This window comes from Allobosea sp. Root381 (genome assembly GCF_001429395.1).
GTDB lineage: Bacteria > Pseudomonadota > Alphaproteobacteria > Rhizobiales > Beijerinckiaceae > Allobosea.
In genome coordinates this window covers 165,004-273,245 of the sequence record NZ_LMJT01000034.1, presented here as the reverse complement: position 1 = coordinate 273,245, position 108,242 = coordinate 165,004, and the positions used below count along the sequence as shown (strand labels likewise).

Sequence of the window (108,242 nt, the reverse complement as noted above, 5' to 3'; positions counted from 1 at the left end):
CTCGCCTCAGAACCTGACGGCAAGGTTGGCCTTGAAGGCATGGTCCTGGGCGTCGGTTGCGAGCTGGCCGGTGTAGGAGACGCCGAGCGTCGCGCTCCGGCTGATGGCGAGGTCGAGCCCGGCTTCGAGGAGCGCCGCATTCTTCGCGATCGGGACGCCGGCGGTGCTGAACGGGGCGCTGCCGGCGAAGGCGAGCGTCGCCTGTGGGTCGACGTCGCCGAAGGCATGGCGCCAGGCCAGCGCACCGCGCAGCGTCAGGTCCATGCCGGAGAGTGCGAACGAGGTCGCGGCGCGCACGCCCAGTGTCGCGTGGCCGACGCCGGTGTTCTGGCCGCGGGCCGAGAGTGCCGCCGCCCCGCCGATCTCGCGGAAGCCATCCGTGCGGAGGTTGACATAGGCGAGGCCGGCGAAGGGCTCGAGCGCCAGCCGGGCGAGGTCGATCCGGTAGCCGAGCTCGCCGAAGACCTGGGCAGTAGCGGCGTTGTAGTCGCTGGTCAGGCGGTCGCCGAAGCCGGCGAAGCTGACGGTGCGGCGTGTCTCGACATCGTGCCAAGTGTAGCTCGCGCCGAGCCGCAAACCGAGCGCGCCCCACTGCCCGCCGCCATAGAGGCCGAGATGGTAATTGTCGCTCTCGCCCGAGGACAGCCGGCGATTCACCTTGAACTCCGAGCGGCTGTAGCCGGCGAGCAGGCCGAAGCGCAGGGTGTCGAAAGCGGCGACATCGGCGCCGAGCAGGAAGCCGCCGGTCGAGCGCGTCAACTTGCCGGCATTGGCAGTCGCATCGCTGCGACCCCAGGAGCCATAGCCCTGGCCCCAGACGGCGAAGCGGTCCTGCCGCAGCGCCGGCATCGGGCCGGTGGTAGCGTGCGCGCTGTCGGCGGCAAAACCGTAGCTCAGCGTCGSCATCGGCGCGGCGCCGACCGCACCGAAGGCCGAGCGCAACCGGTCGACCGCGGCTGAACGGACAGCGCCGCTCTCCTCGACCAGGGCCGTCTTCGCCGAGGCGTGGACCTCGCCGGAGAGCGYGTCGAAGGCGGMCCGCGCCGAGGCGGCRTCGAGCRTCAAGAGGCTGTTGTAGAATGCCAGCGTCCCGCCGATCTGCGGCAGCGTGTCGAGCGCGCCTGCGGTGGCGAACTGGTTGCGTGTCTGCGCCACCCCGCCGAAGACGACCGGCGGCGTGCCACCGCCTCCTCCACCGCCGCCGCTGTCCTTGACCGCGATGGTGAGCCCGATCCGGCTCGTCGACGGATCGAGCGAAAGATCGAGGAAGGCCGAGGTGGTCGTCATCGAGGCGAAGCTGCCGATGACGCCGCCACCTGCGGTCAAAAGCGTGTAGCGCTGCCCGGGCTGGTAGCTCACCTCAGGATCGAGTGCGGCGATGGTGACCTTGCTGCCCATCACCGTTGCGGAGCCGGACACCGCTATCAGGTCTGCGCCACCACTGCCGGTGATCTCGGCCGCATAGGTCGAGCCGGGAGCGAGCACGAGATTGCCGTTGACGGTCAGCGTGCCGATCGAGTTGCCGGGCGCGATCGTGGCGCCGGATTGGATCGTGGTGGTACCGACCGTGCCTGCGCCCGCGAGCGTCGCGCCGCCCAGCACGGTGACGGCAGAGTTCGCGAGCGAGCCGTTGACCGAGAGCTTGCCAGCCTCGACCGTGGTCGCGCCGGTCAGCTTGCCGGCGCCGGAGAGGTTCAGGCTGCCGGCGCCGCGCTTCGTGAAACTGCCCGAGCCATTGATCGCGTTGGAGAAGTCGGCATCGGTCGGCTGATCGATCACCAGCGCGGCATTGTTCAGGATCGGGCCGGAGCCGAAGCTTGTCGCCGAACCCAGCAGCGTGCCCGCCGTGATCGTCGTGCCGCCGCTGTAGGTATTGCCGGTGGCAAGCGTCAGCGCACCGGCGCCTTGCTTCGTGAAAGCGCCCGAGCCGGAGAGCGCATTGGCGAAGCTGGTATCGGCCGGTTGGTCGAGCACGAGCACGCCATTGGTCACGATCGCGCCCGAGCCGAAGCTCGTGGCGGAGCCGATCAGCGTGCCGGCCGCAATCGTCGTGCCGCCGGCATAGCTGTTGAAACCGGTCAGCGTCAGCGCGCCGGCGCCGAGCTTTGTCAGGCTGCCGGCGCCTGAGACCGGCCCGACCAGTTCGAACTGCGTGCCGGCCGCCACGTCGAAGCCGCCGGCGCCGGCGAGCGTTACCGTGCGCGCCGTGGCGAAGCTCGTCGTGGTCGCCAGCGTGCCGCCGTTGAAGACCAGGCCGCCGCTGAGGGCGCCGAGATTGGTATCGGACGAGACCTGCAGCGTTCCGCCGCTGAGGGTCGTGCCTCCGGAATAGGTGTTGAGGCCCGAGAGGATCAGCGTGCCGGCGCCGACCTTGGTCAGGCTGGTGCCGCCGCCATCGACCAGAGCGGAGCCGATGGTGGTGGTGACGCCGGCCGCGGTGTTGATCGTGCCGCCGGCGGCGACGCCGAGGGCCAGCGCATCTCCGGTCAGCAGATAGCCGTCGGTGTTGAACTGGAGCGTGTCGAAGCTCTGCGAGCCGGATACGGCCACGGTGCCTGCGCTGCCCTGGAACACGCCGACCGAACCGAGCCAGGGCGCGTTCGGATCGGAGGTTCCGGGGGTCGCTGCCCAATTGGTGTTGGTCGCGTTCCAGGTACCGCTGCCGCCATCGGCGGAGCCGTTGCCGCCGGTATCCGCGCCATCCCAGAACTGCAGCGTCTGCGCCGCCCCCGTCACGGCGAGATTGACCTGGTCAGGCGCGCCGGAGGGCGCGATGTAGACCATCGCCGCGGCTCCCGCGACCGAAGGCGCCGAGATCGTGACCGTGTCGAAGTCGCCGCTGATCGCGCCACCGCCGGTGACATCGAAGAGGCGGTAATACCCTGCCGAAGCGACGGTGGCGCTGAGCGTGCCTCCGAGCACGAGGTTGCCTGCGGCGCCGATGCCGTCGACGATCACGAGGTCGTTGGTCGGGCCGCCGACCACGCCGGGGCTGTTGAGTTCGAAAATCGTGTTCGAGCCGCTGTTCAGCGTCAGCGACGAGACCGTCAACGTGCCGGGGCTGTTGCCGGCGGACAGCGTGCCGCCGGACTGGATCGTGACGGCACCGCCGATCAAGCCCGAACCGCCGAGCGTTGCGCCGCTCGCGACCGTCACCCCAGACGTCGCGGTGAGCGCGCCGTCGACCAGCAGGGTGCCGCCCGCCACCTGCGTCGCGCCGTCATAGCTGCTGGTGCCGCTCAGCGTCATCGTGCCGGAGCCGGTCTTGATCAGCTCGCCGGTGCCGGAGATGGCGCCGCCGAAGGCGGCACTCGCATTGCCGTTGCCGAGCGTAAGCGTGCCGCTGCCCAGGGTCACCGAGCCTGCGCCCGCCCCGATACCGACGAGCCGGCCGACTGACTGGTCGAAGCCGCCGAGATCGAATATGGCGCCGGTGCCGATGGCGACCTCGCCGCTTGCGTCAAGCCGATCCGCCGCGGCCAGGCGAATCTGCCCACCCTCGATCATGGTGCCGCCCGTATGGGTATTGCTGCCGGAAAGGGTCAAGATGCCCGCGCCGACCTTGGTCAGCGAGCCGTTCCCGGTCACCGTTCCGGAAAAGGAGGAGCCGACATTCTCCTCGCCTACGGAGAGCCTCCCGCCGCTGCCGAGCAGAACGGTGCCGCTGCCGGTTAACCCGGCGAAGCTTTGCTGGTGGCCGTCGAGATCGAGGGTGGCGCCGCCGAGGATGCCGGCGGTGGCCGTCGAAACCAGCCGGTCATCGTCGCCGAGCCTCAGCGTGCCCTGCGAGACGACGAGAAGACCGCTATCACTGCGCCGGCCCGTCAGCGTCAACACGCCGATGCCGGCCTTGGTCAGACTGCCCGTGCCGGAGATCGTGCCGGAATAGGTGGCGTCCACCGCCTGATTGACGGTCAACAGGGCGGTGCCCATCGCGATGCTGCCGCCTCCGGAGAGAGAGCCGATCGACTGTTCGTGGCCGTTGAGATCGAAAACCGCGGCGCCGCTGCTGTCGAGGCTGAGCCCTGACGAGGCCGCGATGACATTCGCGGCTCCGGCCCGAAGCGTGCCCTGCTGAATCGTCGTTTGGCCGGTGTAGCTGTTGGCGGCCGACAAGGTCAGCCTGTCGGTTCCGGATTTGATGAAGCTCCCGGCCCCCTGGATGACGCCGGAGTAGGTGCGAAGCGACCCGGAGCTGGAACTGTATTCGAACGTTCCGCCCGCATTGACCGTGATGCTGGAGCTGAATGAGCTGCTGCTGGAATATTGAAGGATGCCGGCGTCGATCCGGGTCACGGTCCCTGTGGATGTCCCGCCCGTCAGTATCAGCCGGGCAGGACCGGTCTTCACGATCGTCCCCAAGCCGTTGACCGAGTTATCGGCGGTCTGCGTTGCGGCGTTGTTGAATTGAAGCGTCCCGTTCGACGACATCTCGACCAAACCGACGATGGAGCCGTCCGTCGTCCCGTCACCGAGCCTCAGCGTTCCGTTGTCTATCGTGGTCTGACCTGAATAGCTGTTCGCGCCGGTCAGGGTCAGCGTACCGGTGCCGACCTTGGTGATGCCGATCGCGTTCTGAATGGTGCCGGAATAGGTGGTGCTCGAATTCAGCCCACCGACCGACAGCGTTGCCGGTCCGTCCGATCGTATGAAGCCGCTGCCTTCGATCGAGCCGAGGGACAGCGTCTGGCCGGTGAAGTCGCTCAGGTTCAGAAATCCGCCCTGGCCGATGAAGCGCGAGCCGGCGGCCGAGGCTCCGGCGTTGAATTGGATGGCGCCGGAACCCGCGCCCCCAATGAGGGCCATCGCGCCCGTAACCTGGCCACTAATGACAAAACCGCCGTTGGCACCGGCAGAAAGGGTTTGTTCGACGAGCGAGCTGTTGGTGATGTCGGCGATGGACATGCCGATGCCGGGGCTCGTCGACAGCGTGTAGGCGGGCGCGTTGCTGACGTATTCGAGCAGCGAGAGGCCGTGGCTCGCCGTGATCGTTACATTCCGCATTGCTGCGGGGTCGTTGACGAAGGTCGCCGTCGCCGGCACCGATCCGCCAGCCCAATTCGAACCGAGGTTGAAGTCCCCAGTGAAACCGAGCCAGTCCGCCGCGTGCGCGGTGGCGGGCGCCATCACAGGCGTGGCAGCCACGGCGAGCGCGATACCGCTCACCATCGTTGTGTTCAACAACGCGCCCCGCCACCCCGAAAGCGTGTTGGCGGCGACGTCACGGCTCATCGAACGTATCATCTTATGCCGCAGCCCCGGACCATCGAATCATCGGCGACTGCAGGCCCCGGCCTTGCCGCATGCCCAAGGAAAACTAAAGAAATCGGATCGGTGCCGCAAGGATTTATTTATTCGCTTTATGTATGCGTTCGCGCAATCAAACGTAGAGCAGGCTATAGAGTGAGAGGAGTAAACTGAAGATTGCTCTAGAATATCAAAAAATCAATCTTGCGAATTTCCGGAGTTGCTAAAGAAATTTCGACATTTCCTGGCGTTATGAAAGAGCGGACGTTCCCGATCGTCTTCCGGAGCGCGTCGAAGGTTCCGGCAGCGACACGCCGCAGATGGGCCTGAGCTTGGTGAAGGCATGTCGATCGTGTTGAGGGAGGGGCTTTGGGGCGGTCGCGCGCGTGAACGAAGAGATTGAGGTGGAACTCGCCTGTCACGGCAGAGGCTTCCGTGATGATGGATCCAAAAGTCCGGACTGAGCCGGTACGCATGCGCCGCAGCGCCTTTGCCGGGGCTAGTGGCTCAGCAGTCGTTCGCGAAAGGTCGCTCCCTTGCCGCGCGTGCGGGCGAGGCCGCGGCGTTGCAGCTCAGGAACAAGGCCTTCCGTGATCTCCGCGATATAGCGGCGGCTGAAATCGGTGTTGGCGATCGGGAAGCCGGCGCCGCCAACACTTCGCATCGTCCTAACGCAATCTACATTTCTCCCCGCTAGCAAGCCCCGGTCTCGCATAGGCAGCTCAGCCTTGCGGTATCTGGCTGGGGGAAGCGGATCATGCACGCCATCGTCGGGCGCGGTGCCGGAAAGCTCGTGGGGGCCGTGGAGCCGTCGCTGCTACGCGACGAACTGCTCGGCGAGGTCTTCGAGGCCTCTGCGAAGCGGACGCCCGAGCACACAGCCATCATCTTCGGCACCGAGCGCGTCACCTATGCAGAGCTCGACGCCCGGGCCGACAAGGTTGCGCGCGCGCTGCGGGCGCGCGGCGTCGCGGCCGGCGCCTTCGTCGGCCTGTGGATGTCCCGTTCGCTCGACCTGCATGTCGCGCTGCTCGGCATCCTCAAGGCCGGCGCCGCCTATATCCCCTTCGACGCCGACGCCCCGCCCGAGCGCATCGGCGAATGCCTCGCCGATTGCGAGGCCAAGCTCCTGATCATCGACGACGCCACGCGCGCGAAGCTCGACCGGGAGCTGCCCGCGCCCGCCGCAAGCTGCCGCGAGCTCATCGCCGCAGGCGCCGGTGCCTCGCCGGTCGATCCGCGCGCAGACGGGGTGACGCCGGCGAGCCCGGCCTATGCGATCTACACCTCGGGCTCGACGGGCAAGCCCAAGGGCATCGTCATCGCGCACAGCAACATCTGCCACTATCTGCGCTCGTCGAACCTCGTTTACGGCATGGAGGCGAGCGACGTCTCCTTCCAGGGCGCCTCCGTTGCCTTCGATCTCTCGCTCGAGGAGATCTTCGTCCCCTATCTCGTGGGCGCCACGCTCTGGGTCGCCTCGGCGCAGGTTCTGGGCGAAGTCGAGCGCCTGCCCGCTTTGATGGCGGAGGCCGGCATCACCGTGCTCGACACGGTGCCGACGCTGCTCGCCATGATGCCGCAGGACATCCCGAGCCTGCGCATCATCATCCTCGGCGGCGAGGCCTGCCCGCCCGCCGTCCGCCAGCGCTGGTGCCGCCCGGGCCGCAAGGTCTTCAACTCCTACGGCCCGACCGAAGCCACCGTCGTCGCGACCGTCGACGAGGTCACGCCCGACGAGGCCGTGACCATCGGACTGCCGATCCCGAACTACACCTGCTACGTCGTCGACGAGGAGATGCGGATCGTCGGCACCGGCACCGAGGGCGAATTGCTGATCGGCGGCCCCGGAGTCGCGGCGGGCTATCTCGGCCGCCCCGAGCTCACCGCCGAGAAGTTCATCCCCAACCCCTTCCGCGGCGACGGCAACGACCCGGTGCTCTACCGCTCGGGCGATGCGGTCAGCATCTCCGACACGGGCAAGATCCTCTTCCACGGCCGCATCGACGACCAGGTCAAGCTGCGCGGCTTCCGGCTCGAACTCGGCGAGATCGAGGCCAGGCTCTGCGACCTGCCCGGCATTTCGCAGGCGACGGTGGTGCTGCGCCGCGACGACGGCATCGACCGGCTCGTCGCTTTCGTGGTGCCCGATGCCGCGACCGCGTTCGACCGTGCGGCGGTGCGTGCCGCACTGAAGGAAACCCTACCGCCCTATATGGTGCCGTCGCATTTCGAGGAGATGGCGAGCCTGCCGCGCCTGACCTCGGGCAAGGCCGACCGCAAGACGCTCAAGGCCGCGCCGCTGACCATCGCCGCTTCGACCGAGGAGCAGGAGGAGCCGCAAAGCGCGACCGAGGCCGCGCTGCTCGCCGCCGCCAAGCCGCTGTTTCCGGGCCAGTCGATCGGCTTCGAAGCCGACTTCTTCGCCGATCTCGGCGGCCATTCGCTGCTCGCCGCGACCTTCCTCGCAGCCGTGCGCGGCAATCCCGACCTGCCGAGCATCACGCTCGAAGACGTCTACAGCCTGCGGAATCTGCGCGCGATCGCGGCCAAGCTCGACGAGCGCGGACGGGCGAGCGTGGGCCGTGAGGCGCGCGATCTCTCCTTCACGCCGCCGCCGCCGCTCCGCCGTCTGCTCTGCGGGCTGGCACAGCTCGCCTGCATGCCGGTTCTGCTGCTGGCGCTGACCGGCCCGTGGCTGACGATCTACGTCATCTACGAGCTGATCACGGTCGACGGCAGGATCGAGACGCGCGAGATCCTGATGATGATGGGCATCTACGCGCTCGTCACACTGTCGGTGATGCTCGCCGGCATCGTCGGCAAGCGCCTGGTGCTCTGGCGCACGACGCCCGGCCGCTACCCGCTCTGGGGCGTCTATTTCTTCCGCTGGTGGCTCGCCCGCCAGTTCACCTCGATGGTCCATCTCGGCCTGATGCAGGGCACGCCGCTGGCGAGCTTCGCCATGCGCCTCCTCGGCGCCAAGGTCGGCAAGGGCGTCTTCGTCAGCGGCTTCGAGGCCGGCGCCGTCGACCTCATCGAGATCGGCGACGACGTCACGCTCGGCGGCAAGCTCAGCCTCGCCAATGCCGAGGTGATCGGCAACGAGCTGGTGATCGGCAAGATCACGATCGGCAAGGACGCCTATATCGGCACCTCCTGCGCCATCGGGCACGACACGGCGATCGGCGAAGGCGCCGAGCTTGCCGACCTGACCGCGCTCGCAGCCGGCAGCCGCGTCGCCGCCTTCGAGCACTGGGACGGGTCGCCCGGCCGCCATGTCGGCACGGTCGATCCGGCCGTCTGGCCCAAGGCCGCGCCGCAGCCTTCGTTGCCGGTCCGGGCGCTGCAGACCGCCTTCTTCGCGCTCATGCTGCTGGTGATGCCGGCGCTGGCGCTGCTGCCGATCTTCCCGGCCTTCTTCATCCTCGACCGCTTCGACGGCCCCCTGCAGGAGCTGACCGGCATCGATTACCGCTGGCTGCTGCCGGTTATCGCCTGGCCGACGGCAATGGTGCTGATGCTCGGCACCGTGCTGCTCGTCACCGCTTTGCGCTGGCTCGTCCTGCCGCGCTCGGTCGCGGGAACGCATGCGATCGCCTCCGGCTACGGCTTGCGCAAATGGACCGTGGGCCTCGCTTCCGAGGTGATGCTCCAGAGCCTGTCCTCGCTGTTCTCCACCGTCTACATGCGGCTCTGGTACCGCCTGATGGGCGCGAAGATCGGCAAGGACACCGAGATCGCCACCAATTTCGGCGGCCGCTACGACATGATCGAGATCGGCGATCGCTGCTTCGTCGCCGATGAGGCTGTGCTCGGCGACGAGGATGTCCGCCGCGGCTGGATGACCGCGAAGCCGGTTCGCACCGGCGACCAGGTCTTCGTCGGCAATGACGCGGTGGTGCCGCCCGGCGCCTTCCTGCCGACGGGCTCGCTGCTTGGTATCAAGTCCAAGCCGCCCGCCGACGTCGCGATGCAGCCCGGCGAGACCCGTTTCGGCAGCCCGCCGATCCTGCTGCCCTCGCGCCAGCGTTTCGACGATGCCGACATCGCCAAGACTTTCCGGCCGCCGCTCTGGCGCCGCGTCCTGCGCGCCGTCTTCGAGCTGTTCAGCGCCTCGATGCCGACGATGATGTTCATCACCCTTGGCACCATCACCGCCGAGCTGTTCCTCTTCCCGGCGCTGGAAAGCGCGCAGAGCTGGGGCGAGTTCGCGCCGGTCTTCATCGCCTGCGCGGTCGGCACCTCGGTTGCCCTGGCGACGGTGGTGCTGCTGATGAAATGGCTGCTGATGGGCGTCTACCGGCCCGGCAATCGCGGCCTCTGGTCCTGGTGGGCGCTGCGCACCGAGGCGATGACGACGCTCTACTGGGGCACTGCCGGCGCGATCCTGCTGAATGCACTGCGCGGCACGCCGATCCTGCCTTGGGCGCTGCGCCTCTTCGGCGTCAAGCTCGGCCAGGGCGTCTATCTCGACTCGACCGACATCACCGAGTTCGACTGCGTCAGCATCGGCGATTATGCCGCGATCAACGCGACGGCCAACCTCCAGACCCATCTCTTCGAGGACCGGGTGATGAAGGTCGGCCGCATCGAGATCGGAAAGGGCTGCGTCCTGGGCGGGCTGACCACCGTGCTCTACGACACCCGCCTCGGCGACCATGCCCGGCTCGGTCTTCTGACCATCGTGATGAAGGGCGAGGCGATTCCGGCACGGACCGAATGGGCCGGCGCGCCGGCCGCCCCGGCCTGACCTGCCATGTCCGGCGAGGCGGCTCTGCCGGACTTCAGCGGTCCGCCGCTCAACGCGATGACGGAGGCGCCTGACGCATCAGCGGCTCCGGAAGGCTCTATTCAAGGGGCTTTCGGCCGAGCAGGCGCAGTGTCGCGCGTCGGCCCGAGACGAACCAGGGGTAAAGCCGGCCGGCCCGGAGCCGGTCGCGCAGCAGCCAGCGCAGAATGCGTCGATGCAGCCCTCGCGCTTCGGTCAGCGTGGAGAGAAGCCAGATCGCATCGGCCCCGTGCCAGAAGCGGCCGCCATGGCGAACCACCATGCCTTCTTCCAGCGATAGCCCCGCATCGCGGACCTCTGCGAGCCGAGGATCACCGGATCGCGCATCGACCAGATCCACCGGGCCGACTTCGCGGCGAAGGTCAACAAGCCCGAGATAGCCGCGGCAGAACGGGCATTGCCCGTCATAGAAGATTTCCATCGCTCTCGTTCCGGCCTGCGTCAAAATGAATCGTTGAAGCGTTTCCGCGCGTTGGAGGAACGCGGAAACGCTTCAACCCGGAATAACGTTCGACGCGGCGCGTAATTCCCCAGAAGGGATGACAGGAGCCGGAATGATCGATTTTTCCAACACGGCCGCGGCGCTGCGGCAAAGCCGTGCCCGGCTTGCAACGCCCGTGAGCGGCCAATCGCTCGCCGTCTTCCGAATCCTCTTTGGGGCTCTCATCGTCTGGGATTGCTGGCGTTTCGTCCGGTATGATCGCCTCTGGCGCTACTGGGTCGCGCCCGAGTTCCATTTCACCTATGCCGGCTTCGGCTGGGTTTCGCCGCTGCCGGAGCCGTGGTTGCAAGCTGCCTGGCTCCTCCTCGGTGCGAGCGCGCTGTTCGTGATGCTGGGGCTGTTCTATCGCCCCGCCATCCTGCTGCTGACCGTGCTGTTCGGCTACTTCTTCCTGCTCGACAAGGCCGAGTACCTCAACCACTTCTATCTCGTCATCCTCTTCGCTTTCCTGCTCTGCGCGCTACCGGCCGCAAACTGCTGGTCGCTTGATTCCTGGCGCAGGGGCGGGGCCAGCGGTGCGGTTCCCTATGCCGCGGTCTTCGTGCTCCGGCTGCAGCTCGAGATCGTGCTGATCTTCGCCGGACTGGTGAAGCTGACGCCCGACTGGTTGAAGGGCGAGCCGCTCGGCCTGTGGCTGCGTCCGCAGGCCGGGGATTTCCCGCTCGGCTGGCTGCTCCAGTACGATTGGGTGCTGATCGCTGCGAGTCGGGGCACCATCGCGCTCCATATTCTCGGTGCGCCGCTGCTGCTCTGGCGCCCGACACGCCTGCCGGTCTTCCTGATCTACTGCGTGTTCCATCTGCTCAATGCGCAGTTCTTCAATATCGGCATCTTTCCGTGGCTGACCATGGCGGCGACGCTGATCATGTTTGCGCCGGATTGGCCCGGGCGCCTCCTTCGCCTTCTGAGGCTGCAGGCTCCTGCCGTTGCGGTCGCCGCAACCCCGCGCGGGGCGCTTCTCTCGCCGCTCGCGCTGGCTGCGATCGCAGTCTGGGCAGCGCTGCAGATCGGCCTGCCCTTGCGCAGCCTCGCCTTCGATTCCGACGTGCGCTGGGCCGGCGACGGACACCGCTTCTCCTGGCGCATGCGCATCTTCGATCGCGAGGCGGAGGGGTATTTCCGTATCGTCAGCCATCCTGATGGCCGCGAATGGCGCATCGATCCGGACGACTACCTCACGCCGCGCCAGGCGGCGACGATGCTGACGCGTGCGGACATGATCCACCAGTTCGCCAATCATCTGGCTCGGCGCTGGCGGGAGGCCGGTCATGGCTCCTTATCGGTCCATGCTCACGTCCGAAAGTCGTTGAATGGCCGGCCGGCCCAGGAGTTCATCGATCCCGCCGTCGATCTCGCGGCCGTTCAGCTCAACCAGTTCGCGCCCGACGATTGGGTGCTGCCGCTGGAGCGGTCCGCGTGGGGCGCGGCGGACAACCGCGCGCTCGAGGCGATGCGTGCGACTGCGAACAAAATCGACAATCCCGGGAATAAGTCCGCCGCCGGTCCGTAGTCCCTTTCAGCAGCCCAGCGAGGCTGTCTTGCGAAAGGACACGACATGCCAGGAGCCACCACGCTTCGAGCCACCACCCTTCTCGCCGGCGTATTGCTGCTCGGCGTCAGCATGCCTGCCTCCGCGGGCAGCGTGAAAGCGGATCCGCTGCACGGGCCGTTCGCGGAACAGGCGCTCCCCATCGACCGGGACGGCTACCGCATCGCGCAGAACTATCGCGACTATAGCAACCGGGCGAATGATCGCCGCTGGCGCGACGACGACGATGATGACGACAACCGCCGCAGCCGTTTGCGGCGCGGCCGGCGCCAGCGCGACGATGACGACGATTGAATTGCCCTAACCGCCAGCGGCCGAGCACAGCTTGTCCAGCTGTGGAACGCCGTGGCCGAACACGTCATCCCGCCCCGGCGCGCCGAGATCGCGCGCCGTGGCCGCCAGCGCGGCCACGAGCGCTTCGCCTTGCAGGGCTGGATCGCGCGCCGCCGCCAGCGCCGCCGCAGCCGCGACGAAGGGCGCGGCGAAGGACGTTCCGGTACGCCCTTGCATGCCGCGTCCCGCGGCGGCCGCAACCGAAACGCCGGGCGCGGCGAAGTCGATATGGGCACCGCGGCCGGCACGACGATAGACCTCGCCGCGCCGGTCGACGGCGGTCACCGCCAGGACGCCGGCATAGGCGGCCGGGTAGAGCGGGGGAGCCTGATGACCGTCATTGCCCGCGGCCGCGACGAGCACGAGCCCCCGCTCGGCGACGAGCCGCGCGATCAGCCGCTCCAGTGCGAGGTTGGCCGGCCCGGCCATGCTGAGATTGACGACGCGCACGCCGCGTTCCACGACCAGATCGAGCGCCTGCAACATGGCTGTTTCGCATCCTGCGCAATGCCTGGCTCGACCAGTTGCGGCGGCGCCGGACCATGGGCGTTGCGCTCGACCCCGAGGAAATTGACCGCAATACCGCGATAGACGGTGCGGCCGCGGCCGAGGCCGTGCTGACACTGCGGTCGGTCGAGGAAGCCATGAAGACGCTCTCGGAGGATCATCGCACGATCCTCCATCTCGTCTGTGTTGAGGAACTCTCCTATGCCGAAGCTGCCGAGGTGCTCGATGTTCCGAAAGGCACGGTGATGAGCCGTCTCGCCCGCGCCCGTCTCGCCCTTGCGGAAAGGCTGGGAATAGAATGAGCGCCGGTCCGTACATCCTCGCAAGGAGGGCGATTCGTGGCTGAGCCGGATCCCGACGACGCGATTCTCATGGCCTATGTCGATGGCGAGCTCTCGCCGGATGAGGCGGCTGGCGTGCGCCGGATGCTCGAGGACAACACGCGGGCTGCCGCACGCGTCGCGCTCTTCGAGAAGACGCGCGCGGCCTTGCAGGCCTCCCCGGGCGCGTCGGCGCCGCCGGTTGGCGAGCGATTGCTCGCCAATGTCCGCGCCGCGGCCAAAGCGAGAGAGCCTGTCGTGCGGTTCTCACCCCGGCCGTCGCGTCGGCCCGGAGCATGGCTGCCGACGGCGATGGCGGCCTGCCTGGCGCTCGCTGCCGGGGGCGTGCTCGGCTTCGGGCTCGCCGAACGCGGACGGCCACAGCCGGCCCTGGCCGATGTGGTTGCGGATGCGCGCTGGCGTAGCGCGCTCGCCGATCTTCCCTCCGGTGAAAGCCGAGACATCGGGCCCGATAAGGTGACGGCTGTCGCGAGTTTTCGTGACGGGCAAGGCCGGCTCTGCCGCGAGTTCGGCCATCGCGCGGCTGAGCGCAACCGGCTCGCTGTGCTATGCCGTGAGGGCGAGGGCTGGCACGTCGTCTTCCAGATGGCGATCGCCATCGAAACCGGCCAGGACTATCGCTCGGCCTCGTCGCATGAAGCGCTGGACGCGTATCTCGCTGCCAACAAGGCTGGTGCGCCCATGTCACGCGAAGAGGAGAGAGCGGCTTTGCGGCTATCGCCGTGATGGGCCAAAAGCGGCACCGGCACTCAGCCGGAAACGGGATGTTCGGCTTGGCAACGCTGGCGAATGTTGCGGTGATGGCATGGAACTGCCGGGGCCATGGCGTAATGCATTGAATCAAAAGGCGCGTGCTGCAAGCCAACGCAACACGAATTCCGGGCCTGATTTAACCCGGTTTCGCGTGTAAGATATTGATTTATGAGTGAAATGAATTGGTAGCGGGAGAGGGACTCATACCGCCCCCCCGAACAGAACAAATCGGGTTCAGCTACCACACGGCCGCGAAGAGGGTAGGGCGGTAGCGATCCCGGAAGGCCCACTGCTGGAGGCGATAGCGTAAGAGGCCTCATACTCTCCGCCAATTAGAACAAATTAGGTTCGGCTGTCGCATGCTCGCCGCACGGGGGTGACCCGCCGCATCGGAGAGCAGTGGTTCCGAGCTTATTTTAGTGATTCGGGCGCGGGTATTTGAGGCTCGGAGGCATCGTCACTTCGGTTGGGGGGCAGAAAAATGGTTGACCAAACCGCCATTATCGAAGTCGGGATCAAAGCGATCCAGGCAATGGATTACTTGATTGGAAAAATTCTCGACCTGCGCCCTCCGATTAGCGATCAAGTCGGACCACCTTACTTGCTTATTTCCAATCCCACTCTGCCCGAAGCTGTCGAGGCGCTTTGTCATTATCAGGCTCTTGCCTATTCCTGCCTATTCGATGACGGAGCGCGCCCAGCTTCGGAGGGAACTCACTTTAAAAAGCTTCGCTTGGCGAGGGTTGCTGAATTTCGCCGCAGGTGCCCGCAGGTCGAAATCAATCACTTACGAAACCGTGGATTTCGAAATGCTATCGCCCATTTCGACGAACGATATCTCAAGTTATTAGAACAGCAGCCGAATGACCCCAGGTTTCAAGATCTGGCTCTAAGCCATAGGTCCGCTATAAATATTGGGCCGGGCTCAGAAAGTAGATTGATCAGGGTGATCTGTTACGATGAAAATAGGGTCTATCTTTTTGGCGAGAGCATAAACATCGTTGAACTTAGGGCCGAAGGTGAGGCAATTATCCGAGCGCTGGGGTACGAATTCGACAGAAATATCCCGAAAAGAGAGGCAGAGTAACAAGGGCTCACCTGCGAACGATCCTGGAGGCTGGTGCTAAAATCTTGGCGCCGCGCTGCCTTCATGCCTCTCGGCGCGGGAGTGGTGTTGTCCGAGATGGCGGACAGGGAGGGATTAGCACCGGGTCTCTAGAGCCTATTTTTACGGGCTTTTCATCACTTTGGTTGCACAAAGTGTTGCACGTTATGTTGGACGAATCTCAGCCTCCTTCTTCCCAGTCTCCGCCCACCCTGCGGCGCCGCTCGATCGGCGCTGGCTCGGCCGGCAGCATGTCGTCGCCGCCGCCCTCGATCAAGGTCAGGCCGGCCATGCTCGGCGGCAGATCCGGCGGCCCGGCTTTGTAGAGATCCGGGCAATGCCCGCCACACTTCATCCCGTATTTCTGCGGCTTGCGCGCCAGATTGCGCGGTGACCACCAGCAACCGTCGATGAACATGCCGACGAGCCGGCCGAGCGTGATGTTGGGGCCGAACTTCGCCGCCAGGACGGCGAGCCGGACATCGGCCTGCCTGCGGCAGACCATGCAGCGGAACCGCACCACCACATAGGGATAGGCCCGCAACGACGTCTGATCGTCCGGCGGAGGGGCTGGATTCGACATGCCTCATGCTCTCTATTATGAGAACACAAAGAGAACATACAGCCCTACCCGTCAACCGCTCGAGGTCGCGTCATGAGCAGGAAACTGGACCCGTCAGGCTTTCGTTACGAGGTGCACGTGCAGCGACCGGGAGAGCGCGCAAGGCTGATTTCGCGGCATCATGTCCGCGGCAATGCCGACCGGCGCCTGCTTCAGCTACCGATGCAGGCCGGCGAGATTTTCTCGATCTATGAGGATGGCGTGCTGGTCCGCACGGTGCGGCTCCCGGCGCCGGGCGACCTGCCGGAGATTCCATTTTGAGCGGCCGGAACCCGCGCCGCGCCTATAGCCCCGACGGCAGCGAGATCGAGCCGGCGACGGTCGGCAGCGATCTCGCGCTAGGCCTGAAATGCGTCGAGATATTCTGCAACGACTGCGGCCACTACCGGAACGGCATCGACGTCAGTTCGCTGCCGCCCGAGACGCCGATCCCCGACATATGCTTGTGCTATGTCTGCTCGCGCTGCGGCTCCAAAAATCTGATGAGCCGGGGCGATACCCACGAACTCTACGAGTCGGCGACGGAGACGCGCCCGCTACGGCTGGTCGCGCTGATGGCCCTATCCGATCTCGAACACTGCGGCCTCGTCCGCGTCCTCGCGGAGGCCCTTGAACGATGCGTGCCGCAGCTTTCCGTCGTCGGTCCAGCCGCGGAACGCGATCTCGGCCGGTAGCTCGGGCGAGACCCAGATGACGCCCTTGCGCTTCATCGTGACGGCCGGCTTGTCGATTTTGAGCGCGGCGAGTTGCTTGCGTAAGGCAGTTCCGACTTTCGCGGTGAAACCCGTGCCGACGCCACCGACGTAGGCTAAGCCTTCCCCCTTGCGCGCGGCCAGGAGCAGCCGGCCTATGCCGCCGAGCGCAACGGTCGACGGCTCATAGCCGACGATGACGAAGGTCTCGCTCTGCACGCATTTGATCTTGCGCCAGTCGCCGCCGCGGCCCGGGCGATAAGGCGCGTCCGCGGTCGACGGCTCATAGCCGACGATGACGAAGGTCTCGCTCTGCACGCATTTGATCTTGCGCCAGTCGCCGCCGCGGCCCGGGCGATAAGGCGCGTCCCGGTCCTTCGCGATGATGCCTTCCAGGCCGAGCTTGCAGGCGAGATCGAGGAAGGCGTCGCTATCCGCGTCGACCTCCTCGCTGAAGCGGAGCGAGCTGTGTCGGGCGCGGGCGAGCGCATCGCCCAGGAGCTCGCGGCGCTGGCCGAGCGGGAGCGAGCGGAGATCCTGGCCGTTCAGGTAGAGCAGGGAGCGAGCTGTGTCGGGCGCGGGCGAGCGCATCGCCCAGGAGCTCGCGGCGCTGGCCGAGCGGGAGCGAGCGGAGATCCTGGCCGTTCAGGTAGAGCAGGTCAAAAGCATAGAGGATGGCGCCGGCCGCCGAACGCTTGCCGCCGCGCCCGCCAAGCGCCTTCTGCAGTGCGTCGAAGTCGGAAGCGCCACGCTCGTCGAGAACCACCGCCTCGCCGTCGAGGATGGCGGTGTCGACACCGAGCTCGCGTGCGTCATGCGCGATCGTCGGAAAGCGGCTGGTCCAGTCATGGCCGCCGCGCGTGATGATCCGGACCTTGGCGCCCGGCCCGATATGGACCGCCAGGCGATAGCCGTCCCATTTCACCTCATAGGCCCATTCCGGGCCAGTCGGCGCCTTACTGCTCAGCAGCGCGAGGCAGGGCTCGACCCGCTCTGGCATGGGATCGAAGAACAAAGCCCGCTGTCGAGCTTCGCGACGGCTCGGAGCAGGCCCCTTGATGATCTCGACCATTGGGCCGGGCCGAAGCATCCGCTGGGCACACATGACGCAACTCCGAACTCACAATGAGTCGAAACCGACGCTCCTGCGAATCGTTCCGTAGGGCTATGCCTCTCCTTCAGGAGAAACGCCCATGCCATACCCGCCCGAGAACCCGCCCCGCGCCTATTCCTTCCTCGCCGGTCGAGAGGTCAGCACGTGGTCCGAGGAATGGAAGGAAGAGTGCGAGGTCAAGTTCCTCGCCGAAATGCCGCTCACGAAGCGCAACCAGGCGCTGGACGGCGTGAAGGACGAACTGCGGGGCATCAAGCAGATCAGGGGCGACGCGGCTGTGGCGAAGCTCCGGGTGGAGATCGATCGCTATGCCGCTCTCATCGCAGTGAGGCATTGAATCAGGCATGAGCGATTCAGCCCAAAACAGCCGATAAAAGTACTGCGGCTCCGAAGGCAAACAGAGCCAGCAATAGCGGCGGGAAGAGAGCAAATGTCACCTCGCCATTCAAAGCTGGATGAGTCCGGCCTTCTTCGTCAGGACGAAATCTCCAGAGTAGCGCCAATCCCGCGATCCATAGTCCCAGACCCAAGAAGATCATGCTGACCACCTATTCTGCATTGTTAACGGGAGTGGTTTTGAGAAGCGCAACACCGTGAATCCGGCCACACCGGCAATCAGCGAGCCCGCGAGGATGCCGTATTTGACACGTTCCTGCATTGCAGGGTCGTGGAAAGCCAAAAGCCCAATAAAAAGGCTCATGGTAAAACCAATGCCGCAGAGCAGCGCCACGCCAAGCGTCTGCTGCCATGTCGCATCGACCGGTAGGTCAGCCCATCCGGCCCGGACCATCAGGACGACGGTGCCGAATACGCCGATCAGCTTGCCGAACACGAGCCCCGCAGCAACACCGACCGCCAGGGTGTCACCAACGACAGCGGAGCTGACGTTCGCGAACGAAACGCCGGCGTTGGCGAAGCCAAAGATCGGAACAATTAGGAAAGCGACAGGCCTGTGTAGCGCATGCTCGAGCCGGTGCAGGGGGGAGACTTCGGGGCTGGCCTCGGGCTTCCCAGGCGTCGTACGGATCGGAATCGTTAGGGCCAGAAGCACGCCAGCTATTGTTGCGTGAATGCCGGACATCAGCACGAACACCCACAATAGCACTCCGAATGCCAGATAGAGCCCGAGGCGGTTATGGCCGAATGCGTTGAGCGCTCGAAGGACACTAAACACCATCAGCGCTCCGAGGAGCGGGAAGATGTTGAGCTGCTCTGTATAAAATAGGGCGATGACCACCACCGCACCCAGGTCATCGATGATTGCGAGAGCGGCCAGGAAGACCTTGAGGGAAACCGGAACTCGCGATCCGAGAAGCGAAAGAACGCCCAGGGCAAAGGCTATGTCAGTTGCAGCCGGAATTGCCCAGCCTCTTAGAGCCATGGGATCGGACACGTTGAAGCCGACAAAGATCAGCCCGGGCACGACCATCCCACCCAGAGCCGCTATCCCAGGCAGCGCCCTGCGGCTCCATGTAGAGAGTTGGCCGTCCAGCACTTCGCGCTTGATTTCCAGCCCGACGAGCAGGAAGAAAATCGCCATCAGCGCATCGTTTATCCAATGCCGCAGGCTGAGCGGGCCGATATAGGTTTCGAGGGCGGCGAAGTAGGCGGGTGATAGCGGCGAGTTCGCGATGATAATGGCGGTGAGCGCAACGCCCATCAGCACCAACCCGCCGGCAGTCTCATGGCGCAGAAATTCGCGAAGTGTCGAAAAGGGCCGGTTCACAGGCGCAGATTCTCCGCGCTGGCGGCCCGACCTGCGCTTAACCTGCCCACCCACAATCGAGCGGAACACCCTGCCGGCTGTATGACATCCACATACCCTCCGGGCAACCCCTTGGCCGGGCGGAAGCGAAAGCCGGACAGCCGGGGTAGATCGCTATGCGGCGCTGGTCGCCGTCAGGCGCTGAAACGACAAAGGCCCGGCCGCATTGGCGGGCCAGTTCGTCATGGGCATTGGGGTCCCATGTGGATCGCGTTTTAAAACGGACAGCGGGTTAGGGCCGAAGCGCCGAAGAGGCCAGACATGCATCAGAGAAGTACTATTTGGAAGTAGTATCTGCTGCCGGGACACATACGAAAGAAACCGCGGGCTTTGGCCCCTCGCGCTGAATGATCGAGGCTTCTAAACCAGCAGTTTGGCACGCAGTTTTATCTGCATGAGGCCCAATCGGCGTCACTACCGATGAGCCGTAAGTGCTGAGGACCACCATCAGTAACAGATATTGGCCCATTAATCCCGTACCATTCTGGATGCTGGAACCTCAGTTGCGTGCAGGGGCGTTGTCAGCGGTAAAAATCAGCGAGGCGCGATATAACTCCGTGCCACTATCATCTTCGACCTTCGCGAACAGATGAACGCGCGGGCCGTTAGGCAGCTTTCCCACGATGGCGTCGATCATTCCGAGCTGAAGATCATCTTTCGCAGCTTTTGCGTCTGGGAATTCTGCGACAGTTTCGCACACATCGCCCTCGACGTCAGTGGTGAGTTTGAAGATAGGCATGACAGCTCCCTGACTGTCGCTCAACTATCCCCGCTATGGTTGGTTCCGCGGGAAAGCCGCTCCGCTGGCCTACCAAGCGGAGCTGTGAAGGGCCTTGAAATTTGAAATCGGCGAAACCAAAATTTTGATCTCGCTAGTGGCTACTCGCCCGCGAGCCCGGACCCATGTTGCTTTTAGGAGGATGTGGCAATGGCAGCACTTGGCGCTCTCACCCATGATTGGGAGGAGCAATCCGATGAAAAATGATCTGTTCGAACGCCCTGTCATCATCCTGACAGGCTTGGGGCATCCGACCGCCGTCTCGTCGGTCATGGAAGCTTACATGTTTCTGGCGGACTGGCCGACCAGCAAGCGAGACCCCGCGCACGGCTTCGCGATGAAAGCCTGCCTCGCCGCCCTGCGAGACGAAGTCGAAGCAGAGACCGCCAGGGGGCTTTTCGCCTCTTGGGCCGAGCGGGAAAATATCCTGGCCCCCGATCTCTCACCGTTCATCCGCAGTTGGCGAGTTGGTTCACCTGGCGCGGCGTGAACAAAAAATGGCCCGGCCTCCTTTCGGGGAACCGGGCCTCTGACCGTCGTCGCGCGAGGCGAACGGCCGCTACTGAACTGGCTACCGCACGATCCGACGCCACCGTTACATCCGCGGCCCGCATCCTGATCGGCGGTAGAGCGTGTGAGTGCCCGGCTGTTGGGGGAAGCAGCACATCACACGGCGCCAGCGAGCCGGCGCGGTCTGTAAACCTCACTCGCTGTCTATGGTTCCCAGATTATCGAACAACCTGAACGCCCATCGTCTGGGAAGCGCGCGCTCTGTAAAGAAGCAGGACGTTCCGCTTGAGATCGTCCTCGTCGAGAGCTGACGGCGCGCAGCTGGCGATCAAGTAGGCCAGCCTCAACCGCTCAGCCTCGCGTTTGGCTTCAGGCACGCTGTCTTCGACCTCCTTCCATGCGGCGTCCATCACGGCGTAGGCCCGCGCCAGGTCGGACGGGTCACTCATTGATGAAAAGGGCATTTCCCCCTCCATGGGCAACACGAACGGCAAAATTTTAGAAGAACAAGCGCACCCTGCAAGAGGCCGCTGAAACAAAAAAAGGCCGGCCACCCCGAAGGATGGCCGACCCGAACATGTGATCTAGAAGGGTCAGGCAGCCTCAAGCTCCTCCCACCGGTGACAGCCGGTTGAGCCGGCCAGGCTATCGCCGAAGCGATTTCATGCGGGCGGGTCGATGAAGACCGCTACTACCCCCGCGAAGAGAACGCCGAGCGCGACGAGCAGCCCGATCTTGATCCAGTGGCGCGTCGGCACCCGGCCAGCGACAGCCTCCGGCGCTACGAGGTGGCACAGCGCCCCGATGCAGGACAGGGCGATATGGAAGCCCCACCAGCCGGAGTTGAGCCATTCGAGCGGCTGGCCGGAAAGTCGCCAGAGGATCGACCCGCCCCGAGCGACGACCACGCCGAGCCAGCTGGCGAAGATCCCGATCGACAGGATGTTGGCGCCGTCGATCAGCCCATAGCGCAGCGCGTCGCGCGCGACTGGGGCATAGGCGACGACGATTCCGGCGGCGAGCGCCAGGACCATGACGTTGCCGATCTCGATCGCCTTGATCGGGCCCAAGAGCCAGATGGCGCCGGGGTAGCTCCCCAACACTGACACCAGCAAAGCAATGAGCGTGGTTCGACGCAGCGTGTTAGTAGGCATCGTCATCGACCAGCGTTCCTTGCGGCGGTGTTTGAGCCGACGCGGGCGATCACGTCCTTCAGCAATACCCGCAGCGAGCGTGTTTCTTCGATCTGATCGGCCGCCGCCTGGCGCACGCCGCCGACGGCCTGTTCTGCCTCGACGCGCGCAAGCGTCAGGTCGCGCATGCTGCTGCGGACACGGTCTTCGTTCATCCGCTTCGAACGCTGGGCTTCGCAGATCCACGCCGCCCGCGCCCAGACACGCGCTGCGCCGGAGCGCGCCGCCAGCATGATCTCCGGCGCCGCCCGATGAAGCCGCGCACCGTCGTCGTCGCGATCGACGTGCCCGAGGCCATCACCGACATCGCGCTCGCCCGGCGCGTCCAGCAGGTCCTGCGCCAGGCCTGCATCGCCACGCCGGACAACACCGATCTGCTCTGGCCGGACCGCGCCTCGATCGAGGTCACCGTCTTCTGCCTTCCAGCCGCCGCCGTTCTCACCGTCATCGGAGACCATTCATGACCGAAGTCGTGGCCTACCGCCTCGCCGAGCTCGTCGCCGGCCAGAGCGTCAATGTCCGCCCGCAGGACGAGGACGTCGGCGAGCTCATCGCCTCGATCCGCGCCCATGGCCTGCTGCAGCCGCTCGTCGGCCGTCACTGCAGCGACGGAAAGGTCGAGATCGTCGACGGTAACCGCCGCCTCAAGGCGATGCAGATCATCGACGCGGCAGATGATGCGGCGGAGTCCGAACGGCGCGTCATCGAATGGGTCCATGTCGTACTGCGCCCGGCCGAGGCCGAGGCCGATGCCTTCGAGATCTCGCTCGCGGCCAACGTCCTGCGCAAGCCGCTGCACCCTGTCCGCGAGTTCGAGGCCTTCGCGGACCTGATCGAGAAGGGCAAGGACAGGCAGTCCATCGCCGATCACTTCGGCATCCCACTGCGCGCCGTCGAGCAGCGCCTGGCGCTCGGCCGTTTGCACGAGGACGTCCGCGCGGCATGGCTGCAGGGCCGGATCAACGGCGAGGCCGCTCGCGCGTTCACGCTGGTGTCGCCGGCGGAGCAGGCCGCTTATCTGGAGAGAGCGATCCAGACAGGCGACAACTGGCGGCTGGGTGCGGACACGGTCCGCCGCAGCTTCACCACGGCGACCGTTTCCGCGGACACCGCAAAGGTTCGCTTCGTCGGCCTGGAAACCTATCGCCTCGCCGGCGGCGGGTTCATCGCTGACCTCTTCGCCGCCGAACCCGACCTGACCGATGGCGACCTGCTGGAGCGCCTCGCCCATGAGAAGCTGTCGTCCGAGGCCGCTCGCGTGAAAGAGCACGAGGGCTGGGGCGAAGTCCTCTTCGGCGCGGAGGCCAGCCAGTCTTATCAGTGGAGCCGCATCTCCAAACCGGCGCTGCCTGACGAGGTCAAGCCAGCCCGGGCCATCGAGATTGAGCAGCGCTTGCTCGCCTTGAACGAGCATCGCGACAAGCTCGACGATGCTCTGCTCGAGGTCGAGGACGAGCAGCGTCAGAGCGAGATTGAGCATGATCGCGATGCGCTCATGGACGAAGAGAATCGCCTCGAGAAGGAACTTGAGGACCTGATTGAGAGCCAGTCGTGGCTGTCCCTCCCAGAGACGACGCGCGCGAAGGCGATCGCGGTGGTGGGCTTCGACCGCGACGGCGCGTTGACCGTCGCCCGCGGATTCTCCCGCTCCAAGCCGCGGCCCGAGCCGAAGCCGAGCGCCATGGCTGCGCCCGCGCCGAAGTCATCCGCCGGCGAGGAGGCTGCGGAACCGACGCGACTCTCGGCCGCCCTCATGGACGATCTCGCCCTGACCGCGACAAAGGCGGCGGCTCATGTCCTCGGTCATGAACCCAGGATCGCGCTGGCGGCATTCGTCGCGACCGCGTTCACCTGGGGCTCGCCACTGCGACTCGAGGACAAGGGTCGCGATGCAGGCCCGGCTCTCCCCTGGCCGAGGCGCAGCAGCAGCACGAAGGAGGATTTCGCCGAGGTCTTCAGCCTGGTCCTCACCTGGGACGAGGAGAGCCTGCAGAAGCACGCCGCCCGCGTCATCGCTCGCACGCTCGACTTCACCAGCGCGGCATTGAGCGAATACAGCTACAACAAGCTGAAGCCGCAGGCTGTGTCGGCGCTCCGCTGCGCCCTGCCGGTGGACGCGCACCGCGCCGCCCTCGTTCAGGTCTTCGACCCCGCGGAATATTTCTCGGCCGCGCCGAAGCAGGAAGCGATCGCGGCGATCGCCGCCTGCGGCGACGAGCCCGCGAAATACGCCAAGCTGAAGAAGGCGGATCTCGGCGCCGCGGCGGCGCGGCTGGCGATCGCCCGCGCCTGGCTGCCGCCCTTGCTGCGCGGCGAGGTCTTCGACGCCGTGCTGCCGGCCGCGCCGGCGCCCGAGGACGAAACCGGCGATCAGGTCGTCAGCGGGCCCGCCGAGCCATCGGAGCCCGAATCTCCTGCGTCCGCGGCTGACGCTGCCCTGCAGATCTGGCTCGGCCAGGAGCGGACCAAGCTGCTCGCGATGAAGGCGCCCGAGCTGCGCGAGCTCCTCAAGGAGCGCGGCGTCACCGTCCCCTTCGGCTCGACGAAGATGCAGCTCATCGAGCTCGCGCTGCAGCCAGGCGATCCCGATTCCAATATTGAGGAGGCCGCGTGATGGAGCAGTATCGCGAGATCGATATCGCCGATTACGCCGGCGTCACCTTCTCGACGCAGCCCGGCCCCGCTCCGCAGGTCGACTGGATCGAGGTCGGCCGCCTGCGCATCGACGATCGCTATCAGCGGCCGATCGGCCAGCGCGGCAAGCAGCAGGTGCGCCGCATCGCCGAGCGCTTCCGCTGGTCCCGCTTCGCGCCGATCATCGTTGCCCCGATCGAGGGCGGCCTCTTCGCCGTCATCGACGGCCAGCACCGCGCTCACGCCGCGAAGCTGCGCGGCGTGAAATCCGTCCCCTGCATGATCGTGACGGTGGACACGGCCGAGCAGGCCGAGGCCTTCGTCGAGATCAACACGCGCCAGCTCAACGTGGTCGGCGCCGTGCTGCACAAGTCCCGCGTCGTCAGCGGCGATATCAAGGCGGTCGAGCTGCAGAAGATCTGCGATGCCGCCGGCGTGCAGATCGTCAGCCCGCGCGCGCAGTCCGAGCTGAAGCGCGGCGACACCTTCGCCGCGGCGACCCTCTATAAGCTGCGGGACAGCTACGGCGACCAGACTCTGCTGCGCTCCTGCGAGGCCATCGTCCAGGCCGGCGAGGGCAATATCGGCATGGTGCGGGCCCATGTCCTGCAGGCCTACTGCGCTACCTTCGACACCCTGCCGGCGCTGCGCGACCACCCCAGCTTGCTTGACGCCCTGGACGGCTTCGACCTGACGGCCGCCTTCCAGCGGATGATGGGCGCCATCGTGCCGAAGGGCGAGGTGCGCTGGCGCAAGCTCGCCACCGAGCTCGAGGCCTTCCTCCGCCGCGCCCTGCCTGCGCAGGCGGCCTGACATGAGCCGTCGTCGAACCCGCGTCGTGAACTGGAGCCTCGCCGCGGCGGTCGCGGCCTGTTTCGGCCTCGCTTTCAGCATCGTGCTCTGGAGCTAGAACATGAACAGCAACACGTCCAAGGCCTACGGCATCAGCGAGATCGCCGCCGAGTTCAGCGTCACCCTGCGGACGCTCCGCTTCTACGAGCAGCGCGGGCTGCTGGCACCGGCGCGGACCGAAGCGCGCGACCGCCTGTACAGCGACGCCGATCGCGAGCAGCTGCAGCGTATCCTCACCTGGACGCGCCAGGGCTTCACGCTGACGGAGATCAAGGCCGCTTTGCAGGCCGGCTGTTTCACGCCTCTCCAGATGGCCGAGCAGCTCGATGCGCTTCGCCAACGCAGGGTCGAGACCGATCTCGCAATCGCCGAACTCGAGGGGCTGATCGGTACCGATCGGGTGGCGGCATGACCATCAGCACCGCATGCAAATGCGCCGAAGAGGTCGATGACAAGCTCGCCGAACACAACACGCGATTGCTTCGCGCCCTCGTGTTTCGCCCGCCAGGCGAGCGCCTGATGATCGAGACCGAGGTCGTCGAGAAAAGGCGTGGCGCACGCGCTATGTCGATCTTCCCGAGCTTCTGCCCGTTCTGCGGCACGAAGTACCCGGAGCCTGAGGTGGTCAAGCCGGAGGCCCGCGCCGATGGCTGACAAGACTGGCATCGAGTGGACGGACGCCACCGTCAATTTCTGGTGGGGCTGCACCAAGGTCGGCCCGGGCTGCGATCACTGCTATGCCGAGACGTTGTCAGGCCGCTTCGGCGAGAACCTCTGGGGTGTCGGCGCGGCGCGCCGCAAGATCAAGGGCGCGGCTGCACTGCTCAACCGGCTCGACAACGACTACGCGTGGTGGGCCGCAGACGCGCAGATTGGCGGCTACCACCCCAATTCGCGGCGCCGCGTCTTCATTCAGTCGATGTCGGACCTGTTCGATAACGAGGTTCCTCTCGAATGGTTCGCCGAGGCCTGGGGCAAGATCGTCCAGTGTGACCGCATCGACATCCAGATCGTCACGAAACGCATCAGCGTCGTCGAGAAGCGCCTCGCCGCGATCGGCGTCACGACATGGCCGAAGCACGCCGGCCTGCTTGTTACCGTCTGCAACCAGGACGAAGCCGATCGCGACATTCCGCGTCTGCTGGCGTTGAAGGTAAAGCTCAGCATTCCGTGGGTCGGCGTCTCGGCTGAGCCACTGTTGGCGCCGATCGACTTCGAGCCTTGGCTTGAATGGCAGGATCTCGGCGCCGAGATCGATGGCAGGTCGTGGGGCTGCCAGAGTTGCGATGACGGCTGCAGAAGCTGCCCCGAGCGCAAGGCGCATTACCATGTCACCGAAGGGCCGAAGGACAGTGAGGGATGTCCGGAGTGGGTACGGGCCGACCGCATCACGCTCGACTGGATCATCGCCGGCGGCGAGAGCGGCCCGAAGGCCCGGCCGATGCACCCGGAATGGGCACGCAGCATCCGCGACCAGTGCGCGGCCGCCGGCACGGCCTTCTTCTTCAAGCAATGGGGCGAGTGGTGTCCGATCTCGCACATGGACGAGGCGCAGTCTGACCGATGCTATTACCCGGCGCCCGCCACCCGGCCGGGGGCCACGAGGCGAGAGCGCAAGCAGAACTGCGTGCTGCACGCTGACGGGCGGCGCTTCGATGGGCGGGACCGCTTCAGCTTCGGAGCGTTCATGGCAGGCACCGGCGCCATGACCATGTTCAGCATCGGGAAGGCGTCTGCCGGTCGCCTCCTCGACGGCGTCGAGCACAACGCCATGCCGGAGGTGCTGCATGGCTGACTGGCCCATCCTTTTCAGCGCGCCGATGGTGCGGGCCCTGCTCGATGGCCGGAAGACGCAAACGCGGCGGATCCTTAAGCCGCAGCCCGGCGACGACGGCAAGTATCACGACCTGAAGTCAGCATATCGGGCGCTACGCATCATGCGCGGCGACCACCTGTGGGTGCGCGAGGCGTATCGGGCCGAGCTTCGCTTCGACTGGACGAAGCCCCGCGACCTTTCTGTCGGCGTGCCGATCTACTACGCGGCTGATCCAGATCCACGCGACAGCGAGCCGGGATGCGCTGGCAAGCTTCGCCCCTCGATGTTCATGCCGCGTTGGGCCTCCCGCCTGACACTGACCGTCACCGATGTCCGCGTGCAGCGGGTTCACGACATCAGCGAGGCGGATGCGTGGTCCGAAGGGTGCAGGCAGGGACATGCCGACGACGTAGGCGGCTTCTTCCCCGCAGAAGAGCCCGACCCGAGCGGCATAGGCTATCGCGGCTGGGACAATGCTCGCGATTGGTACGCCGATCTCTGGGACGCGATCAATGGTAAGGACGCTTGGGACGCCAACCCATGGGTTGCCGCCTACACCTTCACCGTAGAGCAGCGGAACATCTGCGAGGCCGTCGGCTGATGGCCCGCGCCGCCGCCAGCGCTGGCAGCACGCTTGATCCCGGGCTCGCCCGGTTGATCGAAGCGCTTGCGCGCGAGGCGGCACGCCGCGATCATGCCGCAGCGACAGGGCAGGGCGCCCCAATCAAGGCAGAGATTCATGCGCGCAGCGATCTACGCTCGCTTCTCAACCGACCTGCAGAGTGACCGCTCGGTCGAGGACCAGGTCGTACTCTGTCGTTCGCATGCCGCCCGCCTTGGCCTGTCGATCACCGACGTCTTTGCCGATCGCGCCGCTTCGGGCGCGACGATCCATGGCCGCCCGGACTATCAGCGCCTGATCGGGCTGGCGCTTGCCGGCCAGTTCGATGCGATCCTGACCGAGGATCTCGACCGGCTCTCGCGCAACCTCGCCGACATCGCCCGGCTTTACGAGACGATGCAGTTCGCCGGCGTGAAGCTCCTCACCGTCGCCGACGGCGAGATCAGCGAGATGCATATCGGGCTCAAGGGCACGATGTCGGCGCTGTTCCTGAAGGGCCTCGCGCAGAAGGTACGGCGCGGCCTGGCCGGCGTCGTCAGGGACGGCCGCAGCGCCGGCGGCCGGGCCTATGGCTACCGCCCCGTCGCGGGCAAGCCGGGCGAGCTCGAGATCGTCGAGGCCGAGGCGGCCATCATCCGCCGCATCTTCGACGAGTACCTCGCCGGCGCGAGCCCTCGTGAGATCGCCGGGCGCCTCAACGACGAAGCCGTGCCGCCCCCGCGCGGCCGGTTCTGGGCCGCGGTGACGATCAACGGGAACCGCCACCGCGGCCACGGCATCCTGCTCAACCCGCTCTATGCCGGGCGACTGGTCTGGAATCGGGTCCGCATGGTCAAGGATCCGGCGACCGGCCGGCGTATCTCGCGCGTCAATGACGCCGCCGAGCATCAGGAAAGGGCGGTGCCGCACCTCGCCGTCGTCGCAGCGGAGACCTTCGACGCGGTCAAGGCACGCCGTGACGGCCGCGCGCTCAACGGCCCGCGCGAGAGGGCCCGGCCGAAGCACCTGCTTTCAGGCCTGCTGCGATGTGGCGCCTGCGGCGGCGGCATGTCGGTGAAGGATCGCGATCATGGCCGCATCAGGATCCGCTGCACCACGGCGACCGAATCGGGTAGCTGCGCCAACCGGCGCGCCTACTATCTCGACAGTGTCGAGCAGGCGGTCGTGGCAGGCCTGCGCGAGCGGATGGCCGACCGCGAGGCGATCGCGCTCTATGTCCGGATCTACAACGAGGAGCGCCAGCGTCTGGCCGCGAGCACGATTGCGAATCGGGCTCAGATCGAGAAGCGCCTTGCCGCGGCCGAGCGCGAGCACGAGCGCGTCTATCGAGCCTATGTGAAGGGATTGATCGAAGAGGACGCCCTGGAGCGCGAGCTCCCGCCCCTGAAGGCCGAGCGAGACCGGCTGCGGGCGGAACTGTCGGCGGCCGAAGAGCCGCCGCGCGTCGTCACCCTGCATCCGGCCACGGTGAGTCGCTATCTCGCGTCGGTCGAGCGCCTCGAGGCGACGATGGCCGAGGGCGAAGAGCATGGCGGGGCGGCGAAAGCGGCGCTGCGCGAGCTGATCAGAACCGTGACGATTCACCCCGCAGGGGCAGGGGACGCACCGGAGATCGACGTTCTGGGCGAGTTGACGGCTCTAATCGGTGGAACCCACTTCCCGACGAAAGCGTCGGGGGGTCGGTTGGTAGCGGGAGAGGGACTTGAACCCCCGACACGCGGATTATGATTCCGCTGCTCTAACCAGCTGAGCTACCCCGCCCCACCGAGCGCCGTCGAACGGCGCTCCGTCTTGGGGCGCGATATAGGCGGCAGGGGATGCCCCGTCAAGCCTCGGCAGAGGCAAGCTTGCGCAGGCGCACGACCTTGAAATAGCCGGAGCCGATATGGACGGTTTCGTAGCGGCCCGTCCGTGCGGCCCAGCCGGTCAGGCGGCTGACCTTGAAGTCGGAGCTCCAGCCCACCGCGCGCGAGAGCGGGGCCAGCGCTGTCCACATCGCGGCAAAGGGGCCGCCATCGTCGACGAGCCGGCTCGAGATGATGATCTCCCCGCCCGGCTTCAGAACGCGATCCATCTCGCCCAGCGCCTGCTCCGCGTCCGGAACCAGGGTGATGACGAACTGCGCCGTCACGGCGTCGAAGCTCTCTGCCGCGAAGCCGATCCGGCAGGCATCCATCACCATCAGCCCGCGGACATGGCCGAGCTTCTGGCTCGCTACCTTCCGGTTCGCGACTTTCAGCATGTCCAGCGAAAGATCGACGCCGATGACCCGCGCATCCGGCCTGAAAAAGGCGAGCGTCAGGCCGGTTCCGACGCCGATCTCGAGGATGTCCCGGCCTCGGGCACAGGCCGCCTCGACCGCCTCGCGCTGCGGGCGGGCCAGCATGCGCTGGTAGATCGTGTCGTAGATGCGCGCCCAGGCCGCGTAGACGCGCTTCTGGCTTTCAAGATGATTGGGCACCGGCATGAAGCGGCTTTCGCGGGGCAGGGGTGGGGTAGGGCGGTCGGGCCGGCTTCAGGACAGGGCGAGGGCCAGGCCCTGCGGCGAGGCGGGGAGCGGCAGCTCGGGGCGCAGGATGGTGCCGCCGCCGAGCACGCGGGCGCCGGGCCCGGCATCGGCGTAGATCACGCAGGCCTGGCCGGGCGAAACGCCCTCCTCGTCGGTCGCGAGCTCGACCTTGAGGCCGGCATCGTCGCGCAGCAGCTTGGCCTCGCGCGGCGGCCGCGTCGAGCGCACGCGCACGGCGACATCGAGCCCTGTCGGCGGCAGTGCGTCGAGAGCCGTCTCGCCGAGCCAGTTCAGGTCGCGCAGCCTGATCTGACGGATACTCAGAGCCTCGCGCGGGCCGACGATGACGCGGGCGGCGTCGGCGTCGAGCCGCAGCACATAGAGCGGCTCCGGCGTGCTGAGCCCGAGCCCCTTGCGCTGGCCGACGGTGTAGCGCAGCACGCCTTCATGGCGGCCGAGCACGCGGCCGTCGAGATGCACGATGTCGCCCGGGCGCGCCGCGCCTGGCTTCAGCCGCTCGATCACGTCGGCATAGCGACCGTTGGGGACGAAGCAGATGTCCTGGCTGTCAGGCTTGTCGGCGATGCCGAGGCCGAGCTCGGCCGCGAGCGCGCGGGTCTGCGCCTTGTCGATGCCGCCGAGCGGGAAGCGCAGCAGGTCGAGCTGCTCCTGCGTCGTTGCGTAGAGGAAATAGCTCTGGTCGCGGTTCTCGTCGGCGGCGCGGAACAGGCCGCGCCGGCCGTTCGGCAGCTCGCTGCCGACGACGTAATGGCCGGTCGCCAGCGCATCGGCGCCGAGCTCGCGGGCGAGGCCGAGCAGGTCGTGGAACTTCACGGTCCGGTTGCACTCGACGCAGGGGATCGGTGTCTCGCCCGAGAGGTAGCTCTCGGCAAAGCGCTCGATCACGGCGTCGCGGAAGCGGCTCTCATAGTCGAGGACATAGTGCGGGATGCCGATCTGCTCGGCGACGCGCCGCGCGTCGTGGATGTCCTGGCCGGCGCAGCAGGAGCCGGCCCGGTGGACCGCCGCTCCGTGATCGTAGAGCTGGAGGGTCACGCCGATGACCTCGTAGCCCTCGCGCTGCAACATGGCCGCGACCACGGAGGAATCGACGCCCCCGGACATTGCCGCGACGACGCGCGTCGCCGCCGGCGGCTTGGCAATGTCGAGCGAGTTGCGGGGCGCGGTCATGAAATCTTGCGGTGTCCGGCGTGAAGACGGGCCATTGCCGGCTCTATACCGGCTTTGGCACGAAGCTGCCAGCGGGGATGGGCAAATCCTGCCGGCCGGCGAGGGGCGGATGGGCGTTCTTGCCGCCGTACTTGTGCATGAAGACATCCTAACTCATTGAAATATAGCGTTCTCCTTTTGGCTTGGCATTTGCTGGCAATGGGCTTGGCGGCCTGTGCCGTCTGCCGGAAGAAACGATGTCGCTTCAGCCTCTGTTGAACTCCCAGCCTGCCGCCGAGCCCGCGGCCCAGCGCCGACGCACGGCCGAGCGGGATGCCGGCGGCGAGGGCGAGGCCTTCGTGCTGCCGCGGGAGGAGCCCGCGAAGGAGGCTTCCACGCCGGCCCGGGCGAACACCCGCGAAACCGTCCGCGACAGCGGCGAAACGCGCCGGGCTGCCGACGAGGCGGGCGCCGCCCAGGTGGCCTCGCCCGAGAAGGCGACAAAGCCGGTGGCTGCGGCGCCGGCCGAGGGCGGAGTCAAGACGGCTGCCGGAGAACCGGGGAAGCCTGCCGCCCAACCGGTTGATAAGACGCCCGCCGTGCCATCCGCCGCGCAGAACCTCGATGTCGCGGCGCTGATCAGCATCGCTGTCGCGGCCGAGGCCGACCCCGCAAAGACGGTCAACGACGGTGCCGGCAAGGAGGATGTCGGGAAGAGCGCTGAGGTCGAGACTGGCGAGCTCGGTGCTTCCGGCGCCATCATCGTCGCAGCCGAGCCGAAGGCGGAAAGCGCGCCTGCGGTGGTAGCGCCGGGGCCAGCGCCCGGCGGGATCGTTCCCGTCGGCATCGATATGACACCACCTGGTGGCGCTGCGCCTTCAGGCGAGGCGCTCCCGGAGGATCTCCTCTCGGGTCGAGCACCCGCGACGGCTTCGGGAGCGTCCGCCCTGGCGGTGGCGCAGGCGGCTGCAGCGGGGCTTGGCCTCGAGGCGACGCCATCTGCGGCGACGACGGTGGACGGTGTACCGGCAGCCAAAGGCGGCATGCCGAACGCCGCGGCTGAAATCACGCTGCCTTTCCTTGGCGTAAGCCAAGCCGCGACTCAGGGCGAGGACAAGGCCAGCGGCGATCCGCTCATTCCGATACATGGGCAGAAGCCGGCGCCGGGCGAGGTACAATCTCCTTCCGCGTCTTCGGCATCTTCTGCCGCATCCGCGCCCGCCGAGGCGAAGCCGGAGGCGCTTCAGCAACTCCTGAATCCGATCGACCTGTCGGCGCTGGGCCAGCAAGGCGCCGCCAGGCCCGAGCCGCTGCGCATTCCGGGCATGCCGGAGCCGGCCGCCGCGCAGCCGCTGCCGTCGCCGCAGGGGCAGGGATCGGCGGACGGGCCGCCGACGCCGCTGCATGTGCTGCCGATCGAGATCGGCCTCAAGGCGCTGGCCGGTGCCCGCCAGTTCGACATCAGGCTCGATCCGGGCGAACTCGGCCGGGTCGACGTCAATCTCTCCATCTCGGAGGATGGCGAGGTCAGCGCGAGGATGGTCGTGGACCGCGTCGAGACGCTGCATCTGTTGCAGAGGGACGCGCGCACGCTCGAGCGCGCCTTCGAGCAGGCCGGCCTGAAGCCTTCCGAGAGCGGCGTCGACATCACCCTTCGCGATCCGTCCGACCAGTCGGGCTTCCGCCAGGGCAGGCAGCAGGACGAGGCGTCGCAGCGCGCCCGTGGCTTCGCCGCCGGCTCGGAGCAGGGCGAAGACAATGCCATTCCCGCGCAGCCCGCGCCCGTCCGCCGCTTCGTGCGGCTGGGCGGCGTGGATCTCAGCGTCTGATCGAAGGAGGAGCGCATGGCCGTCTCCGGCACCGGCAGCAGCACCGGAACCACGACCACCACGAGCACGGTCTCGGGCGGGTCTCCGATCGCGGGCAACTTCGACCAGTTCCTGACGCTGCTGACGACGCAGCTCAGGAACCAGTCGCCGCTTGATCCGCTCGACACCAACCAGTTCACGGCGCAGCTCGTCCAGTTCGCTGGCGTCGAACAGCAGCTCCAGACCAACCAGACGCTTGCATCGCTGCTCAGCCTGAGCGCGGCGGGCACGGCGACGAACGCCGTCGGATTCATCGGCTCGACCATCACCGCGGACGGCGCGACGACGCGGCTCGAAAGCGACAAGGCGGAGTGGCAGATCAATGTTCCGCGCGCCGCCACTGCGACGATTACGATCAAGAACGCCAATGGCAGCATCGTGCAGACCCTGACGAAGACGCTGACCGCAGGCGATCAGACCTTCACCTGGGATGGTACGACCTCGACCGCGCAGAAGGCCGAGCCCGGTGAGTACACGGTCACGATCGACGCCCGGGACGTCGCCGGGCAGGCGATGACGGCGACCACCAAGATCAGTGGCCTGGTCGACGGCGTCGACTTCACCGGCTCTATCCCGACGCTCAAGATCGGCTCGCTCAGCGTGCCGATCGACCAGGTGAAGAGCGTCGTCCGCGGCAAGTGACGGACGGTCGGGATGCGGAAATCCGGCCTTTCGCTTTAGGCAATTCTTAAAGCGGCCGGGCCTATGCTCGCTCCAGTAGCTCTGTTGAGTTGTGTGAGTGTTACCATGACCGAGCCTTTGCGACCGCGGGTCAAGTACGTGATCGGACCGGACGGCAGTCCGTTGACGATCGCGGATCTCCCGCCGATGAATACGCGCCGTTGGGTTATCCGGCGTAAGGCCGAAGTCGTCGCCGCGGTTCGCGGCGGGCTTCTCAGCCTCGAGGAAGCCTGCCAGCGCTATACGCTGACGGTCGATGAATTCCTGAGCTGGCAGATGTCGATCGATCAGCACGGCCTGGCGGGCCTGCGGACGACCCGGATTCAGCATTATCGCCAGTAGACGGACCAGCCACTTCGCATCGCTTCAGGCGCCGCCCCCCCCCGGGGCGGCGCCTTTTTTCGTTGTGGCTTCAGGGTGACATCGAGCCGCGACATGCGCGCTGCGGGGCGCGGAGGCGAAGGGTCGGGCAAAATGTTAACGGCGACCCGGCAAAAATTAACCGGCTGCTAACCATGCGCTGGGAAAAACTTGCCTAGCTGGCCCGCCTCCTCGCGCGGCCATCAAGGCTTGGCGGAGCGGATCGCGGCGTGAAGGGTATCGTCGAACAGTTCTCGAGATTCGGCGCGGCGCGTCTGGCGGCCATGCTCGCGGTCACGCTCGGGCTCGTCGGCTTCTTCGGCTTCGTCATGCTGAAGATGTCGCAGCCTGCGATGAGCGTGCTGTTCTCCGACCTCTCGCAACAGGATGTCAGCGCCATCCTGAAGGATCTCGACACGCGCGGCATCAAATACGAGCTGCGCGGCGACGGGCAGACGGTGCTCGTCGCCAAGGCGGATGTGCCGCGCCTGCGGCTGGACCTCGCCAGCAAGGGCATCCCGGCCGGCGGCGGCGTCGGCTACGAGATCTTCGACAAGGGCGACGCCTTCTCGTCGACCAGCTTCGTGCAGAACATCAACCATCTGCGCGCGCTGGAGGGCGAGCTGTCGCGGACGATCCGGTCGATCAGCCGGGTCCAGGCGGCGCGCGTCCATCTCGTCATTCCCGAGAGGCGCTTGTTCGAGCGCGACCGCGAGCCGCCGCGGGCCTCGATCGTGCTGAAGCTCGGGGGCGATCTCGATGCCGCGCAGGTGCGCGCGGTGCGCCATCTCGTCTCCTCGGCCGTGGACGGGCTGAAGCCCGAGCGGGTTTCGATCGTCGACGAACGCGGCCGGCTTCTGGCCGACGGCGCCCAGAGCGAGAACGGCATCGCCGGACTCGGTATCGAGGAGCGGCAGGTCTCGATCGAGAAGCGCCTGAAGTCGCAGATCGAGGACATCGTCGCCAGCATCGTCGGCCATGGCCGGGCGCGGGTGCAGGTTTCTGCCGCGCTCGACACCAACCGGGTCGAGAGCCGCTCGGAGACCTTCGATCCCGAGAGCCGGGTCGTCCGTTCGAGCCAGAACCGCACGGAGGCCTCGACGACTTCGGATGGCGCGGCCGCGCCCGTGACCGTCGGCAACGAGCTGCCGGGCGCCCAGCAGAACCAGGGCGGCGGTCCCGCTCCCAAGGATGCCTCCTCGAAGAACGAGGAGGTGGTCAATTACGAGATCTCGCGCACCACCCGCACCGAGGTGCTGGAGGGCGGCCGGGTCAAGAAGCTGTCCGTCGCCGTGCTGGTCGACGGCACCTATACGCGCAGCCCCGCCGGTGAGCTCGGCTATCAGCCGCGCAGCAACGAGGAACTCGAACGCATCGGCCAGCTCGTGCGCACTGCGGTGGGGTTCGACGACGCGCGCGGCGACAAGATCGAGGTCGTCAACCTGCGCTTCGCGGAGGCGCCGTCTGCGATGACCGAGATGGCCGAGCAGACGCTGATGCAGCAGCTGCTCTCCTTTACCAGGGAGGATCTCGTCCGGTTCGCGGAGCTCGGCGTCATCTCGCTGCTGACGCTGATCGTCCTGATGGTGGTCGTGCGGCCGCTGCTCAAGCAGGCCCTGGCGCCGGAGCCGGGCTCGCGGGCGCTGCCGGCCTTCATGCGGGGCGGCGTGGTGGTCGAGGCGAGCGATGCGACCGGGGACCCGGCCGGCTCGCGCGCCCTCGCCACCGTTTCAGAGGGCAGGACGGTCGAGGTCGAGGCGCCGTCGGAGCGCATGCTCGCCGTCGCTCAGATCAAGGGGCAGCTCAAGGCCCAGTCGGTCGAGAAGATCGGCCAGATGGTCTCGCAGAATCCGGCAGACAGCGTCGCCGTGCTGCGGGGCTGGATCCATGAAAAAGCCGCGGCGTGACGGGCCTCTGAAACATGGCTGAAGCACGTTCCATCGCCACGCGAAACCCAGGTGGCCAAGAGGTCGGCGCCATCGAGGGCGGCGGCCTCGGCGTCACCAACGTCGCGGAGATGACCGGCCCGCAGCGGGCCGCCGTCATTCTGCTTGTCCTGGGCGAGGAGCACGGCCGCGCGATCTGGGCGGAGTTCGACGACGAGGAAATCCGCATCATCACCCGTGCGATGGCGGAACTCGGCACGGTCGATTCCGACGACGTCGAGCGACTGATGCTCGACTTCGTCGGCAAGCTGTCGAGCGCCGGCGCGGTCACCGGCTCCTTCGACCGGACGATCTCGCTGCTGGAGAAGATCCTGCCCAGCGACCAGGTCGCGATGATCATGGAGGAGATCCGTGGTCCGGCCGGACGCAACATGTGGCAGAAGCTCGGCAATATCGACGCCGGCGTGCTCGCCAACTTCCTCAAGAACGAGTACCCGCAGACGATCGCGGTGATCCTGTCGAAGATTCGGCCCGACCATGCGGCCAATGTCCTGCGCAACCTCCCCAACGATCTTTCGATCGAGGTCGTAGGCCGGATGCTGCGGCTCGAATCGGTGCAGAAGGAGGCGCTCGACCATATCGAGAACACGTTGCGCACCGAATTCGTCGCGACCCTGACCCAGACGCGCCGCCGCGACCCGCATGAGATGATGGCGGACATCTTCAACGGCTTCGACCGCCAGACGGAAATCCGCTTTCTCTCGGCGCTCGATGCCTCCAACCAGGACTCGGCCGCGCGCATCCGCGCGCTGATGTTCACCTTCGAGGACCTGATCAAGCTCGATGCTGCCGGGCTGCAGACGCTGATGCGGCAGGTCGATAAGGATACGCTCGCGCGCGCCCTCAAGGGGGCGAGCGAGACCATGCGCACCTTCTTCTTCGGCGCGATGTCGCAGCGCGCCGTCAAGAACATGCAGGACGACATGCAGGGCCTCGGGCCGCTGCGGCTGAAGGAAGTCGACGAGGCGCAGACCAAGCTGGTCGCGCTCACCAAGGACCTGGCGGACAAGGGTGAGATCATCCTGTCCAAGGGCAATTCGGAAGACGAGCTGGTTTATTGACGATGAGTGGCGCCACGAAGTTCACGTTCGGCACGGATTTCCGCGAAGGCGGGCGCCGCGCCGCCGGCGAGGCGGACATCGCCGCCGCGCGGGCGGAGGGCGTCGTCGCCGGCCGTGAGCAGGGCCGCCGCGAGGCCGAAAGCCAGCTCAGCGGCCTGGTCGGCCAGTTGGCGCGCGCAGCCGAGCGGCTGCTGGCGCATGAGGCGGCGCATGCGGCCGAGGTCGAGGCCCAGGCTGCCCATGTCGCGATCGTCGCGGCGAAGGCGATGGCGGGCGCGGCGCTGGCGCAGCGGCCTCTCGCCGCGCTTGAGGGCGGCCTGCGCGAATGCCTGTCCCATGCCCGCCACGCGCCGCATCTGGTGATGCGCGTCAATAGCGACGCGGTGGAGGCGGCGGAAGAGCTGGTCAAGCGCCTGGCGCAGGAGACTGGATTCGGCGGCCGCCTGGTTGTGCTGGGCGAGCCCGATATCGCGTCTGGCGACGGGCGGATCGAATGGTCCGATGGCGGCTTCGTCGTCGAAACGGAACGGCTGGCTCAGCTGGTGGAACAGGCGGTCGCGCACGCTTTTCCCGGCTTCCGCCCACCTGCAGCGTAAGGACGACCGATGGCCTCGGACAACGATCTCAACCTGCCGCCGCTGAACCCGGCCGATCTCTCCTTCGATCAGAACGAGAGTTCGGTCGCGCGATCGGGGCCGATCCCGGTGAAGACCGCGGAGGATCTCGAGCAGGTCTTCGACGTACCGGTCAACGTCTCGGCGGTGCTTGGCTCCTCCAAGATCGCGATCGGCGATCTGCTTCAGATCGTGCCGGGCGCCGTGCTGGAGCTGGACCGGCGCGTCGGCGAGGCGATCGACATCTTCGTCAACGAGCGGCTGGTGGCCCGCGGCGAGGTCGTCGTGGTCGAGGACCGGCTCGGCGTGACCATGACCGAAATCATCAAGGCCGACCGGTGACGACCGGCCGGCGCGCCATCACATTTCGCAGAAAGGCCTGAGCCATGCGCCTCATCATTGCCGGCGGTCTCAAGGGGCAGATCATCGCTGCGGCCAAGATCGCGATGTCGCACGGTGCGGCCGTGACCCACACCGAGAGCCTGGACCAGACGCTCGCCGTGCTGCGCTCCAAGGGCGCGGACCTGCTGATGATCGATGTCGCGCAGCCGATCGCGGCCTATGTCGCAGCGCTCGAGGCCGAGCGCATCCGCACGCCGATCGTCGCCTGCGGCACCTCGACCGATGCCCGCGCGGCCGTCGCCGCGATCCAGGCCGGCGCGCGCGAATATGTGCCGCTGCCGCCCGATCCCGAGCTGATCGCCGCCGTGCTGGAGGCGGTCGCGGCCGACCAGTCGAGCCTGATCTGGAAGGACCCGGCGATGGAGCGGGTCGTCCAGCTCGCCTCGCAGATCGCCCGCTCCGATGCACCGGTCCTCGTCACCGGCGAGAGCGGCACCGGCAAGGAGGTGATCGCGCGACACCTGCACCAGAAGTCGCAGCGCAAGGACAAGCCCTTCGTCGCCGTCAACTGTGCCGCCATTCCGGACAACCTGCTCGAATCCGAACTGTTCGGCCATGAGAAGGGCGCCTTCACCGGCGCCATCGCCCGCCGCATCGGCAAGTTCGAGGAGGCCAGCGGCGGCACGCTGCTGCTCGACGAGATCTCGGAGATGGATGTCCGCCTCCAGGCCAAGCTGCTGCGCGCGCTGCAGGAGCGGATGATCGACCGCGTCGGCGGCACTCAAGCCGTCAAGGTGGACCTGCGCATCATCGCGACCTCGAACCGCAATCTCGGCGATGCCGTGCGGGAGGGCTCGTTCCGCGAGGACCTGTTCTATCGCCTGAACGTGGTGCATCTGCGCCTGCCGGCACTACGTGAGCGGCCCGGCGACATCCTGGCGCTGACCGACCATTTCGCGCGCAAATATGCCGAGATCAACGGCATGCCGCTGCGCCCTGTCGCGGCCGACGCGCGCAAGCTGCTGCTCGCCAATGCCTGGCGCGGCAATGTCCGCGAACTGGAGAACACGATTCACCGCGCCGTGCTGCTGGCCCAGGGGGCCGAGATCGGCGCCGATGCGGTGATGACGCCGGAGGGCGAGACCCTCGGTCCGGCCGGCTCCCGCGACAGCGCGGCGCGTGCGGCACAGACCGCGGAGGCGATGACGCGCTCGCTCGTCGGCCATACGGTGGCCGATGTCGAGCGCGAACTGATCCTCGATACGCTCGACCATTGCCTCGGCAACCGCACCCATGCGGCCAAGATATTAGGGATTTCGATCCGCACGCTGCGCAACAAGCTGAGCGAATACACCTCCGCCGGGATCGCGGTGGCGGAACCAGGTCAGGCGCGCGTCAACGCGCTCTGACCGGGACGCCCGTCTTAATAATAGCGCCGGCGGTAATAGCGCGGCCGGGCGTAGTAGCGCGGGCGGTAATAAACGCGCGGGCGAGGGCGGTAGTAACGCGGCCGGGCGTAGTAGCGCGGTCGGGCATAATAGCGCGGCCTGCGATAGTAGTAATACTGGCTGAACTCGGCGTCGGTCTTGTCGAGGGCGTCCTTGACCTCGGCGCTCACCGCCTCGTCGTCCGGAACCGCGGCAGGCTCGAGCTCGGGCGACGGGGTAGGCTTCGGCTGGGCCGCTTCTGAAGCGGTGATCCCGCCAAGGCCCGCAGCGGCGAAGCCGCCGACCAGTGTCATGATGAATGAGCGTCTATCCACGACGTCCTCCAATAGGCTGTTTCACCGCATCCCCTGATCTTCTAAGGATGGAACCGCATCCAGGGATTAATGCGTTTGCATGATGCTAGGTTCCATTTACGGAATTATTTGACCCGCCCTTCGACAGGGTCGATGGCGTTCAGCGGGCGGGCGATGCTTTCGAGCGGCTTCCGCTCGGCCTTGATCGCATAGCGGCCGGCGAGCACCGCCGCCACCAGCATCAGCACGGCGCCGAAGAGATAGCCGCCGAAGACGCTGCCGCGCGAGCCGGTGTCGATCAGGATGCCGAAGAGCCAGGGGCCGGCGACGCCGCCCGCACCCGTGCCGACCGCGTAGAAGGCCGCGATCGCCAGCGCCCGCATTTCGACCGGAAAGGTTTCGCTGACCGTCAGATAGGCCGAGCTCGCCGCAGCGGAAGCGAAGAAGAAGACGACGCTCCAGCACAGGGTGAGCTGCTGCGCTGTCAGGAGGTCGCGCCAGAACAGATAGCCCGTTCCGGTCAGCAATATGCCGGAGAGCGCGTAGGTCGCCGCGATCATGGTGCGGCGGCCGATCGTATCGAAGAACCGGCCGAGGATCAGCGGCCCGAGGAAATTGCCGGCGGCGAAGGGCAGGATGAACCAGCCGATGGCCTGCGAGGGCACCTGGTAGAAATCGGTCAGGATCAGCGCATAGGTGAAGAAGATCGCGTTGTAGAAGAACGCCTGCGATACCATCAGGGCGAGGCCGACGAGCGCGCGCTGCCGGTGCACGACGAAGAGCACGTTGAAGACCTCGCGCAGCGGCGTCGCCGCGCGCGGGCGCAGATGCGTCAGCGGCAGCTTCTCGCCTGGCTGCGGCAGCATGCCGGACCGCGCCTCGATCGAGGCGACGATGGCGGCGGCCTCGTCGGCGCGGCCATGGCTGATCAGCCAGCGCGGACTTTCCGGAATCCATTGCCGCAGGACCAGGATGATGAGGCCGAGCGCCGAGCCGATGAAGAAGGCGAGGCGCCAGCCGATCTCCGGATCGATCACGGCGGGGTTCAGCAGGACGATCGCGCCGATTGCGCCGAGCGCGGCCCCGACCCAGAAGGAGCCGTTGATGACGAGATCGACCCAGCCGCGCACGCGGGCCGGGACCAGCTCCTGAATCGTCGAGTTGATGGCCGTGTACTCGCCGCCGATGCCCATGCCGGTGAAGAAGCGGAAGACGATGAAGCTCCAGAAATTCCAGGAGAAGGCGGTCGCGGCGGTTGCCGCGAGATAGACCAGCACCGTGATCGTGAAGAGCTTCTTGCGGCCGAGCCGGTCGGTCAGCCAGCCGAAGAACAGGGCGCCGAGGACCGCACCGGCAATATAGGCGGCGCCGGCCATGCCGACCTCGGTGTTGGTGAAGCGCAGCGCCGGACTGTCCTTCAGCGCGCCGGAAACCGACCCGGCCAGCGTGACTTCGAGCCCGTCGAGGATCCAGGTCACGCCGAGCGCGACGACGACCAGCGTGTGAAAGCGCGACCAGGGCAGCCGGTCGAGCCGAGCAGGGACGTCGGTGGCGATCGTGCCGGTGGCGATGTTGGCGGCGCCTGCGGGGGATGAGTCCGGCGTTGTCATGCCGGCGATCTCCTGTCTGTTGCCCGGATTCTTCCAAAGCCGGGGCGGCTGGAGAGCCGCCCCGAAAAGTCAGGTCGAGATCAGCGGACGATCACGCGCCGGCGAACCACCACCGGCCGGCGATAGCGCCGCGGCCGGCGCCTCACGACGACGCGCTCGCGGACGACGACCGGGCGGCGATAGGGGCGACGATAAGGGCGAGGACGGCGCACGACGCGCTCGCGCACCACGACCTGGGAGAATTCGGCATCGGCCTTGTCGAGGGCCGCCTTGGTCGCCGCATCGAGGTCGCCAGCCTTGGCGGCAAGCTGCGGCTCGGCTGCATGGGAAAGGGCGACGCCGCCCAGGCTCGCGGCGGCGAGGCCACCGAAAAGGCTCATCACGAAGGAACGTCTATCCAAAGTCATTCTCCAGTCTCTCGGTTCGAGGAACCGTTGTGTCGTCTGTCGTCGCGCCTAAGAGGAAAGGCCAATGGGGCCGCAAAACGGCAGTTCAATAACAGTCCGTTCAGAAAAGGGTTCCGTCGTCGGTTTTATTCGGCGTCTTAACCACTCGTTCACCATAAGCTCGGCAAGAATTGCCGGGTTGCGCTCATGTCGGCGCAAGGAGCTGGCTGGCCTATGAGCGATGTGACGGCGGGGAAGAGCGGCGGCTTCGATATGAGCCGCGGCGCGATGGGGAAGCTCCTCAACCGCCCCGATCTCTTTCTCGCGATCGGCGTCATGGGCATCCTCGTGGTGCTCATCTTCCCGCTGCCGGTGGTGCTGCTCGACCTGCTGCTGGCGCTTTCGATCATCCTCTCCGTGCTGGTGCTGATGACCGCGCTCTTCATCGAGGAGCCGCTCGAATTCTCCGCCTTCCCGACGGTGCTGCTGATCGTCACCATGTTCCGGCTGGCGCTGAACCTGGCGACCACGCGCGTCATCCTTGCGCATGGGCATGAGGGCAGCGCTTCCGCCGGCCATGTCATCGAAGCGTTCGGCAGCTTCGTGATGGGCGGCAATTTCGTCATCGGCGTGATCGTCTTCACCATCCTGATCATCGTCAACTTCGTCGTCATCACCAAGGGCTCGGGCCGCATCGCCGAGGTCGCGGCGCGTTTTGCGCTTGACGCCATGCCGGGCAAGCAGATGGCGATCGACGCGGATCTGGGCGCCGGTTTGATCGACCAGGAGGTGGCCAAGGTCCGCCGCAAGGCTCTGGAGGATGAGGCGAACTTCTTCGGCTCGATGGACGGTGCCTCGAAATTCGTGCGCGGCGACGCGATCGCCGGCCTGCTGATCACCTTCATCAACGTGCTGGGCGGCATCATCATCGGCGTGGCGCAGCAGGGCATGGGCTTCGGCGATGCGGCGCGCGTCTATACGCAGCTGACAGTTGGCGACGGCCTCGTCAGCCAGATCCCCGCGCTGATCGTCTCGACGGCGGCGGGCCTGCTGGTCTCCAAGTCCGGCGTGCGCGGCGCCGCGGACAAGGCGCTTGGCAAGCAGCTCTCGAACTATCCCAAGGCGCTCGGCATGTCGGCGGCGGTTATGACGCTGATCGCGCTTCTGCCGGGCATCCCCATGCTGCCCTTCCTCGGGCTTGCTGCGGGCGCCGGCTGGCTGGCCTGGCGTGCAAGCGGGCTCGCCAAGGCGCGTGAGGCGGAGGTCGCGGTCGCAGCGCAGGCCGCCTCGCCGCTCCAGGCCGACGGAACGCCGAAGGAAGAGACGCTCAACGACCTGCTCAAGCTCGACGAGCTCAAGATCGAGATCGGCTACGGACTGCTGCCGCTGGTCAATGCGGCCGGCGGCCAGGACCGGCTGACCGACCAGGTGCGAGCGTTGCGCCGCCAGCTTGCGGCCGAACTCGGCTTCGTCATGCCGGCGGTGCGCATCGTCGACAACGTCCAGCTCGAGGCGAACCACTACTACATCAAGATCAAGGAGATCGATGCCGGTCACGGCATCGTCTATGCCGGCCAGTACATGGCGATGGACCCGATGGGCGGCAGCGTGAACCTGCCGGGCCACAACGTGCTGGAGCCGACCTTCGGCCTGCCGGCGACCTGGATCGACGGCGCCCTGCAGGACGAGGCGCAGCTGCGCGGCTTCACAGTGGTCGATGCGGCGACCGTGATCTCGACGCATCTCACCGAGGTGCTGAAGTCGCACATGCCGGAGCTGCTCTCGCATGGCGAGGTGCAGAAGCTGCTGCGCGAGCTGCCGAAGGACCATGCCGATCTGGTCAAGGAGATCGTGCCGAGCCAACTCTCGACCACCGGCATCCAGCGCGTGCTGCAGCTCCTGCTCTCCGAGCGCATCTCGATCCGCGACCTCGGCACCATCGTCGAAGGCATCGCCGAGGTCGCGGGCAGCATGCGCAACCCACGCGACATCGCCGAGCATGTCCGCATGCGGCTCGCCCGCCAGATCTGCGCACAGTTCTCGAACGGGCAGGGCAACCTGCCGATCATCACGCTCTCGCCGGCCTGGGAGAGCGTCTTCGCCGAATCCATCATCGGCCAGGGCGAGGAGCGTCATCTCGCCATGCAGCCGTCGCGACTGCAGGAGTTCGTGCATCAGGTCCGTGACAAGTTCGAGGATGCGGCGCGCATCGGCGAAATGCCGGCGCTGGTCACCTCCGGCATGGCGCGGCCCTTCGTGCGGCAGATCATCGAGCGCTTCCGCCGCGAGACCCCGGTTCTCTCGCAGGCCGAGATCCATCCGCGCGTCAGACTGAAGACGGTCGGCAGCGTCTGAGGGCCGGCTAGCGGGACCAGGCCCTCACGCGGGGACCGCTCCCGCCCGCTTTTCCACGGGTCGTCGATGCCCGCGGCGCAATGGTGGCGCTGCAGGGCTTTGCCTATGAGGGGCGCGCATGAGCCGCAATGCCGCCCTCTTCATCGTCCTTTGCCTGGTCTGGGGCCTGACCTTCCTGCCGGTCCGGATCGCCTCGGAGCACGCCTCGCCCCTGCTGCTGGCCTCGGCGCGCTTCGTCACGGCAGGCGTGCTGATGATGGCCTGGGCCGGGCGTGACCTGCTCAAGGTGCCGCGCACCGCCTGGCCGCGGCTGATCGCGACCGCGCTGCTCGTCAACACCGCCAATTACGCCTTCCTGTTCTGGGGCGCCGCCCATGCACCGTCCGGACTCTCGGCCATCGTCAACATGGCGACGATTCCGGTCTGGACGCTGCTCGCCAGCCGCGCGCTCGAAGACCAGAAGATCACCGCGCGCCGGGTCGCCGCGATCGCGCTGGGAACGGCAGGGCTCGGCTTCCTGTTCGCGCAGCGCCTTATGGGCGGCGGCGGCGCGCCGGGCGATGCGCTGGAGGCCTGGGGGCTCGCCTCGGTCGCCTTCGGCACCTTGGCCTATTGCGTGGGTGGGGTGTTGAGCCGGCGGATTGCCGGGACGATGCCGACACTGACGCTGGCGAGTTGGCAAACCGCGATCGGCGCGCTTGGTCTGGTGGTGGTGACGCTCGCGATCGAGCCCATCGGGGTCCCTGAACTGGCGGTGCTGCTGAGCTGGCCGGTGGCGCCGGCGGTCGGCTTCCTGGTCGTTGCTGGCTCGCTCGTCGGCTTCACGATCTATATCCGCCTGCTGCGCGACTGGGGCGCCTTCGGGGCCGGGCTCTACGCCTTCGTCAGCCCCGTTATCGCGGTTGTCGCGGGCGTGCTGCTGCTGGGCGAGCCCTTCGGGGCCAGCGAGGCAGTCGGCGCGCTGCTGATGTTCGGTGCGGCAGCGATCGCGCTGCGGCGCTGAGCCACCGGTCTTAAGGCGGCGGGGCGATGCGGGTGTGGCGCTTGAGCTGGTCGCGCTCGAAGGCGAGCACCACCGGCAGCGAGATCACCAGCGGCAGGATCAGGTAGAACAGTCGCCAGATCAGCAGCGCCGCGAAGACAGCCGGCGCCGGGATGCCGGGCATCACCGCCAGGAACACCGCCTCCATCACGCCGACGCCGCCGGGAACCTGGCTGAGCAGCCCGGCCGAGAAGGACAGCAGGAAGGCGCCGAGCACGATCAGGAAACCTGGATTGCCCTGTTCGGGCAGCGCGAAATAGATGATGCCGGCCGCACCGGCGAGTTCCAGCGGCGCCGCGAGATATTGCCGGGCGACGATCGGCAGGCGCGGATAGATGATCTCGAACTTGCCGATCCGCAGAGGCCTGAATTTGAGCCAGGAGCCGATCGTGTAGAGCGCGACGAAGCCGAGCATGCCGACCCCGATCAGACGGGCGGTGCTGTCGCCGATGGCGAACCAGCTCGAGAGCCGCCCGAGCGGACGCAGGATCTCGGGCTCGTAGATCAGCACCAGGCCGAGCAGCAGGATCGTGCCGAAGGCGAAGGTGAAGGAACAGAGCGCGACGAGTACCGCGACCTCGCCGGCGGTCAGCCCCTTCGCCGTATAGGCACGGAAGCGCACCATGCCGCCCGAGAAGACCGAGGCGCCGATATTGTGCGACAGCGCATAGGTCACGAAGGAACAGAGTGAGATGTAGAGCCAGGAGATGCCCTTCTCCTTGCCGAGATGCAGCAGGGAGATCCGATCGTACCAGGCGAGCGCGGCATAGGCGACGAGGGTCGCGAGACCGGCGTGGAAGAATGCTTCGGTCGGGATCACCGCGATCTTCTGGCCGATGCCCGAGGCGACGATCTTGAAGGCTTCCCACAGCCCGGCCTGTTCGAGCCGGGCGCTGACGGCCTCGTTGGTCAACGCCTCCGCCTTGAGCTTCTCCCAGAGCAGGTCGACAGACCAGACGACCGCCACGAGCCCGATGATCGGCCAGAGATAGTCCAGATAGCGCTTCATGGGACCGGCGGGCTGCGAGGGGCGTGACGACGAGGCAGGCACGCGAACGCCGGGGCGAAGCCGCGCTGACGTCTGTGTGCCAGCGGCCCGGGCCGAGGGCAAGCGGCGTTGCCGCCGCTTGCCGCGATCACAGGGCTACTTGCGGAGGGCTACTTGCCGTTCCTCTTCAACCAGGCGCGCATCATGGCGATCTCCTTCTCCTGTTCGGCGATGATGCCGTTCGCGAGCTTCTTGAGCTCGGGGTCCTTGCCGTGGACGAGCACGATCTTCGCCATGTCGATCGCGCCCTGGTGATGCGGGATCATGCCGCGCACGAAATCGGCGTCGGCATCGCCCGCATAGGCGATGTCCATGTCCTTGTGCATCTTGGCGTTGGCGGCCTTGTAGGCGACGGTCGCGAGGCTGTCGCTCTCCGAGACGGCCGGTGCGCCGTGGCCGGCATGGCCCTGATTCTGCTGGGCCAGGGCGGATCCGCCGAGCGAGAGGCCACCGATGAGGGCGGCGGCTGCCCCGATTGAATGCAGAGTTTTCATGGCGTTTTGTCCTTGGTTGCGAAACGGGACGCCCGCCGCTCGGGCAGGGCGGTTTCGCTCTTCGAAAATCGGTTGCGTTTTTAGCCGGCCAGGGCGGCGCGACGGGGCGGTCGCTCGGCCGGCTCGGGCTCGGTCTCAGCGACCGCCAAGGCCGGATCGGCGACAAGGCGCCGCCATGAAGGGGAGGCCGCCGCGAAAGCGCTCACCGGGCCTGCGCCGAGCAGCCCGCAGCCGAGGACGCAGCAGGATGGCGTGGACGGTCCGGCCTTGTCGCTCGCGTCCGCATCGTCATGGCAGGGCGCGGCGGCCTGGGCCCGATGGGCGGCGTGCCGGTCCACTGGCGCGCCCTTGGGAGGCGTCGCTGCCGGCGATGCGGCGGCCGCGTGGAAGGCGGAGGCGGCAAGCGTGGCGTGCGGCAGGACCCCAACCAGCATCACCGCCAGCGCCACGACGAGCCGCAGCAGGGCCGGGCGGTCGGGCCGGTCTGTGCGTGATCTCGAAGGGTTGCCATGCCGCGTCATCTCATGATCTTTCCGCCGCGATCATGTCATGATCGCGGCGTGGCGTTCCGCCCTCCGTTCCGGCAATCGCAGATTGCGCCAACCGAAGATAACGCCATGTCATCGACCCTGACCATCGGCCTCAACGGCACGACTGACCTGCCTCCCGGCAAGATCGCGGCCATCGTGACCTCGCTCGAGATGGTCGCCGCGCCGCCTGTGCGGCCCGATCCGCCGGGTGTCGAGGGCTTTTCGCTGGAGCGCATCGGAGCGCCCGAGGTCCAGCGTTATCTCGCCATGTACCGCCGGCTCGGCGAACGCTGGATGTGGTTCAGCCGGCTGGTCAAGCCGGTCGGCGAGGTCGAGGCGATCCTGGGCGACGCAAACGTCGAGACCTTCGTGGTGCGTCACGAGGGAGCCGATGTCGGGCTGCTGGAGCTGGACTTCCGGGTCGCGGGCGAGGGGGAACTCGCCTTCTTCGGTCTCGACGAAGCCGTGCTCGGCAAGGGCGCGGGACGCTGGCTGATGAACCGGGCGCTGGCAATGGCCTGGGCCAAGCCGATCGCGCGCTTCTGGGTGCATACCTGCACCCTCGACCATCAGGGCGCGCCGGAATTCTACCAGCGCTCCGGCTTTCGCGTGTTCAAGCGCGGCGTCGAGATCGATGACGATCCGCGGCTGGCGGGCAAGATGCGTCGCGACTGCGTCCCGCATCATCCGATCGTCGAGTAAGGGGGCGCGGACACCGCAAGGAGCTGCAGCAACTGCTCTAGCGAGAGAAACGTTGCTCTTGCCGGTCGGATAGAAGCATTTTGTCCGACCCATTCTCCTCTTTGCGGCCCGATTGAGTCGGTCGCCGGACGACCAGAGAAGCCCCAAACAGACCTAGCCGTCGATCTTCCGCGGTTCATTGATCAGGTCTACAACGGAAGCAGACTGCACGCCGCGCTCTGCAATTTCAGCCGGCAGCAGTTCGGAGACAACACGCCCGGCTCGCGATCAAAGCCGTGGCCTGATCCCGTCTGCTCGCAGAGCCGCACGCCAATCGTGTTTCAATTGGGAGGAGGCTGGATTGACGCAAGCCGATGCAGAACTCGCCGCCATAAGGGCGATGCTGGCAGCTGGACAGCGGCCGGTTGACGTGTCCGGCCGCCGGCAGCGGCTGGATGACCTGACCGCGCGTTACGAAATGCCACCGGATGTCGTCGTGGAGCCGGTGGATGCGAATGGGGTGGCGGCAGAGTGGACCACCACGCCGGCCGCCGACCCTGCACGGGTGATCATGTTTCTGCACGGCGGCGGTTACGTTTCCGGATCGATCAAAAGTCACCGGCATATGATCGCGCAAGCCGGGCGTGAGGCAGGCACGCGCACGCTGGCGCTTGGTTATCGCTTGGCGCCGGAGCATCCATTTCCGGCGGCGTTGGAAGATGCACTGACCGGATACCGATTTTTGCTAGCGCAAGGGTTTCTGCCGGAAAACATCGTCCTGGCTGGGGAGAGCGCGGGCGGCGGGCTGGCGATCGCGACGCTGGTTTCACTGCGCGATGCGGGCACTGCTTTGCCCGCCGGCGCGTGGTGCAGTTCACCATGGACGGATCTGGAGATGTCGGGTGCCACCATGCAGACCAAAGCTGCGGTAGACCCTTTGATCCAGGGGCCGTATCTGCACGAGTTGGCGGCGGCATATTTGCAAGGCAGCGATCCGCGCATGTCGATGGTCTCGCCGATTTACGCGGATTTGCGTGGTTTGCCGCCGTTGCTGATTCAGGTTGGGTCCGACGAAACCCTGTTGGATGATGCGATCCGGCTGGCCGGGGTAGCTGCGGCAGCGGACGTACGGACCACGTTGCAAGTCTGGCCGCATATGATTCATGCTTGGCACTTGTTCTATGCGCAGCTTGCCGACGGCCGTCGAGCGCTGGCAGAGGTGGGCGCCTTCGTGCGCGCCACGCTCGGTCGATCACCCGAGATCCGCTAATCCGCACAGGGCCGAACATAGGGCGTCCGCGTCTCGTCCCTCGTCTTGACAGCCGCGGCGGAACAGAAAAGCCCGCCGGACGGGCCGGCGGGCCTTGCACTCGATTCAGTGATCGCGTGGCGGCTCAGGCGCGCGGGCGCAGGCCGATCGAATCCATCATAGCCTGGTCGCGGGCGGCCTCGGCGGCGCGCTCGGTGGCCCGTTCGCGATCGTCGAGAATCTCGACCTTCTTCATGTCCTCGAAGGCTTCCTGCAACTCGGCCTTGGCCTCGTCGAGCTGGCCCTTCAGGTTGTCGGCGGACTGGCGCAGGTTGTCGCGACGGCCGAGCGCGGCCTTGGCGTAGGTCGGATAGGCGAAATGACCGGGGTCGGAGATGCCGGCCCGCGATTCCTCGCTCTGGATCTCGCGGTCCAGGTCGCTCGCCATGCGGTGAAAATCGGCGATCATCATCTCGATCTGGCTTACCCGGCGGCGCTTCTCGTCCACCTGGAACCGTTTGAGACGCAGAAGGGTCTCTCGCGACTTCATGTCGTTTCCAACTCCTGATTACGCATTGGCCGAGCGCCGACCCCTCGGCGCGCGACCGGAACTCCATACCGCGAGACAAAAAGCACAATGGACCAAGGAGGTTGACCGTTCCTTACCGGAATGCGCCGCATTCGACGCATGGCGCGGCCGCGCTCCTGCTCCTGACGCATGGGGGCAAGCCGCGCTACTAGCCTGATGCGGCCGCTGCCTCCGGCAGCCGTTCCGCCCGCCCGAGCTTGGATGCCCGCCTTGCCTGCCTTTCCGCGCTTTCCGAAGCATGGCCTGCTGATGTGCCTGCTCGTCGTCGCGACCATGACCGGCTGGGGGGCGACCTTCTATGCCTTGTCGGTGCTGGCGCGCGACATCCAGCGCGATCTCGGACTCGACCCGCGGGTCGTGTTCGGGGGCATCACCGTGCTTCTGCTGACCTCGGCCGCGCTGGCTCCCACCATGGGGCGCCATTTCGACCGCGCGGGAACGAGGGTGTCGATGTGCGCGGGCGCGGTGGTCTGTGCGCTCGGTCTGGCGTCTCTCAGCCTGGCACAGGGGCCGGCGAGCTATCTCGCGAGCTGGTTCGTGATCGGGGTCGGCCACGCCTTCGCCCTGACGACGGCCGGCAACGTCACCATCGTGCAGTTGATGGGCGCGCGCGCCCGGCGGGTGATCGGGTTGATGATGCTCGCAACCGCGCTGTCCTCCAGCATCGCCTGGCCGCTGGTCGCGCTGCTTTCGGAGAATCTGGGCTGGCGGGCCACCTGGCTCGTCCTGGCGGCGCTGCAGATCCTGATCTCGCTGCCGATCTACGCCTCGATCCCGCGCGGGCTCGCTCAAGCCGGCGGCCCCAGGGCACCGGCGGGGGCGCCGGGTGATAGCGAGGCCGGGCGCCTGGCGCCCGATCAGCGACGCAAGGGTTTCTGGCTGGTCGCGATCATCTTCTCGGCTAGCGGGCTGGTTTCCTGGGGGCTGCCGCTGCATCTGATCGACATCCTGCGCCATGCGGGGCTGGATCAGGCGGGTGCCGTCCTCGTTGCGACGCTGAGCGGCCCGGCGACGCTGCTGGCGCGGCTGACGGATGCCACGCTCGGGCAGAGGATTTCGGTCGAGCGCGCTGCGTTGGTCGGCATGGCGCTCGGCCCGCTGGCCTGCCTGATCATGGTGCTGGTGCCGGGCTCGCCTGCGGCGGCGGTCGCCTTCGTGCTGCTGTTCAGCGCGGCGATGGGGGTGATCGCGGTTGCGCGCGCGACCCTGCCGCTCGCGCTGTTCGGGCGCAGCGGCTTCGGCAGTCTGCTCGGCCGGCTGACGGTGCCGCTGAATTTTGCCTTTGCGGCCGCGCCCCTGTTCTTCGCCGTCATGATCGAATGGCTGGGGCGGCCGGCGACGTTGGCCGCCGCTGCGGCAATCCAGCTCGTCGCACTCGCGGCGATGCTGGCGCTGCTGCGCTTGTTGGCTCGACGCTGAAGACGGGCCGGCGCCGCCCGGCCGGAAGGCGTGGCACGCTCAGGGCTGCCGTGCCGCGCCCTCCTTGATCAGGTCGAGCCTCGCTGCGACCAGGCGCGTCAGCAGGCGATAGCCTTCCGCCGAGAAATGAATCCGGTCGGGATGGTAATTCGGGGTTCGCCGGTCGAATCCGTCGGTCATTTCCTGATCGACGTTGAGCGTCTGCAGCTTCGCGCGGATGCCGAGATTGGCCACGAAGCGCTGGCGTGCGTTGAACGCGAAGGTCGGGCCGCAGGGCGGAATCTCGACGGCCAGGATGGATGTCGCCGGCCAGAGCCGTTCGATCGCTCGCGCCACGGCGACGATGCCGGCCGTGATCGCCTCCGGCTCGTCGCCGCTGGCGAGGTTGTTGGTACCGATCAGGATGACGGCATGGCGGGGAGAAAACGCGGCTATCTCGGGCGCACGCAGGCGCCACAGGAGATGCTGTGTCCTGTCCGCCGCGACGCCGAAATTGAAGACATCGCGCCCCGAAAATGTACCTTCGGGCCAGTGTTCCACCAATGAATCGCCGAGCAGCACGAGGTCCGGCCGGGCTGCTCCGGCACGGTTCCGCAACATGGCATCGCGGGCCCACGCCTCGACGAACTGCGGAGGCGCGGGCGTCGTCGTCAGCATCGCGCGCAGGCCCTCTTCGCTTAGACCGCCGCCGGTCTCGCCGTCGAGCCCGCCCACGCGCCGCCCGCTCAGCGCGGCGGCGATGCGCTGGACAAGGGAGGCCGCGCGGGAGGCCGCACGCGCCTGCGGCCGGGGAGCCGTGGCGATGATCGAGGTTTGCCGCCCGACCCGCGCCGCCTTGTGCCGTTCGATTACCCGCCGCTGTTCGACGAATATCGCCCTGTTCGGTGCTTCCGCGACGAGTGCGGCGGACAGGGCGTCCGCCTCGTCATGGTTTTCGCTGTGAAGGAGATGCCAGGCGTAGCGGTGGCGCAGGATCGGATGGGAGCCGTCCAATGCCAGGGCCCGACGATGCATCTCGCCCGCTTCCTCGAAACGTCCCGCCGCCGCGAAGGCCTCGGCGAGTTCGCTGGCATAGCCGGCGTCCTGCGGAGACAGCGCCAAGGCGGCGCGCAGCAGGCCGATCTTCGTATGCATCCGGCGCTCGGGCATTTGGTGCGCGAGGGTCGCCAGATATTTGGGCGACCGGCGCCGCGCGCGGCGGGCGGCGAGCTCGATGGCCGGCACGTCCGCGCTGCCCCTGATGAGGTCGAGGATGACGCGTGACAACAGCCCCGTTTCCAGCAGGAAGGTGCTGCTCGGGTGGCCGGCATGGCGCAGGCGCACCGGGATCACGCTGCATTGCCGGGCCATCAGCGCGACGTGGCGGGCGTCGTCGTCATGCGGATCGTAGAAGACATAGCCTCGGCAGCCGGGCTCGGGGGCGAGATGGTCCCAGATGAAGTTCAGCCGCTTCGCATCGTCGAGCCAGCGCCGCTCGAAGGGGACGACCGAGGGGTCGATCGTGACTTGCGGCGAGAGCGCGATGAAGGCATCGGCTCCGAGCAGCCCGGCGAAGCGGAACGCCGCATAGCCTCCCATGCTCGAGCCATAGGTCGCGACCCTGTCATAGGCCTGCATCGCCGAGCGGATGGCTGCGGCTGCTTCCGCCATCTCGTCGTACTGGTACCAGTCGTTCTCGCGGCTGATCACGTGGACGGCGCCGACGCCGCGCTCCGCCAGGAAGGCCTGGCCGAAGCCCGGCCGATCTAGCTTCTGATAGTCGGTGAAGGAATCGAAGGTCACGACACCGACGGATGTGTCGCCTGACGGGACATGCCGAACCAGCAGGGCGTCCGAGCGATAGAGCTCGACCGGTTCCGTTGTCTTGGTGTGCAATATCAGAGCGGGCCTCTTCAGGTGCCGTTGCGGGAGCGGGTGAGCTCTCGTCTAATCCCCCGACCTCTCGCACGCAAAGCTTCGCGGGGGAGCGCGCGTCACCCGTTCATGATCGCGGCCAGCCGCGCATAGCACTCGGGCAGGGGGGTGGCGTCGTCCTTGGCCTGCTTCAGGAAGGCCTCGAGCGCCGGATTGAGCCGGATCGCCTCGTCGACCTCGGCGGAGGCGCCCTGGCGGTAGGCGCCGAGCCGTATCAGCTCCTCCATGTCGGCATAGGTCGCGAGCGTGGCGCGCGCCTTCTGGACGATGGGGTAGAAGGCCGGGTCGCAGGAGCGCGGCATGGTGCGCGAGACCGATTTCAGGATGTTGACCGCCGGGTAGCGGCCGCGCTCGGCGATCGAGCGTTCCATCACGATATGGCCGTCGAGGATGCCGCGCACCGCGTCGGCGACCGGCTCGTCATGGTCGCCGCCGTCGACGAGCACGGTGAAGAGGCCGGTGATCGCGCCGCTGCCGGTGCCGGGGCCGGCGCGCTCCAGCAGGCGCGGCAGTTCGGCGAAGACGGTCGGGGTGTAGCCCTTGGTGGTCGGCGGCTCGCCGGCCGCTAGGCCGATCTCGCGCATCGCCATGGCGAAGCGGGTGACGGAGTCCATCAGACACATCACCTGCTTGCCCTGGTCGCGGAAATATTCCGCCAGCGTCAGCGTGGTCATGGCGGCCTGCTTGCGCATCAGCGCCGGCTCGTCCGAGGTCGCGACCACCACGACGGAGCGGGCGAGGCCCTGTGGCCCGAGATCGTCTTGCAGGAACTCCTGGACCTCGCGGCCACGCTCGCCGACCAGGCCGATCACGTTGACGTCGGCGCGGGCATAGCGCGCCAGCATCGAGAGCAGCACCGACTTGCCGACGCCGGAGCCGGCGAAGATGCCCATGCGCTGGCCGAGGCAGCAGGTCAGGAAGGTGTTGAGCGCGCGCACGCCGAGGTCGAGCGGCATGCCGACGCGCTGGCGCGAATGGGCGGGCGGCGGGTCGTTGCGAAAAGTGAAGAGGCTCTCGCCCTGCGGCAGGGGCGGGCCGCCATCGACCGGCCGGCCGAGCGCATCGACGACCCGCCCGAGCCAGGCGGAGGTCGGCCTGATGCCCGGCGGCGCGGTGTCGACATAGGCGGGGCAGCCGCGGCGCACGCCGTCGAGCCCGCCATAGGGCATGACAAGCGCCCTTTCGCCGGAAAAGCCGATGACCTCGCAGGGGACGCGGCTGCCCGGCGCGATCTCGATCGCGATGCGGCCGCCCAGGCTCATCGCGCCGATCGGCCCGGCGATCTCGACGAGCAGGCCGCGCACCGCATTGACGCGGCCATAGACGGTGACGGAGTCAAGTCCGGCGATGGTCGAGGCGAGGCCCGAGAGCCGATTCTGGCCGTGCGCGGCGTTGTGCATAACGGCCTCCGTAAACCTTTCGTTTACCCGAGTGATTAACACTGTCTTTCGAACCTGCACCACGGCGCGGCGTCGTTTCCGACCCGTTCCGCGATACAGGTTCCGCGAAAAGCGATTTCGCGGGCGAGAGTACAAGACGATCCGTGTCAAATTCGACTCACCTCGGCAAGGATCGTCACCTTTCTCCCAGTAACCGCTTGCGCACGGGAATCACGGTTTGTTAACCATTTCCCGATAGCGTGTCGCGTGGCGTTTCATCGGGCAAGTGCGTCGTCGTCCAGGGTCGCGAGGGCCCGGATGAGAAGAGCGGTAGCTTGCCTGCGGGCGAAATTGGGGATGTTGACATGCGGGTTCTGCTGATCGAGGACGATAGCGCAACCGCTCAGAGCATCGAACTCATGCTCAAATCGGAGAGCTTCAACGTCTACACCACCGATCTCGGTGAGGAAGGCGTCGATCTCGGCAAGCTCTACGACTACGACATCATCCTGCTCGACCTGAACCTGCCCGACATGTCCGGCTACGAGGTTCTGCGCAGCTTGCGCGTCGCCAAGGTCAAGACGCCGATCCTGATCCTCTCCGGCCTCGCCGGCATCGAGGACAAGGTCAAGGGCCTGGGCTTCGGCGCCGATGACTACCTGACCAAGCCCTTCCACAAGGACGAGCTGGTCGCCCGCATCCACGCCATCGTGCGCCGCTCGAAGGGCCATGCCCAGTCGGTCATCACGACGGGCGACCTCGTCGTCAATCTCGACACCAAGACCGTGGAAGTGGACGCGGCCCGCGTTCACCTGACCGGCAAGGAATACCAGATGCTGGAGCTGCTCTCGCTCCGCAAGGGCACGACCCTGACCAAGGAAATGTTCCTGAACCACCTCTATGGCGGCATGGACGAGCCCGAGTTGAAGATCATCGACGTCTTCATCTGCAAGCTGCGCAAGAAGCTGGCGAACGCCTCGGCCGGCAAGAATTACATCGAGACGGTCTGGGGCCGCGGCTACGTGCTGCGCGAGCCCAACGACGTCGAGGAACGCATCCCGGCCTGATGCCGGGCCGGAACGTCCGTCACGAGGCGGTCATGTTCCGGTGCCACAAGGATCGCGACCTGATCGTCGGATGTACACGACAGGTCGACGGGGACCCCGCCGAGAGGCGGGGTTTTTGTTTGGCGCGAGCAGCGCGGTTTCGCCGCGAAGTAGCCGGACTGAATCGAGTTTCTTTCACCTCGAAGCAGGTCGTCATCCTGGGCGGAGGCCTCGGCTCCGATCGTCGAGCGGCCCAAGGATAAAGCCCGGAAACATCGGAGGGCTCCGGAGACCCATGATGGGTCCCGGATCGGCGCGGCTACGCCGCTTGTCCGGGCTGATGCCGTCGGGCGCAGAAAGGCTCTGACGACGCTCAGCGCAAGCTAAACGCCGCTGCCCTGTGCGACCATCGAGTCGCTGGTTCGCGGGAGGTGCGTCAGCTGCGCGTTGGCGGCGCGGCGGCTGCGATAGAGGCCGAGATGCTCCTTGTCGGGGACGATCGAGGTCGAAATGCCTAGAACCGTCTCGGCCGCTCCCAGGATGACCACCCCGTCCGGCGCCAGGCGCGGGGCGAGGGCGTCCAGCACCTTCGCCTTGGTCGGCACGTCGAAATAGATCAGCACGTTGCGGCAGAAGATCACGTCGAACTGGCCGAGATGGTCATTCGGTTCGAGCAGGTTGTGCTGCTTCAGCTCCACCGTGGCCCGCAGCCGTTCCGACACCTGCCATTTCTCGCCGTCCTGCTGGAAATGCCGCAGCAGCATCTGGATCGGCAGCCCGCGCTGGATCTCGAACTGGCTGTAGATGCCGGTGCGGGCGCGCTCCAGCACCTCGCCGGAGATGTCGGTGCCGAGGATGCGGACGTTCCAGCCGGCGAGGCGGCAGGCCATCTCGTCCAGGATCATCGCCAGCGAATAGGCTTCCTGGCCGGTCGAGACGGCGGCGCACCAGATGCGCAGCGAGCGCGTCGCCGCATTGGCTGAAAGCTTCTCCGGAAGGATCACGTTGCGGAACAGCTCGAACGGCGTGCGATCGCGGAAAAACAGCGTCTCGTTCGTCGTCATCGCCTCGACGACGGCGTTCTCGAGCTGCGGGTCGCCGTGGCGCAGCCGCTCGACCAGCGCCACCAGCCCCTCGATGCCGCGCCGGCGGCAGAGGATGCCGAGCCGGCTCTCGGCCAGATAGCGTTTCTCCGGGCCGAGCGAGAGGCCCGAGCGATAATGCAGGAGCAGGCGAAGGAAGTCGAAATCACCGTCGGTCATGACAGGCGCCCCGCGCGCAGGAGGTCGCGGATCGCGGGGCCGATGCCGTCGAGCGATATGACGGCGCTGGCGTGGTTGGCCCGCACGACGGAGCCGGGCATGCCCCAGATCGTGCTGGACTGCTCGTCCTGTGCGATCACGGCGGCGCCGGACCGCCGCAGCGCGCCGGCGCCTTCCGTGCCGTCCGCCCCCATGCCGGTCAGCACCAGGCCGAGTGCCGCGGGGCCGAGATGGCGCGCCGCGTCGTTGAACAGGACGTCCACGGCCGGGCGGCAGAACTTGACGGGAGGGGCATCGCTGATGCTCGCGACGATATGGCCGAGCCGTCGGTCGATGCCGAGATGGCGCCCGCCCGGCGCGACATAGATTATCCCGCGGCTGAGGCGCTCGCCGTCGAAGGGCTCGCGCGCAGGGATGCCGGTATGGCAGGCGATCTGCTCGGCGAAGGAAGCGGTGAACAGCGGCGGCATGTGCTGGACGATGATCGTCGTCAGCTCCTGCAGGGCATCGCCCATGTCGAAAAGCGCCCTGGCAATGGCGCGCGGCCCTCCGGTCGAGGCGCCGACGACGAGGTAGCGCGGCACGACCGAGACGAGCTGGCGCAGGTTGTCCGGGCCGCCCGGCGTGAAATCGATGTCGACCTCCGGCGGCAGGTAGCCGGGCCTCGCCGGGCTCTGCGCGATGTTCCCGAGCTTGAGCAGGAACTCGCTGCGGAAATCGAGGGAGACGGTCAGGCCGTGGCGGCTGTCCGGCTTGGAGACGACGTCCATCGCCCCCTTCGTCATGCATTCGAGCGCGATGCGGGCGTTGCGCTCGGTCAGCGTCGTCGCCAGCAGCACGCCGGTATGGGGGCTTTCCTTCAGGATCAGGGGCAGGGCGGCTGCGCCGTCGACGCCCGGCATGTCGAGGTCGAGCACCATCACGTCGGGCTTGAAGCGGCTGGCATGGGCGACGGCCGTCTCGCCGTCACCGGCCACGGCGACGAGGTAGAACTGCCCGCTCTCGCCGAGCCAGCGGGCGAAGAGGCCGCGGACGACGACCGAATCGTCGGCGATCACGACCGTCTTGTGCCGCTGGGTGCCAGCTGCGCCGGCCGGCGAGAAACTGCTCATGCGTCACACACCCGCTGCATCGCCTTCGTGATCCTCAACCATGCAAACGAAGTGCCGACCCGGCCTGTCGGCGTCGGTCCCGCGTGCCTGTGCTCACAGCAATCCGACCTGGTGGAACTTGGAGGCGACGATCTCCTTGTCGAACGGCTTCATGATGTATTCGTCGGCGCCTGCATGCATGGCGCGCGCGATATGGGCGATGTCGTTCTCAGTGGTGCAGAACACGACCTTCGGACGCTTGCCCCCGGGCATCTGGCGGAGCGTGCGCAGGAAGTCGTAGCCGTCCATGATCGGCATGTTCCAGTCGAGCAGCACGGCGTCGGGCATCTCGCCCTTGCAGGCGTCGATGGCGCGCGCGCCGTCCTCCGCTTCCGTGATGCGGAACTGGAGGCCCTCCAGGATGCGGCGGGCGACCTTGCGGATCACGGCGGAGTCGTCGACGACGAGGCAGGATTTCATATTCAGTCTCCAGATCGGTACGGCGACGCCTCAGGCTGCGGCGTGCAGGTCGAGGGCGAGGATGGCGTCGACGTCGAGAACGACGAGCAAGCGGTCTTCGAGGCGGTGCACGCCGGTGGCGAGCGCGGCCCAGCTGCGGTCCAGATGAACGGGCGTCGGCTCGAGGCTGGACCGGTCCATCCGCATCACCTCGCCGACGGCGTCCACGATCAGCGCGTAGGCTTCGCCCTCATGGTCTATTCCGACTGCGACCAGCTCGGTCTTGCCGTCCCGATCTTGCCTGAGGGTTACGGGTTGGCCGAGCCGCCTGCGCAGACAGATCGCGGTGACGATGCGCCCGCGCAGGTTGAGCAGGCCGATAATCTCCGCAGGCGCATGCGGGACGAGCGTGATGCGGTTGGCGATGAAGACGTCATGGACGCGCCCGATCGGCAACCCCAGAAGCTGGTCGCCGATCGTGACGGTGACGTAGTCGAGCGAGTCGAAGTTGCCGAGCGCCGGCTCGGCAGCCGGGCGGCGGTCCGTCGGCTGAAGCATCATGCGGCCTCCCTGACGCCGCGACGGCGCTCGGCAAGCTCGGCAAGGAGGGCGCGGCGGTCGAATTTGGCGACGACCTCGTCGAGCCCTTCCTGTCCGGCGCGCAGATGCAGGTCAGGCGTCACCAGCGTCGTCATCCCGATCAGCCGCAGGCTCGTGCCGTCCGCCCCGGCGCGCAGCGCCGCGGCAAATGTGAAGGCGCCTTCGCTGTCTGCGTCCATGTCGATCAGGACGGTGGTGATCGCGCCCTCGGCCAGATGCCGGCGGGCGGCTTCGAAATCGCCGACGCTGGCGACCCGGTGTCCGGTGGCCTTGAGCACGGGGGTCAGCATGTCGCGCAGGAAGGCCGAGCGCTCGACCAGCAGGATCTGGGTGGGCGTCGAGGTGTCGGCGCGGTCCTGGCCGGGCTGGCGCCAGCCGAACTCGTGCAGTGGCAGGTAATGCGCCAGGTCGATGATGTCCGTGGCGCGGCCGCGGATCATCGCCGATCCGACGACGCCCGTGTTCTGAGCCGTCGCCATCTCGATGTCGAGCACCTCGTCGACGATGTCGACGATCGCGTCGACGGCCAGCGCGACGGTCAACTCGCCTTCGGAAACGACCACGAGAGGCTGCAGCCCCTCGCTCTGGATCTGGGTTTCGCCGACCGGCACCACCGGGACGAGCCGGTTGCGATAGTGCAGGAGGACGCGGCCGCTGCCGCTCTGGAACTGTCCGGCATCGACCTCTTCAAGCCGCGTGACGAGCGACAGCGGCACGGCCCGGACGGCCCGGGGGCCGGTCCTGAACACCAGGACGGTGGTCTTCTCGACGCTCGGCGCCGCGGGAAGGGCCGGCGCTTCGGCCTGAATGGTGTCGCGCGCCATGCCGGTGACGCCGGAGAGGCTGGCGACGCCGTTGGGGTCGACGATCAGCACCACGGCGCCATCACCCAGGATGGTGTTGCCGGAGAAGACCGGGACGTGCCGAAGCTTGCTCGACATCGGCTTGACGACGATTTCCTCGGTATGGAAGACGCCGTCGACCAGGATGCCGAACTGGCGCTCGCCGATCTCCGTCACGACGATGAAGCCGTTCTCGAGCGAGGCCTCGGCCGTGCCCATCACCTGCGACAGCGCGATGATCGGCAGCAGTCGTCCGCGCAGGCGCAGGATCGGCGCGCCGTTGATCGTCTCGATGCGGTTGTCCGCCTCGGCCTTCACCCGGACGAGTTCGCGCACCACGACCTGGGGGATCGCGAAGCGCTGGTCGCCGCAGACGACGATCAGCGCCGCGACGATCGCGAGGGTGAGCGGGATCTTGATCGTGATGGTGGTGCCGGAGCCGGGCTTGGTGGCGATGTCGATCAGCCCGCCGATGGCATCGACATTGACCTTGACCACGTCCATGCCGACACCGCGCCCGGAGATGGCCGTGATGCTGTCGGCGGTCGAGAAGCCGGGATGGAAGATGAAGCGGCCGACCTGGGCATCGCTCATGCGCTCGGCTTCCGCCTCCGCGGCAAGACCGCGCTGGACCGCCTTGCTGCGGATGCGCTCAATGTCGAGTCCGCGGCCGTCGTCGGAGATCAGGATCTTGACCGAGCCGCCCTCGTGATAGGCGGCCAGGCGGATCGTGCCGTGCTCGGACTTGCCGGCGGCCAGGCGTTCGGCGGGAGACTCGATCGCATGGTCGGCGCAATTGCGGACCATGTGCATCAGCGGATCCTTGATCACGTCGAGGATCTGCCGGTCGAGTTCGGTCTCCGCGCCCTCGGTGACGAGTTCGATGCGCTTGCCGAGTTCGGCGCCGAGATCGCGCACGACGCGGGGCAGCTTCGACCAGGCGTTGCCGATCGGCTGCATGCGCGTCTTCATGACGCCTTCCTGCAACTCCGCCGTGATCAGCGAAAGGCGCTGCAGCGGCCCCTTGAGGCCGGCGTCGTCCTGCTTCCGGGCGATGTCGAGGAGCTGATTGCGCGTCAGCACCAGCTCCGAAACCATCGTCATCAGATGCTCGATCGTGTCGACGCTGACGCGCAGCGTGGCCGGGCCGGTGGGCCGGGAGTCGCGCGCCGCCGATTCTTCGCCCGGCTCGGAAGCGTCGATCTGCTCGATGCGCCCGTCGCGGCCACGCTGCGGCCCGGGCGCATTGCGGAAGACCAGATCGAGCCCGTCCTCGGCCGGCGCTTCAAAGGCCGCGCCGGCTGCCGGTCCGGCGTGGCGCGCAAGATAAGCTGCGACCGGGTCGACGGTCTCTCCCGTCGCGGCGCTGCGCCTCTGCAACTCGGCCTTGGCATGCTCCGCCAAGATCTCGAGTTCCTGGATGAGGTTCTCGTCGTTGCCGGGCGGCTCCTCGCCCTTCTCGGCCAGCTCGGCCAGGATGTCCTTGAGCCGGTCGATCGTCTCCAGGATGGCGGTGACGGCGATGGCGCTGACGCTGGCGCCGTCACGAAACTGGCCGATCACCGATTCAGCGGCGTGGGTCAGAGCCTCGAGGCGGGGCAGGCCGATGAAGCCGCAGGTGCCTTTGACGGTATGGACCAGGCGGAAGATGTTGCGGAGGATGTCGCGGTCGTTCGGCTTCTGCTCGAAGCGCACGAGTTCCCGGTCGACGGTATCGAGATTCTCGCCGGTCTCGGTCAGGAACTCTTGCAGCAAGTCGTCCATGCAGGGGACCACCACTCAACGCGACAAACACACGGCGTCCACTAAGGAGCAGAAGGGTTTATGATCGGTTGAGATGGCGGCGAAAGTCGCCGTCAATCGGCGGCGACGCCATTCGAGGCGGCCTTGCCCGCGGTGATCGTGACGGTGTCACCCTCGATCGCGAAGGCGATCGTCATGCCGGCCGCGCGGGCGACCATCCCGGTATAGAGCGGCTGGACCGCGTGGGCGTCGATCGTGCCGGTCTCCGAGCGGCCGGCGATGAGTTCCTCGACATGCGCCGGGATGCGCGCATGCGAGCCCGTGGCGGTGATCGTGATGCTGCTCTGCTCGCCTTCGACGGTGGTGCGCGAGACCAGCTTGCCGCCGCGCGGCACGGCCTGGGCCGCGAGCACCAGGAGGTTGAGCAGGAGCTTGACCTGGTTCTTCGGCAGCAATGCGCGGGGGGCGTCCCAGTCGAGCGAGAGCTTGTCGTCGTTGAGGAAGCCGTTGGCGACGTTGCCGGCATCGCCGAGATCGATCATCGCGCCGGCGGAGCCGGCGGCGCCGAAGGCGAGCCTGGCGAACTGCAGGCGCGACGAGGCGTTGCGGGCGCTCTTCTTGATCAGCTCGAGCGCGAAGTCGCGCATCGACGGGTCGTCCTCCTCGAGCACCTCGAGCGCGTTGACAATGGCGCCGACCGGGCTGATCACGTCATGGCAGACCCGGCTGCAGAGAAGCGCGGCCAGGTCGAGCGGCTCGAGCGAGATGGCGGTCATGGGTATGTCCTGGGGTCATTGATGCATGGCGCTCGGGGCGGGCTGAGCGCTGTTGTCCTCAGGTATGGTGGCATCTTGGTTTTCATGTGGTTAAGCCCATATCCGGGCTTGAGCGGACCGAAGGACGCGTTGCGGTGACGACAGCCGAGGATCTTGCCCGCCGATACGAGCCTGGCCTCGCCGACCCGCGTCTCGCCGACCGCAACGACCTGGCGCGGCGACTGGCGGAGGCGGCCCGCCTTGGTGGGGCGGTCCTGCTGGCGATGCGCGCCGCCCGTGACGTCAAGCTCAAGGCCGACGGCTCGCCGGTCTGCTCGGCCGATCTCGCGGCCGACCATGCCGCCAAGGCCGCGCTCGCCCGGCTCCTGCCGGGCATTCCCGTGATCAGCGAGGAGAGCGTCGCGGACGTCGCACCGGCGCCGCTCTTCATCCTGCTCGATCCGCTCGACGGCACGCGCGAGTTCCTCGCCGGCGGGGACAGCTACTGCGTCGCCATTGCCGTGATCCATGGCGGGCGGCCGGTGGCGGGCGCGATCGCGGCCCCCGCCAGCGGTCGCCTCTGGTTCGCGGGCGAGACGGCCTTCACGCAGGACATGGCTTCGGATGGCGCCACGATCGGCGAGGCGCGGCCGATCGCGGTGCGCCCGTTGCCGGCGGAGGGGCCGGCGACGCTGGTCAGCCGCTTCCATGGCGACCGGCTGAGCGACGCTGTCGCCGCGGCGGTGGGCTCGATCACGACCGTGCCGGTGTCGTCGGCGGTGAAGTTCGGGCTGCTCGCCTCGGGAGAGGCCGACCTGCATGTACGCGGCGGCCAGACCATGGAATGGGACATCGCGGCGGGCGACGCCATCCTGGCCGCGGCCGGGGGCTGCATCCTGACGCTCGATGGAGCGATCCCGCGCTATGGCCGGGCCGATCGCGGCTTCTGCAATCCGCCCTTCGTCGCTGCGTCGAGCGAGGCGCTGGCGCGGCGGGCCTTGGCTGCCGCCGCCGCGGGTTGAGCGCGCAGACCGCCCGAATCAGCGGCCGAAGCTCTCCGAGAGTTCTTGCCAGCGGGTCTCCGCCGTCTTCCGAAGTTGCGCGTCCGCGATGAAGCTGCGGCGGCTCTCGGGCGTGCGGAAGAGGAAGAGCCGCGAGCCGACGATGGCGAAATGCCGCGGATCGGTCTCGACCGCGCGGCCCTGGGCGACCGCTGCGGCGTCGAAGCCGGCGAAGGCAGGCGCGTAGATATCCGGCGCATCGCGGAAGGCCTCGCGATTGGCGGCCGAGACGAAGCGCCAGACGGCGCCCTCATGCACCAGCTCATAGTCGGGAAGCCCGGCCACGGCCTGCTTTCCGAGCCGATAAGCCACGGGATCATAACCGCTTAAAGCGAGGCCGGAATGGACGTCGCGCTGCATCGCCTCGCCCAGCGAGGGCAACTCCGGGAGGCCGGAGGGCAGACCCGGCATATTGGCCGATGCGGGGCCAGCGAGCGCGATGATCGCAGCGACGCCAAGTGCCGCCATGCGGGCGCCTGCCGGCTTCCCGCACCGCCATGTTCCAGCCTTCATCCCGGCAAATCCTCAATTGCTGCACTGCCGGCGAAGCGTTGAGTCGGCCGGAATCTTCACCGGTTGGATACACTTTCGAGAGTATAAAACTGGTTACGGAACTGGTTCGCATTTGCGCGGCATCGTGCCTGGGGTTCGGATTTCGCCGGATTCTCCGGGGCCAACGTCACCCGCCCACCGTTCTGGCGAGGCCCGGCCGGGTTATCGGCAGCTCCGGGGGCAGTAGGTCCGAGCGGACAGACGGCGCGAGCCGGCGCCACACCCGGAGAATTGCTTCATGACCCAAACCCGTCGCAGCCTGATCAAGGGTGGCCTCGCCGTCGCCGGTGCCGGCCTGACCCAGTTGCCGGGCGCAGCGCTCGCCCAGCAATCCTATGCCCAGAGCCAGTCGTTCTCGCAGACCGAACTGCTCGGCTCGGGCCATCAGTTCTTCGGCAACGTCTCTCGCGGGCTGGCGCTGGTGGTCGAGGAGGCTGTCAGGCGCTGGGGCGAGCCGAACGGCTATGTGCTCGGCCAGGAGGCGTCCGGCGCCTTCGTCGGCGGGCTGCGCTATGGCGAAGGCACGCTGTTCACCCGCAATGCCGGGGACCGCAAGGTGTTCTGGCAGGGGCCTTCGATCGGCTTCGACTTCGGCGGCGAGGGCGCGCGCACGATGATGCTGGTCTACGGCCTGCCCTCGGTCGAGTCGCTTTACCAGCGCTTCGCCGGCATCGACGGCTCGGCCTATTTCATCGGCGGCTTCGGCTTCACGGCGCTGAACGCGGAGGGCGTGACCGTGGTGCCGATCCGTACCGGCGTCGGCTGGCGCCTCGGCGTCAATCTCGGCTATCTGAAGTTCACGCCGAACGCGACCTGGAACCCGTTCTAGGTTCGGATCGAAACGGGCGTGACGCGCCGCGGGCGTCGAGCCCGGCCCCCAACCGCCGTTGAAATGCCGGAGCGGCGCGAAAGCGGGTTTCCCCTTTCCGGCGCGTTGACCTAATCTGGTCGCCCGCTGAGGTGGAGCCGCTCATCTTGATCGAAGCTGTCATGCTCGTGGTGCTCGGCTTCCTGTCGGCCAGCCTGCTCGCGCTGGCCGCAGTGCCGGCGCTCGCCCGCCGGGCCGAGAGACTGGCGCGCCGGCGGGCCGAGGCCGCCTTTCCGCTCTCGCTGGCGGAGATCGCGGCCGATCGCGACCATCTGCGCGCCGAACTGGCGTTGCGCGCCCGCACCCTCGAACAAGAGGCGGAGCGCGGCTTCGCTGCGAAGGCTGCCGCGATGCGGGAACTCGGCGGGCGCGACATGAGAATCGGCGAACTCGATGCGGCGTTGCGCGAGCGTGCGATCGAGATTGCGGCGCTGAACGGCGATTTGGAGGCCGCCCGCGAGCAACTGGCCGAGAGCCGCGCGGCGCTGACCGGCACTGGCGGGGATCTGGCGGCGCGCGAAGCCGAACTGGGGCGAGAGCGCGACGCGCTCGGCCGCGGCCAGGCGCTCCTGGCCGAGCGCGACGCGGAACTGGCGAAGTTGCGCGAGGAGCACGACCAGCTACGGGTCGCGCTGGTCGAGGGCCGCACCCGGATCATGGTGCTCGAAACCCGGGGGCGCGATCTGTCCGAAAGCGAAGCGAGACAGGCGATGGAGCGTGAACAGGCAAAGGCGGAAGCGGCGCTGGCCGCCGAGCGGCTATCGCAGCAGGCGAACGACCTTCGGAAGGAACTCGAAGCCCGTGAGGCGCAGCTTCAGGCCGCACGCGCCGAAATCCAGACCTTGCAAGGGGCGCTCGAGGAATCTCGCACCGAACGGTCGCGGCTGAAGCGCGAAACGGCGCAGGCACGCAAGGCAGGAGGCGTCGCCGCGGTGCCCGATCCGGCCGCTCAGGCGGCGCTGCGCCGCGAGATCATGGCCGTGGCCGAGCGGTTGATGGCCCTGCCGCCGAAGCAGGAAGCGGCCGAGTAGCGCAGGTCTTGCGGGCAATCGGCAATCGCGGCGCTGTTTCTCGGAACGCAGCATGACGTCCGTCGAAAACCGGTTTCCACTTTTCGGCATCATGTTCTAGGAAGGCGCGCATTCCGCAGCCTGCCACCGCTTACCGCCCGAGATGGTTCCCGACGTGACAGAACCCCGCTTCGACCTTCTCTGCATCGGCGAGCCGCTGGGCGAGTTCAACGCGACCCGGGCCGAGACCGGGGCCTTCCAGTTCGGGCATGGCGGCGACACCTCGAACTGTGCCATCGCCGCGTCCCGCCAAGGCGCGAAGGCGGCCTATCTCGGAGCGCTCGGGGACGACATGGCCGGGCGCTCGATCCGCGCGCTCTGGCGCGGCGAGGGGGTGGACGACGCCCATGTCTCGACCCATCCGAGCGCGCCGACCGGGCTCTATTTCGTCGATCACGGCCCGTCCGGGCATGTCTTCTCCTACCTGCGCGCCGGCTCGGCCGCGAGCCTGATGGGGCCGCGCGACGTGCCGCGCGATCTCATCGCCTCGGCGCGGATCGTGCAGGCATCGGGCATCAGCCAGGCGATCTCGGCCTCGGCCTGCGACGCCGTGTTCGAGGCTTTCGCTATCGCGCGGGAAGCCGGGGTGCTGACGGCCTACGACACCAATCTGCGGCTGAAGCTCTGGCCGCTGACACGGGCGCGGGCGATCATCAACGCCGCCTGCAGCATGGCCGACATCGTGCTGCCGGGCTATGACGACGCGACGCAGCTGACCGGGCTGAGCGAGCCCGATGCGATCGTCGATTTCTATCTGCGCCTCGGCGCGAAGATCGTGGCGCTGACGCTGGGCGAAGACGGCTCGCTGGTTGCGACGCGGGAGCGGCGCGAGCGGCTCGTCCCGATCAAGGTCAAGGCGATCGACGCCACCGGCGCGGGCGACTGCTATGACGGCGCCTTCCTCGCCGAATATATCCGCACCGGCGATGCCTTCGCGGCCGGCGCCTATGCCAATGTCGCCGCCGCCCTCTCAACCCAGGGGTTCGGCGCAGTCGCCCCCCTGCCACGCCGCGCCGATGTCGAGGCGCGCATGACTTTCGAGCGGGCATCCGTCTCCGAGGCCAAGAAAGCAGATTGATGTCGGTTCCGGTTCTCGACAAGGCGGGCCCGTTGCTCGCCCGCTACGACGTGCTGATCAGCGATGTCTGGGGCGTGGTGCATGACGGCCTCTGGGCGCTGCCGCCGGCCTGCGAACTGCTGGCGCGCTATCGCGAGAAGGGCGGGGCGGTGGTGCTGCTCTCCAATGCGCCGGGGCCCTCGGAGCAGGTCGCCGGCGTGCTCGACAAGAAGCGGGTGCCGCGCGACGCCTGGGACAGGCTCGTCACCTCCGGCGACGTCACGCGCGCGCTGATCGCCGAGAGCCATCACCGCAAGGTCTTCCATATCGGCTGGCAGAGCGACCGCACGGTCTTCGACGGCGCCGATGTCGAGCTGGTCGGCGAGGAGGAGGCCGATCTCGTCGTCGCGACCGAGCTTTTCGACTATCGCACCGAGACGCCGGAGCAGTATCGCCCGCTGCTGGAGCGCTTCGCGGCGCGCGGCGTGCCCTTCGTCTGCGGCAATCCCGATCTCGTCGTCCATGTCGGCCACGACCTGCTGCCCTGCGCCGGTTCGCTGGCGATGATCTATGAGGAGCTCGGCGGCAGCGTTGCCTGGGCCGGAAAACCCTATCGCCCGGCCTATGACCTCGCGCTGGAGGCGGCGCGGACCGCGCGCGGCGGCCATCCGGTCGATCCCGCGAAGGTGCTGGTGATCGGCGATGCGGTCCGCACCGATCTCGCCGGCGCCCGGCTGATGGGCTTCGACAGCCTGTTCATCGCTGGTGGCATCCATCGCGACGAGACGATCCGCGACGGCGCGGTCGACAGGGCGGGGCTGGAGCAGGTGCTGGGCGGACTGCCGGTCCAGCCGGTCGCGGCAATGGTGGCGCTGGTCTGAAGCTGCCGTCATTGCGAGCGCAGCGAAGCAATCCAGCATCGTAGAGCTCTGTGGCCCCTTGGATTGCTTCGCTACGCTCGCAATGACGTAAAAAGCTCAGTCGCTTAGCGCCTTCACCCGCTTTCCGACATCCTCGAACAGACCGTGGAACGGCCTGAAAACGAAGCGCACCGTCGAGCGGCCGGGCGGGACCGCAACGGCCCTGAACAGCACATTCGCGCGCAGCAGCTCGGCCGGGGCGTCGTTGACCTCGACCTGCCACCAATGGTGCCAGACATCGTTGAGCACGACATAGCCGCCCTGGGGCGCGTCGACCTTCAGCGTGACCTCGGTGGTGCCGTAATCGGCGATGCGGACCGAGCCGGGCGCGGTCTGCGGTGGGTCTTGCACGGAAGGTGCGGGCGGTGCCTCGCCTTCGAGCAGGACGGTCCGGCGCGGATCGAAACCCTGCGGCCATTGCCCGCTCGTCAGGATCGCCTCGAAATCGGCCTTCTCCGCCTTCGGCACCAGCAGCACGCGCGGCAGCGCGCGCGGGTTCTCGTAGACATAGGCATCAGCCGTGCGCGCGATCTGCCTGACATCGCCGGGCTTCAGGGTCTTGGCGATCTGCTCGATGGGCACGCCGGTCGCGATGAATCGGAGGCCGAGCATGTCGGCCAGCAGCGAGCGATAACCCGGCATCAGGGCCGAGAAGCTGCGCTGGTCGGGCAGGGCGACATGGTCGCCGGCGCCGGTCGCCCGGCTGTAGAGGCCTAGCCGCAGCGGGTTGTAGCCCAGCGTGTTGTCGAGGCCGTGAACGAGGCTGGCATTGGGCCAGTGGAAGCCGATGCCGGCCAGCTCGATGCGGTCGCGCCGGTCGGGGCCGGCGGTGCGCGCGGTCTCGCGCTTCAGCACGGCGATGGTCTCGTTGGCGGTGTCGGCGCGCAGCACGTCGTAATCCTCCGCGGGGAGGGCGGTGGATTCGCTCGGGCCGTTGTTCACGGAGAGGTCGACGGTGAGGGTCGCTGCGAGCACGATCGCCGCGCCCAGCCATGCCCCGCGCAGGGCGAGGCCGCGGGCGGCGACGAGCGCGCCGAGGCTCAAAGCCGCGCAGAGCAGCGAGGTCACCAGCGGCACGATGGCGAGTTCCAGCCGCCCGACGGTCCGGGCGAGCCAGATCGCGAGGCCGAACGCCCCGGTGAAGAGCGCGATCTCCAGAAGGCGCTGCCAGAGGCGCGCCCGCGGCGCCGTGCCGGTCATGACCAGATGGGTGAGGTAGCCGGCGAGCAGCGCGAACAGTGCGCCCAGAATGAAGACGGCGTCGGCCGGGCGCCGGTAGAAAGAGACGCCCGGCAGCTCGAAGAGCAGGCGGAAGCCCGGCGTGAAGCGCCCGAGGGAATAGATCAGCACGAGAAGCGCCGCGACGCTCAGCGCGACGATCTCCCGCCGCAGCAGCGCGCCCCGGACGATGCCGACCGTCAGGATCAGCCCCATCGGGATCAACCCGAGATAGAGCTGGCTCATGTTGCGGGCGAGGTAGAGGTCCTGCGGGCCGAAGCGGGCCTCGAAGGCGGGGCTCGGCGCGCCCCAGAAATTCGCCAGCGGTCCGGCCGCGCCGTAGAGATTGGCGAAGAGGCCGGTCAGCAGCGCGGCCGGGTGCAGCGAGCCCTTGCCGGCACCGACGAGGTCGATGGCGGGACGGTTCGATTCCTCGGCGAGGAAGGCAGTGAGGAGGATCGGCACGGTCGCGACCAGCAGCGCGCCGAGCGCCCCGGCGAGCAGCGGCAGAAGGCTCGAGCGCAGGGCCCGCCAAGGGCTTCGTGCCATGGCGATGGCGGCGATGACGAGACCAGCGAGCACATAGCAGCCGATCAGCGCGACCTGGTCGCGCCCCAGTACCATGAAGCCGGCGACGATGCCGGCTGCAAAGCCATAGGCCAGCGAGCCGCGCTCGAGAGCGCGCGAGAGCAGTGCCAGCGTGATCGCAAAATAGCCGAGGCTGAGCACCTGCCCGACATGCTGGATGCGCCAGGCGGCGGCGGCGCCGAAAGCGAAGGCCAGGGCGGCGACGACGGCACCGGCCGGATGCCAGTTACGGTCGCGGAAGATCACGACGAAGGCCAGCGCGCCGGCGAGCAGCGTGCCGAGCACGGCACCGTCGCCCAGACGGAAGCCGGGCACCGGCTCCAGCGCCGCGATCAGGGCGAAAGGCGGGGAGAAGATCAGCGATTGCGGATCGGCGACCTGCGGCGAACCGGAGAAGACGTAGGGCGTCCAGAAGGGCGATCGGCCGCTGTGCCAGCTTTCCGCGAGGAACTGCAACTGCGGCTGGAAATGTGCCTTGGCGTCCCAGGGAATGGTGACGATGCCGGAGAGCCAGGGCCAGGACAAAGCGAGCCAGGCGAAGGCCACGATGCCGAGCACGCCGGCGAGCGGCCAGCTCGGCCGCGGATCGTAAGGGGGCTCAGACTCGGCGAAGGACATGAAGCGCGATGCTACCGTCCGCATGACGTCATTGCGAGCATAGCGAAGCAATCCAGCAGCGGCAGCGCTCTACGTCTTCCTGGATTGCTTCGTCGCTACGCTCCTCGCAATGACGGAGAGCGGGCGACATCGGGCTCAATCCTTCGGAGCGGCCCGCGCCATCAGCGCGTCCATGTCGATGAAATGGCCGGCGCGGTCGCGCTTCGAGGCGAGGTAGCGGACATTGTGGACATTGGGCCGCCCGAGCACGCGCTGCGTCGCCGCCACGTCGAGGCCGGCGGCCTCGATCGCGCCGATCTTGAGCGGGTTGTTGGTCAGCGCGGTGACGCGGGTGACGCCGAGCTGCTTCAGCATCGTCGCAGCGAAGTCGAAATGGCGCTGGTCGAGATCGAAGCCGAGCACCTCGTCGGCGTCGTAGGTGTCCCAGCCCTGGCTCTGCAGCTTGTAGGCGCGCATCTTGTTGGAGATGCCGTTCCCGCGGCCTTCCTGGTCGAGATAGAGCAGGACGCCGCCGTCATTCTCGGCCATCCACTGCACCGTCTCGCGCAACTGGTCGCCGCAATCGCATTTCAGCGAGCCGAAGAGATCGCCGGTCAGGCAGGCGGAGTGCAGGCGCACCGGCACGGCAGAGGCGAAATCCGGCTTGCCGACGATGATCGCGACCTGGTCGCGCAGCCCCTCGCCGCCACGAAAGACGACGAACTCCGTCTCAGGTGCGCCTTCGAGCGGGACGGGAGCGCGGCCGACGATGGTCAGCGTCGCGGCCTGTGCGGCGCGGTAGCCCGTCACGGCCTCGATCGCGACCTCGACCAGCGGCTCGCCGGTGACGGCCTCTTCCGTGACCGGGATGACGATGGCTGCCGGCAGCACCAGCGACAGGCGCGCCAGTTCGAGGGCCGCCTCGTCCAGCTCGGAGACAGGAGCCACGGGCGCATCGACCTTGCCGTCCGTCTTCAGCGCCAGCATCTCGATGCGCGCCAGATCAAGCGTCGGCATCGCGAGGGTGCCGGACTCCACGCGGCTCTTCGCGCCGAGCCGGCGCAGCCGCGCCGCGCCGAGCACGAGATGGGCCATGCCCCCGGCGAGTGCGTCGAGACGGCCGGCCAGATCGCCCTCGGCCAGCTCGGCTGAGAGGACCAGTGCGAGCCGCTCGCCACCACGCAGCAGAACCGGGCGGCCGGCGCGCAATTCGGAGATCGCCCGATCGACCGCGACAAGGCTCGTTTCGAGCGGGCGTCCGAACAGCGTACGCGACTGAGGCATCGGATTGTCCGTCAGATAAGGCCGAAAGTCGGCGGGGAGGTTCAGGCTTATACGTGGGCAGGGTCGATATAGATCCGCACTGCACGATTTTCCATCAACGTGCGCGCGACAAGTGCGGTTCCATCGCTCGCAGCCGAGGGCCAAGCCAGGCTGCGCATCGGGAAGAGACTGGTCTTGCGTGCTTGAACAGCGCATGAATGTGGCAAAACTGGCGTCGAGCCGGCAGGGGGCGGCGAAGCCGCAATGATGCGGGAGCATGACATGGCGATTGAAACACCGCCCGACCCCGCCTACAGCGCCACCGCCCGCCGCCTGCACTGGGTGACGGCCGGCGCGGTCCTGGTGATGGTGCCCCTCGGCCTCGCCATGAGCTATCGCGGCAATACGCTGGACATCTGGGACGGGCTGACGGACGCGCTCTACAGCTCGCACAAGCTGATCGGCTTCACGCTGCTCTGGCTCATCGTGCTGCGGCTGGGCTACCGCTTCCGGCGCGGTGCGCCGCCGGACGAGCCGAGCCTGCACTGGTGGCACAAGGCGGCGTCACATCTCACGCATTGGTCGCTTTACGCGCTGCTGATCGTGGTGCCGCTGCTCGGCTGGATCGGCGTTTCGCTCTATCCGTCGCTGACGCTGTTCGGGCTGGTCGATCTTCCGGCGCTGGCGAGCCCGAACGAAGAGCTGGCGAAGAAAGTGCTCAGCGTCCATGGCACTCTCGCCATCACCCTGGCGCTGCTCGCCTGCGTCCATGTCACGGCGGCGCTCTATCATCATGGCATCCGACGGGACGGCGTGCTGCGCCGGATGCTGCCGGGCCTGCGGCGCGACTAGATTATCGGGTCGAGTATCTTAGTCGGTCCGATAATCTAGCTCTTTGATCGTGCATCGGCTTTTCCCGAAAACCGCATTCCACTTTTCGGGCCGATGCTTTAGACGGGCCGCGCCCAGAGATCCTGATGGCCGATGAGCGCCGAGGCGGCGCCGGCCCTGGCCTCGAGCCAGCCGGCGACGGTCGCGGGATCGACCTGGCCGGTCTCCAGCACCGCCTCGGCGATGCCCTTCGCCATGGTGGGGACGAGTTCGCCGTAGCGCGCATCGAGACGCCAGGCGCTGTCGCCGATCGAGACCGCGAAGCCGGCCTTGCGGAAAGCCTCGGCCATCATGTCGTTGGCGTCGGGGCCGGCTGCGGGGCCGAAACCCTTGTCGCCCCGCTGGTGGTGCTTGAAAGCCGCGAGCACCCGCGCATCGCCCTTATGGACCGGCTTCCAGCTCTCGCGGCCGTCATAGGTGAGCACGGCGTAGAGCGGCAGTTTCTGGCTGGTCAGCGCCGCGACGAAGCGCTCGATCCAGCGCTTCGAGGCGAGATCGAACAGCGCCGCGGCGGCCACGAGATCGGGCTGCCAGCCGAGCACCCATTCGAGATCGGTGGTCAGATCCGCCTTGCGCATGTCGACCGTGATCGCATGCGCGCCTTTGGTGAGCACGAGCTCCTCGCCCTGTTCGCGGGCCTCGTCCGCCCAGTTGGCGAGCGTCCGGCGCGTCGCGTCGAGGAGGGCGGCGTCGGCGTCGACCAGCGTCCAGTGCTGGCGCGGGGGCAGCGAGGCATAGGTGCCGCGCAGGTTCGAGCCGGCGCCGCAGCCGAGGTCCACGACCGTCACTGCGGCCTTCGGCGCGAAATGCGCGCCGACGGCAGCCAGAACCTGGGGATTGCGGGCCGCATGATCGGCCGGTTCCCGCAAAGCGAGCCATTCCGGGGAGAAGCCGCTCATCAACTTACCTTTCGCCCGAAACCGGGCAGACAGACCCCGGCGACGATCGTCGCCGTCTCGCGCCAGCGCGGCAGGTCGACTGCCGCAGCCCAGGCCGCCTCGGCAAGCTGCCGACGCTGCGCCGGCGCATCAATCAGGTCCGCCAGGGCCTTGGCAAGCGCGTCGGCATCGCCGGGCGCGATTTTCAGCGCGGCGGCGTCCGGCACTGTCTCCGCGGCGGCGCCTCCCGTCGTGCAGATGATCGGCAGTCCACGCGCCAGCGCCTCGGTCAGCACCATGCCGTAGCCCTCGAAGAGCGAGGGCATGACGAAGAGATCAGACCGATCGTAGGCTTGCGCCAGAGCCGCGTCGTCCACGGCCCCTGCAAGCAAGATGCGGTCCGAAAGGCCTGCGGCGGCGATCTGGCCGGTGAGATCGCGGGTGGTATCGGGCGCGCGGTCGGTCGCTCCGACGATCGTCAGCTGCCAATCCGTGTCGCGCAGGCTATCAAGCGCCTCGACCAGCACGTCATAGCCCTTGCGCGGCACGATGGAGCCGACGGCGAGCAGCCGCAGTGGCCCGCCGGGCGCTCCGCCCTGGGCTCGTGGCGCCGGATCGACGCCCGGCGGAGCGACGGTGATGCGCCCTTCCTCGACGCCGAAATCCGCCGCCAGCAGGCGCTTGGTCGCCGGGCTGGTGGTGATGATCGCGCGGGCGTAGCGCAGCGCGGCCGCTTCCCGCTCCAGCAGGAAGCGCGCCTGCTCCGGCGTCAGCCCCGTCTCCAGGCCGAGCGGGTGGTGGACGAGCGCCACGACGCGCCCGGCCAGCCCGGCGGCGATGCCTTCCGGGAAGGCGCCATAGGCGAGCCCGTCGATCAGCAGGGGGGCGTCCCAGGGCTGGGACAGGATCGCGCGCCCGGTCTCGGCGAGATCGGCCTCGCTCGGGAAGGGAAAGGAGCCGGGGAGGGCGAGATGCGTCGCCTCGACGCCGAGCATCCGCCATTCCGCCAGCAGTCTGCGGCCATAGCCATAGCCGCCGGTCGGCAGGTCGATAACGCCGGGAATGGCGAAGGCGATCGCGCTCACGCGAGCGGACCCTCGAAGCTGGCACGGGCCAGATCGGTTTCGTGCAGGGTCACGCGGATGCGCGAAAGGCCGGCGCCGTCCTCGCCCAGCGCGCCGGATTTAGCGGCGGCGGCAAGGGCGTCGAAGATGTGCTTGCAGAGGAATTCGGTGGTGGTCAGCTGCCCGGCGAATTGCGGCAGCGTGTCCAGGTTCTGGTAGTTCAGCGGCTTCAGCGTCGCGCGCAGGACGTCCAGCGCCGCGCCGATGTCGACCACGACATTGTGCCGCGTCAGCGTCTCGCGGAAGAAGGCGACGTCCACGACGAAGGTCGCGCCGTGCATGTTCTGGGCCGGGCCGAAGAAGGGATCGGGCAACGAGTGGCCGATCATGATGCGGTCGCGGACTTCGACGGAGAACATGGGCATTCCTCGGGGAGGGCGCTGATGCGTGCGCTCAGCGCTTATGACGGCTCAATAGCAAATCGCGGCGGTTAGGCCAGCCGCGTCGGCCGCCAGTACGCCGGGAAGCCGGGCGGCGGCCTCCCGGAACGGGATTTCCTCGGTGATGAGCGCGTCGAGCCGGTCATCGGCGAGAAGCGCCATCGCCGCTGCCGCGCGGCGGGCATGGTTCCAGCGTGGCCGACGCGAGGGCGAAATCTGCCCGACTTGGCTCGAGCTCAGCTGCAGGCGGTTGGTGTGGAAGGCGCCGCCGAGCGGGGCGGGGACCGCGCCATCGCCATACCAGCTCAGCTCGATGATGCGGGCCTCGAAGCCGGCGGCAGCGATGGCGGTGGCGAGGCCCTGGCACGAGGCGCTGGCGTGGAAGACGAGATCGGCCCCCGAAGGAGCATCCGCCGGCAGCGCGAAGTGCAGGCCGAGCGTGGCGGCCAACGCAGCCCGGCCGGGCTCGACATCGACCAGCGTGACCTCGGCGCCGGGCAGCCTTGCCGCGAGCCAGGCCACCAGCAGCCCGATCACCCCGCCGCCGACCACGACGATGCGATCGCAGGGGCCGCTGCCGGCGTCCCAATGGGCGTTGAGGGCGGTTTCCATGTTGGCGGCGAGGATGGCGCGGCGCGCCGGCACCGCGGCCGGCACCGGCGTCAGCCTGTTGGACGGGGCGATAAAGACATCCTGATGCGGGTGCAGGCAGAACACCGTCCGGCCGAGCATGGCTTCAGGCCCTGCATCCACGAGGCCGACGGCGCCGTAGCCATATTTCACAGGGAAGGGGAAATCGCCGTGCTGGAAGGGGGCGCGCATGCGTTCATGCTCGGCCTCCGGCACGCGTCCCTCGAAGATGAGCCGCTCCGTGCCGCGGCTGATCCCGCTCCAGAGCGTCCGGACGAGGCAGTCCCCGGCCGTCGGGGCAGGCAGCGTTTCCGTGTTCAGGGCGCATTCACCCGGCGCCACATACCAAAGTGCCGTTGCTGGCGTGCATGCGCCGGACGGCCTTGCTCTGGACGAGGATGCCGGCTTTAGCTCCTGTGGCGCGTCGCGTCGCGTCATGGTGCCGTCTCCCGTCCGTTCTGCCTCGCCCGCCTTGCCCAGATCGCTTGCATGACAGAGACCGCCATGAACCAGCGCCCCGCTCCGACCACGTTCCAGCCGGCGGTGCAAGCGTTGCTGCGACAGGAGACGGCAGCGCTGCCGGGCCTGACGCCGGCAGGGCTGCAGTCCGAGGCCATGCTGGCGCGTCGGCGCCGACTGATGCTCGCGCTCAATCTGGCGACGCTCGGGACCCTGCTCTTCGGGCTAGCGCGGGTATTGGGTGCTGGCGGCTGGACGGTGGCGGATGTTCTGATTTTCATGGCCTTCCTGTTCGGGGCTCCCTGGACGGTGCTCGGCTTCTGGAACGCGGTGATCGGGCTCTGGTTGCTGCACGGCGTCAAGGATGGCATGGCGCGGGTCGCGCCCTTCGCCGCCGCGGGCGACGTAGCGACGCCGGTCGCGATCCGCACCGCAGTCCTGATGACGCTGCGCAACGAGGACCCGGCCCGCGCCTTCCGGCGCCTGCGGGTCGTCAAGGACAGCCTCGACGCCACCGGCGAGGGGCGGTGGTTCGACTTCTTCGTGCTGTCGGACAGCGACAATCCGGAGGTTGCAGCCGCCGAGGAGCGGCTTGCCGCCGCCTGGCGGCGCGAGGCCGGGGGCGCGCGCCTCACCTATCGCCGCCGCGCCGACAATGCCGGTTTCAAGGCCGGCAATGTCCGGGATTTCTGCGAGCGCTGGGGCGATGATTACGAGGTGATGCTGCCGCTCGATGCCGACAGCGTGATGTCGGGCGGGGCGATCCTGCGCCTGACGCGGATGATGCAGGCCCATCCGAAGCTCGGCATCCTGCAGAGCCTCGTCGTCGGCATGCCGAGCAGCTCCGCCTTCGCCCGCGTCTTCCAGTTCGGCATGCGCCAGGGCATGCGGCCCTATACGATGGGGTCCGCCTGGTGGGCAGGCGATTGCGGCCCGTTCTGGGGCCATAACGCGATGGTGCGGATCGCGCCGTTCCGCGACGGTTGCCATCTGCCCGTCCTGCCAGGTCGCCCGCCGCTCGGCGGACCCGTGCTGAGCCATGACCAGGTCGAGGCGACGCTGATGCGCCGCGCCGGCTATGAGGTGCGCGTGCTGCCGCAGGAGATGGACAGCTGGGAGGAGAACCCGCCGACCATGCTCGACTTCGCCAAGCGCGACTTGCGCTGGTGCCTCGGCAATCTGCAATACCTGAAGCTGCTTGACCTGCCGGGCCTGCGCCCGATGAGCCGCTTCCAGCTGTTCTGGGCGGTCCTGATGTTCCTAGGCCTGCCGGCCTGGACGCTGATGATCGCGCTCCTGCCGCTCAAGGTGGTCGAGGATCGTGGCCTCGCGGACTATCCGTCGGGGCTCGCGGCCGGGCTCTATCTGCTGTTCCTGGCGATGTATCTCTCGCCGAAGCTCGCCGGCGTCGCCGATATTCTGCTGCGTCGCGGCGGCGTCCGGCATTATGGCGGCGGGCTGCGCTTTGCAGTCTCGGCGGCGATCGAGGTCGTATTCGCCTTCCTGCAGGGGGCGGTGTCGAGCCTGCGCACCAGCCTGTTCATGGCCGGGCTTCCATTCGGGCGGGCGCGGATCGGCTGGAACGGGCAGTCGCGCGACGCCTATGCGCTGTCGCTCGCCACCGCCTTCTCCGGTCTCTGGCCGCATCTCCTGTTCGGCGCCTACCTCTTCGGCTCGCTCATCGTGCTGTCGCCGACGGTCCTGCTCTGGTCGCTGCCGCTGACGGCGGGCTACCTGCTCGCCATCCCCTTCGCGATGGCGACCGCGCAGCCGCAGCTGGGCGAATGGTTCGTTCGGCGCGGACTCTGCGGCATCCCCGAGGATTTTGACCCGCCGGCCGAGCTCGTCGCGATCCGGAGGGAGGACGTCGCGATCCGCAGCGAGGCCGCGGCATGACGGCGCCGCGCTATCCACGCGGGACGGCAAGGGCGCTCTCGCGTTCGCTGCGCGTCTATCACGGCGATGCCGTGCGCAACGCGGCCATGGATGCGCTGTATCGCCGCTTCCTGCGCCCTGGTGATCTCGCCTTCGACGTCGGCGCCCATGTAGGGGACCGGGTCTCCTGCTTCCGGCGGCTGGGGGCACGCGTCGTCGCGCTCGAGCCTCAGCCCGGCCCGGCGCGGGTGCTGCGGCTGCTCCATGGCCGCGATCCAGATGTTGTGCTGGTCGAGGCCGCCTGCGGCAATTACCGCGGGGAGATCACCCTGCGGATCAACAGCACGAATCCGACCGTCTCGACGGTATCGGACGCCTTCATCGGGGCCGCCAGCGATGCAAGCGGGTGGGAGGGGCAAGTCTGGGACCACGAGATCTCGGTTCCCTGCACCACCCTCGACGCGCTGATCGCCCGCCATGGCCAGCCGGCCCTGCTGAAGATCGATGTCGAGGGCTTCGAGGCGCATGTTCTGGCCGGGCTGACGCGGGCCGTGCCCGTGATCTCCTTCGAATTCACCACGATCCAGCGCGATGTCGCCGAGGCCTGCCTCGCGCTGCTGGAGACGCTCGGATCCTATCGCTTCAACGTCGCGTTGGGCGAGAGCCAGAGGCTGGAGTTCGATGCTCCCGTCATGGCCGAGGCGATGGGAAATTATCTGCGGGAGCTTCCCCATGCAGCCAATTCAGGCGATGTCTACGCCATCCTGAAGAGCTGAGGGTTCATGACGACATTTGCCGCCTATCTCCGCAACGCCCTGCTGGCGTTGACCTGCATCGCCTCGCCCGCCTTCGCGGCCAGCGACGTCGCCGTCGAGGTCCGCAACGAATCCGAGCCCGTGCTCTGCGCCGAGAAGGACAACGTCACCATCAAGACGCTCTCGCCGGAGGTGCGCCGGTTCCAGATCGAGGCGGCTCATCCGGCCTATATCGCCGGCCTGCTGCGCGACAACTGGGATGCGGACTGGACGGCGTGCGACATGACGGGCGATCCCGTCTTCAAGGCGCCGGTGCCGCCGCAGCGCATCACCTTCTACGAGAGCATCGAGTACTGGCTCGTCGGCTACACCTTCCCGACCTTCTGGCGCCCGGCCGAGGCGACCTTCCGGGTCGGCGACCGCGTCGAGAAGGGGCTGCATCTCGTCCAGCTCTGGAAGCTCGGCAAGACCGGCTCCTACGAGGTGCTGGTGGTCTACCCGCAGGACGGCTACTGGCGCGCCCGGCCGCTGCCGCCGCCGCAGCTCTCGGCCACGGCCTACGGTTCCTCCTTCCTGTTCGGGCCGATCGAGCAGGATGCCGGGCGCCCGGTCGTGAACATCAAGGAGATCGCGTTCGATCCCGCGACGCTGACCTTCAAGCTCGACTTCAAGGACGGTTCGGCCGGCACGCTCAAGCTCGACAGCCTCGACGAGAACCGCATGGTGCTCGATGCCGTGCTCGACAAGCCGGTCGCGGGCGGCAAAGCCTTCGCTGCGCTGCGCTCGATGTATGTCACCGAGTTCAACAACGACGTCGCCCGCATCGCGCTGCGCGAGCCGGGCGCCAAGGGCTGGCGCGAGGAAGCGCTGATGCCGTTCACGGGCGGCAAGGCGACCGACATCTGGATGGGCCGCACGACCCATTCGCGCCACAACACCTCCTCGCCCGACATGGTCTTCCGGAACTTCTCCAAGGACCCGAACCCGCCGGCGAAGGCGGAGAAGAAGTAGGGTTTCGTTTCAGTCCCTTATTCAGGGAGCTTCCTCAGCCCTCATCCTGAGGAAGCGCGAAGCGCTGTCTTGAAGGATGTTCCAGTTGGCTCTTGAGCCTCCTGGAGCATCATTCGAGACGCCATCCCTTCCGGAATGGCTCCACAGGATGAGCGCTGGAAAGTGTTCGTCCCGACGTCCGAGTGAGGTGGGCTGGCCTGAACATTCACCCTTTCCGGGAACGCATCGCGCCTCTCAAGCATTGGATCATGACGTGGGGCGCGCATCGCGCTAGCCTTGCGTATTGTCTCCAGCCTTCGGGCAAGCCCCCGGGATTACCATGCCTCGTTTCGCCGCCAATCTTTCGATGATGTTCAACGAATGGGCCTTCCTCGACCGCTTCAAGGCGGCGTCGGATGCCGGCTTCGAGGCGGTGGAGTTCCTTTTCCCCTATGAGCACACGCCAGAGCAGATCGGCCTTGCGCTGGCCGGCGGCGAATTGAAGCAGGCGCTGTTCAACCTGCCGCCCGGGAACTGGGATGCCGGGGAGCGCGGCATGGCCGCCATCCCCGGCCGCGAGGAGGAGTTCCGCGCCTCGGTCGCAAAGGCGCTGACCTACGCTCACGAGACCGGGGTAAAGCGCCTGCACATGATGGCAGGTCATGCCGATCCGGAGGATCCGAAGGCGCAGGCGGCCTACCGCGCCGCGATCGCCTATGCCGCGGACGAACTGGCGCCGCACGGCATCGAGCTCCTGCTCGAGCCGATCAACGGCAAGGACATGCCGGGCTACTTCCTCAACGATTTCGATCGCGCCGCGGCCTATGTCCGCGAATCCGGCCGCGAGAACGTCCGGCTGCAGTTCGACATGTATCACTGCGAACTGATCCATGGCGACGTGGCCTCCCGGTTGAAGGCGCTCTTCCCGATCTCGACCCATGTCCAGATCGCCAGCGCCAACGGCCGGCACGAGCCGGACGCCGCCGGCCCGGATTATCCCAGCCTCTTCGCCCTGCTCGACGAGCTCGGCTATGACGGCTTCGTCGGCTGCGAGTATCGTCCGCGCGCCGGCACGCTGGAGGGGCTCGGCTGGTTTTCGCCCTATCGCCGGCATGTCCTGCATAAGCACGACCCGCTGGGTGAAGCCTGATGCGGGGCTTCTCCTATCCGGTGCTGGTCGCCGATATCGGCGGCACCAATTGCCGGCTCTCGCTGGTCGAGAATGCGCAGGCGGCGCATCGCCCGCTCGCCAAGATTCCGACGGGCAGCCAGCCGACGCCCGAGGCTGCGCTCGAAGAGGTGCTGTCGACCCTGACGCAGCGGCCGCGCTCGGCCGTACTCGCGGTCGCCGGGCCGCTCGATGGGCGCGAGGCGCAACTCACCAACGCCAACTGGCATTTCGACGGGCCGAAGCTCGGCGCGGCGCTCGGCCTGGAGCAGGGGCTGCTGGTCAATGATTTCGAGGCCCAGGCCGCCTCGCTCGCGGTGCTGGCGAAAAGCGACACGACGACGCTGGTCGAGGGCGAGCCGGATGCCGACGGTACGCGGCTCGTGCTAGGGCCGGGTACCGGCTTCGGCGCCGGGGCCTTCATCCGGCGCGGCGCGCGTGGCGTGCTGGTGCCGACCGAGTGCGGGCATATCGGCATCGGCCCCGAGGACCTGACCGAGCAGAAGATCTGGCCGGCCCTGACGGCGGGGCTTCCTCGCGTCACCGTCGAGGGGCTGCTCAGCGGCGACGGGCTGGTGCGCTTCCACCGCGCCGTCGCGAGCGAGACCGGCATGCTGGAGGCCGATGTCAGCGCCGCCGATGTCACCACGCTGGCCTGCGACGGCGATCCCGCGGCGCTGATGGCGGTGGTCTGCTTCTGGCGGCTGCTGGCGCGGGTCGCCGGCGATCTCGCTCTGGCCTTCAAGGCGACGGGCGGGGTCTATCTCGCCGGCGGGATCGTGCCGCGGCTCCTGCCGCTGGCCGACAAGGCCGCGATCGGCGCCGTCTTCGCGGGCAAACCGCCGATGGAGGATCTCGCTGCGCGTTTCGCGCTGCATGTGGTCACCGCCGGTGACGGCGCCGAGCAGGGGCTGGCGGCGATCGCGGCCGGGCCGGAGCGCTTCGGTCTCGATGATCCGAAGCGGCTCTGGTTCGCCTGAGCGCGGCTCCCCGGAGCTATTTCAGCCGCATGCCCTTGAGCGACTGCGCCACCACGCCGCCGTCGCGGCGGCGCTCGGCGCGCTTCGTCTTGATCGCCTCGGCATGTTCGGGCTGCGGGTAATAGCCGCGCTCCATGATTTCGAGCGAATACTCCTCATAGGTCAGGCCGAGCGCTTCGGCCTTCTCTTGCCGTCTGAGTGCCACGTCGCGCGGCTTCTTCCAGGCCTTGCGATGGGCGAAGCGCCAGTCGAAATAGCGGCCGATGCCGCCGCTTCCGGTGGCCGAACGGCGCTTGCGCTCCTTCAGTGGCGGACCGCCATTATGGCCGATTCCGATGGGGCGTGGTCTGGGCATGGTTTGCGGGACTCGCTTGCGCCTTCCTGCACGATAAGGGGTCGGTTTCTCCTGGCAACCGGTCGAAGCAAGCGGCGTGCCGGGCCAGCGGGCGTGACAGGGCGGCGGTGGCGGTCTATCCCCCAGGCCACATCACAGGACAGACCATGGCCCCTTTGCTCCATCTGCGCGACGTCGCGCTGACCTTCGGCGGACAGCCGCTGCTGGAAGCCGCCGAGATCGCGGTTTCTGCGGGCGAGCGCGTCTGCCTCGTCGGCCGCAACGGCTCGGGCAAATCGACCCTGCTCAAGATTGCCGCCGGGCTGGTCGAGCCCGACTCGGCCGAGCGTTTCGTGCAGCCCGGCGCGACCGTGCGCTATCTGCCTCAGGAGCCGGACTTCACCGGCTACAGGACGTCGCTGGCCTATGTCGAGGCGGGGCTCGGACCGGGCGACGACGCCTATCGCGCGCAGTACCTGATCGACGAGCTCGGCCTCACCGGCGAGGAAGACCCCGCGACGATGTCGGGCGGCGAGGCGCGCCGTGCGGCGCTGGCGCGCGTGCTGGCGCCCGAGCCCGACATCCTGCTGCTCGACGAGCCGACCAACCATCTCGATCTGCCCGTCATCGAATGGCTGGAGCAGGAGCTGAAATCGCTGCGCTCCGCCATGGTGCTGATCAGCCACGACCGACGCTTCCTGACCAATCTGTCGCGCGCCACGATCTGGCTCGATCGCGGCCTGACGCGGCGCATGGATCGCGGCTTCGGGGATTTCGAGGCCTGGCGCGACGAGGTGCTCGCCCAGGAGGAAGTCGACCGCCACAAGCTCGACCGCAAGATCGCCCGCGAGGAGGATTGGCTGCGCTACGGTGTCAGCGCCCGGCGCACCCGCAACCAGCGCCGCCTCGGCGAGCTGCACGGCCTGCGCGAGCAGCGCCGCACCGCCCGCTTCGCCGTCGGCAGCGTCAAGCTGGAGGCGAGTGAAGCACAGACCTCGGGAAAGCTGGTGATCGAGGCGGTCGATGTCGCCAAGGCCTACGGCCCCAACGTCGTCGTCAAGGATCTCTCGATCCGCGTCGCACGCGGCGACCGGATCGGCATCGTCGGCCCCAACGGCGCCGGCAAGACCACGCTGATCAACCTGCTGACCGGAGCGCTGGCGCCCGATTCAGGCACGGTGAAGCTCGGCGTCTCCTTGGAGATGGTGACGCTCGACCAGCGCCGCGAGAGCCTCGACCCTGCGACGCCGCTCGGCGATGCGCTGACCGGCGGGGGCTCCGACCAGGTCATCGTCGGCGACACGCCGCGCCATGTCATCGCCTATATGAAGGACTTCCTGTTCCAGCCGCTGCAGCGGCGCACGCCGGTTGGGGCGCTCTCCGGCGGCGAGCGCGGGCGGCTGATGCTGGCGCGCGCGCTGGCCAAGCCTTCCAACATGCTGGTGCTGGACGAGCCGACCAACGACCTCGACCTCGAGACGCTCGACCTGCTGCAGGAACTGCTGGCGGACTATCAGGGCACGGTGCTGCTGGTCAGCCATGACCGCGACTTCATCGACCGTGTCGTCTCCAGCGTGCTGATCTCGGATGGCGACGGCGTCTGGACCGAATTCGCCGGCGGCTACACCGACATGCTGGCGCAGCGCGGGCGCGGCGTCGGCGCCAAACAGCGGGTGCCCGTGGCGAAGGCGCCGCCCGGCGCGCCGGCTGCCACGCTGGCCACCGCACCTGCCGCTTCGAAGCGGAAGCTCTCCTTCAACGAAAAGCATGCTCTGGAGACGCTGCCTAAGAAGATCGACGTGCTCCAGGCCGAGGTCGCCAAGCTCAACACGGCGCTGGCGGGCGATCTCTACACGCGCGATCCGAAGCTGTTCGCCAAGGCGACGGCGCGTCTCGAAGAGGTCACGCGCGAGATCGCGCAACTCGAGGAGCGCTGGCTGGAACTCGAGATGCTCCGGGAGGAGATTGGGGCTTAGCTGAGGGGCGTCATGCTCGGGCTCGACCCCGGTATCTCCTGAGAGCGGTTCTCGGGCCTGCGCTTCGCTTCGCCGAGAATGAGGCGCGGCCGCCATACTATTTTTCTATCCGCACAATCGCGAAAACGCATTTGTTGCCGTGGCCAAATCCCCGCAAAAAGATTGCCGCACAGAAGACCACGAGGAGACAGCATGAGACTCAAGGGCAAGACGGCGCTCATCACCGGCGCGGCGCAGGGCTTCGGCCTCGGCATCGCCGAGACCTTCGTCAAGGAGGGCGCGCGCGTGGCGGTGCTCGACCTGAACGGCGACAAGGCCAAGGAGGCCGCCAAGGCGATCGGCCGCAAGGCCTTCGCGGTGACCTGCGACGTGTCGATGGCGAAGAGCGTCGACAAGGCGGTCGAGCGTGTGATCGCGAAGTTCGGGCGCCTCGACATCGTCGTCAACAATGCCGGCACCACCCATCGCAACATGCCGATGACCGAGGTGCCCGAGGACGTCTTCGACCGCGTCTTCGCGGTGAACGTGAAGTCGATCTACCTGATGACGAAGGCGACCGTGCCGCATTTCCGCGAACATGGCGGCGGCGTGATCCTGAACATCGGCTCGACGGCCGGTATCCGCCCACGGCCGGGCCTGACCTGGTACAACGGCTCGAAGGGCGCGGTGAACCTGCTGTCGCAGTCGATGGCGGTCGAGCTCGCGCCGGAGAAAATCCGGGTCAACGCGATCGCGCCGGTCGCTGGCGAGACGCCGCTCCTCGCGACTTTCATGGGTGAGGACACGCCCGAGAAGCGCGCGCAGTTCCGCGCCTCGATCCCGTGGGGGCGGCTCTCCACGCCGCAGGACATGGCCAATGCGGCGCTGTTCCTGTGCTCTGACGAGGCCGAGATGGTGACGGGGACGGTGCTGGCCGTCGACGGCGGCCGCTGCATCTGAGAACGCCAATTCGTCATGCTCGGGCCGCGCGAAGCGCGGACCCGGGCATCTCGGAAACCAGGGTCATCTCGTCATGAGATTCTCGGGTCGGCGCAGGGCACCGCCCGAGAATGACGGTTCAATCACACCGCCTTCGTATGCAGCGCGATCTCCTGGCGCAACATCACGGTGCCGTCGAGCTCGAAGCCGCGCTGTTCCATCGTGATGTGCGGAGCGGCTGCATCGCCCTCGATCCGGAACAGGTGCCAGGTCGCCATCTCGCCATGGCCGAGCGGCCCGATCGAAGCCGAGGGCACGCCGACGATCGGCACGTCGCGCCCGGCGCCCGGCCGCCAGGCCAGCGAGAATCTGTGATTATGGCCGTGCAGGACGAGATCGGCCCCCTTGCGCGCCAGCATGGCCTCGAAGGCGGCCGCATCGACCAGCTCGCGTGAGCGCCGCGCCCCGCCGACATAGGGCGGATGATGGATCAGGAGGACGCGGATCAGCCCCTCGTCGCGGGCGCGGTCCAGCAATGCTTCGGCCTTGGCGATCTGCTCGCGGCCGACGCGGCCCGTCGCCATCAGCGGCATGGTCGGGATACCGGTGTTCAGCCCGATCAGCGCGACCGGCCCGCGGCGGCGATACCAGGGATAGCCGGTGCTGCCGCCATCGCTGCCGGACCAGGGACCGAGATGGCTCGCCAGCGCCTTCAGCGAGGAGCGGGCATAGGCATCGTGATTGCCGGGAACGAAGCTGACGGCTTCGCGGGGGCCCAGCGTGTCGAGAAAGGCGACGGCCGTCTTGAACTCGTCGGGCAGCCCGATATGGGCGACATCGCCGGTGCAGGCGACATGGTCCGGCGATTGCGCGCGGATATCCGCGACGATCAGCGCCAGAATTTCCATGTCATGGGCGTGCCGGCGCTTGCGGCGCCAGTTGACGTAACCGGTCGCGCGCTTGCCGATGAGCTGGTGCAGCGAGAAGCCCGCGAGCGGGCCCAGATGCGGGTCGGACAGATGCGCTAGCTTGAACACGCCCTGCGCTTGCCCTTGCTAGAGGGCATGCGTCAAGCGTGCATATCCGCGCGCCCCTTCGGGCAGAAGCCGAAAAGGCTCAGTTGGCGGCGCCGGTCAGCTCGGAGACGATGCGCGAATCCGTCAGCGTGACGGCGGGGCGCCAGACATAGGCGGGCTTGGCGCGGAAGCGGGCAATGATGAAAGAGAGCAGCATGACGGGATGTCCAACGTTACGACCGGGATATCGGCCTCCTTTGCGGCGCGTTTGTGACGTAAGGGAACTCAAAACGAGTGGCCGCCATGCGGTATTTGCATAGACAAATCGTAAACCATGGAGAGGCGGTCATGTCGGGAGGTTCCGAACGCGCGGATCGATCCGTGTCGGAGGCCCGGCTGAGCCGGGTGCAGAGGCTGCAGGTCAGGCTCCTCCACGCCTATTTCCGCCTCGTGCGGCCGATGACGCTCGGTGTCCGTGCCGTCGTGCTGAACGAAGCGGGAGAGGTCTTCCTCATTCGCCACAGCTATACGCCCGGATGGCATTTCCCCGGCGGTGGCGTGGAGGCGGGCGAGGCCATGGTCGAGGCCCTGGCGCGCGAGCTCCACGAGGAGGGGCGCATCAGCCTGACCGGGCCGGCGCAGCTCCACGGCATCTATTTCAACCGCAAGACCTCGCGGCGCGACCATGTCGCGCTCTACATCGTCAGGGATTTCGTCGTCGACGAAGCGAAGCGGCCCGATTGGGAGATCGCCGAGGCCGGCTTCTTCCCGCTCGACGCATTGCCGCCCGGGGTCACGTCCGGCACGAGGCGGCGGCTGGCGGAGATCGCAGCAGGTCACCTGCCCGCGACGGATTGGTAGCGGATAGACGCCTGCGCGCCGCTCTGCTACAGCGCAGCGATCATGACGAACGGGCACCCGCTCTCCCTGCTGCGACGACCGACGCGCTGACGCGCTCTTCGGTAGGTCCGCGCCTGCGCGGAGCTTGCCGCCACGCTTCGTACCTCGCTTGCCCGCAGGCCCGCCGTCATGACTTCGTTGCCTTTGACCATTCGCCATGAACTCCCGGTCGACGGGGCCGCGATCGAGCGCCTCCACGAGCGCGCCTTCGGCCCCGGCCGCTTTGCGCGCACGGCCTTCCGGCTGCGCGAAGGTGCGCCGCCCGACCCCGCCCTGACCTTTGCCGCGCATGTCGGCACCTTCCTGGTCGGCTCGATCCGGGTGACGCCCGTGGTCGCCGGGGGGCACAGGGCTTTGATGCTAGGGCCGCTGACGGTCGACCCCGCCTTCGAGGGCAGGGGCATCGGCGCGGCCTTGATGAACCGCTCGATCGAGGCTTCGCGCGAAGCTGCCTACGACTTGATCCTGCTGGTGGGCGATGCGCCCTATTATGCGCGCTTCGGCTTCAGGATGATCCCGCCGGGGCAGCTCATGCTGCCGGGGCCGGCCGATCCGGCGCGCTTCCTGGCGCTGGAACTGGTCGAGGGCGTGCTCGCGCAGCGGCGTGGAGCGGTTACTGCGATCCGCGACGGCGGGTGAACCTCGCCGTCATGCTCGCCCTTGTGGCGAGCACCCACGTCTTGAACACAGGCCTCGACCGCTGAAGACGTGGATGGTCGGGGCAAGCCCGACCATGACGGGAGAGGCGTTTAGGCCGTCGCGTCCGGTTTGCGCTGGAACCTCCGCCCGCTCTCGCCGAGCCAACCGGCCACGAGCGCGCCGAATAGCAGGGCGAGCCCCAGCAGCCCGACGAAGAGCGGGGAGATCTGCACGCCGCGGACGATGCCGGAATCGCTGATGCGCAGGCCGATCCAGTCTGCGCCGGCGAACTGGCTGCCGGCACGCACGGGCACGATGCGCGGCACCGTGACAGCCGAGCCGCTTTCCTGGCCGATCCGGCGCGAGGAGCCGCCGGTCGCCTCCGCGAGCGCCTGGAGCGCGGCGGGATTGCTGACGACCTCCATCAGCTCGCGCGGGTTCTCGGGGCCGACGCTGGCGAAGGCGGTGAGGTTCTCGGTGGCGATGCGGTGCAGGCCGAACTCGCTGCTCGGAATCCGTGCCGTGAACAGGCCAGGGCGTCCGGGCTCCAGCGGCACGGAGCGCGACTGGCCATCCGGCCCGGTGACGGTCACCGGCGCGGGGCTGTCGCCCAGCGTCTGGCGCTCGACCTCGATGACACCGCCGCGCGCCACGGCGCGCAGGGCCTCTTCCTCCAGGTCCGGTTCCTTCATCAGCCAGTGGCCGAGGCGACGCAGCAGGTCGAGATGCGGGCCGCCATCGCGGAAGCCGCGGGCCCAAAGCCAGGCATGGTCGGAGAGGAAAAGCGCGACGCGGCCCTTCTGCTCGCGGGCCAGCATCAGCAGCGGGCGGTCGCCGGGTCCGGTCATCACGGCCGAGCCCGTGCGGGCGCGGGCGCCGACCATGCGAAGCCATTCGCCCCATTGCGGCGGATCGACCTCCGATCCCGGCAGGTCGCGGGTGACGGGGTGGCGCTTGCCGGGCTCGCTGACCCGGGCACGATAGGCCTCGTCGATAACCGAGCCGTCCGGCTGGGCCGGCAGGATCTGGCCGAGCGGCGTGCGTGCCAGGCTCTGGGCACCGGCATATTCCGGCCCGGCTGCGATCAGCAGGGCGCCGCCCTCGCGGACATAGCGGACGATGTTGTCGAAATAGGCCAGCGGCAGGATCGACTGATTGGCGTAGCGGTCGAAGATGATCAGGTCGAATTCCTTGATCTTGACCTGGAACAGCTCGCGCGTCGGGAAGGCGATCAGCGACAGCTCGTTGATCGGGGTGCCGTCCTGCTTCTCCGGCGGGCGCAGGATGGTGAAATGGACGAGGTCGATATTGGCGTCGGCCTTGAGCAGGTTGCGCCAGGTCCGCTCGCCCGGATGCGGCTCGCCGGAGACGAGCAGCACGCGCAGCTTGTCGCGGACGCCCTCGATGGTGATGACGGCGCGGTTGTTGGCGAGCGTCAGCTCGTTGTCGAGCGGGGCGGCCTCGATCTCGACGACGTTCGGCCCGCCGCGGTCGATGCGGACAGGGACGGAGACCGTCTGGCCGACCGTGACCTCGCGGCGTGCGACGATCTCGCCGTCGCGGCGGATGGTCAGCGCGGCGCGGCCCGGCCCGCCCTTTTCGAGCACGCGCAGGCGGATGGTCTGGTCCTTGCCGACGATGCCGAAGCGCGGCGAGTCGACCAGCACGATGCGGCGGTCGATCTCGGCGTTGCGGCCGGTCGTCAGCACATGCAGCGGGGCGCGCAGGCCGAGCGCCTCGGCGTTCGGCGGCGTGTCGTGGCTAAGCCCGTCGCTGATGACGATCGCGCCTGCGACCCGTTCGGACGGCACGTCGGCGACGCTCGCCGCCAGCGCCTCGAACAGACGCGTCCCGTCGCCGGAGCCCTGCGCGTCACGAACCTCGACGATGCGCGGCTCGACATTGCCGATGCCGCGCAGCTGGCGCTCGACCTCGGCCTGCGCTGCATCCGTCTGCGTGCCGCGATCAGCCAGGCGGTTGGAGCCGGAGCGGTCGACGACGACGGAGACGACATCCTTCACCGGCTCGCGATCCTCGAAGACCAGCGAGGGGTCGGCGAGAGTCACGGTGAGCACGGCGAGCGCCAGCGCCCGCAGGATCGCGCTCTTGCCGGCCAGCACGATCGCCGCGCCGGCCGCCAGCGCGGCCAGCAGGCTGAGGCCGATCAGCAGCGGCAGCGGGATGAGCGGGGCGAAGGAAAGGCTCCACATAAGCTATTGTCCCAGACGTTCGAGCAGGGCCGGGACGTGGACCTGGTCGGCCTTGTAGTTGCCGGTGAGCGCGTACATGACGAGGTTCACGCCGGCCCGCAGCGACATTTCGCGCTGGCGCGGGTCGAAGCCGGAGAGCGGCACGAGCGGCTCGCCGCGCCGGTTGATCGCCCAGGCCGCGGCAAGGTCGTTCGAGGTGATGACGATCGGCGAGACATTGTCGCCGGCGCGGGCGGGGCGGTTTCCATCGGCGCCTGCCGGCGGCAGGATCTCGACCCAGGTCGTGCCGGTGTCGTAGCGGCCGACCAGGGTGTCGAGGATGTAGAAGGTCTTGGTCAGGACATGGTCGCGCGGCAGCGGCTCGAGCTCCGGGATGTCGAGCGTCTGCAGCATGCGCCGCAACTGGTCGCCCTCCGGCGTGGTGCCGCCGCCGGGCCGCGCGCTCATCGCGTCGCGCGTATCGAAGATCACCAGCCCGCCGCCCTTCATATAGGCCTCGAGCTTGCGCAGCGTCTCGGCCGAGGGGATCGGCCGGCCGGCGACGATCGGCCAGTACAGCACCGGGAAGAAGGCGAGTTCGTCGCGATCGGCATCGACGCCGACGGCATCGCCCGGTTCCAGAGCGGTGCGGGCGGCGAGCACGATGTTGAGGCCGGAGAGCCCGGCCTTCGACATGTCGTCGACCGCGCGGTCGCCGGTGACGACATAGGCGAGCCGCGTCACCGCGCCGGCCGCGAAAAGTTCGCGCGGGATCGGCGGGCGCTGGTCGGGTGCGGCGGATACGGGGGAGGGCGGCTGCACCTGTGCCCGTGCGGTCTCGGGCGCAGCCGTGAGGCCGGCGAAGGCGAGTGCGAGCGCGATCGCGGCCGGTGCGGCGCGCCTTGCCTTGCGGGCGAGAGAGAGCCGGCCGCCGAGCCAGAGCGTCGCCAGCGTGTCGGCGACGAGCAGCAGCAGCGCCAGCACCAGCAACTGCGGGCGGATGTCGAGCGCGACCGGCTTGTCGACCGGCAGGATCGGCGCGCCCAGCGCCGAGAGGTCCATGGCGCGTAGCGTGTCCGTGGGGTTGAGCGCGTTGACCGCGAGCGAGCCGTCCGCCGGGCCGTAGATGCCGGGCGGATGCGCGAGCGTGGCGCGTCCCGTAAAGCTGCGCGCGACGGGCTGGGCGGTGGCCGGCGGGCTGCGGAACACGCCCTGGCCGTCGAGGACGCGGGTTGGCGCGAGGGTTTCGACGCGGGCATCCTCGCCCTGCGCCTCGGCCGGACCGGTGCCGGCGAGGCCGACGACCTTGCGCAGCATCTCGACGAACAGCCCCGAGAGCGGCAGGTTCGACCAGGTGGTGTCGGCGGTGACATGCACCATGGCGAGCATGCCGTCGCCGCGGCGCTCGCCGGTGACGACCGGGGTGCCGTCCTCCAACGCAGCCCAGGTCTTGCGCGACAGGTCGGCCTCGGGCTCCGCCAGGATCTGGCGGCTGACGCGGACATCGTCGTTGATGGCGACGCCGAAGAAGGGGCTTTCGCGGGTGAAGGGGGCGAGCTTGCGCGGCGTCTCCCAGGATAGGCCGCCGCCGAGCGTGCGGCCGCCGCGGCGCAGGCGCACGGGCGTCAGGTCGTCCGAGGATGCCGCCAGCCGCGCGCCGGCGAAGCGCAGCAGCACGCCGCCACGCTGGATGAAGGCGGTGATCTTGCCGGCGGTGTCGGCGTCGAGCGCGCCGATATCGGCGAGCACCAGCACGGAGAGATTCTGCGCCAGCAATTCGCCGACGGGGTCGGTCGAGCCCGGGCGCGGCTCGCGGATCTCGGCGAAGGGCTGCAGCGCGCGGGCGACGTAATAGGTCGGCGACAGCAGCGGCTGGGCGGTGTCGGTGGTGGCGCCCGAGACGATGCCGACGCGGCGGCGCTTGGCGCGGTCGTCGAGCAGGGCGACCGCTCCGGCGCTGCGCTCGCCGACGACATCCAGCCGCGAGACGGCGTTGCGGACCTCGATCGGCAGGGTCAGCCTGGCCTGTGTCTCCAGCTCCGAACCATTGAAGACGAACGGCGCGTCGCCGAGCGGCAGCCCCTTCAGGTCGAGCGCGCGGACCTGGCCGCTGGCCGGAGCGGCCGCCGTCGGGCGCAGCACCTTGACGGTGAGCGCGCCGGCGAGGTTTTCCGGCGCCGTGAGTGCGAGCTGCGCCGCATTGCCGGCATGGATCGAGAGGCGGCCGGCATCGGCTACGGGCTTCAGCCGGGCGAGGAAGGCGGCGTCGTCGGTGACGGAGAGGCCATCCGCGACCCAGACGACTTCGCTTTCCGGCTGGCTGCGCAGGAAGGCCTCGATCCGCGGCAGATGGGCGCCGCGATCGGGCGCATGAGGCTGAAGCGCGAAGGCACGCAGCCGTTCAAGCGCAGCGCGGGGTTCCGACAGCGCGATCTCGGCGGGGCTCTCGGCGAGGCCGAGAAGCGCGACGGGCCGGCCCTCGCGCGCCGCGGCGGCGACACGGGATTCCGCAAGCGCCAGGCGCTCCGGCCAGTCGGCGGCGGCGCCGAAGCCGTTGTCCATCAGCAGCAGCATCGGGCCGCCGAGCGGCCCCGCCTCGCGCGGCGGATTCCAGACGGGGCCGGCGACGGCAAGGATCGCAAGCGCCGCGACCAACATGCGCAATGCGAGGAGCCACCAAGGCGTATGCGCCGGCATTTCGCGCTTGGCGACGAGGTCCGCCATGATCTTCAGCGGCGGGAAATCGATGCGGCGCGGGCGCGGCGGCGTCACGCGCAGGATCAGCCAGAGCGCGGGCAGGAGCGCCAGCGCGGCGAGCGCCAGCGGAGCGGAAAAGGCGAGGGGCAAGGAGCTCAGCATGGGCAAGCTTCCTTTGTCATTCCGGGACGGCCCGAAGGGCCGGACCCGCAACCCACGACTGGGCACGACCGCACGACGCCGCGATGATTTCGTCGCAGCCGGTCGTGGGTTCCGGGTTCTTCGCTGCGCGAAGCCCCGGAATGACAGCGGGTGGTTCCTCGCGTCACGATCATCGTCCGACCCCGCGCGACGCCGCGACCAGGCTGGCGATGCGCAGCACACCCTCGCTCGCCGGCCGGTCGGTGCGATGCAGCGTCAGGGTCCAGCCGGCCTTGCGGCAGGCTTCCCTGATGGCATCTCGATGGGCTTCCAGCCGTTGCCGGTACTCCTCGCCCCAGGCGCCGGCATCGCCGACACGCAGCGAGAGCCCGTCCTCAAGGTCGAAAAGCTCTGCCTGTCCGGTGAAGGGGAAGGTCTCCTCGATCGGGTCGACGATCAGCAGCACATGGCCGCGTGCGCCGCTCGATGCCATGGTCGCGATGCGCTTCGCCAGCGCGGCGGCCGGCGAAAGCCCGTCGGTGATGATGATCGCGTCGGCAAGGCGCGGCAGCGGCGCATCCGGCGGCAGGTCTGCCTCGGCGCCCTTGGCATCGACCAGCAGCGCCTGGGCAAGCGTCTCGACGATGCGGCGCGAGGCCAGCGCCCGGGTCAGGCCGAGATGGCCGACACGCTCGCCGCCCTCGACCATCGTCTCGGCCAGCGCGAAGCCTGCGACCAGCGCCCGGTCGACCTTGGACGCCATCGCCAGCGAGGAGGCGAAGCCCATCGAGGCCGAGCGGTCGATCCAGAGCCAGATGGCGTGGGAGGCTTCCCATTCGCGCTCGCGGACGAAGAGATGCCCGTCGCGGGCCGAGCGGCGCCAGTCGATGCGCGAGGCGGATTCGCCGGTGACCAGCGGGCGATACTGCCAGAAGGTCTCGCCCGGGCCGGCGCGGCGGCGGCCATGGATGCCGTGCACGCTGGCCGAGACGCGGCGCGCCTCCAAAATCAGCCGGGGCAGCCGCGCCGCCAGGTCGAGCGAGGCGGTGACGACCGGCCTCGCCGGCTGGCGCTCGGCAGGTGCGAGAACACGGGTGCGCAGCATCGGCCCGTCTCCGGCTCTATCCCAGCCGCTCGACGAGCTTGCCGATGATGCCTTCGACGGTCTCGCCATCGGCGCGGGCGGCAAATGTCAGGGCGACGCGGTGCTTCAGCACCGGGATGGCGAGCGCCACGACATCGTCGACGGAGGGCGCAAGGCGGCCCTCGACGAGCGCACGGGCGCGGCAGGCGAGCGTCAGCGACTGGCTGGCGCGCGGGCCGGGGCCCCAGGCGAGCTTGTCGGTGATCGCGGCATCGCCACCCTCGCCGGGACGGGCGGAGCGGACGAGGTCGAGGATCGCATCGACGACGTTCTCGCCGACCGGCAGGCGGCGGACCAGCCGCTGCGTCGACATCAGCGTCTCGGCCGACATCGCCTGGGACGGCCTGTGCTCGGCGGCGCCCGTGGTCTCCATCAGGATGCGGCGCTCGGCCTCGCGATCGGGATAATCGACGTCGATCTCAAGCAGGAAGCGGTCGAGCTGAGCTTCGGGCAGGGGGTAGGTGCCTTCCTGCTCGATCGGGTTCTGGGTCGCCAGCACATGGAAGGGCGCGGGCAGGTCGTAGCGCTCGCCGCCGATGGTGACATGGTGCTCCTGCATGGCCTGCAGCAGCGCCGACTGGGTGCGCGGGCTCGCGCGGTTGATCTCGTCGGCCATCAGCAGCTGGGCGAAGACCGGGCCCTTGATGAAGCGGAAATGGCGCTTGCCGTCGGCGCTCTCGTCGAGGACCTCGGAGCCCAGGATGTCGGAGGGCATCAGGTCCGGCGTGAACTGCACCCGCCTCGCGCTCAGGCCCAACACGGTGCCCATGGCCTCGACCAGCTTGGTCTTGGCGAGGCCGGGCACGCCGACCAGCAGCCCGTGGCCGCCTGCCAGCAGCGTGATCAGCGACAGGTCGACGACCTTCTGCTGGCCGAAGATGACCTGGCCGATCTCCTTGCGGGCCGCACCGATGGCACCGAGCGCCGCTTCCGCGGCCTCGACGATTCCGCTATCGAGGCTGACCGGAGGGTTGCTCTCCGCCGCACGGACTTGCGCCACCATATCGATCTCCTTCACCCTCTGGCCCGCGCCTCGTCGTGCCGAGAAACCTTGCGACGACCTGAGCCGTTGACTGTGGACGGGGCGCCATGCCGGCTCAAGGGGGTAATGGCGCGGTGCACACAACTCGGCTTCACGATTATGTGGAGTTCAAGGCGGAAGCGACGATGCAACCAATATGCCGCATGCGGCGCCGGCGGGCGTTTCGATGAGCGAGACGGGCAACGCGATGGAGCGCCTGATGGCGGCGCTGCAGGGTGGAAAGACGCGCGGCCTGCCGCCGGTGGAGCGCTGGAACCCCGATTTCTGCGGCGATATCGACATGCGGATCGCCGCCGACGGGACCTGGTTCTATCTGGGCACGCCGATCGGCCGTGCCCCGCTGGTGAAGCTGTTCTCCTCGGTGCTGCGGCGTGACGGCGACGATTATCTCCTCGTCACGCCGGTCGAGAAATTGCGGATCACCGTCGACGACGCGCCCTTCCAGGCGGTCGAGATGGCGGTCGAAGGCGAGGGCGACACGCGCTCCATCGCCTTCCGGACCGATGTCGACGACCTCGTGTCGGTGGGGCCGCAGCATGCGCTGCGCTTCGAGCGCGAGGCCGGCGACGGTCTCAAGCCCTATATCCATGTCCGGCGCGGGCTCTGGGCCAGGGTGACGCGGGCCTTGACCTACGATCTGCTGGCGCTGGGCGAAATTCGCGATGTCGAGGGCGTGGCGATGTTCGGCATCGCGGTTGCCGGCGCGTTCTACCCGGCGGTCCCCGCAAGCGAGATCGACGAGACGTGATGCGTGCACTGAACCTGACGGCTGACGAGTTCGCGGCGCTGGCAAAGGCGCGGCTGCGCCCCGAACCGCCCGGGATTGGCGACCTGATCGCCCGGCCGCGCGGCGACCACGAGATGCAGCCGCAACCGATCGCACCGCCCGACGAGAGGGCGGCGGTCCCGGCTGCCGTCCTCATCCCCATCGTCTCGCGGGCGGAGGGGCCGACCATGCTGCTGACGCTGCGGGCGGCGGCGCTGCGCAGCCATTCGTCGCAGGTCGCGTTTCCCGGGGGGCGTGTCGACGCGGTGGACGGGTCGCCGGTGGTCACCGCGCTGCGTGAAACCGAGGAGGAGATCGGGCTGCCGCGCGAGCGCGTCCATGTGCTCGGTTTCCTCGACGCCTACCTGACCGGAACGGGTTATCGCGTGGTGCCGGTCGTCGCGCTGGTCGAGCCGCCCTTCCAGCTGGTGCTGAACGCGCATGAGGTCGACGCGGCCTTCGAGACGCCGCTCTCCTTCCTGTTCGACGCCGCCAATTACCGGCGCGATTCGCGTGAGTGGAAGGGACTGATGCGCAGCTACTATGCGATGAACTTCGGGGATCGCTATATCTGGGGCGCAACCGCCGGCATGATCCGCAATCTCTACGAGCGGCTCTCCGGCTGAAACGACTGGATTGAAGTCACATGCTGCGCGCGATCATCGAAGAGGTTCTGCTCTTCGTCCTGCCCTTCTGCGTCTTCGCGGGGTATCTCATCGTCAAGCGCCGCAACCCGCTCGATGTCGAGCACTGGAGCCGGCATGTCTTCTGGCTGGCGGTCGTCGGGCTCCTGCTGGCGATCGGGCTCGTCGCCTATGGCGGCTGGAGCGCGCCGCGCAACCAGGGCGCCTACGAGCCGCCGCATATGGAGAACGGGACGCTGGTGCCCGGCCGCTTCAAGTGACGCTGCCGCAGGCGCGCATCGCCGAGTTCCTGGCGCAGCCCGGGCTCGCGGCGCTGCTCGTCGCGCTCAACGGCGCCGGCGAGGAGACACGCGTCGTCGGCGGGGCGGTGCGCGACCTGCTGCTGGGCGAGCCGATCGGCGATGTCGACCTCGCCACCACCGCGGTGCCGCAGGAGACGATCCGGCGCGGCAAGGCGGCCGGTTTCAAGCCGGTGCCGACGGGAATCGAGCACGGCACCGTGACGCTGGTCCGTGACGGCGCCGGCTTCGAGGTGACGACGCTGCGCGAGGATATTGAGACCGACGGGCGCCGCGCGAAGGTCGTGTTCGGGCGCGATTTCATCCAGGATGCGCTGCGGCGGGATTTCACGATCAATGCGCTCTCGCTGGATCGCGACGGCGTGGTCCACGACCATTGCGGCGGGCTCGCCGACATCGCGGCCCGGCGCGTGCGCTTCATCGGCGATGCCGAGGCCCGCATCCGCGAGGATTATCTGCGCATCCTGCGCTTCTTCCGCTTCCATGCGCGCTTTGGGGCCGAGGGTCTCGATCGTGACGGGCTCGCCGCCTGCATCGCCGGGCGAGGCGGGTTGCCGGGACTGTCGCGCGAGCGGGTGCGGGCGGAAGTGATGAAACTGCTGGTCGCGCCGGGTGCGGCCTCGGTGGTGACGGCGATGGCCGGTGCTGGCCTGCTCATGCCCGTGATCGGCCGTGTGCCGCATCTCGCGCGCTTTGTGGCGATCGCCGGCGAGGGGGATGCCGGGCCGGTGTATCCGGCCTTCCGGTTGGCGGCGCTCGCCGTGTCGGTGCGCGAGGACGTGCAAGCGTTGCGCGAGGGCTTGCGTCTCTCGAATGAGGAGTTCGACCGGATCGAGCGCATCGCCGCTGCGCTGGAGGGGCTTTCGGGGCGAGCCGAAGCGCCGTCGATCGCCTTCCTGCGCCATCTCGCCCATCGCGTCGGCTCGGATGCCGTGGCCGCAGGGCTCGTGTTGCTGGCGGCGAATGCCGACGGGGCGGGGCAGGTACTGGCGCGCGACAGGGTCGCCGAACTCGGCCGCACGCCGCCTTTCCGGCCGAGCGGGCGCGATGTGATTGCGCTCGGCGTTCCGGCCGGGCCGCTAGTCGGGCGCGTGCTGGAGGCGGCGCAGCGGGCCTGGATCGAGGCAGGGGCGCCGGATGGGGCGGAGGCGCAGGCCGCGTTCGTGGAGCGCGCGGCGGCGGCGCTGAAGACAGTGTGTTAGCACCTCCGCTTCCCGACGGAATGACGGTGGCGGTTCCGCCGCGCGAAGCGCTCACTGGCTACGGCCACCTCACCGTCGGGGGCATCGAGGATAGGATCGAGTCGACATTGCCGCCGGTGCGCAGCCCGAAGATCGTGCCGCGGTCGTGCAGCAGGTTGAACTCGACATAGCGGCCGCGCCGGACCTGCTGTTCGTAGCGCTCGGCCTCGCTCCAGGGCTTGCCGATATTGGCGCGCAGGATCGGCGGATAGGCGGCGAGGAAGGCTTCGCCGACGGCCTGGGTGAAGACGAGATCGCCCTCCGGATCGCCCGACCAGACATAGTCGTAGAAGATGCCGCCGGTGCCGCGCGGCTCGTTGCGGTGCTTCAGGAAGAAGTACTCGTCGCACCACTTCTTGAAGCGGTCATAGTCCGCGATCGGCGCGCAACGTTCGCAGGGCTCGCGCATCGCGGCATGGAAGGCGATGGCGTCGGGATCGTCCTGGCTGCGCCTCGCATCGAGCACCGGTGTCAGGTCGGCGCCGCCGCCGAACCAGGGCTTGGTCGTCACGACGAAGCGCGTGTTCATGTGCACGGTTGGCGCGTGCGGGTTCCAGGGATGGGCGATCAGCGAGATGCCGGTGGCGTGGAAGCGTGGATCCTCGGCGGCGCCCGGAATCTGGCCGGCGAATTCCGGCATGAAGGTGCCGTGCACGGTCGAGACGTGGACGCCGACCTTCTCGAAGACGCGGCCGCGCATGATCGACATGACGCCGCCGCCGCCCGGAGCGCCGTCGTGGTTGGTGCGCTGCCAGGGCGTTCGCTCGAAGCGGCCCGGCGCGTGGGCCTCGGGCGGGAAGGGACCGGCGGCCTCGTCCTCGATCGCCTCGAGGGCGGTGCAGATCCGGTCCCGCAGCGTTTCGAACCAGGCCCGGGCGCGCGGCTTCATGGCATCGGCTGCCGTCATGTCGGGCATTGTCGTTTCGGTCCTGGTGTCGTTCATCCACCCGTCTCCATCACTCTGTTCTTCGACGGCGAAGCGCGGGCAGGGGCGAGGGGACGGCCCCTGGACCAGAGAAGCGCGAGCTTCACGCCTCTTGGGCACAGGCCAACGATTTCGGACCGGCACCTCACTCCTGCCCCTCTCCTTAGAGGAGAGGGATTCCCCGCGGCTCGCCTTCGGCGGGATATCCGTTCACTTGCCTCAAGGCCTCGCCGATTACCATCGCGGCCGCGAGAGCGACATTGAGTGACCGCAAGCCGGGCCGCATCGGCACATGCACGGCTGCGTCGGCGGCTGCATAGACCTCTGCCCCGACACCCGCCGACTCCCGGCCGACCATGACGATGTCGCCGGGCAGGAAGGCGAAATCGAGATGGCGTACGGGGCCGTCGGTCTCGGCGAGGATGAGGCGATGGCCCGCAGTGCGACGCCAGGCCTCGAAAGCGGCGAAGGAATCGTGACGGGAGACCGCGGCGCGCTCGATATAATCCATCCCCGAGCGGCGAAAATTGCGGACCGAGACGTCGAAGGCTGCGGGCTCGACGATGTCGACCGCGATGCCGAGGCAGGCCGCCATGCGGATCATGGTGCCGGCGTTCTGCGGGATGTCGGGCTGGTAGAGGGCGAGGCGCGGCATGGCTGCTGTCATGAGGTGACGGGCCGACATGCGTCAAGGACGCTGGCTTTTGCCAGCTATGCGTCAGGCAGGCTGGCCTTTGCAGAGCGGGCGCCCCATATCACGCCAAGTTTTCGTCGCCATGCCGGTCCAGAGGAGGGCGGACATGTTTACCGCCCTGTTCCGCTGGCTGGAGAGCCGAATCGACGTCTTCGCGCCCTTTGACGAGCGCGAGACCCCGCCGCGCGGCGTCTGGCGCTTCATGTGGCACCACATCAAGGGCGTGAAGGGCTGGATGGCCCTGATCATGCTGACGGGGCTCGGCTTCAGCGGCATCGAGGCGGCGATGTATCTGATGGTCGGCTGGTTCGTCGACCTGCTGACGACGCAGTCGCCCGATACGATCTTCCGCGAGCATGGCTGGCTGCTGGCCAGCGCCGCCTTCCTGCTCGTGGTGGTCAGGCCGCTGGTCTATTTCGCCAACCACGCCATCGTCGACCAGGTCGTGGTGCCGCAGATCACCAACCAGATCCGCTGGCGCAACCATGTCTATACGCTGGGCCACGCGCTCGGCTATTTCCAGAACGACTTCGCCGGGCGGCTCTCGTCGCGCGTGCTGCAGGCGGGCCAATCGATCCGTGGCGCAACCATCGAGGTCATCGACGACCTCTGGTACGCGCTGATCTTCGCGTCGGTCGCGATCGGCTTCTTCGGCTCGACCTCGCTCTGGCTGGCACTGCCCGTGCTGGTCTGGCTTTCGGCCTATGTCGTGCTGCTGATCTATTTCGTGCCGCGCGCGAAGAAGCGTTCGGAGGCGAATTCGCTCGGCCGCTCCTCGACGACGGGGCGCATCGTCGATGCCTACACCAACATCCTGACCGTCAAGCTCTTCGCCCGCGCCGATGCCGAGCGCTCGGCCGTGCGCGACTCGCTGACGCGCTGGAACGCGGCCTTCCTGAACCTGTCGCGGCTGATCACCGGCGTCAGCGTCATCCTGCAGACGATGAACAGCCTGCTCGTCGTGGCGACGGCCTGGCTCTGCCTCTGGCTCTGGAGCCAGGGGGAGATGACGCCCGGTGCGGTTGCGGCCTCGATCGGCCTCGTGCTGCGGCTGGTCCAGATGTCGAGCTGGCTGATCCATCTGGTGCGCGGCGTCTTCGAGAATATCGGCTCCGTCCAGGAGAGTATGGAGACGATCGCCAAGCCGCACGACCTGACCGATGCGCCGGATGCGGCGCCGCTCGTGGTCGAGCAGGGCGGCATCCGCTTCGACAAGGTCCGCTTCAACTATGGGCGGGGCGACGGGCTGTTCGAGGGGCTCGATCTCGAGATCCGGCCCGGCGAGAAGATCGGGCTGGTCGGGCCATCGGGCGCCGGCAAGTCGACGCTGGTGAACCTGCTGCTGCGGCTCTATCCGCTGCAGAGCGGGCGCATCCTGATCGACGGGCAGGATATAGCCCATGTCACGCAGGACTCGCTTCGCGCCCAGATCGGCATGGTGACGCAGGACAATTCACTGCTGCACCGCTCGATCGGCGACAATATCGCCTATGGCCGGATCGGCTCGACGCCGGAAGAGATCGCCGAGGCGGCGCGGCAGGCCGTGGCGCATGAGTTCGTGCAGGGCTTGAGCGATCAGGACGGCCGTCACGGCTTCGATTCGCGCGTCGGCGAACGCGGCGTGAAGCTTTCCGGCGGACAACGCCAGCGCATCGCGATCGCGCGTGTGCTGCTGAAGGATGCCCCAATCCTGATTCTCGACGAGGCTACCTCGGCCCTGGATTCGGAGGTCGAAGCGGCGATCCAGGAGCAGCTCGAAGCCCTGATGCAGGGCAAGACGGTGATCGCGATCGCGCATCGGCTGTCCACCATCGCCGCGCTCGACCGGCTGATCGTGCTCGACAAGGGCCGGATCGTCGATATCGGCAACCATGCCGAGCTGGTGGAGCGGGGCGGGCTCTATGCCCGGCTGTGGTCGCGCCAGTCGGGCGGCTTCCTGGCCGCGGCGGACCCTGAAAAGCTCTCCGCCTGAGGCCTGCCGCGAAGGGTCTACTTCGTCCAACGCGGAATCGGTGGAACAGTAGACTTCGTCAAAACTGCATGCCAAAGACGCGGCAGTGACGCGCCGCCGCATTGCGGCCGCCACGGCGCGCCCCTATACGGGCGCAAGCCTTGTAATTTCGAGTTGTTCCAAAGCTCGACTGACGTACAGAGGATTGGATCGTGGCGCACGCGACCGATACGAAATCGACCCAGACCACCCGCCGCGATTTCCTCATGCTGGCGACCGGCGCAGCCGGCGCCGTCGGCCTCGGCGCCGTCGTTGTGCCGCTGGTGAGCCAGCTCGCGCCCGACGCGCAGACGGTCGCCGCCGGCGCGCCGATCGACGTCGATCTGGCGCCCATCGCCGAGGGGCAGGCGATCAAGCTGTTCTGGCGCGGCAAGCTGATCTTCGTGCGCCACCGCACCAAGAAGGAAATCGACGAGGCGCGCTCGGTCGATGTCGCGACGCTGCCCGATCCGCAGACCGATCAGTCCCGCGTCAAGGAAGGTCACGACCAGTACCTCGTGGTCTATGGCAGCTGCACCCATCTCGGCTGCGTTCCGCTCGGCAATAATCCCGGCGACAACAAGGGCGATTACGACGGCTGGTTCTGCCCCTGCCACGGCTCGCACTACGATTCGTCCGGCCGCATCCGCAGGGGCCCGGCGCCGCTCAACCTGCCGGTTCCGCCCTACGCTTTCAGCACCGACAGCAAGATCCGGATCGGCTGAGCGATGCGCTTCGCACGTTTCGGCCTGGAAGACACAGCCTCGAGGCATTCCGCATGAGTGGTCACAGTTCCTACGTCCCGAAGACGGGTTTCGAGCGCTGGCTCGATGCGCGCCTGCCGATCATCCGCCTGACGCATGATTCGGCGGTGTCCTATCCGGTCCCGCGCAACCTGAACTACCTCTGGACCTTCGGCGGCATCCTGATGTTCATGCTGGTCGCGCAGATCGTGACCGGCGTCGTCCTGGTGATGCACTACACCCCGCATGCGACGATGGCGTTCAACTCCGTCGAGCACATCATGCGCGATGTGAACTATGGCTGGCTGCTGCGCTACCTGCACTCCAACGGCGCCTCGATGTTCTTCGTCGCCGTCTACGTCCATATCTTCCGCGGCCTCTATTACGGCTCCTACAAGGCGCCCCGCGAGGTGCTCTGGATCCTCGGCGTGGTGATCTTCCTGCTGATGATGGCGACCGCCTTCATGGGCTACGTGCTGCCCTGGGGCCAGATGTCCTTCTGGGGCGCGACCGTCATCACCAACCTGTTCTCGGCCCTGCCTGTGGTCGGCGAGACGATCGTCACCTTCCTGTGGGGCGGCTTCTCGGTCGACAACCCGACGCTGAACCGCTTCTTCTCGCTGCATTACCTGCTGCCGTTCATGATCTTCGGCGTGGTCATCCTGCACGTCTGGGCGCTGCACCATGTCGGCCAGAACAACCCGACCGGCGTCGAGGTGAAGAACGTCCAGAAGGACACGGTGCCGTTCACGCCCTACGCGACCATCAAGGACATCTTCGGGATGGTCTGCTTCATGTTCGTGTTCGCGTATTTCGTGTTCTACCAGCCGAACTTCATGGGTCATGCCGACAACTACATCCCGGCCAACCCGGCCGTGACGCCGGCGCATATCGTCCCGGAATGGTACTTCCTGCCGTTCTACGCGATCCTGCGCGCCATCCCCGACAAGCTCGGCGGCGTGGTGGCGATGGGCGCGGCGATCGTCGTGCTCGCCTTCCTGCCCTGGATCGACACCTCCAAGATCAAGTCGATGAGCTATCGCCCGATCGGCCGCCAGCTCTTCTGGGCCTTCGTCGTGGTCTGCATCGGCCTGGGCTGGCTCGGCGCCATGCCGGCCGAGGGCGGCTACGTCATCGCCTCGCGGATCTTCACCGCGCTGTATTTCGGCTACTTCGTGGCTCTCTTCGTCGTCGGCTTGTTCGAACGGCCGAAGGCGCTGCCGAACTCGATCGCCGACTCCGTGCTCGGCTCGCTGCAGGGCGGCTCGGGCGCGCGGGTGGCTCTCGCCACCGCTGCCGAACCCAACGCCAAGGGCTGAGACGAAACCATGAGCAAGATTTCGTTCCGCTCGGCCGCCTTCGGCCTCCTGCTCGCCGCCCTGCCGCTGAGCGCGCAGGCCGCTGGCGAACGTGTCATCCCGCCCGAGTTGAGCTGGTCCTTCTCCGGACCCTTCGGCAAGTTCGACCGGGCCCAGCTCCAGCGCGGCTACAAGGTCTTCAAGGAGGTCTGCGCGAGCTGCCACGGCGCCACGCTGCTGCGCTTCCGCAACCTGTCGCAGCCCGGCGGGCCGGAATTCAGTGCCGGCCAGATCACGGCGCTGGCCGCAACGTTCCAGATCAAGGACGGCCCGAACGACGAGGGCGAGATGTTCGAGCGGCCGGGCCGCCCGGCCGACCCGTTCCCCTCGCCGTTCCCGAACGAGCAGGCCGCTCGCGCCGCCAGCGGCGGGGCTTACCCCGTCGATCTGTCGGTGATCGCAAAGGCGCGCACCTATGAGCGCGGCTTCCCGAAGTTCGTCTTCGACATCTTCACCCAGTATCAGGAGCAGGGGCCGGACTACCTCGCGGCGCTGCTCACCGGCTACAAGGACCCGCCGCCCGAAGGCGTCACCCTGCAGCCCGGCCAGTACTACAACACCTATATGCCCGGTCACCTGATCGCGATGCCGAAGCCGCTCAATGACGGGCAGGTCGAGTATCCGAAGGGCGCCGACGGCCAGCCGCAGGTGCCGGAGACCGAGGCGCAGTACGCCAGGGACGTGACGGCCTTCCTCGTCTGGGCCGCCGAGCCGCATCTCGAGGCGCGCAAGCGCATCGGCCTGCAGGTGATGCTGTTCCTGCTGATCTTCGGCGGGCTGCTCTACTACACGAAGAAGAAGGTCTGGTCGCGGATGCCCGACGGCTCGGCCGCGCACTGATCGCCAAGACATCACCAAGGGCCCCGGCGACGGGGCCCTTTTCGTTTGGCGGGTGCAGTCTGCCATTGCGGCGCCCCATGCCGGCATGCGACGGGACGTGCCGAGACAATCCGTGATGAGGGACAAGGCATGAGCGAAGCGGTTCTCGGCATCATCGGCGGCTCCGGCATCTACGACCTGCCGGGCCTGACGGAATTGCGCGAGGAGCGCATCGAGAGCCCCTGGGGTGAACCCTCCGACGTGCTGCGCATCGGCCGGTTGGGTAAGACGAAGATCGCATTCCTGCCGCGCCACGGCCGCGGCCATGCGATCCCGCCCTCGGAGATCAACTACCGCGCCAATATCGACGTGATGAAGCGCGCCGGCGTCACCGACCTCGTCTCGCTCTCAGCCTGCGGCTCCTACAAGGCCGAGCTCTATCCGGGACTGTTCGTGCTGGTCGACCAGTTCGTCGACCGCACCAGCGGCCGGCCGAGCTCCTTCTTCGGCAAGGGCTGCGTCGCGCATGTCTCGCTCGCGCGCCCGGTCGGGCCGGCGCTGCAGGGGCTGATCGCGGATGCCGCGACCGCCGAGGATCTGGCCTTCGTGCGCGGCGGTACGCTGGTGACGATGGAAGGGCCGCAATTCTCGACCTATGCCGAATCGACGACCTATAAGGGGCTCGGCTACGACCTCATCGGCATGACTGCGATGCCGGAGGCCAAGCTCGCCCGCGAGGCCGAGATCACCTATGCGACGGTGGCGATGGTGACGGATTACGACTGCTGGCACGCGGAGCATGGCCCGGTCGACGTCGCGGCCGTGGTCAAGGTGCTGCACGAGAACGCCGACAGGGCGAGGCGCCTGGTGGCGCGGCTGGCGGCTGACTTCCCGGCTGAGCGCGTGCCTTGCCCGGCGGGATCGCACAATGCGCTCGACAATGCCATCATCACCGCGCCGGCCTTCCGCGATCCGGCATTGCTCGCCAGGCTCGATGCGGTCGCCGGTCGCATCCTGAAGGCAGCGTGACGATGAACCTTGCCGATTCCATCCGCGCGATCCCGGACTATCCCAAGCCCGGCATCGTCTTCCGCGACATCACCACGCTGCTCGGCGATGCCCGCGCCTTCCGGCGCGCCGTCGACGAGCTGGTGCAGCCCTTCGCGGGGCTGAAGATCGCCACCATCGCGGGCATCGAGGCGCGCGGCTTCATTCTCGGCGGGGCGGTGGCGCACCAGCTCTCGGCCGGCTTCGTGCCGGTGCGCAAGAAGGGCAAGCTGCCGCGCGAGACGGTGAGCGTCACTTACGCGCTGGAATACGGCACCGACGAGATCGAAATCCACAAGGACGCCGTGGCCCGTGGCGAGCGGGTGCTGCTGGTCGACGACCTGATCGCGACCGGCGGGACGGCGGAGGGGGCCGTCGAGCTGCTCACCGGGCTCGGGGCCGAGGTGGTCGCCGCCTGCTTCATCGTCGATCTGCCCGATCTCGGCGGCGCCGACCGGATCAGGCGCCTCGGCGTTCCGGTTCGCACGCTGGTCTCATTTCCCGGGCATTGAAGACGATGCCGATCATCCGTCATTGCGAGCCCGGGTGCTCGCAATGACGCTCAAGGAAACGGGTGTCGCGTGAAAATCCAGGGACAGGCCTACCGCACGATCTGGCTTGCGCAGGATGGCTGGCGCGTCTGCGTGATCGACCAGACGCGCTTGCCCTTCCGCTTCGAGACGGTGACGCTGTCCTCGACCGAGGCGGCGGCGGAGGCGATCCGCGTCATGGTGGTGCGCGGTGCGCCGCTGATCGGGGCGACTGCCGCCTATGGCGTTGCGCTGGCGATGCGGGTCGAGCCTTCCGATGCGGCGCTGGAAGCAGCTCTGGCCATGCTCGGCGGGACGCGTCCGACCGCGGTCAACCTGCACTGGGCGCTTGGCCGGATGCGGGAGCGGCTCGCGGGGCTTGCGCCGGAGGACCGGAGCGCAGCCGCCTATGCCGAGGCTGCCGCGATCTGCGACGAGGATGTCGCGCTGTGCCGCGCCATCGGCGAGCACGGGCTGGAAGTGATCCGGGACGTTGCCGCGCAGCGCCCGGCCGGCAAGGCGGTCAACATCCTGACCCATTGCAATGCCGGCTGGCTTGCCACGGTCGACTGGGGCACGGCGCTGGCGCCGATCTATCTGGCGCATGATGCGGGCATCCCCGTCCATGTCTGGGTCGACGAGACGCGCCCGCGCAACCAGGGCGCGGCGCTGACCGCCTTCGAGCTCGGCGCGCATGGCGTGCCTCATACCGTGATCGCGGACAATGCCGGCGGGCATCTGATGCAGCAGGGCCAGGTCGACATGGTGATCGTCGGGACCGACCGGACGACGGCGACCGGCGATGTCGCCAACAAGATCGGCACCTATCTGAAGGCGCTGGCGGCGCATGACAACGGCGTGCCCTTCTATGTCGCGCTACCTTCGCCCACGATCGATTGGAGCCTTTCGGATGGCTTACGCGACATCCCGATCGAGGAGCGTTCCGCGCGTGAGGTCACGCATCTGAGCGGGGTTGGCGAGGATGGCGAGGTGCGTAGTTTTCGCCTGCTCGCTCCCGGCAGTAACGCGGCGAATCCTGCATTTGACGTCACGCCGGCACGGCTCGTGACGGGGCTGATCACGGAGCGGGGCGTCACGGAGGCGAGCGCGGACGGTCTCGCCCGGCTGTTTCCGGAAAGGGCGGCAGGCGCCGCAGATTGAGCAAGGCAGATGATGAGCAGGCAGGGCATGAACCGGCAGGACCTCGCGGCGGAGATCGTCGCGGTCGCGCAGGCGATCGACAAGGCGGGCTTCTGCCCCTCGAAATCCGGCAATGTCTCGGCACGGACGGAGGGCGGCTTCCTGGTCACGCCTTCGGGGCTGCCCTATGCCCGCACGACGCCGGACGACCTGATCGAGCTGTCGCTGGACGGGGCCGTGCTGTCGGGCGAGCGCAAGCCGTCGTCTGAATGGCCCTTCCATGCGGCGATCTACAGGGCGCGGCCGGATGCGCAGGCCATCGTCCACACCCATTCGCCGCGCGCGACCGCGCTGTCCTCGACCCGGCGCGGCATCCCAGCCTTCCACTACATGATCGCGCTCTGCGGCGGGGCGGATGTGCGCTGCGCCGAATATGCGACCTTCGGCACGCCTGAACTGGCCGAGAACGCGGTCAGGGCGCTGGAGGGCCGCAAGGCTGTGCTGCTCGCCAATCACGGCGTGATCGCGCTCGGTGGCTCGCTCGCCGGGGCGCATCAGATCGTGGCGGAGGTCGAGAACCTCGCCGGACAGTATCTCGACATCCTCGCCTCCGGGCTGGAGCCGGTCATCCTCGACGAGGCGGAGATGGCGCGGGTCGGCGCCAAATTCGCCGGTTACGGCAAGGTCGGCTGAAACGAAACGAGCCCCGGTCCGTTCGGGACCGGGGCTCGTTCATTCGGTGAGTGCCGCTCTCAGAGCCTGCTGCCTTGCTCCGAAACCTACCCCGGTCATCCCGGGCAAGCCGCGTCAGCGGCGCCGATCCGGGACCCATTCCGGATCGGTTCAGGCATGGATCACGGGTCTCCCTGCGGTCGCCCGGGATGACGGGACATTTCGTCCGAAGACCGGCGCCTGATCAGGCCTTCGTCCAGGCCGCGTACCAGGTCTTGAACAGCTCGAGCTGGGTACGGGCGTAGTGCTTCTGCGCCTGGCTCAGGGCGTCCGAGGCGTTGAAGTTCAGCTCGTATTCCGGGTTGCCTTCGAGCACCATCAGATACTTGTAGTAAAGCACGAGGTCGGCGCCCTCGTCGAAGCTCGACAGGACACCGAGCGCGCTGTCCAGTTCCTGGGCCTTCGTCCGTGCCGCGACATCGCCCTTCGCCGCCTTCTCGCAGAGCGCGACCAGATGCAGGACATGCTTCGGCAGCACGTT

The 108,242-nt window shown here is 67.8% G+C and carries 102 protein-coding genes, 1 tRNA gene and 1 pseudogene (1 of these 104 running past the window's edge); 58 read left to right on the top strand and 46 right to left on the bottom strand.

The annotated features are described in order from the left end of the window. Nucleotides 1-6 precede the first annotated feature (6 nt). Together ASE63_RS21155 and ASE63_RS27545 are read right to left on the bottom strand one after the other, a co-directional pair. Nucleotides 7-5,232: an autotransporter domain-containing protein gene (locus tag ASE63_RS21155; protein ID WP_162261814.1), complete on the bottom strand. Its 5,226-nt coding sequence runs from the start codon at nucleotides 5,230-5,232 to the stop codon at nucleotides 7-9. Nucleotides 5,233-5,746: 514 nt separating this feature from the next. Continuing rightward, nucleotides 5,747-5,911 (bottom strand): hypothetical protein, encoded by a 165-nt coding sequence (locus ASE63_RS27545; RefSeq protein WP_156410521.1) that lies wholly within the window; start codon nucleotides 5,909-5,911, stop codon nucleotides 5,747-5,749. Nucleotides 5,912-6,004: 93 nt separating this feature from the next. Here ASE63_RS27545 and ASE63_RS21150 point away from each other — a divergent pair, with 93 nt between their 5' ends. Next, nucleotides 6,005-10,000, top strand: coding sequence for a Pls/PosA family non-ribosomal peptide synthetase (locus ASE63_RS21150; protein WP_056806121.1), 3,996 nt, complete (start codon nucleotides 6,005-6,007; stop codon nucleotides 9,998-10,000). 97 nt (nucleotides 10,001-10,097) lie between these two features. Here ASE63_RS21150 and ASE63_RS21145 read toward each other — a convergent pair whose 3' ends face one another. Then, nucleotides 10,098-10,460, bottom strand: a complete 363-nt coding sequence (locus tag ASE63_RS21145) for a DCC1-like thiol-disulfide oxidoreductase family protein (protein ID WP_056806118.1) — start codon at nucleotides 10,458-10,460, stop codon at nucleotides 10,098-10,100. 133 nt (nucleotides 10,461-10,593) lie between these two features. Here ASE63_RS21145 and ASE63_RS21140 point away from each other — a divergent pair, with 133 nt between their 5' ends. Together ASE63_RS21140 and ASE63_RS21135 are read left to right on the top strand one after the other, a co-directional pair. Beyond that, nucleotides 10,594-12,051, top strand: coding sequence for an HTTM domain-containing protein (locus ASE63_RS21140; protein WP_056806116.1), 1,458 nt, complete (start codon nucleotides 10,594-10,596; stop codon nucleotides 12,049-12,051). A 45-nt stretch (nucleotides 12,052-12,096) separates the two neighbouring features. After that, entirely contained in the window at nucleotides 12,097-12,384 is a 288-nt protein-coding gene (locus tag ASE63_RS21135; RefSeq protein ID WP_156410520.1) for a hypothetical protein, read from the top strand. Nucleotides 12,385-12,390: 6 nt separating this feature from the next. On the opposite strand, the gene ASE63_RS21130 is transcribed toward ASE63_RS21135, so the two are convergent. Beyond that, nucleotides 12,391-12,909, bottom strand: coding sequence for a S8 family serine peptidase (locus ASE63_RS21130; RefSeq protein WP_056806110.1), 519 nt, complete (start codon nucleotides 12,907-12,909; stop codon nucleotides 12,391-12,393). Between the two features lie 2 nt (nucleotides 12,910-12,911). Here ASE63_RS21130 and ASE63_RS21125 point away from each other — a divergent pair, with 2 nt between their 5' ends. From ASE63_RS21125 to ASE63_RS27540, 3 genes are all read left to right on the top strand, one after another. After that, nucleotides 12,912-13,232, top strand: coding sequence for an RNA polymerase sigma factor (locus tag ASE63_RS21125; RefSeq protein ID WP_082610160.1), 321 nt, complete (start codon nucleotides 12,912-12,914; stop codon nucleotides 13,230-13,232). A 36-nt stretch (nucleotides 13,233-13,268) separates the two neighbouring features. Next, nucleotides 13,269-13,997: a hypothetical protein gene (locus ASE63_RS21120; RefSeq protein ID WP_056806105.1), complete on the top strand. Its 729-nt coding sequence runs from the start codon at nucleotides 13,269-13,271 to the stop codon at nucleotides 13,995-13,997. 508 nt (nucleotides 13,998-14,505) lie between these two features. Further along, nucleotides 14,506-15,111 (top strand): hypothetical protein, encoded by a 606-nt coding sequence (locus tag ASE63_RS27540; RefSeq protein ID WP_156410519.1) that lies wholly within the window; start codon nucleotides 14,506-14,508, stop codon nucleotides 15,109-15,111. A 199-nt stretch (nucleotides 15,112-15,310) separates the two neighbouring features. Here the strand turns inward: ASE63_RS27540 and ASE63_RS21115 are convergent, their stop codons facing one another. Beyond that, a complete protein-coding gene (locus ASE63_RS21115) occupies nucleotides 15,311-15,712 on the bottom strand; it encodes a hypothetical protein (protein ID WP_056806102.1) in 402 nt (133 codons plus the stop codon). 72 nt (nucleotides 15,713-15,784) lie between these two features. On the opposite strand from ASE63_RS21115, the gene ASE63_RS21110 reads away from it, so the two are divergent. Then, nucleotides 15,785-16,012 (top strand): hypothetical protein, encoded by a 228-nt coding sequence (locus ASE63_RS21110; RefSeq protein ID WP_156410518.1) that lies wholly within the window; start codon nucleotides 15,785-15,787, stop codon nucleotides 16,010-16,012. A 299-nt stretch (nucleotides 16,013-16,311) separates the two neighbouring features. On the opposite strand, the gene ASE63_RS28765 is transcribed toward ASE63_RS21110, so the two are convergent. Continuing rightward, complete coding sequence (locus tag ASE63_RS28765) at nucleotides 16,312-17,034, bottom strand: hypothetical protein (RefSeq protein WP_056806097.1); 723 nt, start codon at nucleotides 17,032-17,034, stop codon at nucleotides 16,312-16,314. After that, nucleotides 17,027-17,515, bottom strand: a pseudogene (locus ASE63_RS28760) (ATP-dependent DNA ligase); the annotation flags it as partial. The pseudogene ASE63_RS28760 and the gene ASE63_RS28765, both read right to left, overlap by 8 nt. Before the next feature lie 121 nt (nucleotides 17,516-17,636). On the opposite strand from ASE63_RS28760, the gene ASE63_RS21100 reads away from it, so the two are divergent. After that, complete coding sequence (locus ASE63_RS21100; RefSeq protein ID WP_056806093.1) at nucleotides 17,637-17,894, top strand: hypothetical protein; 258 nt, start codon at nucleotides 17,637-17,639, stop codon at nucleotides 17,892-17,894. 198 nt (nucleotides 17,895-18,092) lie between these two features. On the opposite strand, the gene nhaA is transcribed toward ASE63_RS21100, so the two are convergent. Next, a complete protein-coding gene (nhaA, locus tag ASE63_RS21095) occupies nucleotides 18,093-19,283 on the bottom strand; it encodes a Na+/H+ antiporter NhaA (protein WP_156410516.1) in 1,191 nt (396 codons plus the stop codon). A 538-nt stretch (nucleotides 19,284-19,821) separates the two neighbouring features. Then, nucleotides 19,822-20,061, bottom strand: coding sequence for a hypothetical protein (locus ASE63_RS21090; RefSeq protein WP_056806090.1), 240 nt, complete (start codon nucleotides 20,059-20,061; stop codon nucleotides 19,822-19,824). Nucleotides 20,062-20,296: 235 nt separating this feature from the next. Here ASE63_RS21090 and ASE63_RS21085 point away from each other — a divergent pair, with 235 nt between their 5' ends. Next, the gene (locus ASE63_RS21085; protein ID WP_056806208.1) at nucleotides 20,297-20,590 is read left to right on the top strand and encodes a DUF982 domain-containing protein; all 294 of its coding nucleotides are present in this window, start codon (nucleotides 20,297-20,299) and stop codon (nucleotides 20,588-20,590) included. A 238-nt stretch (nucleotides 20,591-20,828) separates the two neighbouring features. On the opposite strand, the gene ASE63_RS21080 is transcribed toward ASE63_RS21085, so the two are convergent. The 3 genes from ASE63_RS21080 to ASE63_RS21070 form a co-directional block, all read right to left on the bottom strand. Then, the gene (locus ASE63_RS21080; protein ID WP_156410515.1) at nucleotides 20,829-21,074 is read right to left on the bottom strand and encodes a hypothetical protein; all 246 of its coding nucleotides are present in this window, start codon (nucleotides 21,072-21,074) and stop codon (nucleotides 20,829-20,831) included. Nucleotides 21,075-21,272: 198 nt separating this feature from the next. After that, a complete protein-coding gene (locus ASE63_RS21075) occupies nucleotides 21,273-21,770 on the bottom strand; it encodes a hypothetical protein (RefSeq protein ID WP_156410514.1) in 498 nt (165 codons plus the stop codon). Beyond that, the gene (locus ASE63_RS21070; protein WP_056806083.1) at nucleotides 21,767-22,036 is read right to left on the bottom strand and encodes a hypothetical protein; all 270 of its coding nucleotides are present in this window, start codon (nucleotides 22,034-22,036) and stop codon (nucleotides 21,767-21,769) included. Before ASE63_RS21070 ends, ASE63_RS21075 begins: the two co-directional genes overlap by 4 nt. A gap of 18 nt (nucleotides 22,037-22,054) precedes the next feature. Between ASE63_RS21070 and ASE63_RS21065 the strand changes: the two genes are divergently transcribed. The 8 genes from ASE63_RS21065 (at nucleotide 22,055) to ASE63_RS26945 (ending at nucleotide 29,455) form a co-directional block, all read left to right on the top strand. After that, a complete protein-coding gene (locus tag ASE63_RS21065) occupies nucleotides 22,055-22,267 on the top strand; it encodes a hypothetical protein (RefSeq protein ID WP_056806067.1) in 213 nt (70 codons plus the stop codon). Continuing rightward, nucleotides 22,264-24,417 carry a ParB N-terminal domain-containing protein gene (locus ASE63_RS21060; RefSeq protein ID WP_056806064.1) on the top strand — a complete coding sequence of 718 codons (2,154 nt, stop codon included), beginning with the start codon at nucleotides 22,264-22,266 and terminating at the stop codon, nucleotides 24,415-24,417. Before ASE63_RS21065 ends, ASE63_RS21060 begins: the two co-directional genes overlap by 4 nt. Further along, nucleotides 24,417-25,250 carry a DUF6551 family protein gene (locus ASE63_RS21055; RefSeq protein WP_056806061.1) on the top strand — a complete coding sequence of 278 codons (834 nt, stop codon included), beginning with the start codon at nucleotides 24,417-24,419 and terminating at the stop codon, nucleotides 25,248-25,250. Before ASE63_RS21060 ends, ASE63_RS21055 begins: the two co-directional genes overlap by 1 nt. Before the next feature lie 100 nt (nucleotides 25,251-25,350). Further along, nucleotides 25,351-25,701, top strand: a complete 351-nt coding sequence (locus ASE63_RS21050; protein ID WP_056806059.1) for a MerR family transcriptional regulator — start codon at nucleotides 25,351-25,353, stop codon at nucleotides 25,699-25,701. Further along, complete coding sequence (locus tag ASE63_RS21045) at nucleotides 25,698-25,943, top strand: hypothetical protein (RefSeq protein WP_056806055.1); 246 nt, start codon at nucleotides 25,698-25,700, stop codon at nucleotides 25,941-25,943. The genes ASE63_RS21050 and ASE63_RS21045 overlap by 4 nt, the downstream gene beginning before the upstream one ends. Further along, nucleotides 25,936-27,084: a DUF5131 family protein gene (locus ASE63_RS21040; protein WP_056806037.1), complete on the top strand. Its 1,149-nt coding sequence runs from the start codon at nucleotides 25,936-25,938 to the stop codon at nucleotides 27,082-27,084. The genes ASE63_RS21045 and ASE63_RS21040 overlap by 8 nt, the downstream gene beginning before the upstream one ends. Next, complete coding sequence (locus ASE63_RS21035; RefSeq protein ID WP_056806034.1) at nucleotides 27,077-27,706, top strand: hypothetical protein; 630 nt, start codon at nucleotides 27,077-27,079, stop codon at nucleotides 27,704-27,706. Before ASE63_RS21040 ends, ASE63_RS21035 begins: the two co-directional genes overlap by 8 nt. Before the next feature lie 93 nt (nucleotides 27,707-27,799). Beyond that, a complete protein-coding gene (locus ASE63_RS26945) occupies nucleotides 27,800-29,455 on the top strand; it encodes a recombinase family protein (protein WP_082610173.1) in 1,656 nt (551 codons plus the stop codon). Here ASE63_RS26945 and ASE63_RS21020 read toward each other — a convergent pair. The 3 genes from ASE63_RS21020 to mnmA all read right to left on the bottom strand — a co-directional run bounded on the left by ASE63_RS21020 (nucleotide 29,412) and on the right by mnmA (nucleotide 31,427). Beyond that, nucleotides 29,412-29,488: transfer RNA gene (locus ASE63_RS21020), tRNA-Met, on the bottom strand. The two genes, ASE63_RS26945 and ASE63_RS21020, sit on opposite strands and share 44 nt — an antisense overlap. Nucleotides 29,489-29,552: 64 nt before the next feature. Further along, nucleotides 29,553-30,194, bottom strand: a complete 642-nt coding sequence (locus ASE63_RS21015) for a class I SAM-dependent methyltransferase (RefSeq protein WP_056806024.1) — start codon at nucleotides 30,192-30,194, stop codon at nucleotides 29,553-29,555. Between the two features lie 48 nt (nucleotides 30,195-30,242). Beyond that, nucleotides 30,243-31,427, bottom strand: coding sequence for a tRNA 2-thiouridine(34) synthase MnmA (mnmA, locus tag ASE63_RS21010; RefSeq protein ID WP_056806021.1), 1,185 nt, complete (start codon nucleotides 31,425-31,427; stop codon nucleotides 30,243-30,245). A gap of 236 nt (nucleotides 31,428-31,663) precedes the next feature. Between mnmA and ASE63_RS21005 the strand changes: the two genes are divergently transcribed. The 8 genes from ASE63_RS21005 to ASE63_RS20970 all read left to right on the top strand — a co-directional run bounded on the left by ASE63_RS21005 (nucleotide 31,664) and on the right by ASE63_RS20970 (nucleotide 39,687). Next, the gene (locus tag ASE63_RS21005) at nucleotides 31,664-33,235 is read left to right on the top strand and encodes a flagellar hook-length control protein FliK (protein WP_056806018.1); all 1,572 of its coding nucleotides are present in this window, start codon (nucleotides 31,664-31,666) and stop codon (nucleotides 33,233-33,235) included. A 15-nt stretch (nucleotides 33,236-33,250) separates the two neighbouring features. Then, on the top strand, nucleotides 33,251-33,916 hold the full coding sequence (locus tag ASE63_RS21000; protein WP_056806015.1) for a flagellar hook capping FlgD N-terminal domain-containing protein: 666 nt from the start codon (nucleotides 33,251-33,253) through the stop codon (nucleotides 33,914-33,916). Between the two features lie 105 nt (nucleotides 33,917-34,021). Continuing rightward, nucleotides 34,022-34,297, top strand: a complete 276-nt coding sequence (locus ASE63_RS20995) for a DUF1153 domain-containing protein (RefSeq protein WP_038359348.1) — start codon at nucleotides 34,022-34,024, stop codon at nucleotides 34,295-34,297. Nucleotides 34,298-34,545: 248 nt separating this feature from the next. Next, a complete protein-coding gene (fliF, locus tag ASE63_RS20990) occupies nucleotides 34,546-36,222 on the top strand; it encodes a flagellar basal-body MS-ring/collar protein FliF (RefSeq protein ID WP_056806012.1) in 1,677 nt (558 codons plus the stop codon). A gap of 110 nt (nucleotides 36,223-36,332) precedes the next feature. Beyond that, nucleotides 36,333-37,322: a flagellar motor switch protein FliG gene (fliG, locus tag ASE63_RS20985; RefSeq protein WP_056806206.1), complete on the top strand. Its 990-nt coding sequence runs from the start codon at nucleotides 36,333-36,335 to the stop codon at nucleotides 37,320-37,322. A 2-nt stretch (nucleotides 37,323-37,324) separates the two neighbouring features. Continuing rightward, entirely contained in the window at nucleotides 37,325-37,918 is a 594-nt protein-coding gene (locus tag ASE63_RS20980) for a FliH/SctL family protein (RefSeq protein ID WP_056806009.1), read from the top strand. 9 nt (nucleotides 37,919-37,927) lie between these two features. Further along, nucleotides 37,928-38,278 carry a flagellar motor switch protein FliN gene (fliN, locus tag ASE63_RS20975; RefSeq protein ID WP_056806006.1) on the top strand — a complete coding sequence of 117 codons (351 nt, stop codon included), beginning with the start codon at nucleotides 37,928-37,930 and terminating at the stop codon, nucleotides 38,276-38,278. Nucleotides 38,279-38,322: 44 nt separating this feature from the next. Next, complete coding sequence (locus tag ASE63_RS20970) at nucleotides 38,323-39,687, top strand: sigma-54 dependent transcriptional regulator (RefSeq protein ID WP_056805998.1); 1,365 nt, start codon at nucleotides 38,323-38,325, stop codon at nucleotides 39,685-39,687. A gap of 14 nt (nucleotides 39,688-39,701) precedes the next feature. Here the strand turns inward: ASE63_RS20970 and ASE63_RS20965 are convergent, their stop codons facing one another. The 3 genes from ASE63_RS20965 to ASE63_RS20955 all read right to left on the bottom strand — a co-directional run bounded on the left by ASE63_RS20965 (nucleotide 39,702) and on the right by ASE63_RS20955 (nucleotide 42,030). Next, the gene (locus tag ASE63_RS20965; protein ID WP_156410513.1) at nucleotides 39,702-40,040 is read right to left on the bottom strand and encodes a hypothetical protein; all 339 of its coding nucleotides are present in this window, start codon (nucleotides 40,038-40,040) and stop codon (nucleotides 39,702-39,704) included. A gap of 104 nt (nucleotides 40,041-40,144) precedes the next feature. After that, entirely contained in the window at nucleotides 40,145-41,629 is a 1,485-nt protein-coding gene (locus ASE63_RS20960) for an MFS transporter (RefSeq protein ID WP_056805981.1), read from the bottom strand. An 80-nt stretch (nucleotides 41,630-41,709) separates the two neighbouring features. After that, nucleotides 41,710-42,030 carry a hypothetical protein gene (locus tag ASE63_RS20955; protein WP_156410512.1) on the bottom strand — a complete coding sequence of 107 codons (321 nt, stop codon included), beginning with the start codon at nucleotides 42,028-42,030 and terminating at the stop codon, nucleotides 41,710-41,712. A 258-nt stretch (nucleotides 42,031-42,288) separates the two neighbouring features. Between ASE63_RS20955 and flhA the strand changes: the two genes are divergently transcribed. Then, complete coding sequence (flhA, locus tag ASE63_RS20950) at nucleotides 42,289-44,370, top strand: flagellar biosynthesis protein FlhA (protein WP_244491513.1); 2,082 nt, start codon at nucleotides 42,289-42,291, stop codon at nucleotides 44,368-44,370. Nucleotides 44,371-44,488: 118 nt separating this feature from the next. Further along, the gene (locus ASE63_RS20945; RefSeq protein WP_056805966.1) at nucleotides 44,489-45,373 is read left to right on the top strand and encodes an EamA family transporter; all 885 of its coding nucleotides are present in this window, start codon (nucleotides 44,489-44,491) and stop codon (nucleotides 45,371-45,373) included. A 10-nt stretch (nucleotides 45,374-45,383) separates the two neighbouring features. On the opposite strand, the gene ASE63_RS20940 is transcribed toward ASE63_RS20945, so the two are convergent. The 3 genes from ASE63_RS20940 to ASE63_RS20930 all read right to left on the bottom strand — a co-directional run bounded on the left by ASE63_RS20940 (nucleotide 45,384) and on the right by ASE63_RS20930 (nucleotide 47,475). Next, complete coding sequence (locus ASE63_RS20940) at nucleotides 45,384-46,421, bottom strand: YbhN family protein (RefSeq protein WP_056805963.1); 1,038 nt, start codon at nucleotides 46,419-46,421, stop codon at nucleotides 45,384-45,386. A gap of 149 nt (nucleotides 46,422-46,570) precedes the next feature. Then, on the bottom strand, nucleotides 46,571-46,954 hold the full coding sequence (locus ASE63_RS20935) for a DUF305 domain-containing protein (protein ID WP_056805961.1): 384 nt from the start codon (nucleotides 46,952-46,954) through the stop codon (nucleotides 46,571-46,573). A gap of 80 nt (nucleotides 46,955-47,034) precedes the next feature. Then, nucleotides 47,035-47,475 (bottom strand): hypothetical protein, encoded by a 441-nt coding sequence (locus tag ASE63_RS20930; RefSeq protein ID WP_056805958.1) that lies wholly within the window; start codon nucleotides 47,473-47,475, stop codon nucleotides 47,035-47,037. 96 nt (nucleotides 47,476-47,571) lie between these two features. Between ASE63_RS20930 and ASE63_RS20925 the strand changes: the two genes are divergently transcribed. Beyond that, on the top strand, nucleotides 47,572-48,186 hold the full coding sequence (locus ASE63_RS20925) for a GNAT family N-acetyltransferase (RefSeq protein WP_056805955.1): 615 nt from the start codon (nucleotides 47,572-47,574) through the stop codon (nucleotides 48,184-48,186). A gap of 379 nt (nucleotides 48,187-48,565) precedes the next feature. Further along, nucleotides 48,566-49,435: an alpha/beta hydrolase gene (locus ASE63_RS20920; protein WP_056806203.1), complete on the top strand. Its 870-nt coding sequence runs from the start codon at nucleotides 48,566-48,568 to the stop codon at nucleotides 49,433-49,435. Nucleotides 49,436-49,559: 124 nt separating this feature from the next. Here ASE63_RS20920 and fliJ read toward each other — a convergent pair whose 3' ends face one another. Next, nucleotides 49,560-49,964, bottom strand: a complete 405-nt coding sequence (gene fliJ / locus ASE63_RS20915) for a flagellar export protein FliJ (RefSeq protein ID WP_056805953.1) — start codon at nucleotides 49,962-49,964, stop codon at nucleotides 49,560-49,562. A 240-nt stretch (nucleotides 49,965-50,204) separates the two neighbouring features. On the opposite strand from fliJ, the gene ASE63_RS20910 reads away from it, so the two are divergent. Beyond that, nucleotides 50,205-51,422 carry an MFS transporter gene (locus ASE63_RS20910; RefSeq protein WP_056805949.1) on the top strand — a complete coding sequence of 406 codons (1,218 nt, stop codon included), beginning with the start codon at nucleotides 50,205-50,207 and terminating at the stop codon, nucleotides 51,420-51,422. Nucleotides 51,423-51,461: 39 nt separating this feature from the next. Here ASE63_RS20910 and ASE63_RS20905 read toward each other — a convergent pair whose 3' ends face one another. After that, the gene (locus tag ASE63_RS20905; protein ID WP_056805946.1) at nucleotides 51,462-53,297 is read right to left on the bottom strand and encodes a GDSL-type esterase/lipase family protein; all 1,836 of its coding nucleotides are present in this window, start codon (nucleotides 53,295-53,297) and stop codon (nucleotides 51,462-51,464) included. Between the two features lie 98 nt (nucleotides 53,298-53,395). Beyond that, the gene (gene fliI, locus ASE63_RS20900) at nucleotides 53,396-54,736 is read right to left on the bottom strand and encodes a flagellar protein export ATPase FliI (protein WP_056805943.1); all 1,341 of its coding nucleotides are present in this window, start codon (nucleotides 54,734-54,736) and stop codon (nucleotides 53,396-53,398) included. Between the two features lie 344 nt (nucleotides 54,737-55,080). Between fliI and ASE63_RS20895 the strand changes: the two genes are divergently transcribed. Continuing rightward, the gene (locus tag ASE63_RS20895) at nucleotides 55,081-55,782 is read left to right on the top strand and encodes a response regulator transcription factor CtrA (RefSeq protein ID WP_056805941.1); all 702 of its coding nucleotides are present in this window, start codon (nucleotides 55,081-55,083) and stop codon (nucleotides 55,780-55,782) included. Nucleotides 55,783-56,144: 362 nt separating this feature from the next. On the opposite strand, the gene ASE63_RS20890 is transcribed toward ASE63_RS20895, so the two are convergent. The 6 genes from ASE63_RS20890 to ASE63_RS20865 form a co-directional block, all read right to left on the bottom strand. Next, nucleotides 56,145-57,023 (bottom strand): protein-glutamate O-methyltransferase CheR, encoded by an 879-nt coding sequence (locus ASE63_RS20890; protein WP_056805938.1) that lies wholly within the window; start codon nucleotides 57,021-57,023, stop codon nucleotides 56,145-56,147. Beyond that, nucleotides 57,020-58,135 (bottom strand): chemotaxis-specific protein-glutamate methyltransferase CheB, encoded by a 1,116-nt coding sequence (gene cheB, locus ASE63_RS20885; RefSeq protein ID WP_056805935.1) that lies wholly within the window; start codon nucleotides 58,133-58,135, stop codon nucleotides 57,020-57,022. The genes ASE63_RS20890 and cheB overlap by 4 nt, the downstream gene beginning before the upstream one ends. Before the next feature lie 93 nt (nucleotides 58,136-58,228). After that, nucleotides 58,229-58,594 carry a response regulator gene (locus tag ASE63_RS20880; RefSeq protein WP_056805931.1) on the bottom strand — a complete coding sequence of 122 codons (366 nt, stop codon included), beginning with the start codon at nucleotides 58,592-58,594 and terminating at the stop codon, nucleotides 58,229-58,231. A gap of 30 nt (nucleotides 58,595-58,624) precedes the next feature. After that, nucleotides 58,625-59,131 (bottom strand): chemotaxis protein CheW, encoded by a 507-nt coding sequence (locus tag ASE63_RS20875; RefSeq protein ID WP_200962599.1) that lies wholly within the window; start codon nucleotides 59,129-59,131, stop codon nucleotides 58,625-58,627. Then, nucleotides 59,131-61,779 (bottom strand): chemotaxis protein CheW, encoded by a 2,649-nt coding sequence (locus tag ASE63_RS20870; protein WP_056805925.1) that lies wholly within the window; start codon nucleotides 61,777-61,779, stop codon nucleotides 59,131-59,133. The genes ASE63_RS20875 and ASE63_RS20870 overlap by 1 nt, the downstream gene beginning before the upstream one ends. A gap of 92 nt (nucleotides 61,780-61,871) precedes the next feature. Continuing rightward, nucleotides 61,872-62,534 carry a histidine phosphotransferase family protein gene (locus ASE63_RS20865; RefSeq protein ID WP_056805922.1) on the bottom strand — a complete coding sequence of 221 codons (663 nt, stop codon included), beginning with the start codon at nucleotides 62,532-62,534 and terminating at the stop codon, nucleotides 61,872-61,874. A 134-nt stretch (nucleotides 62,535-62,668) separates the two neighbouring features. On the opposite strand from ASE63_RS20865, the gene ASE63_RS20860 reads away from it, so the two are divergent. After that, nucleotides 62,669-63,535, top strand: coding sequence for an inositol monophosphatase family protein (locus ASE63_RS20860; protein ID WP_244491507.1), 867 nt, complete (start codon nucleotides 62,669-62,671; stop codon nucleotides 63,533-63,535). A gap of 18 nt (nucleotides 63,536-63,553) precedes the next feature. Here ASE63_RS20860 and ASE63_RS20855 read toward each other — a convergent pair whose 3' ends face one another. Next, nucleotides 63,554-64,042, bottom strand: coding sequence for a YHS domain-containing (seleno)protein (locus ASE63_RS20855; RefSeq protein ID WP_056805919.1), 489 nt, complete (start codon nucleotides 64,040-64,042; stop codon nucleotides 63,554-63,556). A gap of 322 nt (nucleotides 64,043-64,364) precedes the next feature. On the opposite strand from ASE63_RS20855, the gene ASE63_RS20850 reads away from it, so the two are divergent. The 4 genes from ASE63_RS20850 to ASE63_RS20835 all read left to right on the top strand — a co-directional run bounded on the left by ASE63_RS20850 (nucleotide 64,365) and on the right by ASE63_RS20835 (nucleotide 68,002). After that, nucleotides 64,365-64,955: a DUF1134 domain-containing protein gene (locus ASE63_RS20850; protein WP_082610156.1), complete on the top strand. Its 591-nt coding sequence runs from the start codon at nucleotides 64,365-64,367 to the stop codon at nucleotides 64,953-64,955. A gap of 146 nt (nucleotides 64,956-65,101) precedes the next feature. Continuing rightward, nucleotides 65,102-66,025, top strand: coding sequence for a hypothetical protein (locus tag ASE63_RS20845; protein WP_156410511.1), 924 nt, complete (start codon nucleotides 65,102-65,104; stop codon nucleotides 66,023-66,025). A 154-nt stretch (nucleotides 66,026-66,179) separates the two neighbouring features. Next, complete coding sequence (locus ASE63_RS20840) at nucleotides 66,180-67,142, top strand: sugar kinase (protein ID WP_244491505.1); 963 nt, start codon at nucleotides 66,180-66,182, stop codon at nucleotides 67,140-67,142. Next, nucleotides 67,142-68,002 (top strand): TIGR01459 family HAD-type hydrolase, encoded by an 861-nt coding sequence (locus ASE63_RS20835; protein ID WP_056805910.1) that lies wholly within the window; start codon nucleotides 67,142-67,144, stop codon nucleotides 68,000-68,002. The genes ASE63_RS20840 and ASE63_RS20835 overlap by 1 nt, the downstream gene beginning before the upstream one ends. A gap of 96 nt (nucleotides 68,003-68,098) precedes the next feature. On the opposite strand, the gene ASE63_RS20830 is transcribed toward ASE63_RS20835, so the two are convergent. After that, entirely contained in the window at nucleotides 68,099-70,465 is a 2,367-nt protein-coding gene (locus ASE63_RS20830) for a hypothetical protein (RefSeq protein WP_244491504.1), read from the bottom strand. Nucleotides 70,466-70,600: 135 nt separating this feature from the next. Beyond that, nucleotides 70,601-71,728 (bottom strand): GTP cyclohydrolase II RibA, encoded by a 1,128-nt coding sequence (ribA, locus tag ASE63_RS20825; protein ID WP_056805907.1) that lies wholly within the window; start codon nucleotides 71,726-71,728, stop codon nucleotides 70,601-70,603. Between the two features lie 261 nt (nucleotides 71,729-71,989). Between ribA and ASE63_RS20820 the strand changes: the two genes are divergently transcribed. After that, the gene (locus ASE63_RS20820) at nucleotides 71,990-72,559 is read left to right on the top strand and encodes a cytochrome b (protein WP_156410510.1); all 570 of its coding nucleotides are present in this window, start codon (nucleotides 71,990-71,992) and stop codon (nucleotides 72,557-72,559) included. Between the two features lie 98 nt (nucleotides 72,560-72,657). Here ASE63_RS20820 and ASE63_RS20815 read toward each other — a convergent pair whose 3' ends face one another. Genes ASE63_RS20815 through ASE63_RS20800 form a run of 4 tightly spaced genes read right to left on the bottom strand, consistent with a single transcriptional unit; the run spans nucleotide 72,658 to nucleotide 76,048 of the window. Continuing rightward, a complete protein-coding gene (locus ASE63_RS20815) occupies nucleotides 72,658-73,497 on the bottom strand; it encodes a hypothetical protein (protein ID WP_056805903.1) in 840 nt (279 codons plus the stop codon). Beyond that, nucleotides 73,497-74,561, bottom strand: a complete 1,065-nt coding sequence (locus tag ASE63_RS20810) for a glycosyltransferase family 4 protein (protein ID WP_056805900.1) — start codon at nucleotides 74,559-74,561, stop codon at nucleotides 73,497-73,499. Before ASE63_RS20810 ends, ASE63_RS20815 begins: the two co-directional genes overlap by 1 nt. Next, nucleotides 74,558-74,959 (bottom strand): 6-carboxytetrahydropterin synthase, encoded by a 402-nt coding sequence (locus ASE63_RS20805; RefSeq protein WP_056805898.1) that lies wholly within the window; start codon nucleotides 74,957-74,959, stop codon nucleotides 74,558-74,560. The genes ASE63_RS20810 and ASE63_RS20805 overlap by 4 nt, the downstream gene beginning before the upstream one ends. Nucleotides 74,960-75,010: 51 nt before the next feature. Beyond that, on the bottom strand, nucleotides 75,011-76,048 hold the full coding sequence (locus ASE63_RS20800) for a zinc-binding alcohol dehydrogenase (protein ID WP_244491499.1): 1,038 nt from the start codon (nucleotides 76,046-76,048) through the stop codon (nucleotides 75,011-75,013). A gap of 51 nt (nucleotides 76,049-76,099) precedes the next feature. Between ASE63_RS20800 and mdoH the strand changes: the two genes are divergently transcribed. The 5 genes from mdoH (at nucleotide 76,100) to ASE63_RS20775 (ending at nucleotide 81,837) form a co-directional block, all read left to right on the top strand. Beyond that, complete coding sequence (mdoH, locus tag ASE63_RS20795; protein ID WP_056805890.1) at nucleotides 76,100-77,965, top strand: glucans biosynthesis glucosyltransferase MdoH; 1,866 nt, start codon at nucleotides 76,100-76,102, stop codon at nucleotides 77,963-77,965. Further along, nucleotides 77,962-78,720 carry an FkbM family methyltransferase gene (locus tag ASE63_RS20790; RefSeq protein WP_056805883.1) on the top strand — a complete coding sequence of 253 codons (759 nt, stop codon included), beginning with the start codon at nucleotides 77,962-77,964 and terminating at the stop codon, nucleotides 78,718-78,720. Before mdoH ends, ASE63_RS20790 begins: the two co-directional genes overlap by 4 nt. Before the next feature lie 6 nt (nucleotides 78,721-78,726). Further along, nucleotides 78,727-79,710: a hypothetical protein gene (locus ASE63_RS20785; RefSeq protein WP_056805882.1), complete on the top strand. Its 984-nt coding sequence runs from the start codon at nucleotides 78,727-78,729 to the stop codon at nucleotides 79,708-79,710. Between the two features lie 319 nt (nucleotides 79,711-80,029). Next, the gene (gene otnI, locus ASE63_RS20780; protein WP_056805880.1) at nucleotides 80,030-80,839 is read left to right on the top strand and encodes a 2-oxo-tetronate isomerase; all 810 of its coding nucleotides are present in this window, start codon (nucleotides 80,030-80,032) and stop codon (nucleotides 80,837-80,839) included. Beyond that, nucleotides 80,839-81,837 carry an ROK family protein gene (locus ASE63_RS20775; protein ID WP_056805878.1) on the top strand — a complete coding sequence of 333 codons (999 nt, stop codon included), beginning with the start codon at nucleotides 80,839-80,841 and terminating at the stop codon, nucleotides 81,835-81,837. The genes otnI and ASE63_RS20775 overlap by 1 nt, the downstream gene beginning before the upstream one ends. Before the next feature lie 16 nt (nucleotides 81,838-81,853). Here ASE63_RS20775 and ASE63_RS20770 read toward each other — a convergent pair whose 3' ends face one another. After that, complete coding sequence (locus ASE63_RS20770) at nucleotides 81,854-82,192, bottom strand: hypothetical protein (RefSeq protein ID WP_056805877.1); 339 nt, start codon at nucleotides 82,190-82,192, stop codon at nucleotides 81,854-81,856. A 146-nt stretch (nucleotides 82,193-82,338) separates the two neighbouring features. On the opposite strand from ASE63_RS20770, the gene ASE63_RS20765 reads away from it, so the two are divergent. Both ASE63_RS20765 and ASE63_RS20760 read left to right on the top strand, forming a co-directional pair. Beyond that, a complete protein-coding gene (locus ASE63_RS20765) occupies nucleotides 82,339-84,147 on the top strand; it encodes an ATP-binding cassette domain-containing protein (RefSeq protein ID WP_056805875.1) in 1,809 nt (602 codons plus the stop codon). A gap of 192 nt (nucleotides 84,148-84,339) precedes the next feature. Next, nucleotides 84,340-85,086: an SDR family oxidoreductase gene (locus ASE63_RS20760; RefSeq protein WP_056805872.1), complete on the top strand. Its 747-nt coding sequence runs from the start codon at nucleotides 84,340-84,342 to the stop codon at nucleotides 85,084-85,086. 122 nt (nucleotides 85,087-85,208) lie between these two features. Here ASE63_RS20760 and ASE63_RS20755 read toward each other — a convergent pair whose 3' ends face one another. Then, nucleotides 85,209-86,102, bottom strand: coding sequence for a metallophosphoesterase (locus ASE63_RS20755; RefSeq protein ID WP_056805868.1), 894 nt, complete (start codon nucleotides 86,100-86,102; stop codon nucleotides 85,209-85,211). Nucleotides 86,103-86,429: 327 nt separating this feature from the next. On the opposite strand from ASE63_RS20755, the gene ASE63_RS20750 reads away from it, so the two are divergent. Together ASE63_RS20750 and ASE63_RS20745 are read left to right on the top strand one after the other, a co-directional pair. Further along, nucleotides 86,430-86,942, top strand: a complete 513-nt coding sequence (locus tag ASE63_RS20750) for an NUDIX domain-containing protein (protein WP_056805863.1) — start codon at nucleotides 86,430-86,432, stop codon at nucleotides 86,940-86,942. A 168-nt stretch (nucleotides 86,943-87,110) separates the two neighbouring features. Further along, entirely contained in the window at nucleotides 87,111-87,620 is a 510-nt protein-coding gene (locus ASE63_RS20745) for an N-acetyltransferase (RefSeq protein ID WP_056805860.1), read from the top strand. 110 nt (nucleotides 87,621-87,730) lie between these two features. Here the strand turns inward: ASE63_RS20745 and ASE63_RS20740 are convergent, their stop codons facing one another. From ASE63_RS20740 to ASE63_RS20725, 4 genes are all read right to left on the bottom strand, one after another. Further along, nucleotides 87,731-89,830, bottom strand: a complete 2,100-nt coding sequence (locus tag ASE63_RS20740; protein ID WP_056805857.1) for a hypothetical protein — start codon at nucleotides 89,828-89,830, stop codon at nucleotides 87,731-87,733. 3 nt (nucleotides 89,831-89,833) lie between these two features. After that, on the bottom strand, nucleotides 89,834-92,665 hold the full coding sequence (locus tag ASE63_RS20735; RefSeq protein ID WP_156410526.1) for a DUF4159 domain-containing protein: 2,832 nt from the start codon (nucleotides 92,663-92,665) through the stop codon (nucleotides 89,834-89,836). A 172-nt stretch (nucleotides 92,666-92,837) separates the two neighbouring features. Next, entirely contained in the window at nucleotides 92,838-93,752 is a 915-nt protein-coding gene (locus ASE63_RS20730; protein ID WP_056805851.1) for a DUF58 domain-containing protein, read from the bottom strand. 16 nt (nucleotides 93,753-93,768) lie between these two features. Next, nucleotides 93,769-94,794 (bottom strand): MoxR family ATPase, encoded by a 1,026-nt coding sequence (locus ASE63_RS20725; protein WP_056806189.1) that lies wholly within the window; start codon nucleotides 94,792-94,794, stop codon nucleotides 93,769-93,771. A 205-nt stretch (nucleotides 94,795-94,999) separates the two neighbouring features. Here ASE63_RS20725 and ASE63_RS20720 point away from each other — a divergent pair, with 205 nt between their 5' ends. The 4 genes from ASE63_RS20720 to ASE63_RS20705 are packed head-to-tail and all read left to right on the top strand — an operon-like array spanning nucleotide 95,000 to nucleotide 97,744. Then, entirely contained in the window at nucleotides 95,000-95,581 is a 582-nt protein-coding gene (locus ASE63_RS20720; RefSeq protein ID WP_056806186.1) for a DUF1285 domain-containing protein, read from the top strand. Next, nucleotides 95,581-96,225, top strand: coding sequence for a CoA pyrophosphatase (locus ASE63_RS20715; protein WP_056805849.1), 645 nt, complete (start codon nucleotides 95,581-95,583; stop codon nucleotides 96,223-96,225). The genes ASE63_RS20720 and ASE63_RS20715 overlap by 1 nt, the downstream gene beginning before the upstream one ends. Nucleotides 96,226-96,245: 20 nt before the next feature. After that, the gene (locus ASE63_RS20710; protein WP_056805846.1) at nucleotides 96,246-96,503 is read left to right on the top strand and encodes a DUF6111 family protein; all 258 of its coding nucleotides are present in this window, start codon (nucleotides 96,246-96,248) and stop codon (nucleotides 96,501-96,503) included. Next, complete coding sequence (locus tag ASE63_RS20705) at nucleotides 96,500-97,744, top strand: CCA tRNA nucleotidyltransferase (RefSeq protein WP_056805843.1); 1,245 nt, start codon at nucleotides 96,500-96,502, stop codon at nucleotides 97,742-97,744. Before ASE63_RS20710 ends, ASE63_RS20705 begins: the two co-directional genes overlap by 4 nt. A gap of 58 nt (nucleotides 97,745-97,802) precedes the next feature. Here ASE63_RS20705 and hemF read toward each other — a convergent pair whose 3' ends face one another. Together hemF and ASE63_RS20695 are read right to left on the bottom strand one after the other, a co-directional pair. Beyond that, nucleotides 97,803-98,726: an oxygen-dependent coproporphyrinogen oxidase gene (gene hemF, locus ASE63_RS20700; protein ID WP_056805840.1), complete on the bottom strand. Its 924-nt coding sequence runs from the start codon at nucleotides 98,724-98,726 to the stop codon at nucleotides 97,803-97,805. A gap of 145 nt (nucleotides 98,727-98,871) precedes the next feature. Continuing rightward, the gene (locus ASE63_RS20695; protein ID WP_056805837.1) at nucleotides 98,872-99,363 is read right to left on the bottom strand and encodes a TrmH family RNA methyltransferase; all 492 of its coding nucleotides are present in this window, start codon (nucleotides 99,361-99,363) and stop codon (nucleotides 98,872-98,874) included. 145 nt (nucleotides 99,364-99,508) lie between these two features. Between ASE63_RS20695 and ASE63_RS20690 the strand changes: the two genes are divergently transcribed. The 8 genes from ASE63_RS20690 (at nucleotide 99,509) to ASE63_RS20655 (ending at nucleotide 107,722) form a co-directional block, all read left to right on the top strand. Beyond that, nucleotides 99,509-101,374, top strand: a complete 1,866-nt coding sequence (locus tag ASE63_RS20690) for an ABC transporter ATP-binding protein (protein WP_056805833.1) — start codon at nucleotides 99,509-99,511, stop codon at nucleotides 101,372-101,374. Between the two features lie 191 nt (nucleotides 101,375-101,565). Further along, nucleotides 101,566-102,117, top strand: coding sequence for a ubiquinol-cytochrome c reductase iron-sulfur subunit (petA, locus tag ASE63_RS20685; RefSeq protein ID WP_280137458.1), 552 nt, complete (start codon nucleotides 101,566-101,568; stop codon nucleotides 102,115-102,117). Nucleotides 102,118-102,170: 53 nt separating this feature from the next. Then, a complete protein-coding gene (locus tag ASE63_RS20680; protein WP_056805829.1) occupies nucleotides 102,171-103,454 on the top strand; it encodes a cytochrome b/b6 in 1,284 nt (427 codons plus the stop codon). A 9-nt stretch (nucleotides 103,455-103,463) separates the two neighbouring features. Then, nucleotides 103,464-104,333 (top strand): cytochrome c1, encoded by an 870-nt coding sequence (locus ASE63_RS20675; RefSeq protein ID WP_056805826.1) that lies wholly within the window; start codon nucleotides 103,464-103,466, stop codon nucleotides 104,331-104,333. 129 nt (nucleotides 104,334-104,462) lie between these two features. Next, entirely contained in the window at nucleotides 104,463-105,341 is an 879-nt protein-coding gene (locus ASE63_RS20670) for an S-methyl-5'-thioadenosine phosphorylase (protein WP_056805823.1), read from the top strand. 2 nt (nucleotides 105,342-105,343) lie between these two features. After that, on the top strand, nucleotides 105,344-105,871 hold the full coding sequence (locus ASE63_RS20665) for an adenine phosphoribosyltransferase (RefSeq protein WP_056805820.1): 528 nt from the start codon (nucleotides 105,344-105,346) through the stop codon (nucleotides 105,869-105,871). A gap of 69 nt (nucleotides 105,872-105,940) precedes the next feature. Further along, nucleotides 105,941-107,050, top strand: a complete 1,110-nt coding sequence (mtnA, locus tag ASE63_RS20660; protein WP_056805817.1) for an S-methyl-5-thioribose-1-phosphate isomerase — start codon at nucleotides 105,941-105,943, stop codon at nucleotides 107,048-107,050. A gap of 9 nt (nucleotides 107,051-107,059) precedes the next feature. Further along, nucleotides 107,060-107,722 (top strand): class II aldolase/adducin family protein, encoded by a 663-nt coding sequence (locus ASE63_RS20655; protein ID WP_211200571.1) that lies wholly within the window; start codon nucleotides 107,060-107,062, stop codon nucleotides 107,720-107,722. Between the two features lie 223 nt (nucleotides 107,723-107,945). On the opposite strand, the gene ASE63_RS20650 is transcribed toward ASE63_RS20655, so the two are convergent. After that, on the bottom strand, nucleotides 107,946-108,242 hold the 3' portion of the coding sequence (locus tag ASE63_RS20650) for a dihydrodipicolinate synthase family protein (protein ID WP_056806177.1). Its footprint extends 639 nt past the window's final position; only the last 297 of its 936 coding nucleotides appear in the window; its start codon lies off the right edge, out of view; it ends in the stop codon at nucleotides 107,946-107,948.

Coding starts and splice junctions, on each gene's coding strand:
- ASE63_RS27545 (WP_156410521.1), bottom strand. CDS start 5,911: ATGCGAAGTGTTGGCGGCGCCGGCTTCCCGATCGCCAACACCGATTTC.
- ASE63_RS21150 (WP_056806121.1), top strand. CDS start 6,005: ATGCACGCCATCGTCGGGCGCGGTGCCGGAAAGCTCGTGGGGGCCGTG.
- ASE63_RS21145 (WP_056806118.1), bottom strand. CDS start 10,460: ATGGAAATCTTCTATGACGGGCAATGCCCGTTCTGCCGCGGCTATCTC.
- ASE63_RS21140 (WP_056806116.1), top strand. CDS start 10,594: ATGATCGATTTTTCCAACACGGCCGCGGCGCTGCGGCAAAGCCGTGCC.
- ASE63_RS21135 (WP_156410520.1), top strand. CDS start 12,097: ATGCCAGGAGCCACCACGCTTCGAGCCACCACCCTTCTCGCCGGCGTA.
- ASE63_RS21130 (WP_056806110.1), bottom strand. CDS start 12,909: ATGTTGCAGGCGCTCGATCTGGTCGTGGAACGCGGCGTGCGCGTCGTC.
- ASE63_RS27540 (WP_156410519.1), top strand. CDS start 14,506: ATGGTTGACCAAACCGCCATTATCGAAGTCGGGATCAAAGCGATCCAG.
- ASE63_RS21115 (WP_056806102.1), bottom strand. CDS start 15,712: ATGTCGAATCCAGCCCCTCCGCCGGACGATCAGACGTCGTTGCGGGCC.
- ASE63_RS21110 (WP_156410518.1), top strand. CDS start 15,785: ATGAGCAGGAAACTGGACCCGTCAGGCTTTCGTTACGAGGTGCACGTG.
- ASE63_RS28765 (WP_056806097.1), bottom strand. CDS start 17,034: ATGCGCTCGCCCGCGCCCGACACAGCTCGCTCCCTGCTCTACCTGAAC.
- ASE63_RS21100 (WP_056806093.1), top strand. CDS start 17,637: ATGCCATACCCGCCCGAGAACCCGCCCCGCGCCTATTCCTTCCTCGCC.
- ASE63_RS21090 (WP_056806090.1), bottom strand. CDS start 20,061: ATGCCTATCTTCAAACTCACCACTGACGTCGAGGGCGATGTGTGCGAA.
- ASE63_RS21085 (WP_056806208.1), top strand. CDS start 20,297: ATGAAAAATGATCTGTTCGAACGCCCTGTCATCATCCTGACAGGCTTG.
- ASE63_RS21080 (WP_156410515.1), bottom strand. CDS start 21,074: ATGCCCTTTTCATCAATGAGTGACCCGTCCGACCTGGCGCGGGCCTAC.
- ASE63_RS21075 (WP_156410514.1), bottom strand. CDS start 21,770: ATGACGATGCCTACTAACACGCTGCGTCGAACCACGCTCATTGCTTTG.
- ASE63_RS21070 (WP_056806083.1), bottom strand. CDS start 22,036: ATGCTGGCGGCGCGCTCCGGCGCAGCGCGTGTCTGGGCGCGGGCGGCG.
- ASE63_RS21065 (WP_056806067.1), top strand. CDS start 22,055: ATGAAGCCGCGCACCGTCGTCGTCGCGATCGACGTGCCCGAGGCCATC.
- ASE63_RS21060 (WP_056806064.1), top strand. CDS start 22,264: ATGACCGAAGTCGTGGCCTACCGCCTCGCCGAGCTCGTCGCCGGCCAG.
- ASE63_RS21055 (WP_056806061.1), top strand. CDS start 24,417: ATGGAGCAGTATCGCGAGATCGATATCGCCGATTACGCCGGCGTCACC.
- ASE63_RS21050 (WP_056806059.1), top strand. CDS start 25,351: ATGAACAGCAACACGTCCAAGGCCTACGGCATCAGCGAGATCGCCGCC.
- ASE63_RS21045 (WP_056806055.1), top strand. CDS start 25,698: ATGACCATCAGCACCGCATGCAAATGCGCCGAAGAGGTCGATGACAAG.
- ASE63_RS21040 (WP_056806037.1), top strand. CDS start 25,936: ATGGCTGACAAGACTGGCATCGAGTGGACGGACGCCACCGTCAATTTC.
- ASE63_RS21035 (WP_056806034.1), top strand. CDS start 27,077: ATGGCTGACTGGCCCATCCTTTTCAGCGCGCCGATGGTGCGGGCCCTG.
- ASE63_RS26945 (WP_082610173.1), top strand. CDS start 27,800: ATGCCGCAGCGACAGGGCAGGGCGCCCCAATCAAGGCAGAGATTCATG.
- ASE63_RS21015 (WP_056806024.1), bottom strand. CDS start 30,194: ATGCCGGTGCCCAATCATCTTGAAAGCCAGAAGCGCGTCTACGCGGCC.
- mnmA (WP_056806021.1), bottom strand. CDS start 31,427: ATGACCGCGCCCCGCAACTCGCTCGACATTGCCAAGCCGCCGGCGGCG.
- ASE63_RS21005 (WP_056806018.1), top strand. CDS start 31,664: ATGTCGCTTCAGCCTCTGTTGAACTCCCAGCCTGCCGCCGAGCCCGCG.
- ASE63_RS21000 (WP_056806015.1), top strand. CDS start 33,251: ATGGCCGTCTCCGGCACCGGCAGCAGCACCGGAACCACGACCACCACG.
- ASE63_RS20995 (WP_038359348.1), top strand. CDS start 34,022: ATGACCGAGCCTTTGCGACCGCGGGTCAAGTACGTGATCGGACCGGAC.
- fliG (WP_056806206.1), top strand. CDS start 36,333: ATGACCGGCCCGCAGCGGGCCGCCGTCATTCTGCTTGTCCTGGGCGAG.
- ASE63_RS20980 (WP_056806009.1), top strand. CDS start 37,325: ATGAGTGGCGCCACGAAGTTCACGTTCGGCACGGATTTCCGCGAAGGC.
- fliN (WP_056806006.1), top strand. CDS start 37,928: ATGGCCTCGGACAACGATCTCAACCTGCCGCCGCTGAACCCGGCCGAT.
- ASE63_RS20970 (WP_056805998.1), top strand. CDS start 38,323: ATGCGCCTCATCATTGCCGGCGGTCTCAAGGGGCAGATCATCGCTGCG.
- ASE63_RS20960 (WP_056805981.1), bottom strand. CDS start 41,629: ATGACAACGCCGGACTCATCCCCCGCAGGCGCCGCCAACATCGCCACC.
- flhA (WP_244491513.1), top strand. CDS start 42,289: ATGAGCCGCGGCGCGATGGGGAAGCTCCTCAACCGCCCCGATCTCTTT.
- ASE63_RS20945 (WP_056805966.1), top strand. CDS start 44,489: ATGAGCCGCAATGCCGCCCTCTTCATCGTCCTTTGCCTGGTCTGGGGC.
- ASE63_RS20940 (WP_056805963.1), bottom strand. CDS start 46,421: ATGAAGCGCTATCTGGACTATCTCTGGCCGATCATCGGGCTCGTGGCG.
- ASE63_RS20935 (WP_056805961.1), bottom strand. CDS start 46,954: ATGAAAACTCTGCATTCAATCGGGGCAGCCGCCGCCCTCATCGGTGGC.
- ASE63_RS20930 (WP_056805958.1), bottom strand. CDS start 47,475: ATGACGCGGCATGGCAACCCTTCGAGATCACGCACAGACCGGCCCGAC.
- ASE63_RS20925 (WP_056805955.1), top strand. CDS start 47,572: ATGTCATCGACCCTGACCATCGGCCTCAACGGCACGACTGACCTGCCT.
- ASE63_RS20920 (WP_056806203.1), top strand. CDS start 48,566: ATGCTGGCAGCTGGACAGCGGCCGGTTGACGTGTCCGGCCGCCGGCAG.
- fliJ (WP_056805953.1), bottom strand. CDS start 49,964: ATGAAGTCGCGAGAGACCCTTCTGCGTCTCAAACGGTTCCAGGTGGAC.
- ASE63_RS20910 (WP_056805949.1), top strand. CDS start 50,205: ATGCCCGCCTTGCCTGCCTTTCCGCGCTTTCCGAAGCATGGCCTGCTG.
- fliI (WP_056805943.1), bottom strand. CDS start 54,736: ATGCACAACGCCGCGCACGGCCAGAATCGGCTCTCGGGCCTCGCCTCG.
- ASE63_RS20895 (WP_056805941.1), top strand. CDS start 55,081: ATGCGGGTTCTGCTGATCGAGGACGATAGCGCAACCGCTCAGAGCATC.
- ASE63_RS20890 (WP_056805938.1), bottom strand. CDS start 57,023: ATGACCGACGGTGATTTCGACTTCCTTCGCCTGCTCCTGCATTATCGC.
- cheB (WP_056805935.1), bottom strand. CDS start 58,135: ATGAGCAGTTTCTCGCCGGCCGGCGCAGCTGGCACCCAGCGGCACAAG.
- ASE63_RS20880 (WP_056805931.1), bottom strand. CDS start 58,594: ATGAAATCCTGCCTCGTCGTCGACGACTCCGCCGTGATCCGCAAGGTC.
- ASE63_RS20875 (WP_200962599.1), bottom strand. CDS start 59,131: ATGCTTCAGCCGACGGACCGCCGCCCGGCTGCCGAGCCGGCGCTCGGC.
- ASE63_RS20870 (WP_056805925.1), bottom strand. CDS start 61,779: ATGGACGACTTGCTGCAAGAGTTCCTGACCGAGACCGGCGAGAATCTC.
- ASE63_RS20865 (WP_056805922.1), bottom strand. CDS start 62,534: ATGACCGCCATCTCGCTCGAGCCGCTCGACCTGGCCGCGCTTCTCTGC.
- ASE63_RS20855 (WP_056805919.1), bottom strand. CDS start 64,042: ATGGCGGCACTTGGCGTCGCTGCGATCATCGCGCTCGCTGGCCCCGCA.
- ASE63_RS20850 (WP_082610156.1), top strand. CDS start 64,365: ATGACCCAAACCCGTCGCAGCCTGATCAAGGGTGGCCTCGCCGTCGCC.
- ASE63_RS20835 (WP_056805910.1), top strand. CDS start 67,142: ATGTCGGTTCCGGTTCTCGACAAGGCGGGCCCGTTGCTCGCCCGCTAC.
- ASE63_RS20830 (WP_244491504.1), bottom strand. CDS start 70,465: ATGTCCTTCGCCGAGTCTGAGCCCCCTTACGATCCGCGGCCGAGCTGG.
- ribA (WP_056805907.1), bottom strand. CDS start 71,728: ATGCCTCAGTCGCGTACGCTGTTCGGACGCCCGCTCGAAACGAGCCTT.
- ASE63_RS20820 (WP_156410510.1), top strand. CDS start 71,990: ATGGCGATTGAAACACCGCCCGACCCCGCCTACAGCGCCACCGCCCGC.
- ASE63_RS20815 (WP_056805903.1), bottom strand. CDS start 73,497: ATGAGCGGCTTCTCCCCGGAATGGCTCGCTTTGCGGGAACCGGCCGAT.
- ASE63_RS20805 (WP_056805898.1), bottom strand. CDS start 74,959: ATGTTCTCCGTCGAAGTCCGCGACCGCATCATGATCGGCCACTCGTTG.
- ASE63_RS20800 (WP_244491499.1), bottom strand. CDS start 76,048: ATGACGCGACGCGACGCGCCACAGGAGCTAAAGCCGGCATCCTCGTCC.
- mdoH (WP_056805890.1), top strand. CDS start 76,100: ATGACAGAGACCGCCATGAACCAGCGCCCCGCTCCGACCACGTTCCAG.
- ASE63_RS20790 (WP_056805883.1), top strand. CDS start 77,962: ATGACGGCGCCGCGCTATCCACGCGGGACGGCAAGGGCGCTCTCGCGT.
- ASE63_RS20785 (WP_056805882.1), top strand. CDS start 78,727: ATGACGACATTTGCCGCCTATCTCCGCAACGCCCTGCTGGCGTTGACC.
- otnI (WP_056805880.1), top strand. CDS start 80,030: ATGCCTCGTTTCGCCGCCAATCTTTCGATGATGTTCAACGAATGGGCC.
- ASE63_RS20775 (WP_056805878.1), top strand. CDS start 80,839: ATGCGGGGCTTCTCCTATCCGGTGCTGGTCGCCGATATCGGCGGCACC.
- ASE63_RS20770 (WP_056805877.1), bottom strand. CDS start 82,192: ATGCCCAGACCACGCCCCATCGGAATCGGCCATAATGGCGGTCCGCCA.
- ASE63_RS20765 (WP_056805875.1), top strand. CDS start 82,339: ATGGCCCCTTTGCTCCATCTGCGCGACGTCGCGCTGACCTTCGGCGGA.
- ASE63_RS20760 (WP_056805872.1), top strand. CDS start 84,340: ATGAGACTCAAGGGCAAGACGGCGCTCATCACCGGCGCGGCGCAGGGC.
- ASE63_RS20750 (WP_056805863.1), top strand. CDS start 86,430: ATGTCGGGAGGTTCCGAACGCGCGGATCGATCCGTGTCGGAGGCCCGG.
- ASE63_RS20745 (WP_056805860.1), top strand. CDS start 87,111: ATGACTTCGTTGCCTTTGACCATTCGCCATGAACTCCCGGTCGACGGG.
- ASE63_RS20740 (WP_056805857.1), bottom strand. CDS start 89,830: ATGTGGAGCCTTTCCTTCGCCCCGCTCATCCCGCTGCCGCTGCTGATC.
- ASE63_RS20730 (WP_056805851.1), bottom strand. CDS start 93,752: ATGCTGCGCACCCGTGTTCTCGCACCTGCCGAGCGCCAGCCGGCGAGG.
- ASE63_RS20725 (WP_056806189.1), bottom strand. CDS start 94,794: ATGGTGGCGCAAGTCCGTGCGGCGGAGAGCAACCCTCCGGTCAGCCTC.
- ASE63_RS20720 (WP_056806186.1), top strand. CDS start 95,000: ATGAGCGAGACGGGCAACGCGATGGAGCGCCTGATGGCGGCGCTGCAG.
- ASE63_RS20715 (WP_056805849.1), top strand. CDS start 95,581: ATGCGTGCACTGAACCTGACGGCTGACGAGTTCGCGGCGCTGGCAAAG.
- ASE63_RS20710 (WP_056805846.1), top strand. CDS start 96,246: ATGCTGCGCGCGATCATCGAAGAGGTTCTGCTCTTCGTCCTGCCCTTC.
- hemF (WP_056805840.1), bottom strand. CDS start 98,726: ATGAACGACACCAGGACCGAAACGACAATGCCCGACATGACGGCAGCC.
- ASE63_RS20695 (WP_056805837.1), bottom strand. CDS start 99,363: ATGCCGCGCCTCGCCCTCTACCAGCCCGACATCCCGCAGAACGCCGGC.
- ASE63_RS20690 (WP_056805833.1), top strand. CDS start 99,509: ATGTTTACCGCCCTGTTCCGCTGGCTGGAGAGCCGAATCGACGTCTTC.
- ASE63_RS20680 (WP_056805829.1), top strand. CDS start 102,171: ATGAGTGGTCACAGTTCCTACGTCCCGAAGACGGGTTTCGAGCGCTGG.
- ASE63_RS20675 (WP_056805826.1), top strand. CDS start 103,464: ATGAGCAAGATTTCGTTCCGCTCGGCCGCCTTCGGCCTCCTGCTCGCC.
- ASE63_RS20670 (WP_056805823.1), top strand. CDS start 104,463: ATGAGCGAAGCGGTTCTCGGCATCATCGGCGGCTCCGGCATCTACGAC.
- ASE63_RS20665 (WP_056805820.1), top strand. CDS start 105,344: ATGAACCTTGCCGATTCCATCCGCGCGATCCCGGACTATCCCAAGCCC.
- ASE63_RS20655 (WP_211200571.1), top strand. CDS start 107,060: ATGATGAGCAGGCAGGGCATGAACCGGCAGGACCTCGCGGCGGAGATC.